Origin of the sequence: Neoaquamicrobium sediminum (assembly GCF_013240295.1) — a bacterium.
In the GTDB taxonomy this organism is placed as follows: domain Bacteria; phylum Pseudomonadota; class Alphaproteobacteria; order Rhizobiales; family Rhizobiaceae; genus Aerobium; species Aerobium sediminum.
Window position 1 is genome coordinate 1 of the sequence record NZ_JABETK010000001.1, and the last position, 112040, is coordinate 112040.

General features: G+C 64.4%; 107 protein-coding genes and 17 pseudogenes. 37 read left to right on the forward strand and 87 right to left on the reverse strand.

Going from position 1 to position 112040, the window contains the following annotated elements; genetic code table 11:
* Window positions 1-169: pseudogene (locus HK436_RS32755) on the forward strand (NADPH-dependent F420 reductase); the annotation flags it as partial.
* A gap of 142 nt (window positions 170-311) precedes the next feature.
* Here the strand turns inward: HK436_RS32755 and HK436_RS00010 are convergent.
* Both HK436_RS00010 and mutY read right to left on the reverse strand, forming a co-directional pair.
* Window positions 312-919, reverse strand: a pseudogene (locus HK436_RS00010) (HAD family hydrolase).
* Window positions 916-2037: an A/G-specific adenine glycosylase gene (mutY, locus tag HK436_RS00015; protein ID WP_173186381.1), complete on the reverse strand. Its 1122-nt coding sequence runs from the start codon at window positions 2035-2037 to the stop codon at window positions 916-918. Before mutY ends, HK436_RS00010 begins: the two are co-directional and overlap by 4 nt.
* Window positions 2038-2092: 55 nt before the next feature.
* On the opposite strand from mutY, the gene HK436_RS00020 reads away from it, so the two are divergent.
* The 5 genes and pseudogenes from HK436_RS00020 (at window position 2093) to HK436_RS00040 (ending at window position 7773) form a co-directional block, all read left to right on the forward strand.
* Window positions 2093-2587: a DUF721 domain-containing protein gene (locus tag HK436_RS00020; RefSeq protein ID WP_173186383.1), complete on the forward strand. Its 495-nt coding sequence runs from the start codon at window positions 2093-2095 to the stop codon at window positions 2585-2587.
* A gap of 142 nt (window positions 2588-2729) precedes the next feature.
* Window positions 2730-3428 (forward strand): DsbA family protein, encoded by a 699-nt coding sequence (locus HK436_RS00025; protein WP_173186385.1) that lies wholly within the window; start codon window positions 2730-2732, stop codon window positions 3426-3428.
* Between the two features lie 51 nt (window positions 3429-3479).
* Window positions 3480-6936 (forward strand): annotated as a pseudogene (gene smc / locus HK436_RS00030) (chromosome segregation protein SMC).
* Between the two features lie 37 nt (window positions 6937-6973).
* Window positions 6974-7300 carry a putative quinol monooxygenase gene (locus tag HK436_RS00035; RefSeq protein WP_173186387.1) on the forward strand — a complete coding sequence of 109 codons (327 nt, stop codon included), beginning with the start codon at window positions 6974-6976 and terminating at the stop codon, window positions 7298-7300.
* Between the two features lie 80 nt (window positions 7301-7380).
* Window positions 7381-7773, forward strand: coding sequence for a hypothetical protein (locus tag HK436_RS00040; protein ID WP_173186389.1), 393 nt, complete (start codon window positions 7381-7383; stop codon window positions 7771-7773).
* On the opposite strand, the gene HK436_RS00045 is transcribed toward HK436_RS00040, so the two are convergent.
* Both HK436_RS00045 and HK436_RS00050 read right to left on the reverse strand, forming a co-directional pair.
* Entirely contained in the window at window positions 7767-8111 is a 345-nt protein-coding gene (locus HK436_RS00045; protein ID WP_173189805.1) for a GFA family protein, read from the reverse strand. The genes HK436_RS00040 and HK436_RS00045 overlap by 7 nt on opposite strands.
* A 2-nt stretch (window positions 8112-8113) precedes the next feature.
* Window positions 8114-8464 (reverse strand): VOC family protein, encoded by a 351-nt coding sequence (locus HK436_RS00050; protein ID WP_173186391.1) that lies wholly within the window; start codon window positions 8462-8464, stop codon window positions 8114-8116.
* Between the two features lie 196 nt (window positions 8465-8660).
* On the opposite strand from HK436_RS00050, the pseudogene ppdK reads away from it, so the two are divergent.
* Window positions 8661-11325, forward strand: a pseudogene (gene ppdK / locus HK436_RS00055) (pyruvate, phosphate dikinase).
* On the opposite strand, the gene rnhA reads toward ppdK, so the two are convergent.
* From rnhA to coxB, 11 genes and pseudogenes are all read right to left on the reverse strand, one after another.
* Window positions 11322-11786, reverse strand: coding sequence for a ribonuclease HI (rnhA, locus tag HK436_RS00060; RefSeq protein ID WP_173186393.1), 465 nt, complete (start codon window positions 11784-11786; stop codon window positions 11322-11324). The pseudogene ppdK and the gene rnhA overlap by 4 nt on opposite strands.
* The gene (locus HK436_RS00065; protein WP_173186394.1) at window positions 11783-12751 is read right to left on the reverse strand and encodes a homoserine kinase; all 969 of its coding nucleotides are present in this window, start codon (window positions 12749-12751) and stop codon (window positions 11783-11785) included. Before HK436_RS00065 ends, rnhA begins: the two co-directional genes overlap by 4 nt.
* A gap of 4 nt (window positions 12752-12755) precedes the next feature.
* Window positions 12756-13753, reverse strand: a pseudogene (gene ispH, locus HK436_RS00070) (4-hydroxy-3-methylbut-2-enyl diphosphate reductase).
* 48 nt (window positions 13754-13801) lie between these two features.
* Window positions 13802-14572, reverse strand: a complete 771-nt coding sequence (locus tag HK436_RS00075; RefSeq protein WP_173186396.1) for an SURF1 family protein — start codon at window positions 14570-14572, stop codon at window positions 13802-13804.
* Window positions 14569-14964, reverse strand: coding sequence for a DUF983 domain-containing protein (locus HK436_RS00080; protein WP_173186398.1), 396 nt, complete (start codon window positions 14962-14964; stop codon window positions 14569-14571). Before HK436_RS00080 ends, HK436_RS00075 begins: the two co-directional genes overlap by 4 nt.
* Before the next feature lie 108 nt (window positions 14965-15072).
* The gene (locus tag HK436_RS00085) at window positions 15073-15951 is read right to left on the reverse strand and encodes a cytochrome c oxidase subunit 3 (RefSeq protein ID WP_173186400.1); all 879 of its coding nucleotides are present in this window, start codon (window positions 15949-15951) and stop codon (window positions 15073-15075) included.
* Window position 15952: 1 nt separating this feature from the next.
* Window positions 15953-16585 carry a cytochrome c oxidase assembly protein gene (locus tag HK436_RS00090; RefSeq protein ID WP_173186402.1) on the reverse strand — a complete coding sequence of 211 codons (633 nt, stop codon included), beginning with the start codon at window positions 16583-16585 and terminating at the stop codon, window positions 15953-15955.
* Window positions 16586-16593: 8 nt separating this feature from the next.
* Window positions 16594-16749 (reverse strand): cytochrome c oxidase system small membrane protein, encoded by a 156-nt coding sequence (locus HK436_RS00095; protein ID WP_173186404.1) that lies wholly within the window; start codon window positions 16747-16749, stop codon window positions 16594-16596.
* Between the two features lie 5 nt (window positions 16750-16754).
* Window positions 16755-17696, reverse strand: coding sequence for a heme o synthase (locus HK436_RS00100; protein WP_173189807.1), 942 nt, complete (start codon window positions 17694-17696; stop codon window positions 16755-16757).
* Between the two features lie 78 nt (window positions 17697-17774).
* Window positions 17775-19426 (reverse strand): annotated as a pseudogene (gene ctaD / locus HK436_RS00105) (cytochrome c oxidase subunit I).
* Between the two features lie 35 nt (window positions 19427-19461).
* On the reverse strand, window positions 19462-20331 hold the full coding sequence (coxB, locus tag HK436_RS00110) for a cytochrome c oxidase subunit II (RefSeq protein ID WP_173186406.1): 870 nt from the start codon (window positions 20329-20331) through the stop codon (window positions 19462-19464).
* A gap of 477 nt (window positions 20332-20808) precedes the next feature.
* Here coxB and HK436_RS00115 point away from each other — a divergent pair, with 477 nt between their 5' ends.
* Both HK436_RS00115 and tldD read left to right on the forward strand, forming a co-directional pair.
* Entirely contained in the window at window positions 20809-21306 is a 498-nt protein-coding gene (locus HK436_RS00115; RefSeq protein WP_244648679.1) for an invasion associated locus B family protein, read from the forward strand.
* Window positions 21307-21393: 87 nt separating this feature from the next.
* Window positions 21394-22809, forward strand: a complete 1416-nt coding sequence (gene tldD, locus HK436_RS00120) for a metalloprotease TldD (protein ID WP_173186410.1) — start codon at window positions 21394-21396, stop codon at window positions 22807-22809.
* Between the two features lie 183 nt (window positions 22810-22992).
* Here the strand turns inward: tldD and HK436_RS00125 are convergent, their stop codons facing one another.
* Complete coding sequence (locus tag HK436_RS00125) at window positions 22993-23505, reverse strand: RES family NAD+ phosphorylase (RefSeq protein ID WP_173186412.1); 513 nt, start codon at window positions 23503-23505, stop codon at window positions 22993-22995.
* The gene (locus HK436_RS00130; protein WP_376769114.1) at window positions 23498-23869 is read right to left on the reverse strand and encodes an antitoxin Xre/MbcA/ParS toxin-binding domain-containing protein; all 372 of its coding nucleotides are present in this window, start codon (window positions 23867-23869) and stop codon (window positions 23498-23500) included. Before HK436_RS00130 ends, HK436_RS00125 begins: the two co-directional genes overlap by 8 nt.
* 118 nt (window positions 23870-23987) lie before the next feature.
* Between HK436_RS00130 and HK436_RS00135 the strand changes: the two genes are divergently transcribed.
* Window positions 23988-24647, forward strand: a complete 660-nt coding sequence (locus HK436_RS00135) for an NAD-dependent deacylase (protein ID WP_312860545.1) — start codon at window positions 23988-23990, stop codon at window positions 24645-24647.
* Here HK436_RS00135 and HK436_RS00140 read toward each other — a convergent pair whose 3' ends face one another.
* The 6 genes from HK436_RS00140 to HK436_RS00165 form a co-directional block, all read right to left on the reverse strand.
* Complete coding sequence (locus tag HK436_RS00140) at window positions 24648-25892, reverse strand: class I SAM-dependent RNA methyltransferase (protein ID WP_173186414.1); 1245 nt, start codon at window positions 25890-25892, stop codon at window positions 24648-24650.
* Window positions 25889-26653, reverse strand: coding sequence for a TlyA family RNA methyltransferase (locus HK436_RS00145; protein WP_173186416.1), 765 nt, complete (start codon window positions 26651-26653; stop codon window positions 25889-25891). The genes HK436_RS00140 and HK436_RS00145 overlap by 4 nt, the downstream gene beginning before the upstream one ends.
* A gap of 51 nt (window positions 26654-26704) precedes the next feature.
* Window positions 26705-26989, reverse strand: a complete 285-nt coding sequence (locus HK436_RS00150; protein WP_173186418.1) for a hypothetical protein — start codon at window positions 26987-26989, stop codon at window positions 26705-26707.
* Between the two features lie 132 nt (window positions 26990-27121).
* Window positions 27122-29035: a 1-deoxy-D-xylulose-5-phosphate synthase gene (dxs, locus tag HK436_RS00155; protein WP_173186420.1), complete on the reverse strand. Its 1914-nt coding sequence runs from the start codon at window positions 29033-29035 to the stop codon at window positions 27122-27124.
* Window positions 29036-29117: 82 nt separating this feature from the next.
* A complete protein-coding gene (locus HK436_RS00160; RefSeq protein WP_173186422.1) occupies window positions 29118-30038 on the reverse strand; it encodes a pirin family protein in 921 nt (306 codons plus the stop codon).
* 62 nt (window positions 30039-30100) lie between these two features.
* The gene (locus tag HK436_RS00165; RefSeq protein WP_173186424.1) at window positions 30101-30472 is read right to left on the reverse strand and encodes an MAPEG family protein; all 372 of its coding nucleotides are present in this window, start codon (window positions 30470-30472) and stop codon (window positions 30101-30103) included.
* 81 nt (window positions 30473-30553) lie between these two features.
* Between HK436_RS00165 and HK436_RS00170 the strand changes: the two genes are divergently transcribed.
* Entirely contained in the window at window positions 30554-30883 is a 330-nt protein-coding gene (locus tag HK436_RS00170; RefSeq protein WP_206680461.1) for a winged helix-turn-helix transcriptional regulator, read from the forward strand.
* A gap of 64 nt (window positions 30884-30947) precedes the next feature.
* Here the strand turns inward: HK436_RS00170 and HK436_RS00175 are convergent, their stop codons facing one another.
* The 4 genes from HK436_RS00175 to HK436_RS00190 form a co-directional block, all read right to left on the reverse strand.
* A complete protein-coding gene (locus HK436_RS00175) occupies window positions 30948-31202 on the reverse strand; it encodes an exodeoxyribonuclease VII small subunit (RefSeq protein WP_173186426.1) in 255 nt (84 codons plus the stop codon).
* Window positions 31203-31206: 4 nt separating this feature from the next.
* Entirely contained in the window at window positions 31207-32133 is a 927-nt protein-coding gene (locus HK436_RS00180) for a histone deacetylase family protein (protein ID WP_173186428.1), read from the reverse strand.
* Window positions 32134-32204: 71 nt separating this feature from the next.
* Complete coding sequence (locus tag HK436_RS00185; RefSeq protein WP_173186430.1) at window positions 32205-33179, reverse strand: hypothetical protein; 975 nt, start codon at window positions 33177-33179, stop codon at window positions 32205-32207.
* A gap of 58 nt (window positions 33180-33237) precedes the next feature.
* The gene (locus tag HK436_RS00190) at window positions 33238-33843 is read right to left on the reverse strand and encodes a TetR/AcrR family transcriptional regulator (protein ID WP_173186432.1); all 606 of its coding nucleotides are present in this window, start codon (window positions 33841-33843) and stop codon (window positions 33238-33240) included.
* A 139-nt stretch (window positions 33844-33982) separates the two neighbouring features.
* Between HK436_RS00190 and HK436_RS00195 the strand changes: the two genes are divergently transcribed.
* Window positions 33983-35200 carry an MFS transporter gene (locus tag HK436_RS00195; protein WP_173186434.1) on the forward strand — a complete coding sequence of 406 codons (1218 nt, stop codon included), beginning with the start codon at window positions 33983-33985 and terminating at the stop codon, window positions 35198-35200.
* Between the two features lie 70 nt (window positions 35201-35270).
* Here the strand turns inward: HK436_RS00195 and ribB are convergent, their stop codons facing one another.
* The 3 genes from ribB to HK436_RS00210 all read right to left on the reverse strand — a co-directional run bounded on the left by ribB (window position 35271) and on the right by HK436_RS00210 (window position 38048).
* The gene (gene ribB, locus HK436_RS00200) at window positions 35271-36371 is read right to left on the reverse strand and encodes a 3,4-dihydroxy-2-butanone-4-phosphate synthase (RefSeq protein WP_173186436.1); all 1101 of its coding nucleotides are present in this window, start codon (window positions 36369-36371) and stop codon (window positions 35271-35273) included.
* Window positions 36372-36396: 25 nt separating this feature from the next.
* Entirely contained in the window at window positions 36397-37503 is a 1107-nt protein-coding gene (aroC, locus tag HK436_RS00205) for a chorismate synthase (protein WP_173186437.1), read from the reverse strand.
* An 86-nt stretch (window positions 37504-37589) separates the two neighbouring features.
* Window positions 37590-38048: an SRPBCC domain-containing protein gene (locus HK436_RS00210; RefSeq protein WP_173186439.1), complete on the reverse strand. Its 459-nt coding sequence runs from the start codon at window positions 38046-38048 to the stop codon at window positions 37590-37592.
* A gap of 145 nt (window positions 38049-38193) precedes the next feature.
* On the opposite strand from HK436_RS00210, the gene HK436_RS00215 reads away from it, so the two are divergent.
* The 3 genes from HK436_RS00215 to HK436_RS00225 all read left to right on the forward strand — a co-directional run bounded on the left by HK436_RS00215 (window position 38194) and on the right by HK436_RS00225 (window position 40292).
* The gene (locus tag HK436_RS00215; protein ID WP_312860440.1) at window positions 38194-39162 is read left to right on the forward strand and encodes a GlxA family transcriptional regulator; all 969 of its coding nucleotides are present in this window, start codon (window positions 38194-38196) and stop codon (window positions 39160-39162) included.
* Between the two features lie 104 nt (window positions 39163-39266).
* The gene (locus tag HK436_RS00220) at window positions 39267-39872 is read left to right on the forward strand and encodes a glutathione S-transferase N-terminal domain-containing protein (protein ID WP_244648420.1); all 606 of its coding nucleotides are present in this window, start codon (window positions 39267-39269) and stop codon (window positions 39870-39872) included.
* A gap of 150 nt (window positions 39873-40022) precedes the next feature.
* Window positions 40023-40292, forward strand: a complete 270-nt coding sequence (locus HK436_RS00225) for a DUF1344 domain-containing protein (protein WP_244648422.1) — start codon at window positions 40023-40025, stop codon at window positions 40290-40292.
* Between the two features lie 3 nt (window positions 40293-40295).
* On the opposite strand, the gene HK436_RS00230 is transcribed toward HK436_RS00225, so the two are convergent.
* The 4 genes from HK436_RS00230 to HK436_RS00245 form a co-directional block, all read right to left on the reverse strand.
* Complete coding sequence (locus HK436_RS00230; RefSeq protein WP_376769115.1) at window positions 40296-40886, reverse strand: histidine phosphatase family protein; 591 nt, start codon at window positions 40884-40886, stop codon at window positions 40296-40298.
* The gene (gene fabI, locus HK436_RS00235) at window positions 40883-41701 is read right to left on the reverse strand and encodes an enoyl-ACP reductase FabI (RefSeq protein WP_173186441.1); all 819 of its coding nucleotides are present in this window, start codon (window positions 41699-41701) and stop codon (window positions 40883-40885) included. The genes HK436_RS00230 and fabI overlap by 4 nt, the downstream gene beginning before the upstream one ends.
* An 84-nt stretch (window positions 41702-41785) precedes the next feature.
* Window positions 41786-42727: a DnaJ C-terminal domain-containing protein gene (locus HK436_RS00240; RefSeq protein WP_173186443.1), complete on the reverse strand. Its 942-nt coding sequence runs from the start codon at window positions 42725-42727 to the stop codon at window positions 41786-41788.
* 95 nt (window positions 42728-42822) lie between these two features.
* Window positions 42823-43296: an RT0821/Lpp0805 family surface protein gene (locus HK436_RS00245; RefSeq protein WP_173186445.1), complete on the reverse strand. Its 474-nt coding sequence runs from the start codon at window positions 43294-43296 to the stop codon at window positions 42823-42825.
* A gap of 41 nt (window positions 43297-43337) precedes the next feature.
* Between HK436_RS00245 and pdxH the strand changes: the two genes are divergently transcribed.
* Window positions 43338-43952 carry a pyridoxamine 5'-phosphate oxidase gene (gene pdxH, locus HK436_RS00250; RefSeq protein ID WP_173186447.1) on the forward strand — a complete coding sequence of 205 codons (615 nt, stop codon included), beginning with the start codon at window positions 43338-43340 and terminating at the stop codon, window positions 43950-43952.
* A gap of 42 nt (window positions 43953-43994) precedes the next feature.
* Here the strand turns inward: pdxH and HK436_RS00255 are convergent.
* The 3 genes and pseudogenes from HK436_RS00255 to purD all read right to left on the reverse strand — a co-directional run bounded on the left by HK436_RS00255 (window position 43995) and on the right by purD (window position 48002).
* Window positions 43995-44745, reverse strand: a pseudogene (locus HK436_RS00255) (crotonase/enoyl-CoA hydratase family protein).
* Window positions 44746-44755: 10 nt separating this feature from the next.
* Entirely contained in the window at window positions 44756-46531 is a 1776-nt protein-coding gene (locus tag HK436_RS00260; RefSeq protein WP_173186449.1) for an acyl-CoA dehydrogenase family protein, read from the reverse strand.
* A gap of 184 nt (window positions 46532-46715) precedes the next feature.
* On the reverse strand, window positions 46716-48002 hold the full coding sequence (purD, locus tag HK436_RS00265) for a phosphoribosylamine--glycine ligase (protein WP_173186451.1): 1287 nt from the start codon (window positions 48000-48002) through the stop codon (window positions 46716-46718).
* A gap of 151 nt (window positions 48003-48153) precedes the next feature.
* Here purD and ubiA point away from each other — a divergent pair, with 151 nt between their 5' ends.
* On the forward strand, window positions 48154-49137 hold the full coding sequence (gene ubiA, locus HK436_RS00270; protein WP_173186453.1) for a 4-hydroxybenzoate octaprenyltransferase: 984 nt from the start codon (window positions 48154-48156) through the stop codon (window positions 49135-49137).
* On the opposite strand, the gene HK436_RS00275 is transcribed toward ubiA, so the two are convergent.
* From HK436_RS00275 to HK436_RS00290, 4 genes are all read right to left on the reverse strand, one after another.
* A complete protein-coding gene (locus tag HK436_RS00275; protein ID WP_173186455.1) occupies window positions 49121-50269 on the reverse strand; it encodes an NAD(P)-binding domain-containing protein in 1149 nt (382 codons plus the stop codon). The two genes, ubiA and HK436_RS00275, sit on opposite strands and share 17 nt — an antisense overlap.
* Before the next feature lie 96 nt (window positions 50270-50365).
* Window positions 50366-50929 carry a DUF6101 family protein gene (locus tag HK436_RS00280; protein ID WP_173186457.1) on the reverse strand — a complete coding sequence of 188 codons (564 nt, stop codon included), beginning with the start codon at window positions 50927-50929 and terminating at the stop codon, window positions 50366-50368.
* 202 nt (window positions 50930-51131) lie between these two features.
* Entirely contained in the window at window positions 51132-52562 is a 1431-nt protein-coding gene (locus tag HK436_RS00285; protein ID WP_173186459.1) for an FAD-binding oxidoreductase, read from the reverse strand.
* Between the two features lie 17 nt (window positions 52563-52579).
* Window positions 52580-53536 carry an L-threonylcarbamoyladenylate synthase gene (locus tag HK436_RS00290; RefSeq protein ID WP_173186461.1) on the reverse strand — a complete coding sequence of 319 codons (957 nt, stop codon included), beginning with the start codon at window positions 53534-53536 and terminating at the stop codon, window positions 52580-52582.
* Window positions 53537-53656: 120 nt separating this feature from the next.
* On the opposite strand from HK436_RS00290, the gene HK436_RS00295 reads away from it, so the two are divergent.
* The gene (locus tag HK436_RS00295; RefSeq protein WP_173186464.1) at window positions 53657-54094 is read left to right on the forward strand and encodes a hypothetical protein; all 438 of its coding nucleotides are present in this window, start codon (window positions 53657-53659) and stop codon (window positions 54092-54094) included.
* Window positions 54095-54154: 60 nt separating this feature from the next.
* The gene (locus tag HK436_RS00300) at window positions 54155-54583 is read left to right on the forward strand and encodes a hypothetical protein (protein WP_312860441.1); all 429 of its coding nucleotides are present in this window, start codon (window positions 54155-54157) and stop codon (window positions 54581-54583) included.
* On the opposite strand, the pseudogene glyS reads toward HK436_RS00300, so the two are convergent.
* The 4 genes and pseudogenes from glyS to HK436_RS00320 all read right to left on the reverse strand — a co-directional run bounded on the left by glyS (window position 54580) and on the right by HK436_RS00320 (window position 61213).
* A pseudogene (gene glyS, locus HK436_RS00305) lies at window positions 54580-56889 on the reverse strand (glycine--tRNA ligase subunit beta). The gene HK436_RS00300 and the pseudogene glyS sit on opposite strands and share 4 nt — an antisense overlap.
* A 119-nt stretch (window positions 56890-57008) precedes the next feature.
* A complete protein-coding gene (locus tag HK436_RS00310; protein ID WP_173189823.1) occupies window positions 57009-57944 on the reverse strand; it encodes a glycine--tRNA ligase subunit alpha in 936 nt (311 codons plus the stop codon).
* 111 nt (window positions 57945-58055) lie between these two features.
* Window positions 58056-60053 carry a tetratricopeptide repeat protein gene (locus HK436_RS00315; protein WP_173186466.1) on the reverse strand — a complete coding sequence of 666 codons (1998 nt, stop codon included), beginning with the start codon at window positions 60051-60053 and terminating at the stop codon, window positions 58056-58058.
* A gap of 144 nt (window positions 60054-60197) precedes the next feature.
* Window positions 60198-61213 (reverse strand): annotated as a pseudogene (locus tag HK436_RS00320) (polyprenyl synthetase family protein).
* 139 nt (window positions 61214-61352) lie between these two features.
* On the opposite strand from HK436_RS00320, the gene HK436_RS00325 reads away from it, so the two are divergent.
* The 7 genes and pseudogenes from HK436_RS00325 (at window position 61353) to HK436_RS00355 (ending at window position 65486) form a co-directional block, all read left to right on the forward strand.
* Window positions 61353-61577, forward strand: coding sequence for a putative signal transducing protein (locus HK436_RS00325; protein WP_173189825.1), 225 nt, complete (start codon window positions 61353-61355; stop codon window positions 61575-61577).
* A pseudogene (locus HK436_RS00330) lies at window positions 61574-62367 on the forward strand (tRNA1(Val) (adenine(37)-N6)-methyltransferase). Before HK436_RS00325 ends, HK436_RS00330 begins: the two are co-directional and overlap by 4 nt.
* Before the next feature lie 79 nt (window positions 62368-62446).
* A pseudogene (locus HK436_RS00335) lies at window positions 62447-63302 on the forward strand (S49 family peptidase).
* Window positions 63303-63382: 80 nt separating this feature from the next.
* Window positions 63383-63568, forward strand: coding sequence for a hypothetical protein (locus tag HK436_RS00340; RefSeq protein WP_173186470.1), 186 nt, complete (start codon window positions 63383-63385; stop codon window positions 63566-63568).
* 10 nt (window positions 63569-63578) lie between these two features.
* Window positions 63579-64451 (forward strand): 4-(cytidine 5'-diphospho)-2-C-methyl-D-erythritol kinase, encoded by an 873-nt coding sequence (locus HK436_RS00345; RefSeq protein ID WP_173186472.1) that lies wholly within the window; start codon window positions 63579-63581, stop codon window positions 64449-64451.
* Window positions 64441-64992: a molybdenum cofactor biosynthesis protein B gene (gene moaB, locus HK436_RS00350; protein WP_173186474.1), complete on the forward strand. Its 552-nt coding sequence runs from the start codon at window positions 64441-64443 to the stop codon at window positions 64990-64992. The genes HK436_RS00345 and moaB overlap by 11 nt, the downstream gene beginning before the upstream one ends.
* Before the next feature lie 71 nt (window positions 64993-65063).
* Window positions 65064-65486 carry a DUF7282 domain-containing protein gene (locus HK436_RS00355; RefSeq protein WP_173186476.1) on the forward strand — a complete coding sequence of 141 codons (423 nt, stop codon included), beginning with the start codon at window positions 65064-65066 and terminating at the stop codon, window positions 65484-65486.
* Window positions 65487-65493: 7 nt separating this feature from the next.
* Here HK436_RS00355 and HK436_RS00360 read toward each other — a convergent pair whose 3' ends face one another.
* Complete coding sequence (locus tag HK436_RS00360; protein WP_173186478.1) at window positions 65494-66021, reverse strand: glycosyltransferase family 2 protein; 528 nt, start codon at window positions 66019-66021, stop codon at window positions 65494-65496.
* Window positions 66022-66156: 135 nt separating this feature from the next.
* Here HK436_RS00360 and HK436_RS00365 point away from each other — a divergent pair, with 135 nt between their 5' ends.
* Together HK436_RS00365 and rnhB are read left to right on the forward strand one after the other, a co-directional pair.
* The gene (locus tag HK436_RS00365; RefSeq protein WP_173186480.1) at window positions 66157-67311 is read left to right on the forward strand and encodes a PA0069 family radical SAM protein; all 1155 of its coding nucleotides are present in this window, start codon (window positions 66157-66159) and stop codon (window positions 67309-67311) included.
* Between the two features lie 274 nt (window positions 67312-67585).
* Window positions 67586-68236: a ribonuclease HII gene (gene rnhB / locus HK436_RS00370; protein WP_173186482.1), complete on the forward strand. Its 651-nt coding sequence runs from the start codon at window positions 67586-67588 to the stop codon at window positions 68234-68236.
* Window positions 68237-68504: 268 nt separating this feature from the next.
* Here the strand turns inward: rnhB and HK436_RS00375 are convergent, their stop codons facing one another.
* The 8 genes from HK436_RS00375 to HK436_RS00410 all read right to left on the reverse strand — a co-directional run bounded on the left by HK436_RS00375 (window position 68505) and on the right by HK436_RS00410 (window position 74761).
* Window positions 68505-68984, reverse strand: coding sequence for a F0F1 ATP synthase subunit B (locus HK436_RS00375; RefSeq protein ID WP_173186484.1), 480 nt, complete (start codon window positions 68982-68984; stop codon window positions 68505-68507).
* A 4-nt stretch (window positions 68985-68988) separates the two neighbouring features.
* A complete protein-coding gene (locus tag HK436_RS00380; protein ID WP_173186486.1) occupies window positions 68989-69570 on the reverse strand; it encodes a F0F1 ATP synthase subunit B in 582 nt (193 codons plus the stop codon).
* 63 nt (window positions 69571-69633) lie between these two features.
* The gene (locus HK436_RS00385; protein WP_173186488.1) at window positions 69634-69861 is read right to left on the reverse strand and encodes a F0F1 ATP synthase subunit C; all 228 of its coding nucleotides are present in this window, start codon (window positions 69859-69861) and stop codon (window positions 69634-69636) included.
* A gap of 74 nt (window positions 69862-69935) precedes the next feature.
* Window positions 69936-70685 carry a F0F1 ATP synthase subunit A gene (locus HK436_RS00390; protein ID WP_173186490.1) on the reverse strand — a complete coding sequence of 250 codons (750 nt, stop codon included), beginning with the start codon at window positions 70683-70685 and terminating at the stop codon, window positions 69936-69938.
* 48 nt (window positions 70686-70733) lie between these two features.
* Entirely contained in the window at window positions 70734-71138 is a 405-nt protein-coding gene (locus tag HK436_RS00395; RefSeq protein WP_173186492.1) for an AtpZ/AtpI family protein, read from the reverse strand.
* Window positions 71139-71346: 208 nt separating this feature from the next.
* The gene (locus HK436_RS00400; RefSeq protein ID WP_376769144.1) at window positions 71347-72522 is read right to left on the reverse strand and encodes a cell wall hydrolase; all 1176 of its coding nucleotides are present in this window, start codon (window positions 72520-72522) and stop codon (window positions 71347-71349) included.
* A 127-nt stretch (window positions 72523-72649) separates the two neighbouring features.
* On the reverse strand, window positions 72650-74086 hold the full coding sequence (der, locus tag HK436_RS00405) for a ribosome biogenesis GTPase Der (protein ID WP_173186496.1): 1437 nt from the start codon (window positions 74084-74086) through the stop codon (window positions 72650-72652).
* Window positions 74087-74095: 9 nt separating this feature from the next.
* Window positions 74096-74761: a tetratricopeptide repeat protein gene (locus tag HK436_RS00410; protein ID WP_173186498.1), complete on the reverse strand. Its 666-nt coding sequence runs from the start codon at window positions 74759-74761 to the stop codon at window positions 74096-74098.
* Between the two features lie 215 nt (window positions 74762-74976).
* Between HK436_RS00410 and HK436_RS00415 the strand changes: the two genes are divergently transcribed.
* Entirely contained in the window at window positions 74977-75960 is a 984-nt protein-coding gene (locus tag HK436_RS00415) for a polysaccharide deacetylase family protein (protein WP_244648424.1), read from the forward strand.
* Between the two features lie 3 nt (window positions 75961-75963).
* Here HK436_RS00415 and HK436_RS00420 read toward each other — a convergent pair whose 3' ends face one another.
* The 3 genes from HK436_RS00420 to HK436_RS00430 all read right to left on the reverse strand — a co-directional run bounded on the left by HK436_RS00420 (window position 75964) and on the right by HK436_RS00430 (window position 78291).
* Window positions 75964-77076: a YbfB/YjiJ family MFS transporter gene (locus tag HK436_RS00420; protein WP_173186500.1), complete on the reverse strand. Its 1113-nt coding sequence runs from the start codon at window positions 77074-77076 to the stop codon at window positions 75964-75966.
* Window positions 77077-77207: 131 nt separating this feature from the next.
* A complete protein-coding gene (locus HK436_RS32760; RefSeq protein WP_173186501.1) occupies window positions 77208-77999 on the reverse strand; it encodes a 2'-5' RNA ligase family protein in 792 nt (263 codons plus the stop codon).
* Window positions 77941-78291 (reverse strand): arsenate reductase, encoded by a 351-nt coding sequence (locus tag HK436_RS00430; protein ID WP_173186502.1) that lies wholly within the window; start codon window positions 78289-78291, stop codon window positions 77941-77943. The genes HK436_RS32760 and HK436_RS00430 overlap by 59 nt, the downstream gene beginning before the upstream one ends.
* A gap of 280 nt (window positions 78292-78571) precedes the next feature.
* Here HK436_RS00430 and HK436_RS30885 point away from each other — a divergent pair, with 280 nt between their 5' ends.
* Window positions 78572-79039 carry a response regulator gene (locus HK436_RS30885; RefSeq protein WP_312860442.1) on the forward strand — a complete coding sequence of 156 codons (468 nt, stop codon included), beginning with the start codon at window positions 78572-78574 and terminating at the stop codon, window positions 79037-79039.
* An 11-nt stretch (window positions 79040-79050) separates the two neighbouring features.
* Window positions 79051-79101, forward strand: a pseudogene (locus HK436_RS30890) (hypothetical protein); the annotation flags it as partial.
* A 5-nt stretch (window positions 79102-79106) separates the two neighbouring features.
* On the opposite strand, the gene HK436_RS00440 reads toward HK436_RS30890, so the two are convergent.
* The 14 genes and pseudogenes from HK436_RS00440 to ugpC all read right to left on the reverse strand — a co-directional run bounded on the left by HK436_RS00440 (window position 79107) and on the right by ugpC (window position 92417).
* A complete protein-coding gene (locus HK436_RS00440) occupies window positions 79107-80000 on the reverse strand; it encodes a hybrid sensor histidine kinase/response regulator (RefSeq protein ID WP_173186503.1) in 894 nt (297 codons plus the stop codon).
* A complete protein-coding gene (locus tag HK436_RS00445) occupies window positions 79997-80914 on the reverse strand; it encodes a sensor histidine kinase (RefSeq protein WP_173186504.1) in 918 nt (305 codons plus the stop codon). The genes HK436_RS00440 and HK436_RS00445 overlap by 4 nt, the downstream gene beginning before the upstream one ends.
* Window positions 80915-81010: 96 nt before the next feature.
* On the reverse strand, window positions 81011-81742 hold the full coding sequence (locus tag HK436_RS00450) for an SDR family oxidoreductase (RefSeq protein WP_173186505.1): 732 nt from the start codon (window positions 81740-81742) through the stop codon (window positions 81011-81013).
* Between the two features lie 33 nt (window positions 81743-81775).
* Window positions 81776-82840: an ABC transporter ATP-binding protein gene (locus tag HK436_RS00455; RefSeq protein WP_173186506.1), complete on the reverse strand. Its 1065-nt coding sequence runs from the start codon at window positions 82838-82840 to the stop codon at window positions 81776-81778.
* A 1-nt stretch (window position 82841) separates the two neighbouring features.
* Window positions 82842-84470: an FGGY-family carbohydrate kinase gene (locus HK436_RS00460; protein WP_173186507.1), complete on the reverse strand. Its 1629-nt coding sequence runs from the start codon at window positions 84468-84470 to the stop codon at window positions 82842-82844.
* A gap of 60 nt (window positions 84471-84530) precedes the next feature.
* Window positions 84531-85478 carry an FAD-dependent oxidoreductase gene (locus HK436_RS00465; protein ID WP_312860443.1) on the reverse strand — a complete coding sequence of 316 codons (948 nt, stop codon included), beginning with the start codon at window positions 85476-85478 and terminating at the stop codon, window positions 84531-84533.
* Between the two features lie 79 nt (window positions 85479-85557).
* Window positions 85558-85974: pseudogene (locus tag HK436_RS30895) on the reverse strand (FAD-dependent oxidoreductase); the annotation flags it as partial.
* 78 nt (window positions 85975-86052) lie between these two features.
* Window positions 86053-87348: an ABC transporter substrate-binding protein gene (locus tag HK436_RS00470; RefSeq protein ID WP_173186509.1), complete on the reverse strand. Its 1296-nt coding sequence runs from the start codon at window positions 87346-87348 to the stop codon at window positions 86053-86055.
* 26 nt (window positions 87349-87374) lie between these two features.
* Window positions 87375-88208: a carbohydrate ABC transporter permease gene (locus tag HK436_RS00475; RefSeq protein WP_173186511.1), complete on the reverse strand. Its 834-nt coding sequence runs from the start codon at window positions 88206-88208 to the stop codon at window positions 87375-87377.
* On the reverse strand, window positions 88195-89073 hold the full coding sequence (locus HK436_RS00480) for a carbohydrate ABC transporter permease (RefSeq protein ID WP_173186513.1): 879 nt from the start codon (window positions 89071-89073) through the stop codon (window positions 88195-88197). Before HK436_RS00480 ends, HK436_RS00475 begins: the two co-directional genes overlap by 14 nt.
* Before the next feature lie 36 nt (window positions 89074-89109).
* Complete coding sequence (locus HK436_RS00485) at window positions 89110-90003, reverse strand: LacI family DNA-binding transcriptional regulator (RefSeq protein ID WP_173186515.1); 894 nt, start codon at window positions 90001-90003, stop codon at window positions 89110-89112.
* A 65-nt stretch (window positions 90004-90068) separates the two neighbouring features.
* Window positions 90069-90206, reverse strand: a pseudogene (locus HK436_RS33325) (LacI family DNA-binding transcriptional regulator); the annotation flags it as partial.
* Window positions 90207-90311: 105 nt separating this feature from the next.
* A pseudogene (locus HK436_RS00495) lies at window positions 90312-91300 on the reverse strand (sugar-binding transcriptional regulator).
* Window positions 91301-91386: 86 nt separating this feature from the next.
* Window positions 91387-92417, reverse strand: a pseudogene (ugpC, locus tag HK436_RS00500) (sn-glycerol-3-phosphate ABC transporter ATP-binding protein UgpC).
* Between the two features lie 155 nt (window positions 92418-92572).
* Here ugpC and HK436_RS00505 point away from each other — a divergent pair.
* The 6 genes from HK436_RS00505 to HK436_RS00530 all read left to right on the forward strand — a co-directional run bounded on the left by HK436_RS00505 (window position 92573) and on the right by HK436_RS00530 (window position 98301).
* Entirely contained in the window at window positions 92573-93925 is a 1353-nt protein-coding gene (locus HK436_RS00505) for an extracellular solute-binding protein (protein ID WP_173186517.1), read from the forward strand.
* Window positions 93926-93970: 45 nt separating this feature from the next.
* Entirely contained in the window at window positions 93971-94903 is a 933-nt protein-coding gene (locus tag HK436_RS00510; RefSeq protein ID WP_376769145.1) for an ABC transporter permease subunit, read from the forward strand.
* A 2-nt stretch (window positions 94904-94905) separates the two neighbouring features.
* On the forward strand, window positions 94906-95826 hold the full coding sequence (locus HK436_RS00515; RefSeq protein WP_173186519.1) for an ABC transporter permease subunit: 921 nt from the start codon (window positions 94906-94908) through the stop codon (window positions 95824-95826).
* A gap of 28 nt (window positions 95827-95854) precedes the next feature.
* Entirely contained in the window at window positions 95855-96583 is a 729-nt protein-coding gene (locus tag HK436_RS00520) for a glycerophosphodiester phosphodiesterase family protein (protein WP_173186520.1), read from the forward strand.
* A gap of 13 nt (window positions 96584-96596) precedes the next feature.
* Window positions 96597-97328, forward strand: a complete 732-nt coding sequence (locus HK436_RS00525; protein ID WP_173186522.1) for an HAD family hydrolase — start codon at window positions 96597-96599, stop codon at window positions 97326-97328.
* A gap of 154 nt (window positions 97329-97482) precedes the next feature.
* The gene (locus HK436_RS00530; RefSeq protein WP_173186524.1) at window positions 97483-98301 is read left to right on the forward strand and encodes an IclR family transcriptional regulator; all 819 of its coding nucleotides are present in this window, start codon (window positions 97483-97485) and stop codon (window positions 98299-98301) included.
* Here the strand turns inward: HK436_RS00530 and HK436_RS00535 are convergent.
* The 16 genes and pseudogenes from HK436_RS00535 to HK436_RS00605 all read right to left on the reverse strand — a co-directional run bounded on the left by HK436_RS00535 (window position 98292) and on the right by HK436_RS00605 (window position 111917).
* Window positions 98292-98891 (reverse strand): pentapeptide repeat-containing protein, encoded by a 600-nt coding sequence (locus tag HK436_RS00535; protein WP_173186526.1) that lies wholly within the window; start codon window positions 98889-98891, stop codon window positions 98292-98294. The two genes, HK436_RS00530 and HK436_RS00535, sit on opposite strands and share 10 nt — an antisense overlap.
* Window position 98892: 1 nt before the next feature.
* Complete coding sequence (locus tag HK436_RS00540; protein WP_173186528.1) at window positions 98893-99360, reverse strand: flavodoxin domain-containing protein; 468 nt, start codon at window positions 99358-99360, stop codon at window positions 98893-98895.
* A complete protein-coding gene (locus HK436_RS00545) occupies window positions 99357-100607 on the reverse strand; it encodes an FAD-dependent oxidoreductase (RefSeq protein ID WP_173186530.1) in 1251 nt (416 codons plus the stop codon). The genes HK436_RS00540 and HK436_RS00545 overlap by 4 nt, the downstream gene beginning before the upstream one ends.
* A complete protein-coding gene (locus tag HK436_RS00550; protein WP_173186532.1) occupies window positions 100604-102097 on the reverse strand; it encodes an aldehyde dehydrogenase in 1494 nt (497 codons plus the stop codon). Before HK436_RS00550 ends, HK436_RS00545 begins: the two co-directional genes overlap by 4 nt.
* Before the next feature lie 13 nt (window positions 102098-102110).
* Window positions 102111-102947 (reverse strand): aspartate dehydrogenase, encoded by an 837-nt coding sequence (locus tag HK436_RS00555; protein WP_312860444.1) that lies wholly within the window; start codon window positions 102945-102947, stop codon window positions 102111-102113.
* Window positions 102940-104613 carry a thiamine pyrophosphate-binding protein gene (locus tag HK436_RS00560; protein ID WP_173186534.1) on the reverse strand — a complete coding sequence of 558 codons (1674 nt, stop codon included), beginning with the start codon at window positions 104611-104613 and terminating at the stop codon, window positions 102940-102942. Before HK436_RS00560 ends, HK436_RS00555 begins: the two co-directional genes overlap by 8 nt.
* A 10-nt stretch (window positions 104614-104623) precedes the next feature.
* Window positions 104624-105412 (reverse strand): SDR family oxidoreductase, encoded by a 789-nt coding sequence (locus tag HK436_RS00565; RefSeq protein WP_173186536.1) that lies wholly within the window; start codon window positions 105410-105412, stop codon window positions 104624-104626.
* The gene (locus HK436_RS00570; RefSeq protein ID WP_173186538.1) at window positions 105412-106338 is read right to left on the reverse strand and encodes a VOC family protein; all 927 of its coding nucleotides are present in this window, start codon (window positions 106336-106338) and stop codon (window positions 105412-105414) included. The genes HK436_RS00565 and HK436_RS00570 overlap by 1 nt, the downstream gene beginning before the upstream one ends.
* 19 nt (window positions 106339-106357) lie before the next feature.
* The gene (locus tag HK436_RS00575) at window positions 106358-107167 is read right to left on the reverse strand and encodes an alpha/beta fold hydrolase (RefSeq protein ID WP_173186540.1); all 810 of its coding nucleotides are present in this window, start codon (window positions 107165-107167) and stop codon (window positions 106358-106360) included.
* A gap of 10 nt (window positions 107168-107177) precedes the next feature.
* Window positions 107178-107468 (reverse strand): SDR family oxidoreductase, encoded by a 291-nt coding sequence (locus HK436_RS30900; protein ID WP_244648428.1) that lies wholly within the window; start codon window positions 107466-107468, stop codon window positions 107178-107180.
* A gap of 94 nt (window positions 107469-107562) precedes the next feature.
* Window positions 107563-107919: pseudogene (locus HK436_RS30905) on the reverse strand (SDR family NAD(P)-dependent oxidoreductase); the annotation flags it as partial.
* Window positions 107919-108956, reverse strand: coding sequence for a Rieske 2Fe-2S domain-containing protein (locus tag HK436_RS00585; protein WP_173186542.1), 1038 nt, complete (start codon window positions 108954-108956; stop codon window positions 107919-107921). The pseudogene HK436_RS30905 and the gene HK436_RS00585, both read right to left, overlap by 1 nt.
* 60 nt (window positions 108957-109016) lie before the next feature.
* Window positions 109017-109784 carry an ABC transporter permease gene (locus HK436_RS00590; RefSeq protein WP_173186544.1) on the reverse strand — a complete coding sequence of 256 codons (768 nt, stop codon included), beginning with the start codon at window positions 109782-109784 and terminating at the stop codon, window positions 109017-109019.
* Between the two features lie 68 nt (window positions 109785-109852).
* Window positions 109853-110827 (reverse strand): ABC transporter substrate-binding protein, encoded by a 975-nt coding sequence (locus HK436_RS00595; protein WP_173186546.1) that lies wholly within the window; start codon window positions 110825-110827, stop codon window positions 109853-109855.
* Between the two features lie 27 nt (window positions 110828-110854).
* Window positions 110855-111640 (reverse strand): ABC transporter ATP-binding protein, encoded by a 786-nt coding sequence (locus HK436_RS00600; RefSeq protein ID WP_244648430.1) that lies wholly within the window; start codon window positions 111638-111640, stop codon window positions 110855-110857.
* On the reverse strand, window positions 111615-111917 hold the full coding sequence (locus HK436_RS00605; RefSeq protein WP_173186548.1) for a recombinase-like helix-turn-helix domain-containing protein: 303 nt from the start codon (window positions 111915-111917) through the stop codon (window positions 111615-111617). The genes HK436_RS00600 and HK436_RS00605 overlap by 26 nt, the downstream gene beginning before the upstream one ends.
* Window positions 111918-112040: the final 123 nt, after the last annotated feature.

Sequence of the window (112040 nt, forward strand, 5' to 3'; positions counted from 1 at the left end):
TGCCGTTGCCACGGTGGAACAGCTTGTCCAGGCATCAGGCTTTGCCGCGGAGAAGACCGGCGGGCTGGATGCGGCACGGTTGATCGAACCTGTCGCCATGCTCAACATTCGTCTTGGTTATGGTCTGGGCAAGGGCACTGCCATCGCTCCGGCCTGGCTGAGCCTCTAATCCAAACGGTCTCGCCCGCCGACAGGCGCGCGAGACCGTAGGCACTTCCAAGTACACTGGCCAGTCTGCTTTTCCGCCCCCAGCTATAGCTCGCAAAGACCGACAGGGGATCGCAAGCTGTCACGAACAACAAGCGCTCCCCTCACATCACCTCAAGCCCTTTCAAATCCTCCGCCAGCCTATCGGCACCGGTGAATAGCAACGCGTTCCAGCCGGCCGCCTTCGCGCCTTCGACGTTTTTCGCGCTGTCGTCGATGAAGAGCGTGGCGGCGGGGATGAGGCCGAAGGTTTCGGCATGCAGGCGATAGATGCGTTCGTCGGGCTTGATGAGCCCACCTCGCCGGAGACCGTGACGCCGCGCGGCTTTTCCAGAAACGGAAAGAGCCCTCTCGCCTCGGTGAAGGTGTCAGCGGCGAAATTGGTGAGCATGGTCACGTCGCGGCCCTGCGCGATCAGGCCTTCCATGATGGCGACGCTGCCGTCATAGGCATGCGGCACCATCTCGTGCCAGTGGCGTCGGAAGTTGCGGATGTTTTCCTCGTGCGTTGGGTGCTCGGCGATCAGCAGCGCCTCGGCCTCCCGCCAGGTGCGGCCGCGATCCTGCTCGATGTTCCAGTCCGACGTGCACACATTGTCGAAGAACCAGCGGCGTTCGGCCTCGTCGGGAATCAGCCGGCTGAACGGCAGGTCCGGGTCGTAGTGGATCAGCACCTTGCCGATGTCGAAGACGATGTGGTCGATCTGGGTCATGCTTTGTCCTGTTGCTCTCGATAGGTTGCAGCACCGTCCATAGCCGCGGCAATTGCCTTCTTCATGACGGTGGGCAGCGCCTCGCCGGAAAGGTCCTGCGGCGGCGACCACCACCAGCCGGACGGCGGCACATGCTCCACGCGCTCGGCGCGGAAGACGTCCAGCGTCAGCTCGAAATGGGTGAAGACGTGGCGGATGGAACCTGCCGCGCGCCAGCCGGCAGCGAAGGGTGCCGCGCCGACGCCCGTCTCGCCGTCGGCGCGGGCGGTCCAGCCTGTGGTGGGCGGCTCGGCCATGCCTGCCAGAAGGCCGGAACCCGGCCGCTTGCGCAGAAGTACGGCGCCATCGCTGCGGATCGCGACAAAGGCCGCGCCGCGCCGCTGTGGCCGCTCGGGCTTGGGCAGCTTCACCGGGTAGCGCTCGGGGTCGCCCTCGCCCAGCGCGGCGCAGCCTTCATTCAGCGGGCAGAGCATGCATTTCGGCCGGCGGGGCGAGCAGATGGTCGCGCCCAGGTCCATCATGGCCTGCGCGAAATCGCCGGGGCGGTCCGCCGGGAGCATAGCCTGGACATGCCGCCTGATTTCCTCCTTGGCCGCCGGCAGCGGCGTGGCGATGGCGAAAAGTCGCGACACCACGCGCTCGACATTGCCGTCGACGACCACCGCAGGCCTGCCGAAGGCGATCGCGGCAATTGCGGCGGCCGTGTAGGCGCCGATGCCCGGCAGAGCGCGAAGCCCGTCCTCCGTGTCAGGGAAAAGGCCGCCATGGTCGGCCGCGACCCGGTCGGCGCAGGCCTTGAGGTTGCGGGCACGCGAGTAGTAGCCGAGGCCGGCCCAGGCCTTCATGACGTCGTCGGTTTCGGCAGCGGCCAGGTCTGCGACGGTGGGCCAGCGGGCCAGGAAGCGCAAATAATAAGACTTCACCGCCTCCACCGTGGTCTGCTGCAGCATGACTTCCGACAGCCAGACGCCGTAGGGGTCCGGCCGGCGGCCGGCGGCGATCTCGCGCGGCGTCGTGCGCCAGGGCAGTTCGCGATGGTGGGCGTCGTACCAGGCGAGAAGAGCCGCCGCCCTCGCCTCCTGATTTTCGCCGCGAATGCTGCTAGTGTCGGTCGTCATCAACCCAGTGAACCGTAATCGCGCCCCCGCGCGAGGGAAAAAGCGCCGACCGCTCATGACAGGGAAACGCAGAGACGGCAATGCCGTGCCGGTGAGCGATCTCGCCGCCCATGTGATCGATCCGGTGCTGCGCAAACGCGCCGGCATCACCATCGGACTGGTGCAGTCGTGGGATGAAATCGCCGGCGAGCGGCTTGCGCAGAGCACACGGCCGGAAAAGATCGCATGGCCGCGCCGGCTGAGCGATGACGACCCGTTCGAGCCGGCGACGCTGGTGATCGCCTGCGAGGGGGCGGCTGCGCTGCGGCTCCAGCACGAAACGGGCGAGATCATCGCCAGGGTCAACGCCTTCCTCGGCTTCGCCGCGATTGGCCGCATACGCATCGTGCAGAAACCGGTCGCCCCGGCGCCGAAGCCCCGGCCGCGGATGAGGCCGCTCAGCGGACAGGAGACGGCACGGCTCGACACGCTGGTGGAAGGCATCGAGGATGACGGCCTGCGCGAGGCGCTGGCACGGCTCGGCCGCTCGGTGTTCGGCGAAAAGCGCTGAAGTCACACCCTGTTTCGCGCTTTCGTGAACGATCTATCGCTTCAAGGCGATTGGATTGGGGACAGATTTGCCTTATTTCGCTTCGACACTCGCCTTTGGATGCTCCAAAGCTGCACCATTCAACCGCAAACAGGTGATTCGCATGACCCGCGCCATTCCACGCCGAACCGTTCTCGCATCGCTGGTGGCAGTGCCCGCAGCCGCGGCATTCCTGTCGTCCTGCAGCGATTCCGGCAGCGCGCAGGCGCAGACCTCGTCGACCGCGGCAGCGGCAGCCGACGCGCCGCAGCCCGCCGGCACCGTCGACATGGGCAAGCTGCTTGAAGAAGGCTCGTTGCCAGAAAAGGTGCTGGGCGAAGCCGATGCGCCGGTGACGATCGTCGAGTATGCGTCGATGACCTGCGGCCACTGCGCCAACTTCCACAACAACACGCTGCCGGCGATCAAGGAAAACTACATCGACACCGGCAAGGCGCGCATGATCATGCGCGAGTTCCCCTTCGACCCACGGGCGGAAGCAGGTTTTATGCTCGCGCGCTGCGCTGACACCAAGTATTTCGCCATGGTGGACGTGCTGTTCAAGCAGCAGCAGGCCTGGGCCGGCGTGGAAAATGCGCGCGAAGCACTGCTGCAAATCTCCAAACTGGCCGGTTTTTCACAGGAGTCGTTCGAGGCCTGCTTGACTGACCAGAAACTTCTGGACGATGTGAGAGCTGTGCGGGCCCGCGGCGCAAGCGAGTTCGGCGTGGATGCGACGCCGACCTTCTTCATCAACGGAAACAAGTATTCGGGGGCACTGACGGTTGCCGAGATGTCGGCCATCATCGACAGCATGCTGTAACCGCACGGTTTCCGCGCGGCATCGCCTCCGTGCGCCTGCGGAGGCGTACGCATGAAGTTCTCGCGCCTTCGCCTTCTCGGCTTCAAGTCCTTCGTCGAACCCGGCGAATTCGTCATCGAGCGCGGCCTGACGGGCATCGTCGGGCCGAACGGCTGCGGCAAGTCCAACCTTGTCGAAGCGCTGCGCTGGGTGATGGGCGAAAGCTCCTATAAGAACATGCGCGCGTCCGGCATGGACGACGTGATCTTTTCCGGCTCCGGTACGCGCCCTGCCCGCAACACGGCCGAAGTGACGCTGTTTCTCGACAACAGCGACCGCACCGCGCCGCCTGCCTTCAATGACGCGGACGAATTGCAGGTCTCGCGCCGCATCGAGCGCGAGGCGGGCTCGATCTATCGCATCAACGGCAAGGAAGCGCGCGCCAAGGACGTGCAGCTTCTTTTCGCGGACCAGTCGACCGGCGCGCGCTCGCCTTCGATGGTAGGACAGGGGCGTATCGGTGAACTGATCCAGGCCAAGCCGCAGGCGCGCCGGGCCTTGCTGGAAGAGGCGGCGGGCATTTCGGGCCTGCATACGCGCCGCCACGAGGCCGAGCTGCGTCTGCGCGCCGCCGAGCAGAACCTCGAGCGGCTGGACGACGTCGTCGGCGAACTGGAAAGCCAGATCGAGAGCCTGAAGCGACAGGCCCGACAGGCCTCGCGCTTCAAGAACCTTTCGGCGGAAATCCGCAAGGCGGAAGCCACTCTGCTGCACCTGCGCTGGACGCAGGCCAAGGCCCAGGAAGCGGAAGCGAAGTCGGCCCTGGCGCAGGCGACCACGCTGGTGGGCGACCGCGCGGCGGGCCAGATGCAGGCCGCCAAGGACCAGGCGGTCGGCGCCCACAAGCTGCCGGAGCTTCGCGAGGCGGAAGCGGCGGCCGCCGCAGCCCTGCAAAGGCTGACGATCGCAAAGACGCAGCTCGAGGAAGAAGCCAACCGCATGCGCACGCGCAATGCGGAGCTCGAGAAACGGCTTGCCCAGCTCGACGCCGACATCGCCCGCGAGGAACAGCTCGTGCGCGACAACGCTGACGTACTGGAACGGCTCGACGTCGAGGAACGCGCGCTGAACACGGAGAATGCAGGTGCGGCCGAGCGCGAGGCGCAGACGCGCGCCGCCTTCGAGGAAGCGCAGGCACATCTGACGGCAAGCGAGGCGGCGCTTGCCAAGGTGACCTCCGAACGCGCCGAGGCGTCCGCCGCGCGCGGGCAGATCGAGCGCACGCTGCGTGAGACCGGCGAACGCCGCGACCGCCTTCAGCGACAACTCGCCGAGATCGACCGCGAGGCGGCTGAGATCGCACAGCGCATCGCAGCACTTGCCGACCCGGCCGAGAAGCGCGTTCTGGTGGATGAAGCCGAGGCGGCGGCGACCGCGTCCGAGACGGCCGGTGTCGAGGCGGAAAAGACCGTCGCGGACGCCCGCGCGGCCGAAGCTGCTGCCCGCCCCCGTTGGCCGAGGCCCGCAGCGAATTGCAGCGCGTCGAAACTGAAGCACGCACGCTCGCCAAGATGCTCAATGCCGCGAGTGGCGACCTCTTTCCCGCGGTGCTCGAACAGATCAGGGTGGAGCGCGGCTTCGAGACGGCGCTGGGCGCGGCTCTGGGCGAAGACCTCGACGTCCCAGTGGATCGCGCGGCACCTGCCCATTGGGGCGAGGCCGAACGGCAGGCGGACGATCCTGCCCTGCCTGCAGACGCGAGGCCGCTGGCTCACGTAGTGACGGCACCCCACCAGCTTGCCCGACGACTGGCGCAGATCGGCATTGTCGACGATGCCGACGGGGCCAGGCTGCAACGCGAACTGAAGGTTGGCCAGCGGCTGGTCAGCGCCAGCGGTGCGCTGTGGCGCTGGGACGGGCTGACGGCGAGTGCCGATGCACCTACTGCAGCCGCACTGCGGCTGGCGCAGAAGAACCGCCTCGCGGAACTCGAAGCGGAAGCGACCGAAGCCACGCGCGCGCTGCGCATCGCGGAAGCCGCACTTGCTGCCAGCGAAGCGCGGGTGAAGCAGGCCGTGGATGCCGAAAAGGCCGCCCGCGACGGCTGGCGCGAGGCACAGCGCGCGTTGGGCGAGGCACGCGATGCACTGGCGCGCGCGGAAAAAGCTGCCGGCGAACTGGCGAGCCGCCGCGCTGTGCTGGACGAGTCGCGCGGCCGGGTCGCCGAAAGCGTTGCCGAGGCAGAGGAAGTGTTCCAGCAGGCGCAGAAAGCGCTCGAAGCCGCCCCCGACCTTTCGGAGCTTCAGGCGCGGCTGGACGGGCTGGCGCGTGACGTGGCGCAGGATCGGGCGAAGCTCGCCGACGCGCGCGCTGCACATGAGGGGCTGCGCCGCGAAGCCGAGACCCGCACGCGCCGGCTGACCGCGATCGGCACCGAACGAACCTCGTGGACGCAGCGCGCGGCCAATGCCGATACGCACATCGCTTCGCTGCGTGAGCGCCGCACGGAGACCGCCAACGAGCATGCAGCACTGGCGGAGGCGCCGGATGAGCTCGATGCGCGCCGCCGGGCGCTGATGTCGCAGCTCAGCGAGCCGAAACGCTGCGCAAGGCCGCAGCCGACCGGCTGCAGGAGGCCGAGAACCTACAGGCCGATCTGGACAAGGCGGCTACCGCCGCGATCCAGGCGCTGGCCGAGGGCCGCGAGAACCGGGTACGCGCGGAAGAGCGGCTGACGGCCGCCGACGAGCGGCGCAAGGAGGTCGAGGCGCGCATCCTGGAGGCGCTGAACGTGCCGCCGCATCTGGTGATCCGTCATACCGGGCTCGAAGCCGACGATCCGATGCCAGACATGGCCGTCGTCGAACGCAACCTGGACCGCCTCAAGATCGAGCGAGAACGACTGGGCGCGGTGAACCTGCGCGCCGAGGAAGAGCAGCGTGACATGGTCGAGCGGCTGGAGACGATCGTCTCCGAACGCGAGGACGTGATCGAGGCGATCCGCCGGTTGCGGCAGGCCATCCAGAGCCTGAACAAGGAAGGCCGCGAGCGCCTGCTGGCCGCTTTCGAGGTGGTCAATACCCAGTTCCAGCGGCTGTTCACACATCTCTTCGGCGGCGGCACTGCCGAACTGCAGTTGATCGAATCCGACGACCCACTGGAGGCGGGTCTGGAAATCCTGGCGCGACCGCCCGGCAAGAAGCCGCAGACGATGACGCTGCTTTCGGGCGGGGAGCAGGCCCTGACGGCTATGGCGCTGATCTTTGCCGTGTTTCTCACCAACCCCGCGCCGATCTGCGTGCTCGACGAGGTCGACGCGCCGCTCGATGACCACAATGTCGAGCGCTTCTGCAACCTGATGGACGAAATGGCGGCGACCACCGAGACGCGTTTCGTCATCATCACCCACAACCCCATCACCATGGCGCGTATGAACCGCCTGTTCGGCGTCACAATGGCCGAGCAGGGCGTGAGCCAGCTCGTATCGGTCGACCTGCAAACTGCCGAGCAGATGCGCGAGGCGAGCTGATCGGCGCGGGCGCGGCATCACAGAACCGGAGGGGTTCGTGAGCGACGATCCATTGGTGAGACTGGCAGAAATCGAGCTCGATCCGGATTGTCTGGACGAATACGATGCACTGCTGAAGGAGGAGATCGAGGCCTCGATCTCAAAAGAACCAGGTGTGCTGATGCTTTATGCCCTGCGCGTGCGCGGAGAGCCGACGCAGCGCCGCCTTGTCGAGATCTATGCCGACGAGGACGCCTATCGGGCTCATTTGCAATCCGAACACTTCCTCAAGTACAAGACCGGCACGGAAAAAATGGTCCGTTCGCTCAGGCTGATCGAGACCGATCCGCTGCTGTTGCGTTCCCGGCTCGGCGACCTCACATAGAGCAGCTTGCAAGGGCCTAACCGCGAGATCTCGAGCGTCGGCGCGGTTGGTTGACGCCAGTACACGAAAGAGAGTTAGAGATGCCCGATCAGAACTCCGATACGGCCCAGGTTGTCGCGCTCTCAAGCGCGCTGAAGGACCTGCATCGCGCGCTCATCCGCGCCGAAATCGGCGACGATCCTGCACTGCAGAACCCGTACACGATGCTTTTTGCCCTGATCGGCGACCCGCGCTTTGCGTGGATGGGCACGCTCTCGGAGCTGATCGCCCGCATCGATCACATGGTTGCCGATAAGGAGGTGGACGAAATCGCCGCCCTGCCAGGCTTCCGCGAAGAAGCGGCGGGGCTGATCGGCGAGGCGGGCGGCGAAGCCGCTGCCGCCTTTCGGCTGCGTCACCTGATGGCGCTCCAGAAAGAGCCGGAGGTCGGGCTCGCCACCGGCCGCCTGCGCAAGTTGCTCGCCAATCAGTAGCTGCGACCGTCGACCGGAACCCGCTTCACGGACGTCAGATCCACGCCCTCGAGGCAACGGATGTTGACTGCCGCCGTCGCCTTGCCGTCGGGCGCGGTCCCGAACCCGAATGGAGCGCAGCCGCAGTTCGGGCAGAAATGATGGTCGATCACGTGACGGTTGAAGCGATAGGTCGACAGGTCGTCCTGCGGTGTCTGCAGATGTAGTTGCTCGCGCGGCACGAACCACAGGAGATAACCCTTGCGGCTGCAATGCGAGCAGTTGCATTCCATCGCCTCGGAGAACGCCCCCTCGACCTCGAACTTCACCGTGCCGCAATGGCAGCTTCCGACCTGCATCTTCACGCGCCCTTCTCGCTCCACACTGCCAGCTCGTTGCCGGCAGGGTCTGTGAAGTGAAACCGCCTGCCGCCCGGAAAAGTGAAGATCGGTCGAACTATCCTGCCGCCTGCTTCCTCTACAGCCTCCACCGACCGTTCCAGATCATCCGAATAGAGTACCGGAAGCGGCTTCGTTTCGGCCGCGGTCTGTGCGTCGAAACCGCCATCCAGCCCCTCTTCGAAGGCTGAATAGGATGGGCCATAATCCGTGAACGACCAGCCGAAGGCGGCGCTGTAGAAGGACTTGACGCTGTCGATCGTGCCTCCGGCAGCCTGCATTTCCAGATAATCGAGCTTGCCGTCCTTGCGCATCTCTGCATCCTCCAGTGTTCTCTTTTTGTTCTAATCCGTACGGCCGATACCCGCAAGTCGAAAATTTTCGCCGTGCCTAATCGATTGATTTGGGAACCGGCCCTGCTGGCTGCTTGCCTTTGCGGGTTCGGGGTCTTATCGCTCAGCGCGCGGGCGGAAACACGCCGGCGAACACGCACGGAGACGGGGAAGCAGGATGACGAAGTGGGTCTACAGCTTCGGCGACGGCAAGGCGGAAGGCAGCGCCGGAGACCGGAACCTGTTGGGTGGCAAGGGCGCGAGATCTCGCCGAGATGTGCAGCCTGGGTCTGCCCGTGCCGCCGGGTTTCACCATCACGACCGAGCTGTGCACCTCGTATTATGCGAACGGCCGCACCTACCCCGACGATCTCAAGGCGCAGGTCGCCGAGGCGCTGGAAGGCATCGGCGCGATCGTCGGCAGGCGCTTCGGAGACCCGGACAAGCTCTTGCTGGTCTCCGTGCGTTCCGGCGCGCGCGCATCGATGCCCGGCATGATGGACACGGTGCTGAACCTCGGCCTCAATGACGAGACCGTCACCGCACTTGCGCGGGATTCCGGCGACGAGCGCTTCGCCTATGACAGCTATCGCCGGTTCATCCAGATGTATTCGGACGTCGTGCTGGGCGTCGACCACGAGCATTTCGAGGAAATCCTGGAAGACGAGAAGGCCCGTCGCGGCCATGAGCTCGATACCGACCTCTCCGCCAGGGAATGGCAGGAGGTGATCGGGCTATACAAAGCGAAGGTTGAGGAAGAGCTTGGCTCTCCCTTCCCCCAAGACCCGCAGGAGCAGCTCTGGGGTGCGATCGGCGCGGTGTTCTCGAGCTGGATGAACCACCGCGCGATCACCTATCGCCGGCTGCACGACATTCCCGAAAGCTGGGGCACGGCGGTCAACGTGCAGGCGATGGTGTTCGGCAACATGGGCGACACCTCGGCAACGGGCGTCGCATTCACCCGCAATCCGTCGACCGGTGAGGCCAGACTCTATGGCGAATTCCTCGTCAACGCGCAGGGCGAGGACGTGGTGGCGGGCATCCGCACGCCGCAGAACCTGACCGAGGAAGCCCGCATCGAGGCGGGCGCCGACAAGCCCTCGATGGAGAAGGTGATGCCTGAGGCGTTCGCCGCCTTCGTCGACATCTCGCAGCGGCTGGAACGCCACTACCGCGACATGCAGGATCTCGAATTCACCATCGAGCGCGGCAAGCTGTGGATGCTGCAGACCCGCTCGGGCAAGCGCACGGCAAAGGCCGCGCTGAAGATCGCCGTCGACATGGCTGCCGAAGGGCTGATCACCAAGCAGGAAGCCGTGGCGCGGATCGACCCGGCTTCGCTGGACCAGCTTCTGCACCCGACCATCGACCCGTCCGCCAAGCGTGACGTGATCGGCATCGGCCTGCCAGCATCGCCCGGTGCGGCTACGGGCGAGATCGTCTTTTCTTCCGACGAGGCGGAGGAAATGCGAGCACAGAACCGCAAGGCGATCCTGGTGCGCGTGGAGACGAGCCCGGAAGACATTCACGGCATGCACGCCGCCGAAGGCATTCTCACCACGCGCGGCGGCATGACCAGCCACGCGGCCGTAGTGGCGCGCGGCATGGGCAAGCCTTGCGTCTCGGGCGCGGGCACGCTGCGCGTCGACTACAAGACCGGCACGCTGACGGCGATGGGCCAGACGCTGAAGAAGGGCGACGTCATCACCATCGACGGTGCCAGCGGGCAGGTGCTGAAGGGTGCGGTGCCCATGCTGCAGCCCGAGCTTTCCGGCGACTTCGCGTCGATCATGGAGTGGGCGGACCAGATCCGGCGAATGAAGGTGCGCACCAATGCCGAGACACCGGCGGATGCGCGCATGGCGCGCTCCTTCGGTGCGGAAGGCATCGGGCTCTGCCGCACCGAGCACATGTTCTTCGACGACGAGCGCATCGTGGCGATGCGCGAGATGATCCTGTCGGATATCGAGAAGGACCGCCGCGCAGCCCTTGCCAAGCTTCTGCCCATGCAGCGTTCGGACTTCGCCGAGCTGTTCGAGATCATGGCCGGGCTGCCTGTGACGATCCGCCTGCTCGACCCGCCGCTGCACGAATTCCTGCCCAAGAGCGAGGAGGAGATCGCGGACGTCGCCAAGGCGATGAACGTGTCGGCCGAGAAGCTGCGCCAGCGCACCGAGGCGCTGCACGAGTTCAACCCGATGCTCGGCCATCGCGGTTGCCGGCTGGCCGTCTCATACCCCGAGATCGCCGAGATGCAGGCGCGCGCCATCTTCGAAGCCGCGGTTGAAGCCGGCAAGAAGACCGGAAGCCCGGTGGTACCAGAGATCATGGTACCTCTGGTCGGCATCATGAAGGAGCTCGACTACGTCAAGGCCCGCATCGACGAGGTCGCCAAGGCGGTGATGGAGGAGAGCGGAACGACCATCGACTATCTGGTCGGCACGATGATCGAGCTGCCGCGCGCGGCGATCCGCGCCCATGTGATTGCGGAAGCCGCGGAGTTCTTCTCCTTCGGCACCAACGACCTGACCCAGACGACTTTCGGCATCTCGCGCGACGACGCCTCGTCCTTCCTCGAAACCTATCGCCAGAAAGGCATCATCGAGCAGGACCCGTTCATCTCGCTCGACCTCGAAGGGGTCGGCGAACTGGTGCGCATGGCGGCCGAGAAAGGCAAGGCGACCCGACCCGACATCAAGCTCGGCATATGCGGCGAACATGGCGGCGACCCGACCTCGATCCATTTCTGCGAGGAGGTTGGGCTCGACTACGTGTCGTGCTCGCCCTTCCGCGTGCCGATCGCCAGGCTGGCGGCGGCGCAGGCAGCGAGCCGCAAGGGCTAGCCGGCCGCCGCTGGTCGGCGTTTCGTCTTGAAGGGGGCCATGCCGAGGCGGGCGAGTTCGTCGGCACGCTCGTTCTCGGGGTGGCCTGCATGGCCCTTGACCCAGTGCCAGGTGACCTTGTGGCGCCGGCGCGCCTCGTCCAGCGCCTGCCAAAGCTCGGCATTCTTGACCGGCTTTTTCGCCGCCGCCGTCTTCCAGCCGTTGCGCTTCCAGCCCTCGATCCAGCCTGAAATGCCGTCCTTGACGTAGTTGGAGTCGGTGTAGAGATCGACCGTGCACGGCTCCTTCAACGCGCCGAGCGCGGAGATCGCCGCCATCAACTCCATACGGTTGTTGGTGGTTTCGGCCTCGCCGCCTGAGAGTTCCTTGACGATACCATTGAAGCGCAGGATCGCGCCCCAGCCGCCGGGACCGGGGTTGCCCGAACATGCACCGTCGGTGAACACCTCGACATTCTTCATGGCATCACCGCGCCATATTCGGAGGCGGAACCGATCTGCCGATGGAAGCGCATCTTGCGCACATATTCGAGCGGGTCCCTTTTGTTGACCAGCGCGCCGCCAGGACCATTGAGCCAGTCGTAGAGCCGCGTCAGCATGAAGCGTAGCGCCGAGCCATGGCAGAGCAACGGCAGCGCCTCGATCTCGGTCGGGGTCAGCGGGCGCACGCTCTGGTAGCCGGCGAGGAACGCCGTGCCCTTGGTCAGGTTGAAAGCGTGGTCGCGCTCGAAACACCAGGCATTGAGGCAGGTCGCGACATCGTAGGCGAGGAAGTCGTTGCAGGCGAAATAGAAGTCGATGACGCCGGAGAGGTCGTTGCCGAGAAAGAAGACGTTGTCGGGGAAGAGATCGGCATGAATGACGCCGGCCGGCAGATCGGCGGGCCACGCCGCCTCCAGACTGGCAAAATCCGCGCTCACCTCGGCGCTCAAACCGGGCTCGACTTCGTCCGCACGGTCGACGCAGCCCTCCCAAAGCCTGTGCCAGCCGGGCAGCGAAAGCGCATTGGGACGCGAGAGCTGAAAATCTGCCCCGGCCAGGTGCATTGCGGCAAGCACCTTGCCCACCTCTCGGCAGTGCGCGGCGCTCGGTCGACGCGGCCACATGCCTTCGAGGAACGTGATGATGGCCGCCGGCCTGCCGGCAAGCTCGCCGATGATCTCGCCGTCGCGGCGATGAACCGGCAACGGACAGGAGATGCCCTGCCGGGCAAGATGCTCCATCAGGCCGAGGAAGAACGGGAGATCGCGCTTTTCCACCCGCTTTTCATACAGCGTGAGGATGAACGAACCGCCGCTTGTGTGCAGGATGAAGTTGGAGTTCTCAGTGCCTTCGGCGATGCCCTTGTAGGATAGCAGGTCGCCGATGGCGTAGCCGCGCAGAAACGCGCCGAGTTCCATCTCGGTGATGTCGGTGTAGACGGCCATGTGTTCAGGCGTTCCCGTTGACGAATGCCATGTCGGCCGTGGTGAGTTCGATGTCGCGCAGGACACGGTTGACGGGGAAGTTCTCCGTCTCCTCGGCAGTGACGGCGAGATCGACGGTGACGTCGAAGCGTTCGCGGAAAGCATCGATGATCTCGTCGACGATGATCTCCGGCGCAGAAGCACCAGCCGACAGGCCGAGCGTGCCGATGTCGTCTATCTCGTCCCAGGGAATCTCGGATGCGCGCTGCACCAGCAGGCCGCGCTTCGCGCCCGCGCGCTCGGCGACCTCGACCAGCCGCATGGAGTTGGATGAGTTCGGCGCGCCGACGATCAGGAACAGGTCCGCGCCGGGCGCTGCTTCCTTCACCGCGTCCTGACGGTTGGTGGTGGCGTAGCAGATCGATTCGCGGCAGGTGCCTGCATATCCGGGAAACGCGCCTGAAGGGCGCTGATGATTCCTGCCGTGTCCTCCACCGAAAGTGTCGTCTGCGTTACGAAGCCGAGCGCGGCCGGGTCGGCCGGCTGGATGCCCGCAGCGTCTTCCTCGGTCTCCACGAGGGTCACCGCACCGTCGGGCAACTGACCCATGGTGCCGATCACCTCCGGGTGGCCGGCATGGCCGATCAGCAGCACATGACGCCCCTGACGCTGATGGCGCATCGCCTGCTTGTGCACCTTGGAAACCAGCGGGCAGGTGGCGTCGAGATAGAACAGGTTGCGCGCCTCGGCATCCGCGGGCACCGACTTGGGAACGCCGTGGGCGGAAAAGACCACCGGCTGGGCATGGTGTTCGGGCGGAATCTCGTCCAGTTCCTCGACGAAGACGGCGCCCCGCGCCTGCAGCCCCTCTACCACGTAACGATTGTGCACGATCTCGTGGCGCACATAGACCGGCGCGCCGTATTTTTTCAGCGCCAGCACCACGATCTGGATTGCGCGGTCCACGCCCGCACAGAAACCGCGCGGCCCGCAAAGCCTGATCGTCAATGGTCGCTTCATCATTCTACCCGTGATCCGTCGTGTGCAGATGGCGGTTGAGGCCCTGCCCTGTCAACCCGCATCGGCGATGCGCGTTCGGCGCTGTCGCAACAACCACGCCCCGAGCACCGCCACCAGCGCGCCGGCGAGACCGTACCACGTGACGGCATACTGGAGATGATTGTTGGGGAGATCGATCAGCGTCACTCCGCCGACCGGCAGCCCGCCGGGATTGGGCGCATCGTTCGCATCGATGAAGAACGGCAGGTAGTCTCCCGGGTCGCCCACGCCCGATGTCGCCGCCATGACGTCGAGGTCCTTCCAGTAGAAGATGTTCTTGGCCGGATCGTTGTCAGGCACGATGAGGGACGGCTTGGCATCGAGCCGGTTGCGCGCAAGGCCGGTGATGGTCCGGGGACCGTCGACCTGCCCTTCAGGGCGTGTTTCGGGCTCCTTCAACTCGAATGGTACGAAGCCTCGATTGACGAGGACAAACTGCCCGTTTTCGAGCGCCATTGGGGTATAGACGAAATAGCCGGACTGCCCCTGGTGCGTGGCGAAGAAGTGACGCTCGCCCTCGTGGCGGAACTCGCCACTGACGGTCACCGGCCAGTAGTCGACGTCGCCGGTCGTCGTCAGCCGCGTTTGCACATCGGCAAGGGAGCGCGGCTCGGACGTGATGCGCGCGTCGATGGTCGCGATCAGTTGTTCTTTCCAGTGCAGCCGCTGCACCTGCCAGGTGCCGAGCGCCAGCAGCGCGGCCAGCGCTGCAAAAGAAACGATGGCCAACAGCACGCTGATGCCCGGCCTGCGGACTTCCGCCCTGCTGTCGCTGACACTCATCGGTCGTCCAATCGCCCTTCCGCCGCTTTGTTGCGGTATTGCAGCACGATCAGCAGCCCCTTGATGAGCCGCAAGGCCACCAGGCTCAGCACGAGCGTCAGCGGTATCCAGAGCATAAAATGCAGCCACAGCGGCGGGTTGAGCGACACTTCCATCCACAACGCAAGGCCGACGACCACGAAGCCGATGATGAGGATGACAAAAACCGCCGGTCCATCCCCGGCATCCGCAAACGAATAGTCGAGCCCGCAGTTGCCGCAGCGATCGCCGACGGAGAGGAACCCGCGGAACAGGCGGCCCTCGCCGCAGCGTGGGCAGCGGCCGGAAAGGCCGGCCTTCACCGGGTCCACCGGCGCCCAGATGGCGCTGTCGGGCTTGCGATCGTCAGTCATATTGCAGCCTCGTGCATGGTGGCACGCTATCGCATGCGAAACGGGCCAAAGAAAGAAGGCGGCCATGTTGCCACGGCCGCCTCCCGAAAACCGTTCGATTCAGGCTGCTCAGTGCGCCGCAATTGGCGCGCCGGCCGATGCCCATACGTAGACGCAGGCGAAGAGGAACAGCCACACCACGTCAACGAAATGCCAGTACCAGGCTGCCGCCTCGAAGCCGAAATGCTGCTTGGGCGTGAAGTGGCCTGCCATCGCGCGCAACAGGCACACCAGCAGGAAGATGGTACCGATCAACACGTGGAAGCCATGGAAGCCGGTCGCCATGTAGAAGGTGGCGCCATAGATCGAGCCGGAGAAGCTGAACGGCGCGACCGAATACTCGTAGGCTTGGACGAAGCTGAACAGCACGCCGAGCGCAACGGTAATTGCGAGACCCCATACAAGGCCCTTGCGATCGTCGTGCAGCAATGCGTGATGCGCCCACGTCACGGTCGTGCCGGAGAGCAGCAGGATGATGGTGTTGTAGAGCGGCAGATGGAAAGGATTGAGAACCTCAACGCCTGCCGGAGGCCACTGGCCACCGAGGAACTCGGCGCGGGCGACCTGCGCCGCTTCGTTGGGGAAAAGGCTTGCGTCGAAGAACGCCCAGAACCAGGCGACGAAGAACATCACCTCCGAGGCGATGAACATGATCATGCCGTAGCGCAGGTGCAGCGAAACGACACGCGTATGGTGGCCCTCATGAGCCTCCTTGATGGTGTCGCTCCACCAGCCGAACATCACATAGAGCACCAGCGCCAGGCCAATGAAGAAAAGCCACGGCGTCGCCAGCGGGATACCGACGAGCGAGAACTCGTTACCCTTCAGATACTGCATCCAGCCGATGCCGCCGACCGCCATGACAAGCGCGCCGACGGAGCCGAGGAAGGGCCATGGGCTTGGGTCGATGATATGATAGTCGTGGTTCTTTGCGTGTGCGTCTGCCATGTCATCCCCCGATTTCGGTGTCGGCGTCCGTATTGCTGTTCAGTTGCCCGCCTGTGGCCGCCGATTCCTGCGGCTTGCCCTCGGCGAGCGGGAAAAAGGTGTAGGACAGCGTGATCGTACCGACGTTCTTCAACTCTGGCACATTCACGATCTCCGGATCGACGTAGAAGACGACCGGCATATCCATCTCCTCGCCGGGCTGCAACTCCGTATCGGTGAAGCAGAAGCATTCCACCTTCATGAAGTAGGCGCCCGCGAGTTGCGGCGTGACGTTGAACGACGCGCGACCCGAAGTGGGGCGCGAGAACGTGTTCTTCGCCTTGTAAGAAATCTGCGTGGTCTCGCCGATTTTTATGGTCACGTCGCGCTGGACCGGCTTGAAGTCCCACGGCAGGCCGCCGGCCGTGTTGGCGTCGAAGCGAACCTTGATCTCCCGATCGAGCACGGTCTGCGAATATTGCGTGACCCGCTGCGTGGTGCCGCCATAGCCTGTCACCTGGCAGAAGAGCTGATACAAGGGCACCGCCGCGTAGGCTGCGCCAACCATGCTGGCAAAGAAGGCCAGGCATACAACTGCAATCACGCGGTTGGAGCGCTGGGCCTTTTCGCTGACAGTGTTATCGCGTTCGCTCATCGATACTCTCACATCGGCCGGTCGAGGATCGACGGGCCCATCTTCACGATGGTCACGACGTAGATGATGACCACGAAAGCGACCAGCGCCAGCGCGATGGCGACCGAGCGACCACGACGCGCTTTCTTCTGCGAATCCGTAAGGCTGACCTTGTCGTCTTCCATCACACTCACCAGACCGGCGCCCCGAGGCGCGCCGCAATCGAATCAAGCAGCAGAGCCGCAAAGATCGCGAAGAGATAGAGCAGCGAATATCCGAAAAGTGCCTTGGCCGGCCGCATGACGCGATCGGCGTCGGGCATGCGCAGCACCTTCCAGGAATACCAGACGAAGCCGGCACCGAGCGCTGCGGCGAACACGCCGTAAGTGGCACTTGCCTGGCCGAGCACCGACGGCAGAACGCCGACGACAGCCACGAGCAAAGCATAGGCAAAGATCTGCCGCTTGGTCGATGCTTCGCCAGCGACGTTCGGCATCATCGGGATGCCGGCGCGACCGTAGTCACCGGACTTGAACAGCGCCAGCGCCCAGAAGTGCGGCGGCGTCCACAGGAAGATGATGAGGAACTGGATTACGCTTTCGAGGCCGATCTGGCCCGTAACGGCCGCCCAGCCGATCATGGGCGGGAATGCGCCGGCCGCACCGCCGATGACGATGTTCTGCGGCGTCCAGCGCTTGAGCCACATCGTGTAGACGACAGCGTAGAAGAAGATGGTGAAGGCCAGCAGGCTCGCGGCCAGCCAGTTGGCGACGAGACCGAGCGTCATCACCGAGAAAGCGGAAAGGAACAGGCCGAAGACCAGCGCCTCGCCCGGCAGCACGCGGCCTGATGGGACCGGCCTGTCTGCAGTGCGCGACATGACGGCGTCGATGTCGGCGTCGTACCACATGTTGAGTGCGCCGGACGCGCCGGCGCCGACCGCGATCGCGAGGATCGAGACCACTGCGATGATCGGGTTGACCGGCACCTGCGCCGTCACCAGCCCGACGAAGGCGGTGAAGACGACCAGCGACATCACCCGCGGCTTGAGCAGCGCGAGATAATCGCCAGCCTGCGCTTCCGAAATACGGAAGGCGGCGTCTTCATATCCATTCTTCTCGACGAGGGCCATGCGTACGCGGTCCGTTCTTTCCGTCTGGCCGAAACCGCCGGCCAGGCCGGCGGTTTCCATTCTGTTGCGGCTGCTGCCTTACTTGATCTTCGGCAGCTGTTCCCACTGGTGGTAGGGCGGCGGCGACGAAAGCTGCCACTCAAGCGTGGTTGCACCCTCGCCCCACGGATTGGCGCCGGCCTCGCGCTTCTTCGAAAAGGCCTCGAAGACGCCATAGAGGAAGATCAGCACACCGATTGCGGAGATGTAGGAGCCATAGGACGACACGGCGTTCCAGCCCGCATAAGCATCCGGATAGTCGATGTAGCGCGCGGCATGCCGGCCAGACCCAGGAAGTGCTGCGGGAAGAACACCAGGTTCACGCCGATGAACGTGACCCAGAAGTGGGTACGCGCGATGAGCGGCGAGTACATGTAGCCGAACATCTTCGGGAACCAGTAGTACCAGCCCGCGAAGATCGCGAACACGGCACCCAGCGACAGCACGTAGTGGAAGTGCGCGACCACATAGTAGGTGTCGTGAAGCGCGCGGTCGAGGCCGGCATTGGCGAGCTGAACGCCCGTGACGCCGCCGACGGTGAACAGGAAGATGAAGCCGATCGCCCACAGCATTGGAGTGCGCATGGAGATCGAGCCGCCCCACATGGTGGCGATCCACGAGAAGATCTTCACGCCAGTCGGAACCGCGATGACCATCGTCGCGAAGACGAAATAGCGCTGCGTGTCGAGCGACAGGCCGGTCGTATACATGTGGTGCGCCCACACGATGAAGCCCACCGCGCCGATTGCCACCATGGCATAGGCCATGCCGAGGTAACCGAAGATCGGCTTGCGCGAGAAGGTTGACACGATGTGGCTGACGATGCCGAAGCCCGGCAGGATCAGGATGTACACCTCGGGGTGACCGAAGAACCAGAACAGATGCTGGAACAGGATCGGATCGCCGCCGGCGGCCGGGTCGAAGAAGGCCGTGCCGAAGTTGCGATCAGTCAGCAGCATGGTGATCGCGCCAGCCAGAACCGGCAGCGACAGCAGCAGCAGGAACGCTGTGATGAGCACCGACCATGCAAACAGCGGCATCTTGTGCAGCGTCATGCCCGGAGCGCGCATGTTGAAGATCGTGGTGATGAAGTTGATCGCACCGAGGATCGACGAGGCACCCGCGATGTGCAGCGAGAGGATCGCAAAGTCCATCGCCGGGCCGGGCTGGCCGGATGTCGACAGCGGCGGATAGATCGTCCAACCGCCACCAACGCCATAGGCACCGGGGGCGCTCGGCATGAAGATCGAGATCAGCAGCAGGATGAAGGCAGGCGGCAGCAGCCAGAACGAGATGTTGTTCATGCGCGGGAACGCCATGTCCGGTGCGCCGATCATGATCGGCACCATCCAGTTGGCGAAACCGCCGATCATCGCCGGCATGACCATGAAGAAGATCATGATGAGCGCGTGGCCGGTGGTGAACACATTGAACATGTGCTTGCCGCCGTCGATGGCGGCATCGCCCTCATAGCCGTAGACCATGGACGCCAGGCCATGGAAGATCTGGATACCCGGTTCGGCGAGCTCCCAGCGCATCATCACCGACAGGAAGCCGCCGATGATGCCAGCCATGATCGCGAAGATCAGGTAGAGGGTGCCGATGTCCTTGTGGTTGGTCGAATAGACCCAGCGAACCCAGCCGGTCGGCTTGTGATCGTCATGGGCGTCGTGAGCTGCAGCGCCTGCCATTTTCCCGCTCCGTATCCTGTTCTCTCACGCAGACTTCAGTTGCCGGCGTCCGCTACATTCATTTGCTGGCCGCGAATCGAGGCCATCAGCGACTTGTTGGCCTCTTCGAGGCTCGCCTGAGCCTCCGAGCGCCATGCGTCGTACTGCTCCTGGCTGACGACGCGGATGCCGATCGGCATGTAGGCGTGATCCTTGCCGCAGAGCTCAGAGCACTGGCCGTAGAAGATGCCTTCACGCGTGGCGTTGAACCAGGTCTCGTTGATACGCCCCGGCACGGCGTCGACCTTGATGCCGAAGGACGGCATCGCGAACGCGTGGATCACGTCGGCCGCGGTGACGAGAACGCGCACGGTTGTGTTGACCGGCACGACGACCTCGTTGTCGACAGCCAGAAGACGCGGAAACTCCGCCATGTCTTCCTTGCCCGCCGAGGCGCGATCGCCCTCCTGCAGCATGAAGGAGGCGAACGTCAGCGGCTCCTCGTCCTGGTACTCATATTCCCAGTTCCACTGGTAGCCGGTGGCCTTGATGGTCATGGTCGGCTCTTCCGGCGGATTGTACTGCGCCGTCAGGAGCTGGAACGAGGGAACCGCCAGGAACAGCAGAACGATAACCGGACCTACGGTCCAGATCACCTCGATCATGGTGTTATGGCTGGTGCGCGACGGCGTCGGATTGGCGCTCGCGCGGAACTTGATGATGCACCAGGCCAGAAGCGCCAGCACAAGAAAGGTGATCGGCACGATGAACCAGAGCGTGTAGCGCTCGAACCAGACGATCGCCTCCATCATGTCGGAAGCCGGCTCCTGGAAGCTCAGCTGCCAGGGAGCCGCCTGCCCCGCGAATGCGCTCGAAGCGGCAAGTACCAGCGAAACGGCGCCCAGGCCCGCAAGGAACTTCTTCATAACCCTCTTCATCTCCCCGGTCGAAACGTCTCGACGAAACTACAATGCCGGCTGGCGGACATGCGCCGGGCCGTTATCGCGCGTTCAAACCATACTCTCATATCAACCGCAAGAAAGGCATGGCGGGATATCTGCGGCATTTTTGCGCGCGCGGCCCACATCCTGCCCCATATGCCTTGATTTCGCTCAACTTGCGACGAAAGCATCGGGCGCGCTCACGATGCGCATCGACGGGGTACAATCGCGAGGCATCGCAAGGACTTGCGTATAGTCTTGTTTGCGCGAGCCGACTCTCGGGCTAGATTGTCGTGATTCGCGAAGGCATGATCGCAAACTCCGGTCGCAGATGCCGGCTTCGGACACGATCATGCCCCATCGATGTGATTTGGGCTGACCTGGCGCGACGCAGGCGAAGATGCCGCGCCGCCAGAGTGCTTAAGGATGCAAGGGGTAGGATCGATGCCGTTTCGTTGGACAATGCCGTTTGCGGCCGCCCTCGGTGCGATCGCCTTTTGCCTTCCGGCGGCGGCGCAGCAGCAGGCGCCCTCGGGCGCGGTGAAGTCGACCCATGGGGCGTGGTCGGTGATCTGCGATACGCCCGGCGGCGCAGCGACCGAGCAATGCGCCCTGATGCAGAACGTGATCGCTGAAGACAGGCCGGAGGTTGGCCTTTCCGTCGTGGTGTTGCGCACGGCGGACGACCGGGCAGAAATCCTGCGGGTGCTGGCACCGCTCGGCGTGCTTCTTCCCAACGGGCTCGGGCTCAATGTCGACGGCAACGACGTCGGGCGCGCCTATTTCGTTCGCTGCTTCCAGGACGGCTGCTACGCCGAGGTGATTCTCGAACAGCCCCTGCTCGATATGCTGCGCAACGGCCAGGCGGCGACCTTCATCGTATTCCAGACACCCGAGGAAGGCATCGGTATTCCCGTCGAACTCGACGGTTTCGCCGAAGGCTTCGACGCGCTTCCCTGATTTTTCGGGGCATTTGACGCGGCGGGTGCAACTTTTCGCCCGCGCGACTATATAGCGGCCAGTGCCATTCAGGAACGGAGCCGCACAGTGCCAGCCAGCCTTCTCGAACAGTTCGACGTCTCCGAAGACACCATCCGCCGCATTGTCGCCGAAACCATCGATGGCGCCGATGACGGCGAACTCTTCATGGAATATCGCGAAGGCGAGGCTCTCGTTTTCGACAATGGCCGCCTGAAAACCGCGAACTTCAACGCCGATCGCGGTTTCGGGCTGCGGGCGGTCGCCGGCGAAGCGGCCGGTTACGCGCATGCAAGCGACTTCTCGCATGCGGCACTTCTGCGCGCCTCCGATGCGGTTTCCGCAGTCAAAGTCGGTTACAGCGGCACGCTGGCGGACGCGCCGGCCGGCACGAACCGCAAGCTTTACGGCGAAGAAAACCCGACCTCGGAGCCGGTCTTCGGCGAAAAGGCAAAGCTGCTGCAGGAGATCGACGCGTGGGTTCGCGATCGCGATCCGCGCGTGCGCCAGGTCACCGCGTCGCTGGCGGCCTCGTGGCAGCAGGTGGAAATCCTGCGCGCCGACGGCCGCATCGCCCATGACGTCCGGCCTCTGGTCCGCGTCAATGTCGCGGTCGTCGTCGGCGAGGGCGACCGCCAGGAGAGTGGCTCCTACGGCATGGGTGGACGCAAGGGTTTCGGCGATTTCATCGCAGAGGAATCGTGGAAGCATGCGGCCGAGGAGGCACTGCGCCAGGCGCTTGTAAACCTTGAGGCGGTGCCCGCCCCCGCCGGCACGTTCGACATCGTGCTTTCGGCCGGCTGGCCCGGTGTGATGCTGCACGAGGCAGTCGGACACGGGCTCGAAGGCGATTTCAACCGCAAGAAGACTTCCGCCTTTGCGGGGCTGATGGGCCAGCAGGTCGCGGCAAAAGGCGTCACCGTGGTGGACGACGGCACCATTGCAGACCGCCGCGGTTCGCTGACGATCGACGACGAGGGCACGGCCACCAACCGCACGGTCCTGATCGAGGACGGCAAGCTGGTCGGCTACATGCAGGACCGGCAGAATGCGCGGCTGATGGGAATGCGCCCCACCGGCAACGGACGGCGCGAATCCTACGCCCATGCGCCAATGCCGCGAATGACGAATACCTATATGACCGCCGGCGAGCATACGCCCGAAGAAATCATCTCTTCGGTGAAGAACGGCATCTATGCCGTATCGTTCGGCGGCGGGCAGGTCGACATCACCTCGGGCAAGTTCGTTTTCGGCTGCACCGAGGCCTACATGATCGAGGATGGCAAGGTGACCCAGCCGATAAAGGGCGCCATGCTGATCGGCAACGGTCCGGACGCGATGCACCGCGTGAGCATGATCGGCAACGACATGAAGCTCGACAACGGCATCGGCATGTGCGGCAAGGCCGGCCAGGGCGTGCCGGTTGGCGTCGGACAACCGCATCTGCGTATGAACCAGATGACAGTGGGCGGCACGCGGACGTAGTTCCTTCCGTGCGTCCTTCGAGGCTCACTGCGCTCGCACCTCGGGATGAGGACCGTTGTACCAATCCTGCAAGCTCGTGCGCTCGAGGGGCGTTTCGGTAATAGGCGGGTTCGATCAACCCACTTCCCTCATCCTGAGGTGCGAGCGCAGCGAGCCTCCAAGGACGCACCTGAAATCAAGCTGTCAGAGCCATGACGCCGGAGTTTTCGGCAGGCGGCCTTCGGGATCGACCACCGTCAGCTTCGGCTCGTCAGGCCCGTTCCAGCGCCACAGGGCCACACAGGTGCCGCCCGGCGACATGAAGGATGGATAAACGACGCCGTGGAACCCTTCGTGGAGCAGCCGCTCGCGCAGCATGTGGGTCTGCGGCTGCTCGCCGGCATCAAGCTCAGCGCGCCATTCGCAACGATGAATTTCTGAAGTCTCGCCGAAACCACCAAGCACCTGCTCATCGGTCAGATCGGCCAGGCTTGCGCCCACCAGCTCGAGCCGGGCGATGAGGGCCGGATGCTGAACGAAGCCCTGATTGTACTCCGCCCAAGCCGTCGAGAGCTCGCGCGCGGCATAGATCGTCGGCTCCCCCTCGGGATTCCAGCGGCCGCCGAAGCGCGCCGCCCCCTCGCCCGACAGCGGCAGATGCGCCCAGCGCGGAACGAAAGCGCGCCACAGGGTCAGCGGTGGCTTTCCGTCAGGCATAGACGCCGGAACGCACAGCCTCCAGATAGGCCAGAACCTTGTCGGCCTTGCCGTCGCGGACGAGATCGTAGGCGGTCTTGCCGGCCCAGCCCGGAATCGGCTGATGCTTGAACCAGATCGCCGCGCGTTCCTCGCCGCCGGCCATCTCGCCGGCCATCGCCAGCACCCGCACCACCGGGCTCAAGGCGGCGTCGACCTTGCGTGCGCCACCCCTGGCTGCCAGCGTGTTGCGGGCAACACCGATCAGGCCGGCCAGCTCGGTCATCGTAACGCCAAGCAGATCTGCGACGCGCCGCGCCGACAGGAACGGCGTGCCGCCCTCGCCGAACTTCTGTGCGGAGCTTTCCAACGCCATCATGGACATGACAACATCCTTGCGTATTTTGACATTTGTATGCTCAATATGCGCTCAATATTCGCCCATTTCAAGCTGAGCCGCCTATGAAGCCCCCTCTTCCATCGTCATCCTCACCGGCGCGGGGATTTCCGTCGAATCCGGCATACCCAGCTTTCGCGACAAGAACGGCCTCTGGTCGAAGATCGACTATCGCGATTACGCGACACCCGAGGGCTATGCGCGCAATCCCGGCAAAGTGCTCGAATTCTACAACATGCGCCGACGCAACCTGGCCAACGTCTACCCCAACGAGGCGCATCACGCGCTGGCGCGGCTGGAAGGTGGGTTCAAAGGTGAATTCCTGCTGGTGACGCAGAATGTCGACGACCTGCACGAATCGGCTGGATCGAGGAAGTTGATCCATATGCATGGCGAGCACGGGTCGGCGCTGTGCGAGGCATGCGGCATGCGCATGCGCTGGCGCGGCGACATGACCGTGAATTCGCAATGCACCTTGTGCGGGACCATCGGGCGCCTGCGGCCCGACGTCGTGTGGTTCGGCGAGATGCCGTACCAGATGGACCGCATCTATCGAGCGCTGCGTGAGGCGGAACTTTTCATTGCCATCGGTACGTCCGGGAATGTCTATCCGGCCGCGGCTTTCGTCGAGGAGGCGCGGGCGGCAGGTGCGCGCACGGTGGAACTTAACCTCGAACAGTCGGAAAACACCGAATTGTTTGACGAAACGATCCGGGGGCCGGCAACGGAAACCGTGCCGGCGTTCGTCGACCGGCTGCTGGCGTGACTATCGCCTCTTCCGCGGCTTCTCCAGCAGCGCCACCGCTTCGAGATGCGGTGACCACAGGAACTGGTCCACGGGCACCACACGCGTGAGACGATAGCCGCCATCGACGAGGATGCGCAGATCGCGCGCGAGAGTGACCGGATTGCACGAAACGGCCGCGACGAAGCGGACCTGGCTGCGGGCTATCTGCTTGGCCTGATCTTCCGCGCCGGCACGCGGCGGATCGAAGACCAGCCCGTCGAATGTCGCGTCGAGTTCCTTGAAGGTGAGCGGGCGCACGAACAGGTCGCGCTTTTCCACCGTAACCTTCTTGACCCGCTCGCCGAAACGGTAGGCGCGATCGAGGCTTGCAATCGCCGCCGCGTCGCCCTCCACCGCATGGACCTCGCTGTTGCGCGCCAGCCGGAGGGCAAAGGTGCCGACGCCGGCGAAAAGGTCGGCCACGCGCTTTGCCTTCGCCAGATGCGCGCCAACCAGTCCGGCCATGGTCGTCTCCGCCTCGGCGACCGCCTGCAGAAAGGCGCCCGGTGGCGGCAGCACCGCGACTTCACTGGCCATGATGAGCGGCTTCTTTGGCTCGACGATGATCTCGCCGTCTATGGAAAGGCGGGCGAGACCGCTGCGCACGACGAATTCGACCACTGCCTGGCGCGCCTTGCCTTCCAGCGACCCGCTGCCTTCGGCAGCCACATCGAGACCGGAGGCGGTGTGCGTGACGTTGAGCCGGAAAGGCTTGAAGCTGCGTGCGATCAGCGCCGTCAGATCGCGGAGCATCGGCAGGCTCTTGACGATCGACGGCAGAAGGATCGGGCATTCCTCGACATCCACGATGCGGTGCGAGAGCGCGGCGTTGAAGCCGAGCAGCACGCCCTTGTCCGTCGTGCGGGCGGTAAACGCCGCGCGGCGGCGCGTGTACGGCTGGCAGGGAACCAGATCATCGACGGGCACCTCCAGCCCTTTCGACCGCAGCGCCTCGACAAGCTTCTCGCGTTTCCACTCGCGATAGGCCGTCTCTTCCAGATGCTGGAGGGCGCAGCCGCCGCAATCGCCGAAATGACGGCACGGCGGCTCGACGCGCAGCGGTGACGGCTCGATGACCGAGACAAGGTCGGCCTTCTTTCCGTCCAGCGAGGCGTTGACCTTTTCGCCGGGCAGCGCGAACGGCACGAAGACCTGCCCCTGCCCCGTCTCGGCGATGCCGTCGCCCTGGGCGCCGAGACGCGAAATGGTAAGAATGCCGCTCATCTGTCCTTCACGCCTGCCAGCAGGAATTCCCGGTTGCCATCGCCACCTTCGATCGGCGACGGCACGAAGCCCAGCGCACGCCATCCGGAACACGCGCCCAGCCATGCTTCGAGGTCTTGCGCAATCTGCTCGCCCATCGCGGGGTCGCGGAGGAGGCCGCCCTTGCCGATGGCTTCCCGGCCTGCCTCGAACTGCGGCTTGACCAGCAGCACGCAGCGCGCGCCGGGCGCGGCAAGATCGAGCGCCGGCGGCAAAGCGAGCTTCAGCGAGATAAAGCTGACATCGGAGACCACGAGGCCTGGCCCGATGGCGCCGAGATGACTGGCATCGAGATCGCGCGCGTTAAGCTTTTCCAGCGAGGTGACGCGCGGATCGGCTGCCAGCGCCGGGTCGAGCTGACCATGTCCGACATCGACCGCAACCACATGCGCGGCGCCACGCTCCAGCAGCACCTGCGTGAAACCGCCCGTGGATGCGCCGATGTCGAGCGCATGCAGCCCCGCCGGATCGATGCCGAATGCGTGGAGCCCCGCCACCAGCTTAAGCGCCGCGCGCGAGACATAGGTGCGCGCCGGATCGTCGACGGCAATCTCGGCCGTCTCGGCGGTCGGTTGCCCCGGCTTCGCCGCCGCGACCCCATTTACGACCACCGCGCCGCGCGTGATCGCATCGCGCGCCCGCGAACGGCTGGCAAAAAGCCCGCGCCGGACGAGCAGTTCGTCCAGGCGCAGCCGGCCGGCGGGTTGGTGTTGCGTGTTCATGCGCCTTCCTTGGGCCAAGCGCGCGGCCAAGGCAAGACGGATCGGGGATTGTCAGAGTTCAGGAGAGGCCCGCGGTCTTCGCTCGACCGCGATCGCAAGTCCGTCCTGCCAGACGCCGGGCAGTCTGGCGCCCGGTCTTGCCGGCGTGCCCTCCTCGGGTCGCCTCTCCAATCGGGGCTCCTCGCCGAGACCGAAAGCGCCGCGCAACGGGGCGTTCAGTCGGGAAGCGACGATGCTGGCGGCCGCCTCATCGAGGCGGCGGTCATAGCGTTCGTCGGCGGCCACGTCACCGCCAAGCACCATCACCACCAGCAAGGCAAACGCCAGCCTGCGCATCCCGAAACCCCATTTGCTTTCGGGCGCGGTTCTATCGCAGCGGACCTAAGGAAGCGCCAAGCGGAAGGGTTAGCGAAACGTATGCGCGACGTGCGCACCAAAGCCTGGAAGGCGGGCACTCATTGGCCTCAATCAGGCGCTTGCGGCGCCCACCGAGCGACCGAGCGCGCCAAATACCGCACGCACGATGCCCGCCGTGTCGAGCCCGGCATCCGCATACATCTTCTCAGGTTTGGCGTGATCGACGAAGGCGTCCGGCAGGATCAGCGGCCTGACCTTGAGGCCGCTTTCCAGCAGGCCCTCATGGGCGAGCTGGTGCAGGACATGTGTCGAGAAGCCGCCGATCGCGCCTTCCTCGACCGTGATGAGCACCTCGTGCTCGCGCGCGAGCCGGCGTACCAGATCGGCGTCGAGCGGCTTGGCGAAGCGGGCGTCGGCGACCGTCGTGGAGAGGCCCGCAGCGTCCAGTTCTTCGGCCGCCAGCAGGCAGTCAGCCAAGCGGGTGCCGAACGACAGCAGCGCCACCTTTGTGCCCTGCTTGACGATGCGGCCGCGGCCGATTTCCAGCGGCTGGCCACGCTCGGGCATCTCGACGCCAACGCCATTGCCGCGCGGATAGCGGAAGGCGATAGGACCCCCATCGAAATCGGCGGCAGTGCGCACCATGTGCCGCAGTTCCGCCTCGTCGGCGGCCGCCATGACGACGAAGTCCGGCAGCGAAGCCAGATAGGTCACGTCGAACGCGCCGCAATGGGTCGGGCCGTCAGCGCCGACGAAGCCGGCACGGTCGATCGGAAAGCGCACCGGCAGCTTCTGGATCGCGACGTCGTGCACAACCTGATCGTAGGCGCGCTGCAGGAAGGTCGAATAGATCGCCGCAAACGGCTTCAGGCCTTCCGTCGCCAGGCCGGCCGCGAAGGTGACGGCATGCTGCTCGGCGATGCCGACGTCGAAGGTGCGCGAAGGGAACGCCTCGCCGAAGAGATCGAGACCCGTGCCGCTCGGCATCGCAGCGGTGACGGCGACGATACGGTCGTCTTCCTGAGCTTCGCGCACGAGGCTTTCGGCGAACACCTTGGTATAGCTCGGCGCATTGGCCGGCGCCTTGGCCTGCGCGCCGCTGATGACATCGAACTTGTTGACGCCGTGATACTTGTCGGCAGCCTGTTCGGCCGGCGCATAGCCCTTGCCCTTCTGGGTGACGACATGGATGAGCACGGGACCGGTACCGTTGTCGCGCACGTTGCGCAGCACGGGCACGAGGTGCTCGAGGTCATGCCCGTCGATGGGGCCGATGTGAAAGAAACCCATTTCCTCGAATAGCGTGCCGCCGGTGACGTAGCCGCGCGCATGTTCGACGGCGCGCGTAACAGCACGGTCGACGCGCTTGCCGAGATAGGACGTCAGTTTCTTGCCGAAATCCCGGATGCCGGCATAGGTCGAGCCCGAAGCGAGCCGGGCCAGATAGTGGCTCATCGCGCCGGACGGCGGCGCGATCGACATGTCGTTGTCGTTGAGGATGACGATCAGCCGCGCGTCGAGCGCGCCGGCGTTGTTCATCGCCTCATAGGCCATGCCGGCCGACATGGCGCCGTCGCCGATCACGGCAATCACGTTGTTGGCGCCACCCTTGAGATCGCGCGCAACCGCCATGCCGAGGCCGGCGGAAATCGAGGTCGAGGAATGCGCCGCTCCGAACGGGTCGTATTCGCTCTCCGTTCGCTTGGTGAAGCCGGAAAGGCCTCCTTCCTGCCGCAGCGTGCGGATGCGGTCGCGCCGGCCGGTCAGGATCTTGTGCGGATAGGCCTGGTGGCCGACATCCCAGATGATGCGGTCGGCGGGCGTGTCGAAGACGTAGTGAAGCGCCACCGTCAGCTCGACCACGCCGAGGCCGGCTCCCAGATGGCCGCCGGTCTGCGAAACCGCGTCGATCAGTTCCGCCCGCAGCTCGGAAGCCAGTTGCGGCAGTTCGCCTTCGGGCAGGTCGCGCAGGTCGGCTGGAATGCGGACCTTGTCGAGGAGCGGGGTATCGGGGGCTGGCGTCACAGGCTCGCCGTTTCATCCATTGTCGTATCGAGCCCGAAATAGGCCGTTGAGCCGCGAAAGTAAATGCGGCCTTTGGGCCGGTTCAACCTTCGGGCAGCGGAATAAACTCTTCCTCGTCGCCCGGAACGATGTCGAAACGGCCGGTCCGCCACTCTTCCTTTGCCTGCTCTATGCGCTCCTTCGAGGAGGACACGAAGTTCCACCAGATATAGCGTTTCGAGCCCAGCGACGCGCCGCCGAACAGCATCAGATGCGCACCGCGCTCGGACGAGACGACGATCTCGTCACCCGGACGGAAGGCAAGCAACCGGTCGGACGGGAAGCGGTCGGTGAGAACGTCGACTTCGCCGTCCAGTACATAGATGGCGCGCTCCTCGGCATCGGCTGGAATCTGCAGGCGCGCTCCGGGAGCAAGCCTGATATCCGCATAGAGCGTGTCGGATGCCGTCTTGACCGGCGAACGCAGACCGTGAAAGGCGCCGATCACCACACGGCCCGATACGCCGTCGGCATCGAGGACTGGCATCTCGTCACGCGCGGTGTTCTCGAACAGCGGATCGACTTCCTCCTTGCTGTCCGGCAAGGCGAGCCAGGTCTGCAGACCGGACATCGCCATGGGGTTGCCGCGCAACTCCTCGGGCGAGCGTTCGGAATGAACGATACCCCGCCCTGCGGTCATCAGGTTGATGTCGCCGGGCTCGATGACCATCTCGGTCCCGAGCGAATCGCGATGCCTGATCTTGCCGTCAAATAGGTATGTGACGGTCGAAAGTCCGATATGGGGATGCGGGCGCACGTCGAGCATCTCGTCGCCGCGCAGGATCGCCGGTCCCATGCGGTCGAAGAAGATGAAAGGGCCGACTAGCTTTCGCCTGGCTGTCGGCAGTGCTCGGCGCACCTCGAACCCGCCGATATCCTTGGCATTGGGTATGATGAGGGTTTCGATGGCGTCGCACGCAAGCGCGTCGCCGGGCTGGGGATCATTGCCGGGGAAGAAGCTCATGAGACATCTTCGCCCCCGCAACGCGCTTGCCAAGAGGGATTTGGCCTGAGAGCCGGCGGCCCCTATGCGAAGGCGAGAATGCATGCGCCTGCAAGGAGGGCGCTGTAGGTAAAGATCATGCCCGGCGCGCGCATGGCGGTGCTGCCGGTCATGATGCCGGCATAGTGCAGCGCCCTGCCCGCGACCAGCAGGCCAGCGACAAGCCAAATCCAGTGGGTCGCTGCGCCGCGATATTCAGCAAGGCCCAGAAGAATAAGCACCATTGGGACGTATTCGGTGAAATTGCCCTGAGCCCGGATGCGCCGCATCAAGGTCTCGTCGCTACCGAAGCCGATCCTGGTGTCCACCTTCATCCGGCGCAGGCTGACCGAAATGCTGATGACGATCAGCGCGACCGCCGCAAGCGACGCGGCCATGGACGTGATGGGCAGCATGGAAACTCCTCCAGTCTCAACTCTTCATGCAGCTTACGCCTTTGTGCTTGCATTTTGCAAGTTAGAATCCATAATGGTGACATGGTGGAGTTTCGTTCCCAATGCCCGATCGCCTCGACGCTCGACATCGTCGGCGACAAGTGGTCGTTGCTGATCCTCAGGTCGATGGTGGTCGGAGCGACGAGCTATTCGGATTTTCTCGCCTCGGCCGAGAAGATATCGACCAACATTCTGGCGGAGCGGCTGCGCCGGCTGGAAGATGCAGGACTGATCGCGCGCGCTACCGCGCGACAAGGCTCGATCCGGGGCGCCTACGCGCTGACGCCGCGCGGCGCGGCACTTATTCCCGCCCTGCAAGGAGCTCGCCCGATGGGGCGAGGCCAACATTCCGGACAGATGGGAGGCGCCTGAACGGTTCTATGCGGCAAGGCCGGAGGATTTTGGCGAGGCCGCTCCGGCGGACGGCTAGAATCGCCTATTCGGGATCGAGCGGCTCGGTGCCGACAGGCGCACCGTCGCGCGACAGGCGGATCTTCTCCACCTTGTCCTCGGCCGCCTTCAGCAGCTTCTCGCAATGCGCCTTGAGCGCTTCGCCGCGCTCGTAAATGCGGATCGACTGCTCGAGCGGCACGTCTCCGCGTTCCAGATCGTCGACAATACGCTCCAGCGCCTCAAGCGCCTGCTCGAAGCTCAGCGCCTTGATGTCCTCGTTGGCCGCATCCTGGTTCATCACATCATCCCTTCATCAGGCGGCGTACGTGGGCAGCGACCGAGAAGGCCAGCCCGTGAAGGTCGTAACCGCCTTCCAACAGGCTGACGAGCCGATTGTCGGACCACCGACCTGCCTTGTCCATCAACTCGCCGGTCGCCCAGTCGAAATCGTCCTCATCAAGATTGATCTCGGCCAGCGGGTCGCGGTGATGGGCGTCGAAGCCGGCCGAAATGATGATGAGGTCGGGCTGGAAACGGTCGATTTCCGGCAGGACACGCGACAGAAACGCGTCGCGGAAGGTGTCGCTGCCGGTTCCGGCCGTCAGCGGTGCGTTGACGATGTTGCCCACGCCCGTCTCGTCCTTCGCGCCGGTGCCCGGGTAAAGCGGCATCTGGTGCGTGGAGCAGTAGAGCACGGACGGGTCGTCCCAGAAGATGTCCTGCGTGCCGTTGCCGTGGTGCACGTCCCAATCGACGATGGCCACGCGCTCTGCCCTGTGCGCACGCTGCGCGTGGCGGGCCGCAATCGCCGCATTATTGAAGAGGCAGAAGCCCATCGCCGTCACCTTCTCGGCGTGGTGGCCGGGCGGGCGGGCGGCGACGAACACGTTGTCGGCTGTACCGGAGAAAACGTCGTCCACGGCGGCATTGGCCGCGCCGATAGCCGTCAGTGCCGCCTGCCAGCTCTTCGGGCTCGCCGAAGTGTCTGTATCGATGCGGGCGATGCCTTCCTCGGGAATGCGTGAGCGAACCTTCTCCACGAACTCTTCAGGATGCGCATAGAGGATCGTCGCCGGATCGCCCTCCGGCGACTGCTGCCTGTCCAGATCGGCAAAGGCCTCATCCGCCAGCACCCGCTCTATGGCGCGCAGCCTGTCCGGCCGCTCCGGGTGACCCGCCGGCGTCAGGTGCTCAAGATAGATCGGGTGGGTGTAGAGCCTCGTGGTCATGCCCCGATATAGGCGCAGTCGCGCAAAATGACCATGTCGCGAGCCGAAACAGAGCCTGTGTTCAACAGGCTTTATGCCGGTGCGCCTGCCTCGCTGCTCCGCCCCATGCCCATGGAAGCGGCAGCCTTGTCCTTGAGATCGCGGAAGTGACGCGAGGCGCCGGCAAGCTTGCGATCCCATTCGGGATTGGGAGCCTGTCCCTCGATCGTGCGGAAATAGACCTGCATCAGAGCGGCAATCACAAAGGGCTCGATCAGCGCTGCCTTGACCGCCCAGGCGAAGACAAGCGCCAGCACGAAAGACCAGCCGGCAAGCTGGCCCGGCATCACATAGAGGATCGCTGCCGCTGGCGCGAGCATGACGAGGAAGACCGCAGCCGCCAGCACCCACATGAAGACCGCCAGCCAGACGGCGTTCTTGATCATCATCGTGCCATTCTGTGCGTAGAGCACGACGCCCTGCCGGGCGCTTTCGAACGGCGCGCTGCTGTTTGTGCGGATGTTGTAGCCGAGGATGATCTCGTCGACATAGGTGAGCGAGATGCGCACGACCGTGTTGACGAAGTTGGCGATGCCCTGGAGGCCAGGTATCGGCAGGAGCGCGGCCGTGCCGCTGATCAGCCCGGTGATCACCCGAACAACGCCCTTGATGAGCTGGTCGACAACGAAGAGCACGTTGGCCTCCGCAAAGCGCGCCTTGACCGTATCGGTCGCGTACGAGATCTGCCCCTGCCCGCCCGGAACCTCGCGCCCGTCGATCAGGTGCACCATCACGGCGATGTGGCCGGCCTTCACGACGTAGAGGATGTATTCACGGATCCAGTAGACGACGACCGACACCAGCCCGAAGCCCGCGATGCCGCCCCAGAGCGCGAAACTGCCCGGGCTGTCGGATATGTGGCCGACACCGTAGCCGACGCCCGCGCCCGCCCCCGTTGCCACGATATAGGCGACAGTGATGCCGAAATAGACGACGAGCCTAAGCGCTATGAACGGCCAGGTTCTCGCCATGATGCCGAGCGTCCTGCCAATATCGAAATCCCACATCCCAAAGCCCCTGAAACGAATCACAGGCGCAAAGTATAGCGGCGACGCTTCCGTTGCGTCACTGAATGCGGTGGACTAGTCGCAACCCCTCCAGCATCGCCCTGAAGGCGACGACCGCCCGGGCCGAGGTTGCTTCGGGATCGTCCGAGTTGGCGATCCACAACGCCGCCTGCACCGACGCGCCGTTGATCATGCGCGCGGCGGCATCGGCTTCAATGTCCGGCCGCACGAACCCCGCCGCCTTCAGCGTGGTCAGGCTCTTGATCAGCGAGGCGATGCAGCCGTCCTGGTTGGCCCATTGAAACGGATCGCCCAGAACTGCCGGCCCATCGCGATGCACGATGCGCTGGATTTCGGGCTCCAGCGCCATCTCGATATAGGCCGTGCATTCGTCCACGAAGCCCTGCCACGGGTTGTCGGCCCTGCTGGAAATCTCGTTCAGCCGCGCCGACATCTCGCTGTCGAGCTGGGCGACAACGGCTTCCAGCAACCCCTTCTTCCCGCCGAAATGATGATAGAGCGCACCGCGGGTAAGGCCCGCCTCCGCCGTGAAATCGTCCATCGACGCTTCCGCATAGCCCACCGTGCCGAAAGCCTTTCGGGCAGCCGCAATCAGCTTGCCCCTGGTTTCGGCAATCATCTCACTGCGCGGTCTGTGCGCCATGGTCTGGTTTCCTATCAGCTTCTGTACCAATCGACATACGTCTCGTATGCCAATTGACATACGAGACGTATGAACTTACGTGCACATTCATACGATGCGTATGTAAGTCAACTCATGCCGAAAATCGAGGAGTTTCCCGATGGCAAATCCATATGGCGTAATTTTCAGTGCGCGGGGAGCCAAGGGCTTTTCCTCCGCGGCCTTCTTCGCCCGCCTACCGATCGCGATGGCGCCGATCGGCATCGTGGCGATGCTGTCCCAAACCCATGGCGAATATTGGCTGGCCGGTGCCGTCTCGGCCACCTTCGCGCTCACCAACGCGTTCATCGCGCCGCAGATATCGCGTTTCATCGACCGGTTCGGGCAGACGGCTGTTGCCACGCCGGCCACGATCGTCTCCGCGCTAGCGTTCCTGGCTCTGCTTGCCGCGACCAACCAGGGTTGGGCCAACTGGACGCTCTTCGTGTCTGCTTTTCTTGCAGGTTTCATGCCGAGCATGCCGGCCATGGTGCGGGCGCGGTGGACGGAGCTCTTCCGTGACAGGCCGGAGCTCAACACCGCGTTCGCCTTCGAATCGGCAGCCGACGAGCTCGTCTATATCGCCGGCGCTTCGCTTTCCGTCGGCCTCAGCGTCGCGCTGTTTCCCGAAGCAGGCATGCTGACCAGCACCGTCCTGCTGATCGTCGGCACCGCCGTCTTCCTGTTGCAGCGTTCCACAGAGCCGGCCCTTCAGCCCGCCGAAGACGCATCGACACATTCCGCGATCCGGCAACGCCCGGTACAGATCGTGACGCTGGCGCTCATCTTCGTAGGCGCCATCTTCGCCACCGCCGAAGTCAGCTCGGTGGCGATCACGGAAGAACTCGGCCAGCCGAACGCCGCCACGCTCGTCATCGGCGTCTATGCGCTGGGCTCGTTCGTGGTCGGCCTTATCATGGGCGCGCTCAGCCTGAAGACGCCGCTGCACCGCCAGCTTCTAATTGCGCTGTCGATCGTCGGCGCCACCACGGTTCCGCTTCTCTTCGCAGATACCGTCACCCTGCTGGCACTTGCGGTCTTCCTCAGCGGCGTGGCGATCTCGCCGACCTTCATCACGGCCTTCGGCCTGATCGAACGGCGCGTGCCGGCCAACATGCTCACCGAGGGCGTCACCTGGGTCATGACCGGCATCGGCATCGGCATGGCGTTCGGCGCGTTCGCGACGGGTTGGGTTGTGGACAATTTCGGCGCCCGGAACGGCTTCTGGGTATCGGTCATCGCCGGTGCGGCGGCATTCACGACCGTCCTTCTCGGCCAGCGCAGCCTTGCCGGCGAAAGGCGGGCATCTGCTGCCTCGCTGGCTCAGCCGGCAGAGTAGCCTTGACCGGAAACGAGGAGCCCGCGGTTGCGGGGCTCTTTTCCGTTCAGGCACCTGCATGCGAAAGCGGCTACAGGATTTCGGTCGAGCTGATCTCGATGCCGAAGCCTTCCAGCCCGACATAGTGCTTTTCGCGCGAGGTGATGAGCTGGATGGAGGCGATGCCGAGGTCGCGCAGTATCTGCGCGCCGAGGCCGATCTCCCGCCACTCGCTCTCGCGCCGCAGCGCCTCCTCATGCGCCTCGCTGCCTTCGTGAGCTGGGCGATTGCGCGTCTTCTGGCCAACGCCGACGGAGCCCTCGCGCAAATAGACAATGACGCCGCGGCGGCTTTCGCCCATGCGGCGCATGAGCTCGTCCAGGCGGCTGTCGGGACCGAACACGTCGGTCACCACGTCTTCGGGATGTAGACGCACCGGCACGTCGGTGCCGTCGCGTATATCGCCGAAAACCAGCGCGAAGTGTTGCATGGCGTCCCACGGAAGCCGGTATGTATAGGCCTTGGCTGGGCCGGCGACCGTATCCACGTCGAAACAGGCGACGCGCTCGATCAGCGTTTCCTGCCGTTGCCTGTAGGCGATGAGATCGGCGACGGAGACCTGTCTGAGACCGTGTGTTTCGGCAAAGGCGGAAACCTGCGGGCCGCGCATCACGGTGCCGTCGTCGTTGACCAGTTCGCATATGACGCCGACTGGCGGCAGACCGGCCAGCTTGCACAGGTCCACCGCGGCCTCGGTATGGCCCGAGCGCATGAGCACGCCGCCCTCGCGAGCGACCAGCGGAAAGATGTGGCCCGGGCGCACGAAATCGGCAGCACCGACATTGCCGTTGGCAAGATTGCGCACAGTCAGCGTGCGGTCCTCGGCAGAAATGCCGGTCGTGGTGCCGTGCTTGAAGTCGACGCTGATCGTGAAGGCCGTCGAGTGCGGCGCGTCGTTGTCGGCCACCATCGGCTGAAGATTGAGCCGCTTGGCCTCCTCGCGCGGCATCGGCGTGCAGACGATGCCCGAGGTGTGGCGCACGATGAAGGCCATCTTCTCCGGCGTGCAGTGCACGGCGGCCACGATCAGATCGCCTTCGTTCTCGCGCCCGTCATCGTCCATGACGACGACGATCTCGCCGCGCTCGAAGGCGCGCAGCGCCTCAACGATCTTCTTCTGGTCGTATGCCATGCAGGCTGCCCCTCGCTATGTCCGGTCAGGCAATGCGGCCGGTCTGGCCGCGATGTCGCAGATAATGGTCCGCGATTGCGCAGGCAACCATGGCCTCGCCGATCGGTACAGCGCGGATTCCGACGCAAGGGTCGTGACGCCCCTTGGTACGCACATCGACATCCTTGCCGTCGACGTCGACGGAACGGCGGGGCGTCAGGATCGACGATGTCGGTTTCACCGCAAAACGCGCGACGACCGGCTGGCCCGTGGAGATGCCGCCAAGGATGCCGCCAGCGTGGTTGTCCAGGAACAGCGGCTTGCCATCGTTGCCGATGCGCATCTCGTCTGCGTTTTGCTCACCCGTCATGCGCGCGGTGGCGAAACCGTCGCCGATCTCCACGCCCTTGACCGCGTTGATCGACATCAATCCGGAGGCGATGTCCTGATCGAGCTTGGCGTACACCGGCGCGCCGAGACCGGCGGGCACACCCTCGGCGACGATCTCGATCAATGCGCCTACGGAGGAGCCGGCCTTGCGCACCTCATCCAGATAGTCGGTGAAGACGGTCACGGAAGCCGGATCGGGCGTGAAGAACGGATTGTCGGCGCTCTCGATGAAATCCCAGTTCCAGTTCGCGCGGTCGATCTCCTTCGTTCCCATCGCCACCAGGGCGCCGCGCACGACCATGCCCGGCACGACCTTGCGCGCAAGCGCGCCGGCCGCCACCCGCGCCGCCGTCTCCCGCGCCGAGGAGCGGCCGCCGCCGCGATAGTCGCGGATGCCGTATTTGATGTCGTAGGTGTAGTCGGCGTGGCCCGGCCGATACTGGCGGGCGATCTCGCCATAATCCTTGGATCGCTGGTCGACGTTTTCGATCATCATCGAGACAGGCGTGCCGGTGGTAATCAGTATCTCGGCATCCGAGTCGTCGGGGACCACGCCGGAGAGCACCTTGACCTGGTCCGGCTCGCGGCGCTGGGTGACGAAGCGCGACTGGCCAGGGCGTCGCCGGTCGAGTTCCGCCTGGATCTCGGCCAGCGTGAAACGGATACCGGGCGGGCAGCCATCAACGACGCAGCCGAGCGCCGGCCCGTGGCTTTCGCCCCAGGTCGTGACGCGAAACAGATGACCGAATGTATTGTGCGACATGCGACAGCCCGCGGAGAGTTTTCGCGTCGCTTCTATTGGCGTTTGCCATGGGCGTCAAACGACGCCCATGGCTCTGGTATCCGCGCCTACTTCGCCTTGCCGTCCAGCCAACCCTCGATGGATGTCAGCATATGCTGCCAGCCTTCGCGATGACCCTCGACGCTGTCGTTACCGTCGAAATAGAGCCCCTGCTCTACCAGCCGCATGCGCGTGCCCTCGCCATGCTTGTCGAAGGCGACGGTTACCGTGCCCGCGAAAGTCAGCGCGCCGTTTGCGCGCAATGAGCTGCCGTAGACGATCCGGCGTTCGGGATCGATCTCCAGGTAGCGGTTCTCGTTCAGATATTCGTCGCCGCCCTCCGGGCCGAATCGGCAGATATCGGTGTCGCCGGCAGCGAAGCTGAAGCGGTCGAAATCCATATGCCAGCCCGGGCCGGGATGGCCCCACTGCCGTTGCGCTTCCTCCTGCGACCAGGCCGCGAATACCGCAGCGACCGGGTGATGGTACTCCTTCGTCAGATCGACGGTGCCTTCTTCAAGTTTCATGATTTTTCCTTTCCTGCCGGGTGTTTGACGAGGCCAGCATCGGCAAAGCAGCGCGAGGCCGCCAGAGCGCGTATCGACAAAAACAGGGCATTCGTGCCATTCTCGTCTCATGCCATTTCAACCTCGCCCGACAGAGCCTCTGCGCGTGTCCATCCTTTCCCTGCCGGAAAGCGGGACGATGGCCGCCTTCGGCCTGCATGAGGTGCTGAACGATGCTGGCAGGGGCCATGGCGCGCGTCCACTGGAGGCCCGGCTGACCGCCCGGCGCGCGCAAGCGTTCAATTCCAGTACGGGGCTGCGCGTCACGCCGCAGCAGGATCTCGGCGCCGAACGCGCGGACGTGGTCATCGTCTGCGACATCCATCTCGACCAGACCGACACGCCGGAAGGCCGCTGGGCCGAAGAGATCACCTGGGTGCGGAGCCACCTCGACAGCGGCGCTCTCGTCTGCTCGACCTGCAGCGGCGCCGTGCTTCTCGCCGAAGCGGGGCTGCTGAACGGAGCCGAAGTGGCATCTCACTGGACGATGGCCGACCTCTTCCGCGACCGCTATCCGAGCGTGACGTTCAGGCCGGAACGCATCCTGTGCGACAGCGGGCACGGCGGCCAGATCGTCACGACAGGAGGTGCCTCGTCGTGGCAGGACCTCGCGCTATACCTGATCGGACGCTTCTGCGGGGCAGAGGAAGCTGCACGCGTGGCGCGGCTGTTTCTGCTGGGCGACCGCGGCTACGGCCAGCTTCCGTTCGCATCCATGGCCCGCCCGCGCCAACACAGTGACGCGATCGTGAGCAGGGTGCAGGCCTGGCTGGTGGATAATTACGCCACACAGAATCCCGTCACCGCGATGGTTGAACGCTCCGGCCTGCCCGAGCGCACGCTCAAGCGCAGGTTCAAGGCAGCCACCGGCTACACGCCGGTCGAATATGTGCAGGCGCTGCGCATTGAGGAAGCGAAGCAGATGCTTGAAACGGAGGACAGCGCCATCGAGGAGATCGGCGCCAAGGTCGGCTACAGCGATCCGACCTTCTTCCGCAAGCTGTTCAGGCGCCGGGTCGGCGTGACGCCGGCGCAATACCGGCAGCGCAACCGGTTTCGCGGGCTCGCCCAATGATGGCTCGTTTGCCCCGTTCACTGCCGTTTCGCCACTGACGCTAAAGCCACAGCCAGGCCACGATCACCGCATCGGGCACGGCGCCCGCTCACCTGATGGAGGCAATGATGGATTTCTTCTACACCCCGGGCACATGCAGCCAGGCTGCCCACATCCTGCTTCGCGAGGCAGGGCTGGCGTTTTGCGCGCACAAGGTCGACATCTTTTCCGGCAAGGTGGATGACGGCAGCAACTACAGGGCGATCAACCCGAACGGTTATGTGCCGGCAATCGCGCTCGACGACGGAACGCTGCTGACGGAAAACGTCGCCCTGCTCGACTGGATCGATGCGCAACGCACGGATGCTAGTTCGCCAGCGCCGATGGAGCGCTACCGGCACCTCCAGATGCTCGCCTTCCTGTCCACCGAGGTGCACAAGCCTTTCGTGCGCCTGTTCTTTACCGAGAGCGAAGACGAAATGACCTATTTGCGCCAAGTCCTGGAGCAGCGCTTCGCCTGGGTCGGCTCCGTCATGCGGGGGCCCCACATGCTAGGTGAGCACTTCTCGGCGTCGGACGCCTTTGCCTATGTCATGCTGCGCTGGGCGGCGATGGTCAAACTGGAAGTCCCGGAACGGCTGCAAGCGCTTGCGGGACTGATAGAGGCCCGCGATTCGGTCCGGACGGTCCTTGCAGCCGAAGAGCAGGAACTGCTCGGCATGGCGGCCTGAACAGGCACGACCTGCGAGCCGGATTATGCGGTGGAACAGTTGCCACCGGGCACGGTTAAAGTTTTGACACAGTCAGCCTGTTTCTGCTTTGGTCGCGCCACAAGCTCGTAGGTCGCCTCGCCGGTGCGAGGCCAGTTGCAAGGAACCACAATGCGTAAGGTGACAAGGGCTGCTTCCGCTTTTCTGATCGCAACCGGCATCGCGCTGTCGCCGATGACCGCATTTGCCGCCGACGACGATGAAGGCACGATCGCCACCGTCGACCGCGAGGGCCTGACGATCACACTGGACAACGGGAACACCTATAAGCTGTCAGGGGAATTCGACGTTGAATCGCTTCAGGAAGGCGTCGATGTCGTTCTGGCCTACGACACGATCGGCGGCGTGAAGACCGTCACCGACCTGATTATCTACGAATAGGCTTCAAAGCCACTCCAGCCTGCCGTCGCGCAGGCGCAGCACGCGATCCTGCGGCACGATAAGGGCAGCGCATTCGGCAGGCGACAGTGTGTCGGTCAGCCGGAAGATCGAACGGATGATGCCGCCATGCGTGACGCAGATCGTGTCACGCTCCATCTCTTCCAGCACAGGCCGGATGCGCTCGGTCAGGATCGCGTAGCTCTCCGCCCCCTCGCCCGGCGGCACGAAGTTCCACTTGTCTTCTTCGCGGCGCGCAAAGCAGCCGGAATCACTGGCTTCAAGCTCGGCGAAGGTATGTTCCTGCCAGTCGCCGAAATGCACCTCCACCAGCCGCGGGTCGAGCCGGTAGCCGTCTGGCGCCATACCTATGGCAACGCGAATGCGCTCCATCGTCTCGCGCGTACGACGCAACGGGCTTGATACGAAGTCGAAAGCCGCCGGGTCGCCAACCAGCCCGCGCAGAAGCTCACCATTGCGCGTCGCCTGAGCGCGGCCGGTGTCGTTCAGGTCGGTGTCGGCCTGTCCCTGGAGCCTGCCTTCCGCGTTCCAGTCGGTTTGTCCGTGGCGAACGAAATAGACGGTGCGGGGCATCATTCCTTGACGACGGAAATATCAGGCGCGTCGACTGCCTTCATGCCGACGACGTGGTAGCCCGAATCGACGTGGTGCACCTCACCCGTGACGCCTTTGGAAAGATCGGAAAGAAGGTACAGGCCTGAACCGCCGACCTCCTCGATCGAGACGGTCTTCTTCAGCGGAGCATTGTATTCGTTCCACTTCAAAATATAGCGGAAATCGCCGATGCCGGAGGCGGCAAGCGTCTTGATCGGGCCGGCGGAAATGGCGTTGACGCGGATGCCCGAGCCGCCGAGATCGACGGCCAGATAACGCACGCTCGCCTCGAGCGCGGCCTTGGCGACGCCCATGACGTTGTAGTGCGGCATGACCTTTTCGGCGCCGTAATAGGTCAGAGTGAGGATCGAACCGCCCTCGGTCATCAATTTCTCGGCGCGCTGTGCGACAGCCGTCAGCGAATAGACGGAGATGTCCATGGTGCGCTGGAAGTTCTCGCGCGTGGTCTCGACATAGCGACCGTCGAGTTCGTCCTTGTCGGAAAAGGCAATGGCGTGAACGAGAAAGTCGAGCTTACCCCATTTCTCGCGCAGACCGTCGAAAACAGCATCCACGCTCGACATGTCAGTGACGTCGCAATCGCCGGCCACCACGGCGCCGAGATCGGCGGCCAAGGGCTCCACACGCTTGCGGAACGCCTCACCCTGATAGGTCAGCGCCAGTTCCGCGCCCTGATCGGCGCACGCCTTTGCTATGCCCCAGGCAATCGACCTGTTGTTGGCGACACCCATGATGAGGCCGCGCTTGCCCGCCAAGAGGCCGTTTCCTGCCGACATGTGACATCTCTCCGCATCTTCTGCCGTTGGCTGCCTATCGCACAGCCGCATGGATGCTTCAAGCTGAACGGTGACGGCTCCCGCCTATGCAGTGCCGGCTTTCGTCGCGCGCATCAGCGCTTCAAGGTCCGCATCGCCACCTTCGGGCAGCATGATGCGCACATGCGCGTAGAGATCGCCGTGGCCGCCGCCCTTCAGCGGCAGGCCCTTGCCCTTGAGGCGCAGCTTGCGGTCGGAACTCGACCACGCGGGGATGGAGACGGCAAGCCGCCCGTACGGCGTCTCGACGGCGACCTTCGCACCAAGCACGGCGTCGGCCAGCGGCACCGGAACGTCGACATGCAGGTCACGCCCCTCGACGCGATAGAGCGGATGCCTTGCCAGCCGCACCTTGACCAGGGCATCGCCCGGCGCACCTCCAAGCGGCGACTGAGACCCCTGCCCCTTGAGCCGTATGGTCTGGCCGTCCTCAACGAAGACCGGCAGCTTGATGCCCAGCTTACGGCCATCGGGAAACGCCGCCGTCACCTTGGCGGCCGTGGCCACCTCCTCGACGGTGACGTCGAGCGTGGCATTGAGATCTGCGCCTGCCGGAGCCTGCCGTGCGCCCGCACCGGGGCCTCCCGCTCCCGCGCCACGCCTGAACGACTGGCCGAAAATCTCGCTGAAAATGTCGCCCGCATCGCTGTCGAAACCGCCGCTGCGGAATTCGTACCGGGCGCCGCCGGGACCCCGCCCGCCTGCGCGGCGGAACGCCTCGAAGGGATCACCGCCGCCCGCGCCCTCGAAATTGGCGAAGCGGGGTTTGCCGCTGGCGTCTATCTCGCCGCGGTCGAACTGGGCGCGCTTGGTCTCGTCGCCGACCACCTCATAGGCCTGATTCGCTTCGGCGAATCGCTCCTTGGCCTTCGGGTCGTCCGGATTCTGGTCAGGATGATATTTCTTCGCGAGCTTGCGGAACGCCGACTTGATGTCTTTCGCAGAGGCGTTCTTCGCAACGCCCAAGACGTCATAGGGATCGCGCATAGTGTCCTGTCTGCCGAAAAAGCGTTGTGAGGTCTTCCGTCGCTAATATGCGTATGGCTAGGAAGAAATTCCAGTGCGATGCAGCATTTCCAGCGCTAATCGACAGGGACGAAGGATTTCATCACCCAAAGCTTCGCCGATCCAAGGCAGGTTTCGCCGCGATAGAGGCGGACACCGTCGAAGCTCTCGCGGGAGGCGGTGAAGGCGCGGCAGAGATAACCGCTGTCGCGGCTTTCGGTGATGGCGCTGATCGCTCCGCGAGAACCGGTCTCGGCATTGGCCCATCCGATACCCTCCGCGCTCAACTCCTCGACGAGGGCGGACGAGACGGCGTTGCGAATGGTCATTTCATCCGAGGTCGCGGCCGCATCGCTGGCCGGTGCCGCTGAATCACGGGAGATGGATCCGGTGACGATCGAACGGTCCGGCACGGCATCGTCGATGGAAAAGCTTCTGGCGCCACACCCCGAAAGCGCGACAACGGCAAGCAGCACAAGCGCCCCGCGTGCGCTGAGCCAACGGAAAACCTGCCTGTCCCATCCAGCGAAAGGTTGCGCCGGGCGCGCCAATGGGCATTCTCCCGTCTATCCCAATACGTCAGGACAGGATTATGACCGAGACAGGGTTAACGGACGGTGATTTCACCCAGAGCGCCGAGCCCTACGCGCTTTTTGCCCGCTGGCTCAACGACGCCACCGCGGCCGAGCCGAACGATCCCAACGCGCTGGCGCTGGCGACGGTCGATCCCGATGGGCTGCCGAATGTGCGCATGGTGCTGCTGAAGGGTTTCGATGAAGGCGGTTTCGTCTTCTACACAAACTATGAAAGCACCAAAGGCCGGGAAGTCCTCGCCTCGATGAAGGCGGCCATGTGCTTCCACTGGAAAAGCCTGCGCAGGCAGGTGCGGGTGCGCGGGCCGGTGGAGAAGGTCACCGCCGCCGAAGCCGACGCTTATTTTGCAACGCGTGCGCGCGGCAGTCGGATCGGTGCATGGGCTTCGGCACAGTCACGGCCGTTGGAAAGTCGCTTTGCGCTGGAAAAGGCGGTTGCCGAATATACGGCGCGCTACGCGATCGGCGAGATCCCGCGGCCTGCCCACTGGTCAGGCTTCAGGATCAAACCGGTGTCGATAGAGTTCTGGCACGACCGCCCGTTCCGCCTGCACGACCGCGTCCTGTTCGAAGCCGAAGGCGACGGCTGGAAGAAGACGCGGCTTTATCCGTGAGATGGCTTCGCCACCCTGTCCTCGCGAGAGAATGGATCGGCGTCAGTTCTTCTTCCGGTTCATGAAAGCGACGAAGGCGTTTCGCGCCTCGTCGGACTTCAGCCGGGCTCTGAAATGCGCGCCCTCCTCCTTGATGCGGGCAACCAGCGCCTCGCGGTCGCCGAGCATGAGGTCACGTGCGATCTTCAGCGCTTCCGGCGGCTTTTCCGCGATACGCTCGGCGGCTTCGAGGGCCGCGGCCTCAAGCTTTTGTTCGGAAACGACCTCGTAGATGAGGCCGGCAGCCTTTGCTCGGTCAGCCGAAAAGCCCTCGCCGAGACCCAGCAACGCAAAGGCCTGCTGACGTCCGAGCACGGCGGGTGCGAGCAGGCTGGAGCCGGCTTCGGGTACCAGACCAAGATCGACGAACGGCGTCCGGAACTCAGTGCGCGGCGTGGCGATGGTGAGATCGCAGTGAAGATTGATGGTGGTGCCGATGCCGACGGCAATCCCGTCGACGCCGGACACGATCGGCTTTTGTGATTTCGCGAGCGCGAGCAGGAAGTCGGACCTCCATACCACCGTCGCCGCCTGTCGCGACGGCCATGAAATCCGCCAGGTCGTTGCCGGACGAGAAAGCGCCGGGAACGCCGAGGATCAAATGGACCCGCACCTGCGGGTCGTTATCGGCAGTCGTGAGTGCAGCAGCCATCGCTGCATACATTTCGCGGGTGATGGCGTTTTTCTTGTCCGGGCGATTCATGCGGATGATCTGCACCGCGCCCTTGCGCTCGATTTCGATATGCTGGCTCATCGCAATCTCCTCAGGACGCCAGCGCGGCGTCGGCGGACACCAGGCTTTCAGCGCCGGCGATCACACGCCGCTTGAGAGCCGAGGCTTCGTCGACCAGGTTTTCGGCAAAGAAACGGGCCAGCGCCACGCGAGCCTTGTCTTCGCCAGCAAGCGCGCCGCGCACGAGATACGCGCCGCCCGCGGCAAGCGCGAACAGCCGCAGATATGGCGTCGCGCCGGCCAGCGCTTCCTCCTGTTGGCCTGCAGCCAAAGCGCGCTGGAGGAAATCGGTAGCCTCGGCGAGGTCGTTGAGCGCGGCGTCGCACCGTTCCGCAGTGGCACCGAAACCATCGGCGTTGGACTTGCGCAGCGCCTCGATGTCGGCGCGCAACTCACCAATATAGCCTTTCACATGCTCGCCACCGGACAACGGCAGCTTGCGGGTGACGAGGTCGATGGCCTGGATGCCGTTGGTGCCTTCGTAGATCGGCGCGATGCGTGCGTCGCGCAGCAAGGCAGCCGCACCGGTCTCCTCAATATAGCCCATGCCGCCATGCACCTGCACACCAATCGAGGCGACGTCGACGCCGACGTCGGTGGCGAAGGCCTTGGCGACCGGGGTCAACAGGTTCGCGCGTTCCTGCCAGTGGCGGGCATCGTCGCCCTCGCCGGTGCGGGCCATGTCGAGCGCATGCGCGCATGAGTACGCGATCGAGCGCGCGACCTGGGTCAGCGCCTTCATGGTCAGCAGATTGCGCTTGACGTCGGCGTGGTGGACGATCGGCGCCATCCCCTCGCCGTCGAAGCCGGCCGCCTTGCCCTGACGGCGATCTTGCGCATAGGCAAGCGCCTGCTGGCGTGCGGCTTCCGCAATGGCCACACCCTGCATGGCGACCGCAAGGCGGGCGTTGTTCATCATCGTGAACATGCAGGCGAGGCCCTTGTTCTCCTCGCCGATCAGCCAGCCGATCGCGCCGGGCTCGCGATCCTTCGCGAAGCCATCGCCATAGATCATCGTACAGGTCGGCGAGGCGTGAATGCCGAGCTTATGCTCTATCGAGGCGCAGAACGCGTCGTTGCGCGCGCCGAGCGAGCCATCCTCGTTGACGAAGAACTTAGGCACCAGAAACAGCGAGATGCCACGCGTTCCGGCGGGCGCATCGGGAAGGCGCGCGAGTACGAGATGCACGATATTGTCGGTGAAATCGTGCTCGCCATAGGTAATGAATATCTTCTGGCCGAAGATGCGGTAGGTGCCGTCGCCAACGGGCTCGGCACGCGAGCGCAGAGCGGCGAGGTCGGAGCCCGCCTGCGGCTCCGTCAGGTTCATCGTGCCCATCCACTCGCCAGAGACGAGCTTTTCGAGGTAGGTCGCCTTGAGCTCTTCCGAGCCGTGCTTTTCCAGCGCCTCGACCGCGCCCATGGTGAGCGTGGGGCCGATGGCGAAAGCCATCGATCCCGAATTCCACATCTCAAGTGCTGCAACCGACAGCATCTGCGGCAGACCCTGCCCGCCAAAATCCTCCGGGCCGGTGAGCGCGTTCCAGCCACCTTCCGTCCAGCGGCGGTAAAGGTCTTTCCAGCCGGGCGGCGTGGTGACAGCACCGTCCTTGAGCACCGCGCCGTGCTCGTCGCCGATCTTGCGCAAGGGCGTGACCTCGTCGGTCGCGAAACGACCGGCTTCTCCCAGGATGGCGTCGACGAGGTCTTCCGACAGATCGCCCAACCGGCCCGCGTCCAACGCGGCGCCAAGGCCCGCAACATGCTTGAGGGTGTGAGCGATTTCGTCTACGGGCGCGCGATACATCCGCGTTTCTCCTCCTGCTGCATCTCGGAACCCTGCCTGCATGGCAGCCGCTCCGTCCATCCTTTTTCAACGCCGAGTGCTATTTCCTTTTACGTAAACGTCAAACGTTGGCACTCCACGAGATAGCATCTGAAAGGATCGACCCCGGAACGACGTGACTTCAACTGCAGGTCTGATGACGGCGTCAGCCCTTTGCGGCTTCGCGCTCGACCGCGCGCCAGCCAATATCCCGGCGGCAGAAGCCTTCGGGCCAGTCAATGAGGTCCACCGTTTCATAGGCTCTCCGCTGAGCCTGGGAAACGGTCTCGCCCAAGGCGGTAACGTTCAGCACCCGGCCGCCTGCGGCCAGAAGGCGGTCGCCGTCAAGCCGGGTCCCTGCATGGAAGACCTTGGCTACGCCGTCATCGCCCACCGCATCGGCAACGCCAACGATCTGGCTGCCCTTTTCCGGTGCTGCCGGATAGCCCTTCGCGGCAAGCACGACCGTCAGCGCCGCATCATCGCGCCAGCGCACCGAAAGGTGGCCGAGCTGGCCATCGACGGCGGCGTTCATGAGCACCAGAAGATCGTCCTTGAGGCGCATCATCAGCACCTGGCATTCGGGATCACCGAACCGGACATTGTATTCGATGAGCTTGGGGCCGTCCGGCCCGATCATCAGACCGACAAACAGCACCCCCACGAAAGGCGTCCCCATTTCGGCCATGCCAATCATGGTCGGCCGCACGATTTCGGCCATGACGCGCTCGACCATGTCGTCGGAAAGGATTGGCGCGGGCGAATAGGCTCCCATGCCGCCGGTGTTGGGGCCGGTGTCGCCCTCGCCTACCCGTTTGTGATCCTGCGCGGTTCCAAAGGGCAGCGCATTCTGGCCATCGCAGAGGCAGAAGAAGCTCGCCTCCTCGCCCTCCAGGAATTCTTCGACCACCACCTCCGCGCCGGCCTCGCCGAACGCGCCCTCGAAACACTGGTCGATGGCATCGAGCGCTTCTTCCAGCGTCATCGCGACGGTGACGCCCTTTCCGGCCGCGAGGCCATCGGCCTTGACCACGATGGGTGCGCCCACCGATCGGGCATAGGCCTTGGCCTTGGGCGCATTGTTGAAGCGGCCGTAAGCGGCCGTTGGGATGTTGTAACGGGCGCAGAAATCCTTGGTGAAACCCTTGGATCCCTCGAGGCGCGCGGCATCGGCGGAGGGTCCGAAGACGCGGATGCCGGCGCTGGCGAGATCATCGGCGAGGCCAGCGACCAAGGGCGCTTCTGGGCCCACGACGACGAGGTCGATCCGGTTATCGCGGGCGAAAGCCAGGATTGCCGCATGATCGGCAATGTCCAGGGGCACGCATTCGGCTTCTTCCGATATACCGGGGTTGCCGGGCGCCGCGTAAAGCTTCGTCAGGAGGGGCGAGGCCGCGATCTTCCACGCCAACGCATGTTCGCGCCCGCCCGATCCGATCAGAAGTACGTTCATGGCGGCGATCCCTGTTGTCCCTTCGGATGCGCTTCCCGGTAGGGCGACAGCGGACGCGGGTCAAGACAAGACAGGCGTTCGTCACGCCAGGCGCGCCTTGCGACATCGCCGCGCCTTGACGGCGGCGGCGGCCCCTGCCACTGCACGGGGCATGGAAGAGATCCAGTCGAAGCAGAGTCAGGGCCGCGTCGCCGACGCGCCGTCCGGCCATTGGGTCTACCGCGCGCTGCCGCGCGGACTGTGGCCCTATGCGCAGCTCGCGCGCTGGGACAGGCCGATCGGCTGGTGGCTGCTGATGTGGCCCTGCTGGTGGTCGGCGGCGATGGCTGCCGCCGCTCACGCGCAGCCGGGCGACAGCATCGCCAGCGTGCTTCCCTCACCGTGGCACCTTTTCCTGTTCCTGGCCGGCGCGGTCGCAATGCGCGGCGCGGGTTGCACCTATAACGACATCGTCGACACCGATATTGACGAGCAGGTCGCGCGCACCCGCTCGAGGCCGCTGCCATCCGGCAAGGTCTCACGCGCGCAGGCATGGGCCTTCCTGATTGCGCAAAGCCTCGTCGGGCTCGTGGTGCTCCTGCAGTTCAACGGCTTCGCGATCCTCGTCGGCATCGCATCGCTTGCGACGGTGGCGATCTATCCGTTCATGAAGCGCTTTACCAACTGGCCGCAGCTCTTCCTTGGCCTGGCCTTCTCGTGGGGCGCGCTGATGGGATGGGCCGCGCATTTCGGCTCGCTGGAGCTGGCACCGCTGCTGCTCTATTTCGGCTCCATCCTGTGGGTGATCGGCTACGACACGCTCTACGCCCACCAGGACAAGGAAGACGACGCGCTGGTTGGCGTCCGCTCGACCGCACGGCTGTTCGGCGACAAGACCAAGCAATGGCTGGTCGCACTTTATGGCGGCGCACTGCTGTTCTTCGTGGTCGCCTTCGCCAATGCCGCCGTGCCGATGCCGGCGCTGGCCGGGCTGGTCGCGGCGGCGGCCCACATGGCGCGGCAGATCCGCGTGCTCGACATCGACAATCCGGACCAGTGCCTTGCGCTTTTCAAGTCCAACAGCGTTGTCGGCTGGCTGATCTTCCTCGGCCTGATGGGCGGCGGCGTCTGGGCGACGGTCAGCCCGAGCTTCTGACCTCGGCGGGCGACATTTTAAGATACTGCGTCAACTCGCGGGCAGCAGCCCCGCCTGCCCGGTTCGCCCCGATGGTCGAAGCGGACGGACCGTAGCCGACCAGATGTATGCGCGGATCGCGCGCGACCTGCGTGGCAAGCCTGCCGGTCATGGTGATGCCGCCGCCTTCCTCACGCAATTGCAGCGGTGCAAGATGGTCGAGCGACGAACGGAAACCGGTGCACCACAGGATGACGTCGGCGCGCTGTTCCGTTCCATCCGCCCAGCGGATGCCGGTTTCGGTGATCTCGGAAAACATCGGCAACCTGATGAGCACCCCTCGGTCGCGCATCGCGCGGACGGCGGGTGTGAGCGGCAGACTGCCGGTGTTGGAGGCCACGGACCCCGGCGGCAAGCCCTGGCGAACCTTGTTCTCGACCATTGCAACGATCTGCCGACCGAACTCCTCGGTGAACGGCCCTTCGCGAAACTGCGGCTCGCGCCGGGTGACCCAGGTGGTGGTGGTTGCCTGCGAAATCTCGTCGAGCAACTGGATGGCTGAAATGCCGCCGCCGACCACGACGACATGCTGCCCGCGGAATTCGTCGGCGGTGCGATAGTCCCTCGTATGCAATTGCCGCCCCCTGAACCTTTCGGCACCCGGATATTCGGGAATATAGGGAGTTTCCCACGTGCCGGTCGCGTTGACGATGCCGCGCGCGGAGAAGGCGCCGGCACCGGTCTCGACCCGCAGCCGCTCGCCCCGGTCGCAGACGACGCTGACCTTCACCGGCCTGTGGACGCGGAGATCGTAGCGTTCTTCGTAGGCCGCGTAATAGCGCGGCACTGCCACGGAGGCCTGCACGGTGTCGCTCTCGGTGCCGACGATCTCGTCGAAACGCATGCCCGGCAGGTCGTGCACGCGGTTGACGGTAGCAAGCGTGAGCGACGGCCAGCGGAATTGCCATGCGCCGCCGGGCGACGGTGCCTGGTCCAACACCACTAAATCGCGATCTGGCTCGAAGCCAAGCCGGCGAAGATGATAGGCAGAAGAGAGCCCTGCCTGCCCTGCCCCGATGACGACGAGGTCGACCTTGACCGCGAACCGCGCGGCGGAGGATTGGGATTCAGGCGCGGACTGTTCGATTGTCATGAAGATTGCGGGGGTGAAATGAGACGAAACGGCGGACCCTTAATGTAGGGTGTCGCGCCGCTCGTCTCAATTTACCGAACAACAGGCCGGTGCGGCCTATTTGCGGGCGATGATCTCCTCGCCATTGACCACCAGCCGCAGGCCTAGAGTGCCGGTGCGGCGGCGCGCCAGGAAACGCGGACGGCGATGCGTCGAAACGCGGCCCTTCCGACGCTCGATCGGCTGGCCCTTCTTCACAAGGCCGACCGATTCCTCGAGCGTGCGGGCGACACCGTCGGCTTCCACCAGCAGCATCGGCAGACCGTAGGCTTCGGACCAGGCGCGCCAGTCGGCGGCGACATCGTCGAGGTTGTGGGCGACCAGCAGCGGCACGGACAGCATCGGGTCGCTGTGCATGAGTTCGAGCGTCACCGTAACATTGCCGTCGCCATCCTCAATGGCGCGCGCGGCGACACCGCGAAATGCCTTGGCCGGCAAGACGATGGACATCGGCAGGCGGCTGTTTTCCAGCACACGGCGCAGGCTCACGCCGCGGCGGTCGATGGTGAAGGTAACGTCGCCGAGATCGTCGCGCGCCGCATAGCTCACGGCCTGCGGCAGACGGAACGGGTCGAGCCGCAGGTCGCTGCCAGCCCAGACGGGTTTCAACCGGGTGTTCATGGTTGCACTGCCTTCCTGTCTCTCCTGAGAGCCGGTTTTCCGGTCTCCCGCGGGCGGGTTATCCCGCCTCGTTATGTGTGTGAGACTAGGCGCCGGCCCGTTCCGACCGGCTTAAGAAGCAGGGTTAAGGTTTCGTCGCCTTGGAGGATGGTTATCGCTTTGCAACCACGCGCAACGGCCCGTAAACCGGGGTGAACAAAGGCTAAATCACCTTGCCCGGGTTCATGATGCCAGCCGGGTCGAAGGCGGCCTTGACGCGCCGCATCAGGTCGATGGCGACCGGCGGGGCAGTGGCGATCAGCTCGTCGCGCTTCATGCGGCCGATGCCGTGCTCGGCCGAGATCGAACCGTCGAACGCGCGCACGACGTCATGGACCGCATCATTGATCGGGCGGTAGAGCGCCAGGAACGCATCCTTGTCGCCGCCCACGGGCTGGGAAATGTTGTAGTGCAGGTTGCCGTCGCCCATGTGGCCGAAGCAGACCATGCGCGCGCCGGGCTCCACGGCCAGCACCGCCTGCCATGCGGCATCGATGAAATCGGGGATGGAAGCAACCGGCACGGAAATGTCGTGCTTGATGGAGCCGCCTTCCGGTCGCTGCGCGTCGGACATCGATTCCCGGATCCTCCAGAAAGATTCCGCCTGCGCAAGGCTTGCCGCGATCACCGCGTCGGAAACGGTTCCGGCGTCGAAGCCTTCCGACAAGATTTCCTCGATCAGGGCGCGCGCATCTTCCGCCGAGCGGCCGGATGAGATTTCGAGCATGACATGCCACGGATGGGGCGAAGACAGCGGGGCAACCGAACCCGGAATGTGCTTGAGCACGAAGGCGAGCGGCGCATCGACGATCAGCTCGAACGCGGTGAGGCTGGCGCCGGCGCGCTCCGAGGCAAGCGTGAAAAGGGCGAGCGCATCCTTCGGGCTTTGCAGGCCGACCCACGCCACCTCCCTGCCCTTGGGCTTGGGAAACAGCTTCATCACCGCCGCCGTGATGACACCCAGCGTGCCCTCGGCGCCGACGAACAGGTTCTTGAGGTCGTAGCCGGTATTGTCCTTCTTGAGCTTGCGCAGGTCGTCGAACACTTCGCCGGTGGGCAGCACCACCTCGACGCCGAGGCAGAGCTCACGCGTGTTGCCGTAGGCGAGCACGCCGGTGCCGCCGGCATTGGACGAGAGGTTGCCGCCGATCTGCGCGGTGCCCTGCGAGCCCAGCGAGAGCGGAAAGAGCCTGTCGAGTTCGTCTGCCTTGTCGCGCAGTGTCTGCAGCACCACACCGGCCTCTACCGTGATGGTGTTCGATGCAAGGTCGACTTCGCGGATGCGGTTCAGTCGCGACAGCGACAGGACGATCTCGCCGCCGCCGATGTCGGGCGATTGCCCGCCGACCAGCCCGGTATTGCCGCCTTGCGGAACGATGGGCGTGCCGGTTTCGGTGGCCAGCCGCATGATCGCGCTCACCTCCTCGACGCTGCCCGGACGCAGCACCAGCGCGGTGGCGCCCGGCCAGAGGCCGCGCCGCTCGGTCACGTAGGGCGCGATGTCGGCGGGATCGCGAAGCGCGTGGTTTTCGCCGACGATCGCCGCGAAGCGGTCGAGAACCGCAGGATTTGGGAAATGCTGCTCGGTCGGCATCAGGCTCAACTCATCATTCAGGAACGCGGCGCGGCTGCGCGGCGCAGCCGATCGTTGATCGCCTCGCACAGCCCGTCCTCGGGGATCGGCTCAACCGCGATGGTGGCGGCACCGGAGCGGTCGAGCGCCTGCAGATGCGCGTAGAGATTGGCGGCCGCCTCGCGCATGTGCCCCTTTTCCGAAAGGTTCAGCATCGCCACGGCCTTCTCAGCGCCGGGTATGCGGTTCGGGCCATAGGCGAGTAGCGCCTCGCCCTCGCGCAGCTCGCTCGCGTCGAGCCGTACCGCCGCGTTCGGCGCATAGTGCGAGGCAAGCATGCCGGGCGCCTCGATGCCCTTGCCGCCGCCGCGCACCACGTCGACGCCGATGGCGTTGCGGATCTCGCCCGCCGTGACGCCACCCGGCCGCAACATATAGACCGCCTGAGGCGTGACCTTGAGGATCGTCGATTCGACGCCGACATGCGTGGGGCCGCCGTCGGCGATCAGCTTGATCCTGTCGCCCAGATCGTCTTCCACCGCCTGCGCCGTGGTGGCGCTGATGCGTCCCGACGAATTGGCCGAGGGAGCGGCAAGCGGATGCCGCAGCTCGTCGATCACCTCGCGGGCGAATTCGCGCGGCATGCGCAGGGCTACCGTATCGAGCCCGGCCGTGACCAGCGGATGCACGCCGTGCCCCTCGCGCAAGGGCAGAACCAGCGTCAGCGGGCCCGGCCAGAAGCCAGCCGCAAGCCGCAGGGAAATGTCATCGAATACAGCAATCTTCTGCGCCATCGCCATGTCGCAGACATGCACGATCAGGGGATTGAAGCGCGGCCTGCCCTTGACCTCGAAGATACGGGCGACCGCCTCGCCATTGGTCGCGTCGGCGGCGAGGCCGTAGACGGTCTCGGTGGGAAGCGCGACCACGTCGCCGGCCTCCAGAAGGTCGAGCGCAGGATCGAAGGCTTCCTCGAGCGGCAATATCCGGGCCAAGAGCGCTCCCCCGCAGCGTTGGTTTGATGGAGCCGATTGCCTACCCCGCCCGGGACCACGCGACAAGTGCCGTTGCGTCACCGATTTGTTAATCCCCGGCCGCTAGGGTGCCCGCCGTACGTGTTGCGCCTGTTCGGCGCCGGCGGCAAGCAAGGCGGGTTGGGTATGTTTGCGTTTCGAGTTCCTGTCGGGTCATTCCTGCGTGTTTCATTGATTCTCGCGGCTACAGCCGGCACCAGTGCTGCAGATTCACTCATCGCATTGCCGGAGGTGGAGCCGGCCGCGCTTCCCTCGTTCATCGCGCACGTAGAACCGGAAGCGACGCCGATCGAGGCCCTGGAGGCGAAGACGCCTTCACTGCAGGACAACGGCGAGGCCCCTCTTGCAATCAGCACCTCGGTCATCGCCTTCGGCGCAGACGCCATTCCCGTCTCGTCAGACGAGGTCGCCTCCATCACGGCCGATGATGAAGCGCCTGCTCCTGAGGATGTGGCCGACGCTATGCCTCTGGCTATTCGCGGCACCGACGGCGATGGACTTGTCTCTCTCGTCGACTAGTATCGCGGTCGTTTGACGAGGGCCATCTCGCTGGCCACCATTTCAGCCGGCAGAGGCAACGTGATCGAACTAACCGTCAATTTCGTCTTCAAGTTCCTGCACATATTGGGCCTGATGCTGGGCGCGGCCGCCGGCTTCGGCGCCATGGTCGTCGCGCGGCAGGCCCGGCGGGCCAGTGCGCCCTCGCTCGATCTTGCCGCCCTTCGGTCCGTCTTCTCAACGCTGGCGCTGACGGGGATCATGCTTCTTTGGCTGAGCGGGCTGGGGCTGTGGATGTTCCGCTACGACTTCGTCGATCTCGGCGCTGCGTATTCGTTGAAGCTGTTGACGGCGCTGGTGCTGCTCGGCGTGATCCTTGCGATCAACCGCGTCAACGCACGCGCGGCGAAGACGGGCACGCCGCCGCCCGCCTGGCTGCCGAAGCTCGGCATGACGACGCCGGTGCTGACGCTGATCGCGATGGCACTCGGCGTGTGGGTGTTTATCTAGCCCGCGATCTTCGAGAAATCGGCGACCTGGCCGGTCGCCTCGCGGATGCGGGCGAGCAGCGCCAGCCGATTGGCCCGTACCGCCTCGTCCTCATCGTTCACGAGAACCGCTTCAAAGAATGAATCAACTGGCTCACGCAGCACGCTAAGTGCGAGCATGGCGGCGGAAAAGTCTTGTTTCTGAATCGCTTCGACGGCGTTCTTCTCAGCTTGATTCACCGCATCGAACAGCTTTTTCTCGGCCGGCTCGCGCAGAAGCGCCGGATCGACGGCCTCAGCCACGGCGGTACCCTTCTTCTCCTCGGCAGCCAGAATGTTCGCCGCGCGCTTGGTGCCGGCGAGCAGGTTTTTGCCATCGTCAGAATCCAGGAAGATGCCGAGCGCCGCGACACGACTGGTGACGAGAAGAAGATCGTCCGCTTCGGGGAGAGATCACCGCGTCGATGAGATCGTGCCGCGCGCCTTTGTCGCGGAGATAGACCTTCAGACGATCGTGGAAGAAGGAGAGGAGATCGTCAGCCCGCGCGCGCTCCCAGTCTTGGGGCGGAACCGTGAGCGCACTGTGGTCAAGGGTGACGCTGGCCCTTGATGACACCTCTGCCAATTCCCCAAGCGTTTGCACAAATTCCGTCTGCAGGAGCTTATAGAAAGAGCGATCCGCTGGTTGTAAGCTGTCTTCAGCATCTGAGACATGACCCGCCGCCCAGCGACAACGAACCCTGGCCACCATCCAACCCTAACGCCATTCTCGACCAAAATCCGGATTACCCCCAGCGCCGCTCGCCTGAGCGCGTACGGATCCTTGCTCCCAGTCGGCTTTTCGTCGATGGCCCAGAAGCCAGTCAGCGTGTCGAGCTTGTCGGCCAGCGCCACCGCTACCGAGACCGGATCGGTCGGGACGACGTCGGACGGCCCCTGCGGGCGGTAGTGTTCCTCAAGCGCTGCGGCGACGGAAGCATCCTCGCCCTGCAACAGCGCATATTTGCGGCCCATCGCGCCCTGCAGTTCGGGAAACTCGCCGACGACCTCGGTCTGGAGATCGGCCTTGGCGAGCACCGCCGCGCGGTCGGCCAGATCGGGATCGGCACCGACCAGCGGTGCCAGTTCGCGCGCGAGCCTGCGGATGCGCTCCACGCGCTCTCCCTGCGTGCCGAGCTTGGCGTGGAAGGTGACGCCGAGATGGTCGAGCCGCGCCATGCGCTGGTCGAGCGGCTTCCTGAGATCGAGCCCGAATTTTGCGGCCGAAGCCTCCAGCGTGGCCAGGTCCGGCAGGTCGGCCTGATCGGTCTTCCAGAAGTGGACCGCGTCTGACAGGCGCGCGCGCACGACCTTGCCGTTGCCGTGGGCGATCTCCACGCCGCCATCCTTCGCCTCGATGTTGGACACCAGCACGAAGCGGTTGGACAGCCCATCGCCGTCGCCCTGCGGGCGCGTGACGAAGCACTTCTGGTTGGCGCGGATGGTGAGCCGGATGACCTCCGGCGGAATGTCGAGGAAGGCCTGCTCGAACTCGCCCATCAGCACTACCGGCCATTCGACGAGACCTGAGACCTCTTCCAGCAGGCCCTCGTCGTCGACCAGTTCGAGCCCGGCTGCGAATGCGAGGTTCTTCGCGTCATCGAGGATGATACTCTTGCGCCGCTCGGCGTCGAGCACGACCTTCGCGGCCTCCAGCTTGGAGACATAATCGTCGAAGCGGCGCACGATGATCTCACCCGGCGCATGGAAGCGATGGCCGTAGGTGACGTTGCCGGCGCGGATGCCGTCGACCTCAAAATCGACCACAACCGGCTCCTCCGTCTCCGGCCCGAAGGTGCAGAGGATCGACTGCAGCGGACGCACCCAGCGCAGCGAGCCGGGCTTCGCCGAGGCAGCACCCCAGCGCATCGATTTCAGCCACGGGAAGCTCCGAACGATGCCGGGCATCAGGTCCGCGATGATTTCCTCGGCCGGACGGCCCGGCCGCTCGATCACCGCGACGTAGAAATCGCCCTTCTTCGGATCGGACTGGATCTGCGCTTCCTCGATGGAGGAAAGGCCGGCGGAGCGCAGGAACCCCTGAACCGCCTGCTCGGGCGCCTTGGTCGACGGCCCCTTGCGCTCTTCGCGCACATCCTTCGATCGCGCTGTCAGGCCACGAATGTCGAGCGTCAGCCGGCGCGGCGTCCAGTACTCCGTCGCCGCCTCGTATGTCAGACCGACATCGACCAGACCGTCGGTGACCATCTTCTTCAGGTCGCCGGCAGCCTTGCGCTGCATGCGGGCGGGGATTTCCTCGGAGCGGAGTTCAAGAAGAAGATCAGGCATCGGTGCTCTCCATGCCGCATGCCTTCTTCTGTTTGCACGTCCTCGCGCCTGCGGCGCTGCGGGCGCGCGGGCGGGCCGGGATTTCCTCGGAGCGGAGTTCAAGAAGAAGATCAGGCATGTCAGGCAGCTTTCGTCTCGAATGCGTAACCGCCCGCATCCGTCGCCAGGAACGCCTCGCCACACGCCTTGGCCAGATTGCGCACGCGCAGAATATAGCTCTGGCGCTCGGTGACCGAGATCACGCCGCGTGCGTCGAGCAGGTTGAACGCGTGGCTCGCCTTGATGCACTGGTCGTAGGCCGGCAGCACCATCTTGTGCATCGGGTTGTTGTCGCCTTCCTTCGGCGCACCGGCGGCCAGCAGCGCCTTGCACTCGCGTTCCGCATCCTCGAAATGGCGGAACAGGATCGCCGTGTCGGCGTGCTCGAAATTGTGCCGTGAGTATTCCTGCTCGGCCTGCAGGAACACGTCGCCATAGGTCACCTTCTCAGCGCCCTCGCGGCCGTTGAAGTTCAGGTCGTAGACATTGTCGACGCCCTGCACATACATGGCCAGCCGCTCGAGACCGTAGGTCAGTTCGCCGGCGACCGGCGCGCATTCGATGCCGCAGACCTGCTGGAAATAGGTGAACTGCGAGACCTCCATGCCGTCGCACCAGCATTCCCAGCCCAGACCCCAGGCGCCCAGAGTCGGGCTTTCCCAGTCGTCTTCCACGAAGCGGATGTCGTGCAGCAGCGGGTCGATGCCGATCGCGGCGAGCGAGCCAAGATAAAGCTCCTGCAGGTTCGATGGGTTGGGCTTCAGGATCACCTGATACTGGTAGTAGTGCTGCAGCCGGTTGGGGTTCTCGCCGTAGCGGCCATCCTTAGGCCGGCGCGAGGGCTGCACATAGGCCGCGTTCCACGGGCGCGGGCCCAGAGCGCGCAGGGTGGTTGCCGGGTGGAACGTACCTGCGCCGACTTCCATGTCGTAGGGCTGGAGGATGACGCAGCCGTAATCCGCCCAGTATCGGTGCAGCGTCAGGATCAGCCCCTGGAACGAGCGGCTGGGGTGCATGGCGGACTGTTCGGCGTTCACGTGCGTGCCTTTCACGGCCTATGTCGGGACGTGGCACTCCTAGTGCGACCGTTCGCAAGCGTCAAGGAAGCGAAGCTGTAGCGGAGGCTGCTAGTTTGCCGGCTGCGGCAGGTTAAGCCGGTAGCCGGGCACGATGCGGCCGGGATCTCCACGGAGGTCCGGATTGAGGTCCAGCAACTCGATGTAGCGGTTGCCGTCGCCCAGCAATTCGGCCGCGATCGACCACAGCGACTGTCCGGGCGACACGACATGGACAGTGCTGCCCACCGCCACGGTTTCAACGGGCGGCTCGTCGGCCTTGCTGTCGGCACCATCCGGCAGCGGCACCACGTTGGCGGGCAGCGTTTCCTCCGAAGCGTCATTCGCATCCGCGCGCTGTTCGAACGGCTGCATGCCTTCCGCCAGCTTGCGCTCGGCGTCGGCTTTTACCTCGTCGTCCGGCTCCAGAGCGAGCGTGTGCCGCCACTGGAACGTGGCCTCAAGCTTGCGGCCGACACGCCAGTAGGCATCGCCGAGATGGTCGTTGAGGATCGGGTCGGCGGGCATCAGGCCCACGGCGCGCTCGAGCTCGCGTGCAGCATCCTCGAAACGACCGAGCCGGTAGAAGGCCCAGCCAAGCGAATCCACGATGTAGCCGTCGCTCGGTCGCAACTCGACAGCGCGCTGGATCATCTCCAGCCCTTCTTCGAGATTGATGTTCATGTCGACCCAGGAATAGCCCAGATAGTTCAGCGCCTGCGGCTGGTCTGGATAGAGCTCCAGCGCTTTGTGGAAATTGGGCTCGGCCTTGTCCCACTCCTTCAACCGCTCATAGGCGATGCCGCGCTGATAGAAGATGTTCCATTCGGCCCGCGTCGGCTCACCCATGCGCGCGACCGCCTGGTCGTAAAGGTTGGCGGCATCCCGGTATTTCTCCTGCCGCGCATAGACCCCGCCCAGCGCGAGATAGGCCCGCATGTCGTTCTCGTCTTCGGCAAGCGCGGCTTTCAGATGCCCTTCGGCCTCGTCGAAACGCTCGAGATCGGCGAGGTTGAGACCGAGCTGCAATTCGGCGATGCGCCGCATCGGCGACGATGCCGGCACTTTCTCATAATTGGCGATGGCCGCTTCGGCGTTGCTCTGCTGCTCGGCGATGCCGGCAAGCTGGACGAGGATCGCGTCGCTGTCCGGCCGCAGCGCCACCGCGTATTGCAGGTAGAGCCGCACGAAGGATTCGCCGCCGCTGCGGTTAAGGGCCGTTGCGAGATTGAGGAGCGCTTCGGCGGCACCCGCCTGCGCGTCTGGCACCAGCGGTGCAGCCTGTTCGCCGCTCTCGATGTCCTCGCGCAGTGCCTGGATCGTGACCCGGCCCGGCGCAAACTCCTCAGCCTTGGCAAGCACCTCCAGCGCCTTGTCGTGTTCACCCTCGCGTGCCAGGAAGCCCGCATAGGCCTCCAGGCTGCGCAGGAACACTTCCGGAGCCGCGCCGCCACCCGACACATTGGTCTGCGTCGCCTCGAAGGCCGTGCGCGCAGTCTCCATGTCGCCCGCGCGCTCGGCGATCAGGGCACGATGATAACCGATGAAGAGGTCGTACCATTCGGGACCCGAAAGCTGATCGACAAACGCCAGCGCGCCCGCACTGTCGCCAGCGCCAAGCTTCGCCCAGGCAGTCATAAGGCCGGTGATCAGCCTGTCGAGGTCCGATTCGAGCGTCAGCTTGAGCCACGTTTCAGCTTCTGCGTAGCGCTCGCCGCGGATCGAGTCGACGGCGAGTGCAAGGCGCGAGAAGCGCTCGACCTCGGGCACTTCCTTGAGCTTTTCGGCATAAGGAAGCGCCTCGTCGAAGCTGCCCTCCGAGATCAGGCCAAGCATCAGGCTCTGCTGCAGCGTCTGGTTGTCCGCATCGAACGAGATGGCACGGCGGTAATAGGCGATCGCGGATGCGAGATCGTTGTCCGTCTCGGCGACCCGGGCCGCAAGATAGGCACCTGACAGCGTCTTGATCGATACCGTTTCGTCCGCTTCCGGCGCTGCCCACGCATTGCCTGTCGCGATGCCGGCTGCCAACCCCGCAGCCACGATCCAGCGTCCAGTCTTAAGCCGCATTGGTTCCCTTCCTGTCGGTCCGCCGCGCCCGACACGGCGAGCATGTCAGACGTTGAAGGCACAAAGCATGGCCTTTTTGCGGTCGCGGTTCAATCCGCCTTACTTCACGATCAGGACAGCCGTAGCGCGGCAGGGCCTGACCCTTCAGCTTACGCGGCTGATGCAGAAGTCGATCACGTCGAGCATCGCCTGCTTTTGCGGCGTCTGCCTGAGCGGCGCCAGAGCGTCGCGAGCGATCTCGCCGAAGTGCCTTGCCCGACCGATCGTGTCGCCGATAGCGCCGTGCCTGGTCATCAAGCCACGGGCGCGGTCGAGCGATTCGTCGTCGGTGCGGTCGTTCTCGATCGCCGCCTTCCAGAATTCGCGCTCCTCGGCGGAACCACGGCGGTAGCTGAGGATCACGGGAAGCGTGACCTTGCCCTCGCGGAAGTCGTCGCCGACATTCTTGCCGAGGTTCTTCGAATCGCCGCCATAGTCGAGCGCGTCGTCAATGAGCTGGAAAGCAAGGCCGAGATTGATGCCGTAGGAACGCAGCGCCGCGCGGTCGGTCTTCGACGCTCCCGCAACGATCGGCCCGACCTCGGCGGCTGCCGAGAACAGGGCTGCCGTCTTCGCCTTGATGACGGCGAGATAGTCGTCCTCGGTGGTCTCCAGGTTCTTCGCCACGCCGAGCTGCATCACCTCGCCTTCGGCGATGATCGATGCCGCGGTGGAGAGAATGTCGAGAGCATCAATCGAGCCAACCTCGACCATCATACGGAAGGCCTGGCCGAGCAAAAGTCCCCGACGAGCACGCTTGCCTGATTGCCCCAGATCATGCGCGCCGTGCGCTTGCCGCGCCGCATGTCGCTTTCGTCGACGACATCGTCATGCAGCAGGGTCGCGGTGTGCATGAACTCCACGCTGGTCGCCAGCTTGATGTGGCCATCACCCTGGTAGCCGAACATCTGCGCGGCCGCGAGGGTGAGCATAGGCCGAAGCCGCTTGCCGCCTGATGAGATCAGGTGATTGGCGACTTCCGGAATCATCTCGACGTCAGAGCCGGCTTTCGACAGGATGAGCTCGTTCACGCGGCCCATATCCGCGCGCGTCAGCGCGATCAGCGCCTCGATGGAGGCGTTTTCGCGTTTACCGCCCTCCAGATTGACTACGACACCCACCACATGAAACTCCCTTGAGCGCGGCCCGCCGCCCGTAACTTTCTTGCGCGACTCTAGGCAGGCGCATGAGGCGCGGCAAGTGGCGAATTGGCGCGGTTTGTCGTTTACTTTAGCGCTGCAACCTGAAAGCCTCGCCGCCATGATCGAACTGATGCGCACCAACGACCCCGTATTGATCTCGTTCGTCGAGGCGCTGTTGCGCGACGCGGGGCTCTCCTACTTCGTGGCCGACCAGAACATGAGCGTCATAGAGGGCTCGCTGGGGATCCTCCCGCGCCGCGTCATGGTTTCGGATGACGACCTGGATGCCGCGCGCCACCTGCTGGAAGAGGCCGGAATCGCGGGCGAACTGGGCAAGCAATGACTGCTTTCGCGGCGATCGCAGACAAGGCCGAAGAGTCCACGCTGGATGCCTTCCACCGGGGGCGTTTCATCTGATACAGCCGCGGCGCGGCCATCGTGCCGGCATGGACGCCATGATGCTGGCCGCAAGCGTGCCGGGCTCATTTGCAGGCCGGCTCGCCGATCTCGGCTCTGGGGCCGGCGCGGCCGGACTTGCAGTTGCCACGCGTTGTCCGGACGCCACGGTGGCCCTTGTGGAACGCGATCAGGAAATGGCCGACTACGCGCGGCGCTCGATTGCGCACGAGGCCAATGCTGGCTTACGCGACCGCGCCTCCGTGATCGAAGCCGATGTAACGTTGACGGGCAAGGCACGGATGACAGCCGGCCTCGCCGACAGGGCTTTCGATTTCGCGTTGATGAACCCGCCCTTCAACGCCGCGGCAGACCGCCCCTCGCCCGACGCTCTGCGCCGCTCGGCCCATGTGATGGAGGACGGGCTGTTCGAGCGCTGGCTGCGCACGGCGGCGGCAATCGTGCGCCCGCGTGGGGGACTCTCGATCATCGCTCGCCCTGGTTCGCTACCGGAAATCCTGGCCGCGATGCAGGGACGGTTCGGCGCGGCGCAGATCTTGCCCATTCACCCCCGCACGCACGAGCCTGCGATACGGATCCTGATTCGCGCCTTGCGAGGCTCGCGCGCGGGGCTGACGCTGATGCCGGCCCTGGCGATACACGAACCGACGGGTCGCCGCTTCTCGCAGCAAGCGGATGCGATCAACAACGGCCGGGCTACACTTTTCGGCGATTGAGCCACAAAGGCGTGGCGCCCCATATTGCTTGCGCGCCGCGAATGCCTACATCCACAATGAACAGTGGAGACCTGCCCCTTTGAGTCGACTTTTCAGCCGCCTTCTTCCCCGCTCCATGCGCTCCGGCGCCATCACCATTCCCGTCATTCGGCTGCACGGCGCTATCATGGCGGGCGGGAACCAGTTCCGGCCCTCCCTGTCGCTGGCCTCGACAGCGGGGCTGATCGAGAAGGCTTTCGCGTTCAAGGAGGCGCCCGCAGTCGCAATCTCCATCAACTCTCCCGGCGGTTCGCCGGTGCAGTCGCGTCTGATCTTCCGGCGCATTCGCGACCTTGCCGAGGAAAAGAATAAGCGCGTGATCGTCTTCGTCGAGGATGTGGCCGCCTCGGGTGGCTACATGATCGCTGTCGCCGGCGACGAGATCGTCGCGGACCCCTCCTCCATCGTCGGTTCCATCGGCGTTGTTTCGGCCGGTTTCGGCTTCCAGGAGATGATCAAGAAGATCGGAGTGGAACGCCGCGTCCACACCGCCGGGCGCAACAAGTCGATCCTCGACCCGTTCAGCCCGGAGAGGAAGGAGGATGTGGAACGCCTGAAGGCGCTTCAGCTCGAAATCCATGACACCTTCATCGACCTGGTCAAAGGGCGGCGCGGCGCCAGGCTCACGGACGATCCCGACCTCTTCACCGGCATGTTCTGGACCGAAAAGGGGGCTGGAGCTGGGCCTCGTCGACGCGTTGGGCGACATGCGCTCGTTTCTCAAGCAGCGATACGGTGAGAAGACGCGGCTGCAGCTCGTATCGATGCCGCGCGGCCTGTTCGGGCGCAAGCTCGGCGTGTTCAGCTCCCAGGCGAACGGGATCGCGGCCTCGGCAGCAGATGGGCTTTTCGATGCGGCGGAAGAACGCGCCCTTTGGAGCCGCTTCGGCCTTTGACGATGCGAGAAAAGGCATTAGAATTAGGTCCGTACTGGCACCGTGACCCTTAGCATACCAATCCGGGAGGAGACCGGACAATGCCCCAGCTTATTTTCTTCGCAGCGCTCGGCATCGTCGCTTATGTCGGCTACCGCTCCTTCATCCGCGAGGCAGAGCGCCTGACAGCGAAAGCGCGGCGCGCCGAGGCGGAGCAGCGCACGGGCTCGCAGGGCACGCTGGTGAAAGACCCCAAGACCGGCGAATACCACCTCCTGAAGGACTGAACGCCGGTCCATGCCTGCAAAAATCGTCGAGCACGCGCCGGCCAAGGTGAACCTTGCGCTGCATGTCACCGGCCGCCGGGATGACGGCTACCACCTGCTCGACACGCTCGTGGTGTTCACCGAGGTAGGCGACACAGTGTCGGTCGCGGCGGCGGAACAAGACAGTTTTACCATCCAGGGTCCTTTCGCCGGTTTGCTCGACGACGAGGCCGACAACCTCGTGTTGAGGGCGCGGGACCTGCTGCGAAGCACGCACGGCGACCTGCCGCCGGTCGCGATCACGCTGGAAAAGAACCTGCCTGTCGCTTCCGGCATCGGCGGCGGCTCAAGCGATGCAGCGGCGACACTGCGGGCACTGATGCGATTATGGGGCATCGAGCTTTCCGCGGATGCGCTGGCGGCAGCGGCTCTGCGGCTGGGTGCAGATTTGCCGATGTGTCTCTATGCACGGACGCTCGTAGCACGCGGGATCGGAGAGGAAATAGAGCCGGTCGAGGGCATTCCGCCGCTTCATATGATGCTGGCCAACCCCGGCGTAGCCGTACCGACCCCGGCGATATTCCGCGCGCTGGCCAGCCGCGAGAACCCGCCTTTACCACGGCTGGCCGGCGCGAAGGCGTTGTTCGACTGGCTGGCTGCGACGCGCAACGATCTGCAAGCGCCTGCCATAGCACTCGCGCCCGAGATCGGCGACGTGCTATCGGCGCTTTCCGCGAGCGGCGCAGCGCTGGCGCGCATGTCAGGCTCCGGGGCAACCTGTTTCGGCCTGTTCAACTCGCCCGCCGATGCAGAGGCCGCCGCATCCGCCATCGCCGCACGGTACCCCGCATGGTACGTCACGGCGACGCGAACGATCGAAAGGGCTCGAGCAGATGCCACTTGACGAGAACAGACCCTTCCTGCCTGTCGGTATTGCCGTGCTGACCGTCTCCGACACGCGGACGCCGGAGGACGACAAGTCCGGGCAGACGCTTGCCGAGCGGATCGGGGCGGCCGGTCACCGGCTCGCCGCACGCGACATCGTGAAGGACGACGTCGAGTCGATCCGCTCCGTCGTACGTGGCTGGGCGAAGGACGATGCCGTCGACGTGATCATCACCACAGGCGGCACCGGCTTCACCGGCCGCGACGTGACGCCGGAAGCGCTGGAGCCCATTTTCGAGAAGCGCATGGACGGCTTCTCGGAAGTCTTCCACCGGATTTCCTACGACAAGATCGGCACGTCCACGATCCAGTCGCGGGCGACTGGCGGAGTGGTCGACGCCACGTTCGTCTTCGTGCTGCCCGGCTCGCCGGGAGCTTGCCGTGACGCGTGGGATCATATCCTGAAGGTGCAGCTCGACTACCGTCATATGCCTTGCAACTTCGTTGAGATCATGCCCCGGCTGGACGAGCATCTGAAGCGCGGCGGAACACAACTCTGAAACTTTTATCGCGTGCCTCTCGTAACTCATCGGGACCGCTTCGACGGTTAACGTGAAAAAGGGAGTTTCAGATGTTCAGGATACCAACCATTGCCGCCGCTGTTGCCATTGCCGTATCGAGCACGAGCGTCGCGCTTGCGGACCATCTCAACATCGACGTTGACGGCGCGAAGATCGAAAACGGCGCGATCGTCTTCCCTTCGGTACTCATCGACAAGGACGGATACGTCGTTATCCATGCAGTTCAGAACGGTGAAGCCGTCATTCCGGCTTCCATCGGCCATACGGCCGTGATGGCCGGCACGACCGAGAACGTATCGGTAGAGGTCGAGGGTGGCGCGATGGATGGCACCGACTACGTTGCCATGATCCACTACGAGACGAATGGCAACGGTACGTATGATTTCGGCGAGGGATCGACCGACGTCGACACGCCGGGAATGCGTCCGGACAATACTGCCTACGCGCTGCCTTTCAGCGTCGGCGCCATGTAATCGGCAATCAGGTCGCTGCCCGGTCGCAAGCAGGCGCGGCCGGGCTCGCAACCACGATTTCGGCAGGCAACCGCCGCGCGGCGACCGCGCGCGCGATCGCCGACCCATCCGTTCGCGCGAGCGACAGTGCCTGGCGCCTGGTTATCATCAGACCGTCCGCCAGCGGTCGACGCCCCGAAAATATGCGCGCGAGGAACGGCTGCCTCGACTGGCGCGCGCGCGTGAAGCGGGCCGCGCCGGCGGCCACTTCCGCGTGGCTGAGAACGGCGTCCATCCATCCTTCAAGCAGCCGCGCGCCCGGCTCGAGAATCAGTATCCATTCGCTGCGCGCCTGCCTGATGCCGGACAGCGCATCGGCACCGGCCAGATAGCTGCAACCGGCATGTTCAGCGACGGTGTGGGTGCGGTCCGACGAGCCGCCGTCACAGACGATCACCTCGCGCACCACGCCTTCGACGGCCCCGCCAACGAGCGAGGCGAGCGTGCGCGCCAACGCATCTTCATGGTTACGCGTCTCGATCAAGACGGACAGCATTCGACCGGAATAGCTGAAAGCGCCGGCTAAAGCCAGTGCTGCACTGCAGCAGAAAAAGTTCTTGCTTTGTTCTGCGCCCGGAAATAGGAATAGTTTCATCACGGACAGGCGAGTCGTTCGCCAACGGAGCCAGACATGGAACCGATCAGACAAGCGGATATGGCAGCCTTTGCTGGCGGCGGCGCGGCCGCGGCGAACGCGCTGGTCGACGATAGCGGGCTCCGCGTCGGCTTCGACAGGCGGCGCGGCCGCGCGGCCGGCGTCAATCCTTCCGGCCGCTACGAGCCGCTGACGCGGCATGTCTTCGACGACGGGTGGAACAGCCTCGAGGAATTGCCTCCGTTCAAGACCGAAGTTCAGGTCGAGAAGCCACGCAACATCATCACCCGCAACACGTCGCCGGACATCTCATTCGACCGTTCGATCAATCCCTATCGCGGCTGCGAGCATGGCTGTGTCTATTGCTTCGCGCGGCCGACCCACGCTTTCATGGGATTGTCGCCGGGGCTGGACTTCGAGGCGAAGCTGTTTGCCAAGCCGGACGCTGCCCGGTTGCTGGAGCGGGAACTGGCGAAACCCGGCTATGAGCCCCGAACGATTGCGATCGGCACCAACACCGATCCCTACCAGCCGATCGAAAAACAGTGGCGCATCATGCGCGAAATTCTCGAAGTGCTGGAGGCGCATAACCACCCTGTCGGCATCGTCACCAAGTCGGCATTGGTGACACGCGACGCCGACATTCTCGGACGCATGGCCGAGAAGGGGCTGGCCAAGGTGGCGCTTTCGATCACCACGCTCGACCGCAAGCTGGCACGGATGATGGAGCCGCGCGCGGCCACGCCACCGAAGCGGCTGGAGGCTCTGCGCACGCTGGCGGATGCGGGGGTGCCGGTCTCGGTGATGATCGGCCCTGTGATCCCGGCGCTGAACGATCAGGAGATCGAGCGCATTCTTGACTCCGCCGAGGCAGCCGGTGCCCGCGAGGCCGGCTACATCATCCTGCGGCTGCCTCTAGAGGTCGCGCCGATCTTCAAGGACTGGCTGCTGCGGCATTATCCCGACCGCTATCGCCACGTGATCTCGCTGATACGCTCGATGCGCGGCGGCAAGGATTACGACGCCGAGTGGGGCAAGCGCATGAAGGGGGCCGGCCCCTATGCATGGCAGATCGGACGGCGCTTCGAAATCGCGGCGAAGCGGCTGGAACTCAATGTTGAGAAGAGGCGGCTGCGAACCGATCTGTTCAAGCCGCCGGCCCAGGCGGGCGAGCAGTTGATGCTGCTCTAGTAATCATAGGCAGCGCGGGCGACGTCCTGCGTCGCCCGCGCCAGCGAATTCCGTCCGGCCTGCCCCGTCCCCTGGCACCCGACGGAGCCTTCCCGCCCCGCCCCATCCGGCGGGAAGGACTGGAGAACCGGAGCCCCGCGAGCATCGCCGCAACATGCCTCGCCCGCGCTCCGGTTCTCCGCTTTTCTTTTGCCCGACGACAAGTGGATACGCTCGCTGTGGGATGGTTCGCTGCTTGCACCGGGGCCTCAGCCGGTGCAAGCATCGACAGGCTATGCCACGACCACAGCCCGATTCTCCGCTTCTTTTCGACCTGCCCGTGCGACCCGATTTCTCGCTGGAGAGGGAGGCCCTGCGCGATAGCCGCTGGCCCGTGGCCGGCACCGACGAGGCAGGCCGGGGGCCTCTCGCAGGCCCGGTGGTTGCGGCCGCCGTCGTCCTCGATCCTGAGAACATTCCGGATGGGCTGGACGATTCGAAGCGGATGGATGCAGCAGCACGCGAAGGCGTGTTCACCGAAATTCTCACGCGCGCAAGGGCGGTTTCGTTTTCGGCCGTATGCGCGGGTTCCATCGACAGCGGCGATATCCGCAAGGCAAGCCTGGAAGCCATGCGCCGGTCAGTGGCCACGCTTACTGTGAAGCCGTTGCTGGTGCTTGCGGACGGCCGGGACGTTCCACCCGGGCTCCCCTGTCTCGGCCGCGCGGTCGTCAAGGGTGACCAGCGATCGCAATCGATCGCCGCAGCCTCCATCGTCGCCAAGGTCATGCGCGACCGGATGATGGCGCGCGCAGGAGCCTGTGACGTGCGCTACGGTTTCGAGCTCCATATGGGCTACGCGACGGTCCGCCATCGCACCGCGATCCTGGAACACGGGCCGGTAACACGCCTCCACAGGCTCTCCTTCGCGCCGTTCCGCACATAAAGAGCAGTCGCCCAGAAAACCTGTTTGCCGTCATGCGTCCTTCGAAGCTCGCTTTGCTCGCAGCTCAGCATGAGGACGGTTGTGCACCGCTCGGCGATGTTTGCGGCTTGAGGGGCGCTTCTTTGACGTTCATCGAGCCGCCCGTGGGAGAGTTCGATCAACCTACCTCCCTCATCCTGAGCTGCGAGCAAAGCGAGCTTCTAAGGACGCACCATAACAAAAGGCCGCCCGGAGGCGGCCTTTAAAATGTTCGAACCGGTAGAAAAGATCAGTTCAGCTTCGCCTTGACGTCGTCGAGCGTCGACTTGAAAAGCGCGGCGTCAGCACGTGCATCGACCTTGTCCGCGAGCAGCTTGCCGGCAGCCTCGATGGCGATATCCACCGCGCTGCTGCGCACCTCGTTGACTGCGTCACGCTCGGCCTGAGCGATCTTCTGCTCCGCGAGCGCCGTACGCCGCACGACATAGTCTTCGGTTTTCTGCTTGGCTTCAGAAACCAGAAGCTCGGCCTCGCGCTTGGCGGCGGCGACGATATCGCCCGCTTCCTGCTCGGCTTCCTTGCGCTTGCGCTGGTATTCGGCCAGCAGTTGCTGGGCCTCCTCGCGCAGGCGACGCGCTTCCTCAAGGTCGTTGCGAATACGCTCGGCGCGCGCGTCGAGCGACTTCGAGATCATCCCCGGTATGCGCAGATAAGCCATAAGCGCGAGGAAGATAAGCAGAGCGGCTGTGGCCCAGAATGTAGCATCCATGGTCCTACCTCCTCGAAGCCTTGACCGCGGATGAAACCGCAGCCTTGTCGATCGTGGTGCCGACAAGCTCCTTGACGATCAGGCCGGTGGTTTCCTCGGCGATCTGGCCGACGTCCCGCATGGCGGCGTCCTTGATCAGCGCGATGCGTGCCTCGGCTTCCGAAAGCTTGGAATCCAGCGCTGCTTCAACCTGCCTGCGTTCCGCCTCGGCTTCCGCCTTGGCACCCTCGCGGGCTTCCTGGCCAATCGCATTCGCCTTGGACTTGGCGTCGGCAAGCTCCTGCTCGTAGGCAGCAAGGGCAGCGTCCGCCTCTTCCTTCAACTTGGCGGCCTGGTCGAGATCCTGCGCGATGCGATCGCTGCGCACCTCGAGGATGCCGCCGATGCGCGGCAGAACCACCTTCTGCAGGAACAGGTAGAACAGGCCGAAGGTAATCGCCAGCCAGAGAAGCTGCGACGGATATGTGGAAGAATCGAATGGCGGGAACGAACCGCCGCCAGCGCCGTGGTCGACGCCAACTTCGGATTGCGTCTCGCCGTGCGCTTCCGTTTCCGATTCCTGCGCGAATGCAGGCGCCACGAACATGGGCTACCCCTGTCTAGAGAGTGGCCGGCCGCACAAGGCGGCCGACAATATACGGCTTCAGTCTTAGACTGCGAACAGCAGCAGCAGCGCGACCAGCAGCGAGAAGATGCCGAGCGCTTCCGTCACCGCGAAGCCGAAGATCAGGCGGCCGAACTGGCCGTCAGCAGCCGAAGGATTGCGCAGGGCGCCGGCGAGGTAGTTGCCGAAGATGTGGCCGAGACCAATGCCCGCGCCGCCCATGCCAAGGCAGGCAATACCGGCGCCGATGAACTTTGCTGCTTCCGCTTCCATGGTAGAACTCCTTCAATGGAACTTTGAGATTGATGCGGTTTCGAAGTTGGCGGGAGAGCCCGCCGGTGAACGGGTCAGTGCGACGGGTGTAGCGCGTCGTTGAGATACATGCAGGTCAGCACTGCGAAAACGTAGGCCTGCAGGAACGACACCAGAAACTCGAGGCCGGTCAGCGCAATGGTCATGAGCAGCGGCAGAATTGCGCCGCCTATGCCAAGCGCGCCCAGCGAACCCAGCGAGACGACGAAGCCGGCGAAAACCTTGAGCGTGATGTGACCAGCCAGCATGTTGGCGAAAAGACGCACCGAAAGGCTGATCGGACGCGACAGGAACGAGATCACCTCGATCAGCACCACCAGCGGAACAAGAATGGCCGGAACACCTTCGGGCACAAAGAGCCCGAGGAACTTGAGGCCGTGCTTCCAGAAGCCGTAGATGACCACGGTGCCCATCACCAGCATCGACAGGGCGAAGGTGACGATGATGTGGCTGGTGACGGTAAAGAAGTAGGGGAACATGCCCAGCAGGTTTGCCACCAGCACGAACATGAACAGCGAAAACACCAGCGGGAAGAACTTCATGCCGTGGGTACCGGCAGCGTCGCGCAGCATGTTGGCGACAAATTCGTAGGACATCTCCGAAACCGACTGCAGACGGCTGGGAACCAGACCGCGGCTGGAGGTCGTCAGATAAAGAAACGCGCCTGCGGTCGCCACGGTGGCGACCATGAACAGCGACGAGTTGGTGAACGAGAAATCGAGCCCACCGATTTCGATCGGAATCAGTTTCGAGATCTGAAACTGGTGAATTGGATCGTTGGCCAACCTGGACCCCCTCGATGCGTCACGCGCGCCACGCGGCGCAATTCAATCTCAATCGGGCCGTCCGGCGCCATTCCGCGCCTTTCCCGGCCCTCCCTCGGCGACCATGCCCACTGAACGCAGGACATTAAGCACGCCAGCGGCAAACCCCAGAAGCAGGAAGATGATGAGACCCCATGGCGACGTACCCGCCACGCGATCGATCAGCCATCCCAGGCCCGCCCCCACCGCTATCCCAGCGATGAACTCGCTCGACAGCTTCAGCGCCTGTCCGAAACCGGCCATGCCGCCGGTCGCGGGTTTACTCTCGGTTTCGTCCCGCGCCGGTTTTCTGGCTGCGAGAGCCGCATCCAGTTCACGGCTGCGGCGGACGAGGTCCTGCTCGCGGTTGGGCGATCCTGCCGCTGCGCCGGGCTTTTCGTCTCCGGTTTGGTCTGGCCTGTTTGAGCCGGCCATCGCGAACCTCCTGCCCGAACAGCCGGTATCGGCTCTCCGCTTTCAAAGTCGCGCGCAACATAGTTAGGGGTATGTCCCCAGTCAAGCCGGGGCGGGACGGCTGGACGGAACTTATTTGCCAAATAATTTCAATTACTTGACCATATGCGACAATGCGTCGTCAGGCAAAGCCGGGCGGATTGGCGCGAATCCCCGCGCCAAGGCGCCCTCAGCTCCAGCCGCCGCCATAGGTGCGATAGAAGATATGGAGGCCGATCTTCTTCATCTTTTCCATGGTTCGCGCCCAGCCGGGGTGGACATAGGTGGCGTGATAGTGCGTGGCCGAGCCCACCTCGGGAATGAAGATCTTGCCGGCGGTGACGGCCATGGCGACATCCTGCGCCACCTTGTAGTGAGATGCGCTGCGCACGCGCGGGCGCGAGCCGTCGCAGGCAAACGAGAACTGGCAGCGATTGCGCCAGCTACGGTTCTGGTAGACCACACCGCAGATCGTCGACGGGTAGGTCGGGTTGCGGACACGGTTGAGGATAACCTGCGCGACGGCCGCCTGGCCTTTGACGTCTTCTCCGCGCGCCTCGAAATAGATGCCCTCGGCGAGGCACTTCTGCTCCGCAGAAGAGAATACGGTAGCCGGCAGCGGCTTGCTCATCCATTCGTGGTCGCCTGCCACAACGGGCGGAATGAACCGGCCGGCGGTCTCGTCCTGCTCGTTCTTGAGCAGGCTGGCAAACGGTGAGGCGGTCGCGTAGTCCGGCTCCGGCGGCGCATAGGCTGTCGCCAGAATGTCGGCCTTCTCATTGGTGACCAGCGAGGCAAGGAAAGCCGGAACGCCGGGGTCGATCTTGTCTTCCTTGATATGGAAGGCCCCGGCGATCTGGATTTCCTTGCCCTTGATGTCCGGCACCGCGAACGCCATTGCAACCTCCGGCTCGGCCTTGAGGTCGATCAGCGAGCTGGTGCGCTCGAACACCGAGCCGGCGTTGAACAGCTTCGGCGGCGCCACGGGCGCAACGTTGACGATGCGGCCGCGCTTGTCGGACCGGTTGATGCGCGCCTCGTCAGGCGTTTCGCTCGTTGCGCCCTTGCCGCGGAAAGCAACCGCGCCAAGACCGGCCGCATTCAGGCCTCCGCCGGAAATCGAGCCCGTTGTCGTGGAATCGAGAAAAGGCATTTCCGCCTGATGAACGGAGCCGGCGACCGCGCGCTCGACGAAGGAGCCCCAACGCTCTCCGCCCCGCTCGACGCCGGAAACATAGCTGGCAATATCCTGGTAGGCGGCCTGGGTCGGCGAACAGACCCAAATGCCGAGACCGACCATGAAAGGAGCAGCGAGGGATCGCATGCTGCCAACGACATCCCGCCGGCGCAAAACCTTTCGACGCAGCACGAATTTTCTCCAGAAACGCAACCCAACTGAACAGGCCACGATAGTCAGGCATTAACCTTGATGGAGCGTTAACGGTGCGGGAAAGACGACATTGTGGCGGCCGCGCCATGCGCGGCAAAGCGCCTCAGCGGCGCTTCTTGGCCTTGTTCGCGAATGGATTGTCCGGCGCGCGCAATGCCATGCGGATCGGCACGCCCGGCATCTCGAACGTCTCGCGCAGGCCATTGACCAGATAGCGGATGTAGGATTGCGGCATGGCATCCGGCCGCGAACAGGAGAGGACGAAGCCCGGCGGGCGCGTCTTGGCCTGAGTGATGTATTTGATCTTGAGCCGCCGGCCGGCGACAGCCGGGGGCGGGTGATGCGCGAGCACCCCTTCCAGCCAGCGATTGAGCTTGCCGGTGGAGACGCGGCGGTTCCAGACGCGGTGCGTCTTTTCGATCGCCTCCATCAGCTTGTCGAGGCCCCTGCCCGTCTCTGCGGACACAGGCACGGCCTGGAGACCGCGCACCTGCGGCAGCAGCCGCTCGGTCTTTTCGCGCAGCTCGGCCAGAAGTTCCTGCCGGTTCTCGATCAGGTCCCATTTGTTGAAAGCCAGAACCGGCGCTCGTCCTTCGCGGATGATCAGATCGGCGATCTGCAGATCCTGCTTCTCGAAGGGGATGGTTGCGTCGAAGACGATCACCACGACCTCGGCGAAGCGGATGGCGCGCAAACCGTCTGCGACGGACAGCTTCTCAAGCTTTTCCTGGACGCGGGCCTTTCGGCGCATGCCGGCTGTGTCGAAGAGCTTGATGCGACGGCCACGCCAATCCCAGTCGACCGAAATCGAATCGCGCGTGATGCCCGCCTCAGGGCCGGTCAGCAGCCGCTCCTCACCCAGCAGGGTATTGATAAGCGTCGACTTGCCCGCATTCGGACGGCCGACGACCGCGATGCGCAACGGCTTGGTCGCATCATACTCCGGCACGGACTCGTCATCGGGATCCTCGATATCCTCGCCGATCAACACACCGGTGGAAGCAACCGCAGCCGGCTCGTCCTCATCGTCGCCCAGCGTACGCTCCTCGCCGAGCGCCTCGATGATCGCCTCACGCAGATCGGGCATGCCCTCGCCGTGCTCAGCCGAAATCGGAATCGGTTCACCGAGACCGAGTTCCCACCCCTCGAGCATGCCGCCCTGGGCACCACGTGTCTCCGCCTTGTTGGCAACCAGCACCACGGGCTTGCCCGTACGTCTCACTACTTCGGCAAAGGTGCGGTCATCCGGCATCAGGCCCGTGCGGGCGTCGATGAGAAACAGGACGAGATCGGCTTCGTCTATCGCGGTTTCAGTCTGGGCGCGCATGCGGCCTTCGAGCGATGACGCGGCGGCATCCTCCAGACCGGCGGTGTCGATGACATCGAAGCGAAGATCGAAGAGTTTTGCAGGGTTCACGCGCCGGTCGCGCGTCACGCCCGGCGTGTCGTCAACGAGCGCGAGCTTGCGCCCGGCAAGCCGGTTGAACAACGTCGACTTGCCGACGTTGGGACGGCCGATGATCGAGACCTTGAAGCGCATCCGGATTCGTCACGACGACGAGCCCGAACCGCGGATCAGTTCGGACATGAGTTCGGCTCGCTGGCGCATGTTCTGAGGTGCGCCCTCGTCATCGATGATCTGGTTGAACAGGGTTGCGGCATCCTCGGTGCGCCCCTGTTTCCAGGCGGACAGCGCCAGCGCCTCGCGCGCCGAATGGCGCAACGTATTGGTTTCGACCGCCAGCGCCTCGACACGGGCCGACACATCCTCGTAGGAACCATGGTCGACCAGAAGCAGCCCGGCGCGCAGCTTGGCCATGTCACGGATCGAGCCCGGCACCGAGCTGTCTGAAGCAACATTGTCGAAGGCGGCAACCGCGCCTTCGTAGTCGCCCGCCTGGGCCAGCACGGTCGCGCCGCGCATACGCGCGAGAACCGGATAGGCGCCGTGACCATCGGCCTCGAGCTGCTCCAGTGCGGCAGTCGCCTCGTCGGTCCGACCTTCGCGGGCCAGGGACAAGGCTTGCGAATAAGCATCGCCCGAGCTGTTGGCCTGCGTCTGCGTCCAGTAGTCCCAGGCAACCCATGCGGCGGTAACCAGCACCACACCCACCGCGATGGCGATGGTGATGGGGCCGAAACGGTCCCACAGCGCCTTCGCCTGATCCTGGCGGAGCTCCTGGTTTACTTCGCGAATGAAACTGTCGTCCGACATCGGTCACCGGCGTCTAGGGGAAAATCAGGCCCGGATTTTCCATATCAGGCCTATATCGGCATGGGTTTTAGCGAAATTTCTTGGCCATGGAAGGGGCTTTGGCAAAAACCGTGATCGCTTAGGGGTGGCAAGACAGCTCAGCGAGGTCCCACGCGCGCCATATTCGCCTGCGAGGAACGGGAACCCTCAATATGTGTACTGCGTTGCGTCTGCCGATGTCTTCTGTCCGTTATCCCGCCCTAGCCGTCATCGCCTGCCTGAGCACCGCTACGGCTTTTGCCGATGAAACGCGTGATCGCCCTCTCCAATATGTGATGATCTCCTTCGACGGCGCGGGGCCGATCGAGCAATGGGAGCGCAGCCGCGCGCTTGCCGAGCGCACCGGTGCGCGATTCACATATTTCCTGTCCTGCGTCTATGCCGTGGCGCGCGAGGATCGGGCGATATACGAGCCGCCGCGCCATGCGGCGGGCGGTTCCAATGTCGGTTTCGCCGAGTCGCGCGATGAGGCGGCTCAACGCCTCAAACAGATATGGACCGCACGGGCGGAGGGTCACGAGATCGCGAGCCACGCATGCGGCCATTTCGACGGCGGCGACTGGAGCGCGGCCGACTGGAAGAGCGAGTTCGGACAGTTTTCGGCACTGCTGACCGATGCCTGGCAGCGAAACGGCATCGGCGAGCGGGAACCCGACGACTGGAAAGACTTCGTCGGAAACGAGATCGTCGGTTTCCGCGCGCCTTATCTCTCCACCGGGCCGGGTCTCTTCGATGCGCTGGCGCAAACCGGTTTCGCCTATGATGCAAGCACAGTATCGAGCGGACCGGCGATGGCAACGGAAGGCCCGGTCAGGCGCTTCGCGCTGCCAATGATCCCCGAAGGTCCCAAGGGCCGCGCGGTGATCGCCATGGACTACAACCTCTTCGTGCGTCACTCCAAAGCCGTAGAGACGGAAGATATAGATGGCGCTTTCGAGGAACGCACGCTCTCGGCACTTCGTGCCGCGCTCGATGCCGAACTCGAAGGCAATCGCGTTCCGCTGCAGATCGGCCTGCATTTCACGCTTATGAACGGTGGGGCGTACTGGCGTGCGCTGGAGCGTTTCACTGAAGATGCATGCGCGCGGGCCGAAGTGAAGTGCGTCACGTATCGCGGCTATCTTGACGCGACAGGACCAGCCACGCCCGCCGACGGGTAGCGATCAGGTTTGTGGCCTGACGCCGTAGCCAATGATTGCCGAGAGCAGAAGCGTCGCGGCGGCAAGCAAGGACGGCGCGGTAAAGCTGCCGGTGCGGTCCGCCACGAGCCCTGCAACGATTGGCCCGAGAATCTGACCGAGCCCGAAGGCCGCCGTCATCAGCGCCAGCACCCGCCGTGGCGCTTCACCGGCCAGTTGGCGCCCGAGTTGCAGCCCAAAGGCGGTGACGGCGATGAACGTGCCGCCCAACAGAACACCCGCAATCAACGGGCCCGCATACCCGCCGACGCTGACGCTGGCCGCGACGCCAACGGCTTGGACCACGCAGCCAGCGGCAAAAATGGTGGCGAGACCGCGCCGCCTGACAGCCTTGCCCCAGAGCCACACGGAGAAGAACCCCGCCAGGCCGGTGGCAAACCAGACCACCGACTCGAACAACCGTCCCGCATCGCCCTGCCTGACGATGGCAACCAGAAAGGTGGCGGTGACGATGTAGCCAAAACCAAACAGGCCGTAGGCGAGAATGATGCGCACCATTGCCGGGCTCATCGGCATGGCCGGCTCGGCAACGGGTCGCTGGGCCGCCGCAGGCCCCTTGTCGACCAACCAGAACACCACCGCGAACCCTGCTGCAGACAACACGCCCGACCAGAGCCAGCTCGCCTGCCATTCGGCACCGGCCAGAAGCAGGGCACCGGTCATCACCGACGAGACGGCAATTCCGGCCCCCACACCGCCGAAATGCCACGCCTGAAGGTCGTTGCGTCCACCCGCCGCCAGCCGCGAGAAGATGATGGTCGACAGGAAGATCATCACGAAGGCGCTTGCGACGCCTGCGAGGAAGCGGATCGCCAGGAACAATGCGACGCTTTCGGTCAGGCCCATCGCCGCAGCGAGAACCGTGCTGGCGGCAAGGCCGGCCATTGCAATCGCCCGCTCCCTGCCCTGGCCCCAATTGCCCGCGGCAAGAATGGCGCCGGCGAGGTAGCCTGCATAGTTGGCCGATGCGATCAGCCCGGCGTCGGATGCAGAGAGGCCGAGACCGTCCATCATGCCGGGCAGGATCGGAGTATAGACGAAGCGGCCGATACCCATGGCGACCGCCATGGCGATCATGCCCGAGATCGCATACGTGACCGGAGAACGCGCGTGAGAATCCATTGGAGCGGAGCTTACGACCAGCGTGCCGGCGCACAACCGTTTAGCCGCGCTGGTCCACTCGAAAGCCGGTTATGGTGCACTGCACATCAAGCTGCGAGCGGCCAGCGCGCCTTGATGAGATGACGTGTCGGATCGCGCAGGCTGTGAATGAGACGCAGTTCCGTAACCCGCCAGACGACGGTTCCAACGACCTGCCGGGGAACGGTTCGGCTCCCATAAGCGAGTGCTATGTGGGGCGTGAAGCTATGGGCCTGACGCGGAACATTCAATGCGTCACAGATCCGGCCCTGAAAATCGTGCAGGGCCGCAACGCCGCGTCCTCCCGTCAATACTATCGCGCCGGAAGGCGCAAAACTCATGAGGCTGTCGAAGCTGGCGGGAAACGCTGGGTTGTCCAGCTTTCTGAGTGCCGCGTCCAACCGCACAATCTGTCGCGGCAAAATCTCGTCGAAGGGACCGAAACCCACCAGCGAGACGTGCCTGCGTTCCCAAGGGATGACGCGGGCCTCCGGATCGGCACCACTCAAAACAATTGGCATCACACGCCGGTCGATTTCCCTGGACGCATGGGCATCGGGACATACCGCCAGAAACAGCGGTGCGACCGGAGCCGGCGGCAGGCCCGGTAGATCGAGCTGCTCGGCACCGTGACGCCGAACCGGTGCGGCCGGCGCTCGCATCCGTCTGGCGGCCGGCGCCGCTTCGGCAGGCAAGTCGAGGTCGAATGCCAGTTGCATCCTACAAATTAGAACAAAACATGAACCTTCTGCAAGAGGCGACTTGGTGGTTACACCCGGACCATAGGTGACTGTTTTGTCTTCAGCCCTTGAACAGTGCGGCGTAGCGCTCAGGCTTGAAGCCGACCTCGATCCGGCCACCGGCCTCCAGAACGGGGCGTTTGATCATGGTGGGTTCCGCGAGCATCAGGTCGATGGCCGACCGCTCATCGACACCCGACTTCGCGGCTTCCGGCAGGGCGCGGAACGTGGTGCTCGACTTGTTCAGCACCTTCTCCCAGCCGACGGCGGCGCACCAGCGTTCCACGGAAGCCCGGTCGATACCTTCGACGCGGTGGTCATGAAACCGGTAGTCGACGCCTTCGCTCTCGAGCCAGCGAAACGCCTTCTTCATCGTGTCGCATGTCTTGATGCCGTAGATCGTGGCGGACATCGTACGCTCCTCTTGCAAGTCCGGAATCATATTTGCCGTGGTCTTTAGGCGGTTTCCGTCTCGATATACAGGTGCGAGGACGCCCCAGCCACCGGGCGCTAGTGCACCTGAGCTAATGGCGCTGCCACAAAGGCTCGACTAGGCTTCCCATAAACGAAAAAACTCGCGAAGCGATGCAGCAGCAAGTGACGACGAATGCGCAGAACCGTTCGGGTCGCTCTTGCGCAATAAAGGCCGTAGACTAATGCGCCAAGACGACTACGCCGGCGAGGACAGGGCCGTGAAAATCATCATTGCCGACGACCATCCCGTCTTCCGCGACGGCATGCGCCGGCTCGTACAGCGCAACATCTCCGACGCCGAAATCTCCGAGGCTGCAGATTTCGGCACGGTGATTGAACTGGCGGCTACCGGAGCGCCGGACCTGTTTCTTCTCGACCTCAATTTTCCGGATTTCGTGCTGCCGGATTCGATTGCGCGATTACGCAAGATGTGGCCGCTGGCCTCCATCGTGATCGTATCCATGCTGGACGACGACGCCACGATTGAGCGTGTCATGTCGATGGGCGCCGACGGTTTCGTCAGCAAGGCGATCCATCCCCAGATCATCGCCGGCGGCGTGCTGGATGTGCTGAACGGCAAGATCGTGGTGATCGGACCACAGGACGGCGGCGACGCCGATCTCCTCGACTATAGCGATGTCGAGCTCGACAGCCTGCCCCCCGGCAGAGGGAGGTTCTGCGCCTGATCGTGCAGGGAATGACAAACAAGGAGATCGGGCGCGCGCTGGGCATCTCGCCGCACACGGTCAGGATTCACGCGTCGGCGTTGTTCCGGGCACTCAATGTCACGTCGCGTTCGGCTGCGGCAGCATTGGGGCGCGACCTCGGCTGTTGATCCAATTTGTCACCGGTGTGTTCAAGGGCCAGGGACATGAGTGCGGCACGCAACTGCGCCGGCCGCGCCGGCTTGGCAAGCAGACGGACAGGCTCCAGACCGTCCAGTCGATGCTGGTCGAAACCGGCGACACCGGTGACGACAAGCGCCGGCACGGCAAAACCCTCCTGAGCGCGTACTGCGGCGATGCACTCAGCTCCCGTGTGCATATCTCCTAGATCGTAGTCGGTCACCAGCATGTCTGCGCGCGTCGCGGCCTGTGGCACGCCAGCGCTGGACGAAACGACGCAACCCCAGCTTTCGAGCAATTCAACCATCGCCTGCCGTATATCGGCATCGTCGTCGGTTACGTGCACGTGCAAGCCTGTAAGCCTGTGAGCGATCGCGGGCCTGGCTGTGGTTCCACGTTTGCGCGCCTCTGTCGGGCGCAAACCTGAAATCCGAACCATAGTTCCCTTGCCGGGTTCCGACTCCAGCCGATGACGCAAACCCAGCAAGGCGGCAAACCGCGCCACCAAGGGCAATCCGAGGCCAAGCCCTTGGGCCGCCCCGCCAGACTTCCCTGCAACGCGGTAGAATTCCTGGAAGACAAGCTGCTGTTCCGACTGGGGAATGCCCGGTCCCTGGTCGGCAACGACGATCGCGAGCTCCTCTCCGCATCGCCTGACCCCAAGCAGAACAGCGTGGCCCGGCGCGTACTTGGCAGCGTTGGTGAGCAGGTTCTGAATGACGTTCGCCAGAATTCGAGGGTCGGTTTCGACCCAATGCTTCGTCGGCACGAGCCGGAGGCTGCCGCCCTGCTTCTCGATCAACGGAGCATTCTGAATCGCAAGCTGGTTGAGCAGCCCGCCCAGATTGAAGACCTCGGACGCGGCACCACGCGGCCGAGATCGACCGCCGAAACGTCCAGCAGCGACTGGAAAAGTCCCGACAGGGAATCCACCGAGGCGTCGATCCGGTCGACGAGTTCGCGGGCCTCGTCGTTGAGTGACGACTGGCGCAGAATGGTCGTCAACATGCCGATGGCATGCACCGGCTGGCGTAGATCGTGGCTCGCATTGGCGAGAAAGCGCGTCTTGGCCTGGTTGGCCTCCTCCGCGCGCTGATGCTCGCGCGACAGTTCGGCAAGCTGAGCATCGAGGTTTCGCGCAAGCCCACGGTTCGACAGGAGAAAGCGGTTCATCCGTACGGCCAGAATGCTGAGCGCTCCGCCATACAGGACGATCATGCCAGCATTGATGGCGCCGGCGGCACCAGGATCGAGCAGGATGTGAGCGACCGCCAGTCCCAACAGGCCGATCCAGATGCTGATGAAACAGGACCGCAGCACCGAATGCTGCGAGGAGACGGCGCCCAGTGCCGTTCCGCCGAGCGCAAAACTGTAGAGAAGCAGGTTCTCGAACGAAGAGCGGGCAGCAAGTACGGCCCCAAGGAACCAGAACAGCGCCACTAGCGTGGTCAGGAACGTATGAGCCCAGCCTGCGCGGATCAGCCAGCGATCATCTGCACTTTTCCGGCGGATGGCATATTGGCACATCCCGCAAATGACGAGCGAAAGGACCACCATCCCGGCGAGCCATAGCTGCGCAAGCGTGCCGGTGTCACCCTGAGCCAGAAATGCCAGGGTCACCACCGCTATATGGATAAACCACGCCCTGCTGCCGATCTCGCACAGATAGACGACCTGCCAAGGCTCTACACGCCAGCGCTCCGCCTGCAACAGCATCCCCTTCGATCTGCCCGGCGACAATAAAAGGCCTGGGGCGGAAGAAAGCAAATCGGAGGCTGTTTTCGGGCGCAACCATCGCCAAATGGTCGATGCCTAGAGGTCGTTTGCCTGCGGCAGTATCACGAGGTCCCGCACCGTTACGTTGCGCGGGCGCGTCAGCATGAACAGGACTGCCTCGGCGACCTCGACCGGTTCCATCAGGCCACCGGCCGCCAACTCGGATTCGAGCTTGTCCTTCGGCCAGTCGCTGATAAGCGCGGTTACGACGGGCCCCGGCAGCACTGCGCCGACGCGGATCGAGTGCTTTGCAACCTGCCGACGCACGGTGTGCACGAATGCCTGCACGGCATGTTTGGAGGCTGTGTAAATCGGCTCCCACACGACAGGAACGACGCCGGCGATCGAGCTGGTGACGACGATGTCGCCGGTCTGCCGCTCGATCATGTGCGGCAGGACAGCGTGGACGCTTCGGAACACAGCGTTGACGTTCAGGGTCAGCATACGGTCCCACGCATCCGGATCACCATCGACCAGTTCGCCGCCGATATAGGCGCCCGCATTGGCGTGGAAGATGTCGAGCTGGCCTGCCTTATCGAGTATCGCAGGCATCATCGAAGCAATGCTTTCTCGCGAAACCAGATCGACCACGAGCGGCATGGCCTCAGGTCCGAGCTCGGCGCAGATCGACTGCAGCGCCTCCTCGTTGCGGTCGACCAGCACCACGCGCGCGCCCGCCTCCAGCATGATCTTCGCGCATTCCAGCCCGATGCCGGAGGCGGCACCGGTAATCGCCGCCACCTTGCCAGTCAGTTCCAGACGCCTCATCTACCCTCTCCTCGTATCATTTAGCCGCCACTGTCAGGCTGCGAACAGGTGCGCCGCGCCGGGATCGAAACGGAACTCGACCGGGCTGCCCGGTTCGAACATCTCGTCCTGCGGGATCGCTGCAAGTGCCCGCTCGCTCGACGCGGTTTCGAAGCTGACGACGGTCTCTGCACCAAGCCGCTCGACCAGGGAAACGCTGCCACGCACTGCGCCTGCCGCGCCATCCAGCCCCTCGCGCTTCAGATATTGGGGCCGCACGCCCAGAAGCGCCCGGTCTCCAGCGGCAAAGCCGCGCGCATCGATCGTGACCGGCGCTATCGAGGGCGATTCGACGGTGACCGACCCGCCAGCCACACCGGTGACCCGCACGTCCAGGAAATTCATCCGGGGCGAGCCGATGAAGCCGGCAACGAACTTGTTCGCGGGTTTCTTGTAGAGCTCGATCGGCGCGCCGATCTGCTGGACGACACCGCCCTCCAGCACCACGATCTTGTCGGCGAGCGTCATCGCCTCGACCTGGTCGTGGGTGACGTAGATCATCGTGGCGCCGAGTTCCTTGTGGAGCCGGGCGATTTCCATGCGCATGTCCATGCGTAGCGCCGCATCCAGGTTGGACAGCGGCTCGTCGAACAGAAAGACCGAGGGCTTGCGCACGATGGCGCGACCGATGGCCACGCGCTGCCGCTGGCCGCCCGAAAGCTGGCTCGGCCTGCGCGCCAGCAGCGGCTCCAGCTTGAGGATGCGTGCTGCCTCGCGTACCCGCGCATCGATCTCGGACTTCGGCGTCTTGTTGAGCGTGAGCCCGAAACTCATGTTCTGATAGACGGTCAGATGCGGATAGAGCGCGTAGGATTGGAACACCATCGCGATGCCGCGCTCGCGCGGCTCCGTGTCGTTGCAGCGCTTTCCACCGATCGACAGCGTGCCGCCGGTTATGTCCTCGAGGCCGGCGATCATCCGCAGCAGGGTCGACTTGCCGCATCCCGACGGTCCGACGAAGACGACGAACTCGCCGTCCTTGATCTCGAGGTCGACGCCCTTGATCACGTCGACCGAACCGAAGCGCTTTTCCAGCTTTTCAAGCTGCAAGCCGGCCATCTCATTTCTCCCCATCTATAATGTCGCGCGTCGTCCTCGCCGCGGACTGGAGCGCCTCGAAGGCTGCAAAGCGGCGACTGTGAAAGCCGGCGAGATCCGGCTCCGGTGCGAATGTGTCACCGGATGACGACATTGCTCGCATGGCGGCTTGCAAGTCCGAGAACGCGCCGGCTGCCGTTGCGCCGAGCATCGCCGATCCGAGAAGCACCGGCTCCGGCTGCCGCGAGGTCGTGACCGGCAGGCCGGCACAATCGGCGAGCAGTTGCCGGACCAGCGGATGCAGCCCGGCACCGCCGCTCAGCGCCACCGTCTCGACTGTTATGCCGTTCGCGCGGCTGGCCTCGATGATCTGGCGCAGTCCGTAGCCGACGCCCAGAACGCCGGCGACATAGAGTGCGACGAGGCTGTCGAGGTCGCGCTCCATGCCAAGCCCCGCAATCACCGCGCGCGCATCGGGATCGGCATGCGGCGAGCGGTTGCCGAGGAAATCGGGGACGACCAGAAGATTTCCCGCAAGTTTTGCCGCGCTTGCGTTCGAGCCGGCCCGATCCATGGCAATATCCGCAAGCAGGGTCGGCAGCGACATCTGCCGCGTCTTCGCCGTTTCGCGAGCCTCTGTCGCGGCCGGATGAAGGGCGAGAATCTGGTCGATCGCGGCACCGGCGCTCGACTGTCCGCCCTCGCTAAGCCAGAGGCCCGGCACCATGGCCGAGTAATACGGCCCCCAGACACCGGGAACGAAAACCGGCTCGACACTGCTTGCCATCGTGCATGCGGACGTGCCGAACACATAGGCCATGCGCGTCGTCGCCGACCCGTCGCCGCCGCTGGCGCCGACAGAACCGACCCCGCCTGCATGGGCGTCGATCAACCCGGCGGCGACAGGCGTTCCGGGCATCAGCCCGAGATCGCGAGCAGCAGCGGTTGTCAGCCCGTCGGCGAGGCGTTGGCCTGCAGGCACGATCGTCGTACCGATGCGGGCAAACTCGTCATCGGCAAGATCGTCCAGACCGATCGCGCGGAAATAACTTTCGTCCCAGCGCTGTTCGTGGGCGAGATAGGTCCATTTGCAGGTAACGGTGCAGACCGACCTGTCGAGGCTGCCGGTGGCGCGCCAGGTCAGATAGTCGGCGAGGTCGAAAAACTGCCATGCGGCACGATAGGTCTCTGGCAGGTTCTCCTTCAGCCAGAGAAGCTTGGGCGTTTCCATCTCCGGCGAGATGGTGCCGCCGACATAGTTGAGAACCGGATGGCCGCCGGCATTGATCCGCCGCGCCTGATCCGTCGCACGGTGGTCCATCCAGACGATGATGTTGCGGTTCGCGTCGCCATGCCGACCGACAGGTAGCGGCGCGCCATCTTTGCCAAGCGCCACCAGCGAACAGGTTGCATCGAAGCCGATGCCGGCAATATCTCCCGGCGCAAGGCGGGCAGACGACATTGCCTGGCGAACGCTCGTACAGACAGCCTGCCAGATGTTCTCACTGGATTGCTCGGCGATGTCGCCAGCTTCCAGATAGAGCGCGATATCGCACTTGGCCGAAGCGAGCATCGCTCCCGCCGCGTCGAAGATACCGGCGCGGGCGCTGCCGGTGCCGACATCTATGCCGATGAAATGAGCCTGGCTCATGCAAAAGCCTCGTTGCCGGAGGGAGCGAGGCTCCTCTTCTCGATTTGCGGATTGCTTCGGTCACGCGGCCGGCGCGTGCTCGGCAGCCGGTGCCCTCGTGCCGTCCGGGTTGCGAAGGTAGACGCCGCGCTCGAGCTGCTGACGGCGCAGCTCCTGAACGTCGATCTCCGCCGGCGTGCGGTTGCCACGCACTGAAATCTTGGCCGCGCGGCCGGCCGCCTCACCCATCGCCATGCAGGTCGCCATGACCCGTATGGCACCCATCGCCTCGTGGGTGGCGGAGATGCTTCTTCCGGCCACCAGAAGGTTCGAGATTTTTTGCGGCACCAGCGAGCGGTAGGGAATGTCGTAGCAGTCGCCACACCATATCAGCGTGCAACCGTCGTCGGCCGGTCGGTGAATGTCGATCGGATAGCTGGCGACCGCGATCGCGTCGTCGAAATGGCTGCAGGCCAGCACGTCTTCCTGCGTCATCACATACTGGCCGACGATGCGTCGTGTCTCGCGGATGCCGAGGAAAGGGGCTGTCTTGGTGAAGTAGGCCTGCTCGAAACCGGGCACGTAGTTGACGAGATAGGTGATGATGTCGTCGATCTGCGCCCTGCCCTCGATCTCGCCGCGGGTGAGGCTTCGGGCATCCGTACCGTCGGTGTCCTTCACGCGCGTCATGTTGATCCAGACCTCGCCCTTCTTGAGGCCGGTGATGATGATGGTGCGCTCGTTGGGTATCTGCAGGCCGCGTTCCTGCTTGGCCTTGGCCATCAGTTCGCGCATGCCGACGACGATGAACTGATGGTTCTGGCCGAAATACTCGGCTGGGATGAAATCGGTCAGATAGGTGCGCGCCTGCGGCGGCGCATTGGCAATGCTGAGGCGCAGCTTGTCGGTGTCGACGCCGCCAAGGCAGAACATCAGCGTCGGCGGCTGCATGCCGCCATCGGCGTTGCCCTTCTCCGTCGGCACGCCGGCGCGATAGGCGACATCCGCATCCCCGGTGCAATCGATCACGACCTTTGCAAGCGTTGCTGTGCGGCCCGCTCTTGCTCTCGGTGATGACGCCGCGGATCGTGTCGCCGTCCATGACCACGCCTGCGAAGAAGGTGTAGAACAACACGACGACGCCGGCCTCAGTGAGCATTTCGAGGGCAACCGTCTTCACGGCTTCCGGTTCGACCAGCGTTATGCCCATATGCAGCGGACAGGGCCTGTGTTCACTCGCCCCATCACGCTCCTTGCGCAGCCGCTCGATGAATTTCTGCGGCAGGCCGTCGATAATCTGGTTGCCCTTCTGGCCAAGGAAACCGAGCACGGGCAAGCCGATTGTCATGTTGCCGCCGACGAAGCTGCGGCTTTCGATCAATCCGACCCGCAGCCCATCCTCGGAAGCCGCCAGAGCGGCGGTGAGGCCGGAGGGGCCACCGCCGACGACAAGCACATCGTATTCGGCTGATACGGGGATCGAACGGGCGGGCTCTTCTATCGAGCGGACGGGGGAAGCAGGCATGGGTGATCCTCAGGAGTGATCAGGGGTGAAAGGGTTGGTGGCCGCCGGGCCGAAGCCCGGCAGCATCTATCGTTCCGGTCAGGCCGGCATGAGTGGCGTCACGCGCTCGACGATCGCGTCCACCGCCTCGGCGACCGGCTTGCGGCCGAGAACGGCAAGCTGCACCTCCTCAAGCATGATGCCCTGCGCCCGAGCCGCTTCCGGGAATGGCGGGAACGCTCCGCGCGCATTGGCCAGCACCGCGGCCTCGACCTCGGCGAGCGGGTTCTTGGCGACAAGATCCGGTTCCGCATAGGTCGAGACCCGAACCGGACCGTTGCCGTTGAGCGCCATGCCGAGCGTCGCGCGCTTGCTGGACACTTCCTTGATGAAGTTCCAGGCAAGGTCCTTGTCGGCAGCGTTCTTGGGAATGACCATGGCCCACGCCTCGACGATGGACGACATCGGCATCTTGCCCTTCAGCTCGGCGGAAATCGGGAACTCGACGGCCTTGATCTTGCCGGGATACTTGCTCTGCTCGGGATTGTTGAGCTGCGCATTGCGGGCGAATGGCAACACGGTGAAGGCTGCGCGGCCCTGCTGGAGCCAGGTCACCTGATCGTCGTTGCGGGTGGTGGCGTAGCTGCGCGGCAAGGCTCCGGCCTCGAACATTTCCCGGAGAACCGTGAGGCCCTTCACCATGGCGTCCTTGTCCGGCATGAGCTGGAAGTCGCCGGTGATGAAGTCGCCGCCGAAAGCGCGGGCGAACATCACCGGGAAGACCGCGAGGTCGCTCGCAAGCACCATACCGACCACCGGCGTGCCCGCCGACGATGTAAAGGTGAGCTTGCGAGCCTGCTCGACCAGTTCCTCCAGCGTCGTGGGCGGCGCGTCGATGCCGGCTTCCTGCAAAAGCTCTTCATTGTAGAACAGGCCCTGCGTGGCATGGCGGACGGGAATGCCGATCAGCTTGCCGTCGACCGTCATGCCGTCGACGAGACCGGGAGCAATGTCCTGGAAGTCTTCGATGGGATCGCTGGCGAGATAGTCGTCCAGCGGCTCAAACAGTGCCGCGATCTCGGACGTGGGCCGGTTGTCGATCATGTAGCCGACGCTGTAGTCGGTCGAGCCGAGGCTTGCCTCACGGAAGAGGCGATCCTGAAGCGGGTTGGAATCGAAGGTCGTCCAGAAAACGTCGGCATCGTTCGATGCCTTCCAGTCGGCGAGCAGGTCGCCACCGTCGGCGCCGAGCACCGTCTGGTGAACCTTGTGGCTGAGTACGTTCAGTGTCTTGGACGCGGCCCACGAAGGCTGCGTGGCAAGTGCTGCGATGCCGCCCAGGGCGGTACCCAGAAATCCCCTGCGGGACAGGGCGATGATGTTGCGATCGTTCATTTCAAACCTCCCTTTTTTACGCTGACTTACCCCTTGGTCGCGCCGGCGGTGAGACCGGCGACGAGATAGCGATTCATGAAGACGACGAAGAGCAGGACCGGTGCCAACTGCACGGTCGAGGCGGCGAACAGGATGCCCCAGTCGACGCCGTCGATCGAACCGATCATCTCCGAGATAACGAGCGGCGCGGTCTTGGCGCGGGTCGACGTGAAGATGAAGGCGAACAGATATTCGTTCCACGCAAACACGACGACGAAGACGGCAACGGCAAGGATGCCGGGCGCGGCCAGCGGCACGATCACCCGGCGCAGCACGGTCAGGCGCCCGGCGCCGTCTATTTCGGCAGCCTCGTCAAGTTCGCGCGGGATCTGGTCGATGAAGGTCCGCATCAGGACCGTGCCGAGCGAGACGAAGAAGGTGGCGTAAAGCACCATCATTATCGCATGCGTGTCGTTGAGCCCCAGCACATTGACGATCGGGAACAGCGGCAGCGTGACCACGATGGGCGGGATCAGCCGCACCACGATGAGGAACAGGACGCTGGCGTCCAGCATGCGGCTGCTGTTGCGGGAATAGACGTAGCCCGCAAAGGTGCTGCCCGCGATGGCGATCACCGTCGCGCCTGCGGTGATGATCGTGCTGTTGAGGAGGCCGTCGAAGAAGGCTCCCCACTGCTGCCACAGCGAGACGTAGTGCTCGAACGTTGGTTCGAAGACATAGCGCGGCGGCACGGCGAAGATGTCCTGCCCGGGCTTGAGCGACGACATCACGATGAATACGATCGGGAACAGCGACCAGAACAACATCGCGACGACGGCGACCGTCTTGCCGATGGCGGCGAGGAGGTTACGCGTTCGCATTTGCGGACACCTGTCTGCGGAGGATGAACACGTAGCCTGCGCCGAGCAGTAGCGAGGCAAGCACCATGATCCACGCCGTGGCGGCGGCGGTACCGAATGCGTTGTAGCTGAAAGCCTCCTGGTAGAGATAAACCGCGACCACCTCGGTGGACCGCGCCGGCCCGCCCTGGGTCAGCAGCCACACTTCGGAAAAGAGGCGGAACGCGAAGATGTAGCGGAACAGCAGCGCCACGACGATCGCCGGGCCAAGCAGCGGCAGCGTGACCCGCTTGAACGCCTGCCATGCTGTAGCGCCATCGATCCGGGCCGCCTCATAGAGGTCGCTGGGGATCGCCAGCCGCGCTGCATAGAGGATGATGAAGGTGAAAGGCAGATGGAGCCAGATCGTCAGGAGCGCAATCAGGATCATGGCGTGCGACGGCTCGAAGGACCAGTCGAGGATCGGCAGCCCCATGGACTGCAGCATCAGCGTCACAGGCCCGACATCGGGATCGAACAGAAAGCGCCACATGACAACGGCGATCACCTCGCTGACGGCATAGGGCGCCAGCACGGCAACCAGAAGGAAACGGCGGAACGGCAGGCCTCCAGCGAACAGCAGCGCCATGCCAAGCCCCAGCGCCAGTTCGATGTGGACCGCAACCACCACAAGCACAACGGTGTTCCAGAGCGCGCTGCGGAATGCGGGATCGGTGATGACGTCGATATAGTTCTGCAGGCCGACGAAGGTCGGCGCCTGCCCGAAGCTCGACTCGTTCAGACTCAGCCAGACGACATAGAGCGACGGCAGCACGATCACGCTCAAGATGAGAACATGAACCGGCGCCAGGAGCGGCGCGATGCCGATGATACTTCTTGAACGCAAAAGGTCCTCCCGACCGCAACGCGGACTCGTACTTTCCTAGGCCGGCTCCTGGCCTGCTGAATGATGTTGCCCGGCGCCCCGCTCCTCCGCGGGTTCGCCCGATGAATTACGGCGCGGCTGCCCGATCACGGGCCGGACCGAGTCCCGCACCTGCAGCGCTGTCGACAGCGAGACGTGGCGCGGCGCCGCATCTTCCCCGGACATGCGCAGCGTCAGGCGCTCCCACAGCAGCCTGCCCATCTCCTCGATGGGCTGGCGAATTGCCGTCAGCGCCGTCTTGCGTGCGCTCATCCAGGGATAGTCGTCGAAGCCGATCACCGACACGGCCTCCGGGATGTCGATACGGTGCCGCGCCAGCGCCGAGAGAGCACTGAGCGTGGTGACATTGGTAAGCCCGATGACCGCGAAGGGTGCGGAATTGCCGGCAAGAAACGAGGAGAATCTATCGGCGCCGCGCTCGCCGTTTGAGCCGAGCTCCACGACCACGGGCTCAGTGCCAACCGCTGCGATAAGCGTCTCAGCGACGCCGCGCACACGCTCGCGGATCGGCGATATGCCCAGGTCCGACGCGGCGACGACGACCTTGCGATGGCCGAGTTCCACCAGATGCCTGGCGGCGATCGCGCCGGCCTCGAAATTGTCGATCGCCACCGTATCCACGAAAGAGCCTTCAGGCCCGACACGGTCGGCGAACACCATCGGCAGCCGAGCGGCTTCGGACTTAAGAAGATCCGGCACGGTATCCGAACACGGCACCGCGATAAGGCCCGAAGGGCGCCAGCCAAGTAAAGCCCGGATACGTGACTGCTCGAGGTCCGCGTCATCGCGGGAGCTGGCCACGATGACATCGTAGCCATCCTCCATGGCCAACACCTCGATCCGCGAGACGAGGGAGGTGAAGAACGTGTCATCGAGATCGGGAACCAGCACGCGCCTATGACGCGAGCCTGACCGGAGCGGAGCTGCGAGGCGGCCCGGTCCATCTGGTAGGACAGATCGCTCGCCGCCTTTTCCACGCGGCGGCGCAGATCGTCGGTCACCGGCTTGGTGCCGCTGAAGACATTCGACACCGTGGCAATGGAAACCCCTGCCCGGGCGGCGACGTCCTTGATCGTGACTCTCCTGCGTTCCATAGAGCGCGAGCAACCTGTTAAACGTTTTACTGTTAAACGTTTAACAGGCGATAGTGCGCAGGGCAAGTCCCTACCCGCTGGAAATTTCCGTTTGGAAGGACGGCGTCAGTCGCCCTCTTGCGTCCGCCACTTAGCGGCCAGGTCGGCGGCCGCGCGCGCCGTATCCTCGTCACAGACAAGAACATTGCAAAGGCCCGAACGCAGCGCCGCCGCGATGGCGCCGACCTTGTTCAGACCGCCGGAGCTGAGGACGACGTTGGGCACGTCGCGCAAGGCTTCGAGCGGCAGGGCGATGGCACGACGGTTGATCTCGTGGTCGACCGGCTTGCCGGCACTGTTGATGAATTGGCCAAGCAGGTCGCCCTGCGCGCCTGCCGCCTGCAGGCCGTCGATGTCGACATCGCTCGGCATACCGTAGCGCATCAGAAGGGAGCGCTCGGAAAGGTCGCCTGCACTCAGGATGATCATGTCGTTGGCCGCGATGCGCTCGAAGGCACTGCGGAACACGTCCTGCGTCATGATCGCGTCGCGCGATTCGGGACTGCCGGCATAGATCGGGGCGGCGAGGTAGGCGCAGGTCGCGCTGAGTTGTCTCGCGAAATCGCTGGCGATATCGAAGGTGTTGATCTCGATGCCGCGCGTCAGTCCCCCATGACCGAGTTCACGCACAGTTCGGGCCTGCGCATCGCCGGCATATGCCGAACCAGCTCACGCAAGGTGGCGCCCCACCCCACGCCGATGCCGCTCATCTTGCCGGCGGCGAGAAGCTGGGTGACATAGTCGGCAGCGGCCTGGCCAAGCAGTACTGGCACGAGTTCCGGATCGTTCGGCGTTGGAACGATAATCGCGCGGTGGAGACCGAAGCTCTCGGCAAGGTGCTGCTCCAGTTCCACGCAGGAGGTCAGCCTGGAGTTGAGCTTGATGGTGACCAAGCCCGTGCGCCGGGCATCGCTGATGATGCGGTTGACCCTCAACCGGTTGGTCGAAAGCGCTTCGGCGATTTCGCCCTGGGTCCGCCCTTCCATGAAATACATCCAGACGACCCGGACATTCATCTGCTCTTCTGGGGTCGGCGCGGGCTGGTCTGCAAGCATTCATGCACTTTCTTGATTGACTTTCGGTATAGGACTTCACGGGGGACGCTTGTCAATCGCAGCCTCCCGCGAAAGCCCTCTTCCGGTTAGTCGGTTCGCCGCCCGGTGGACTTGTCGAAACAATGCAGGTCGGCGCGGTCGATATGCCAGTTCACGCGGTCGCCTTCCGCGACACCGGCCTTGCCCGGCACCGATGCGATCAACGCCTGCCCGCCATTCAGCAACAAGTGCACGTGGCTCTCGCCACCGATGGGTTCGATCAGTTCCACCACGCCAGAGAGACCGATGCCTTCCGTCATCGGCGCCATGCGAACCGCATCCGGACGCACGCCGACGACGCCGGTCTGCGGCGGCAGTTCGCCCCAATCCACATTATCGGCCTGCCCGACGTCGATCAGGCTCATCGGCGGCGAGCCGATGAAGCCGGCGACAAAGAGCGTCTGCGGTCGCTCGTAAACCTCTATCGGCGTGCCGATCTGCTCGATGCGGCCACCATTCATGACGACGAGGCGGTCGGCCAGCGTCATCGCCTCGAGCTGGTCGTGCGTGACGTAGATGCTCGTGGTGCCGAGCCGCTTTGCAGCTTGCGGATCTCGACACGCATCTGCACCCGGAGCTTGGCATCAAGGTTGGAGAGCGGCTCGTCGAACAGGAAGGCAGCCGGGTTGCGGACGATCGCCCGCCCCATCGCGACGCGCTGGCGTTGGCCGCCTGAAAGCTGCCGGGGCCGGCGTTCCAGATACGGCTCGATCTCGAGGATCGCTGCGGCTTCGGCAACGCGGCGCGCGATGTCCTGGCGCGGAAAGCCCCGGTTCCTCAGGCCATATTCCAGATTCTGCCGCACCGACATGTGCGGGTAGAGCGCGTAGTTCTGGAAGACCATGGCGATGTCACGGTCGGCCGGCTCCACCGAACCGACGTCCTTGCCCGCGATCCGCAGGTGCCCCGACGTGACCGATTCGAGGCCCGCGATCATGCGCAGCAAGGTTGATTTTCCACAGCCTGACGGTCCGACGAGCACAATCATCTCGCCATCGGAGACGGAAAGGTCGATGCCCTTCACCGCGGGGACAGTCCCGTAATTCTTCTTCAGATCCACCAGTTCGATAGCGGCCATGAGTTCCTCCTAGCAATGCGTCATACATTTGTAACATGATATTGACATTTGTAATCCGTGGGCGCTAGCTTCTTTTTGTCGCCGCCGTGGAAGCGGCCCACCCGTGTGCTGGAAAGACACGGGCAAGGAATACGGCGATGCGAGAGGAGACACAGATGACAATCGATTTTGGTATCAAGAATGCGCCGCGCAAATTCGCGAAGACGCTGGCAGCCGGTATTGCGCTCGGCATGCTGGCATTGCCCGGCGCAGCAGCCGCGCAGGAGCGCGTCAAGGTGGAATGGTGGCACGCGCTCGGCGGCCGGCTCGGAGAGGTAGTCGAGAAGCTCGTCACGGATTTCAACGGTTCGCAGGACCAGTACGAAGTGGTCGCGGTCCACAAGGGCAACTACGAAGAAAACATGGCCGCGATGGTCGCGGCCTATCGCGTCGGCCAACAGCCGACGATCATCCAGGCAGCCGAACGCGGCTTCATGACGATGCTGAATTCGGGCGCCGTCGTTCCGGTGCCGACGCTGATGGAAGAGCAGGGCCACGACGTCGACTGGAACGACTTCATCGCGCCGGTCTCGGGCTTCTTCCTCGTCGATGGGGTTCCGGCCGCCCTGCCCTTCAACAGCTCGACCCCGATCTTCTGGTACAATCGGGACATGTTCAAGGAAGCCGGCTTCGACGCGCCCGGCGAGACCTGGCAGGAAGTCGAAAAGCAGCTCTACGCCATCAAGGAGCAGGGCGTCAGCGAATGCTCGATGGCGCTGGCCAACGACTTTTTCTGGAGCCTGATCGAGAACTACGCCGCGCTGCACGACCAGCCCTACGGCACGCTCGCCAACGGCTTCGACGGACTTGGCACGGAGTTCGTGTTCAACAAGAGCCCGCTGGTCGTGGGCCAACTCGAGCGGCTGTCGAAGTGGATGGACGACGAGGTCCTCCAGATCGCGGGCCAGGGCCTCTCGCCGGAGCAGCTCTTCACCTCAGGCACCTGCGCGACCTACGTCGCCTCGACCGCCGCGCATGCGGGCATCGGTTCGGGCGCGCAATTCGACTGGAGCGCGACCTTCCTGCCGCATGAGGAGGGTGTTGAACCGAAGAACAGCACGATCGGAGGCGGTGCGCTGTGGGTGCTGCAGGGCAAGAGCGACGAGGAATATGCAGGTGCAGCAGCCTTCATCGACTTCGTCGCCTCGCCCGAAACGCAGGTTTGGTGGAGCAAGCAGACCGGCTATGTTCCCGTGACCACGACGGCCTATAACGCCCTGAAGTCGGAGGGTTACTTCAAGGAAAACCCGACCCGCGAGATCGCCATCCTGCAACTCAGCCGCGGCGAGCCGACCGAGAATTCGCGCGGCTTCCGTTTCGGCAACCACAACCAGTCCATGCAGCTTCTCGTCGAAGAGATCCAGGGCGTGTGGACCGGCCAGAAGACGGCCCAGGAAGCGCTCGACAACGCCGCGCGCCGCGGCAATGAAATCCTGCGCCAGTATGAGAGGCTCCATGCCTCGCAGTAACGCGACAGCGGGCATTGGGGGCGCGGACACGCGCCCCCACTCGCGATCGGCATCGCGCTCAGCCGCCTGCTGCCGAAGACCTCGGAAGCCGGGCTCAAGACCGCGCATTTCAGCAAGCCAGGCCTTGCGGCGGCGCTGCTCGCCCCTCAACTGCTGATCCTGCTCTTTTTCTTCTTCATTCCATCCTACAAAGCGCTTTCGCTCGCCTTCGTGCAGGTCGACCCGTTCGGTGCTCGGGAAATCTTCGTCGGGTTCGCCAATTTCGCGCAACTTCTGGGAAGCCCGGACTACAGGCAAAGCGTGTTCTTCACGCTCTGGTTCACTGTGATCCAGGCCGTTGTGACCATCGCTCTGGCACTGCTCTTTGCATTCGCCACCGATTTCGTGATCCGCGGCCGCGGCCTCTACAAGAGCGTCATCCTGATGCCTTATGCGATCGCCCCGGTGATCTCCGGCGTGCTGTGGGCGTTCCTGTTCAACCCGGCGGTCGGTCCTCTGGCGCAGTTCATCCAGTCGCTCGGTATTCCGTGGGATCCGAACCGCCGCCCGTTCGACGCGCAGCTTCTGGTGATCGTGGCGTCGGTGTGGAAACACATCTGCTACGACTACATCTTCCTCGTCGCCGCTTTGCTCGCCGTGCCGCAGTCGCTGCTGGAAGCTGCAAAGCTCGACGGCGCACGACCGGTCAGGCGCTTCTTCACGATTTCACTGCCGCTGGTGACGCCGACCATCTTCTTCCTGATGGTCATGAACGTGGTCTACGGACTGTTCGAGACCTTCGGCATCATAGACGCGGTGACGCGAGGCGGTCCGGCGGGTGCAACCAACACGCTCGTCTACAAGGTCTACCAGGACGGTTTCGTCCAGCTCAACCTCGGTTCCTCGGCCGCCCAGTCGGTGATCCTGATGATCATCGCGATCCTCTTCACCGTCCTCCAGTTCCGCGCGCTCGAGCGCCGGGTAAACTATCAGGTGTAACCATGATCGAGCGCAATCTCGGGCTGACGATCTTCTGCCACGCCGTGCTGCTGCTCGGCGCGGCAGCCGTGTGTCTGCCGCTTTACTTCGCCTTCGTCGCCGGCTCGCTGACATTGCAGGAAGTGCAGCAGACACCGTTTCCCTGGGTGCCGGGCACGCACTTCCTCGACAACATCGCCACGGCCTGGAACCAGGGCAATTTCTCGCGGCTCTACATTAACTCCCTGATCGTGACCGTCGGCATCGTTGTCGGCAAACTCACGATCTCGCTGATCGCGGCATTCGCGATCACCTATTTCCGGTTTCCCTTCAGGATGACTGCGTTCTGGCTCATCTTCGTCTCGCTGATGTTGCCGGTCGAGGTGCGCATCATACCGACCTACGAGGCGGTAGCCGACGCAGCAGGGCCGCTACGCTGGTTCGCCGACATCACCGGTATCTCATGGCTTGTCGGCAGCGTCACCGGCTACCAGCTCGAGGCGGCGCTGCAATGGAACATGGTCAACACCTATAGCGGCCTGATCCTGCCTTTGATCGCATCCGCATCGGCGACCTTTCTGTTTCGCCAGTTCTTCCTGACGGTGCCGGAGGAGCTGTGCGAGGCAGCGAGGCTGGATGGCGCTGGGCCAGTGAAGTTCTTCCTCGATATCCTGCTGCCTCTGTCGCGCGCCAACATTGCCGCGCTGTCGATCATCCTCTTCATCTACGGCTGGAACCAGTATCTCTGGCCGCTCCTCTTCACCACCGATGCCGAGATGCAGACGGCGATCCTGGGCCTGAAGCATCTGGTTCCAGTCTCGGATGCTGAACCGGCCTGGAACATAGCCATGAGCGCGGCCTTCTTCGTCATGCTGCCGCCGGCCGTCATCATCCTGCTGATGCAGCGCTGGTTCACGAAGGGCCTGGTCGATTCAGGCAAGTGACATCCCCCAACAAAGGAAATTGACGCATATGGTCTCCATCATCGGTCACCGCGGTGGCCGCAATCTCTGGCCTGAAAACAGCATCGAAGGCTTCCGCAAACTGCTGGAACTGCCCGTCGAAGGTGTCGAGTTCGACGTCCATCTGACGAAGGCGGGCGAGATGCTCGTGATCCACGATCCGACACTCGACCGGACGACGGAACGAAGCGGACCGGTCGTCGAGCTCGGCCTTGGCGAAAATCACAAGGTCAGGCTGAAGGACAGTGGTGGCACGATACCGACGCTGGACGAAGTCCTCGATGTGTTCGCCGGCAGCGCAATCGAACTGCATGTGGAGTTGAAGGCCGACCACGAGCGAAACCCCTATCCCGGCCTTGAGGCCAAGGCGGCGGCGTTGCTCGATGATCGCGGCATGGCAGCTCGCTCGATCATGACGAGCTTCCTGCCCGAAGTGCTGGCGACGATCCGCGAGGTTGCACCGCACATTCGAACGCTGTCCTCGTTCGACGCGAAGTCGGTCGAGCGCTACGGCCTGACCGAAGGGCTTCGCCGGATGCTCGACCTGTCGGACATCATCGCCATCGAGCGGCACGTCCTCGACCAGAACTGGGACACGATCGTCGATCTGGTGCCGGGCGACAGGCTCGGCGCCTGGGTGCCGAACGACGAAGCCGACATCGCATACTGGCTCGGAAAGCCGATCCGCCAGATCACCACCGACCGCCCCGATCTGGCCGTCGCCCTGCGCGGAGCATAAAGACTTGCACAACATGCCATTTCAGACTGCCGCCATTGTGGCGGAACGCGACCCGCTGCAGAACATCGCCCTCGTCATCTTCGACTGCGACGGCGTGCTGATCGACAGCGAGCCCATCGCAAGCAGCACGCTTGCGGAAAGCCTGCGCGGCGCAGGCGTCGAGATCTCGGCTTCGGAATCGCACGTCAAATTCACCGGCAATTCGGTCTCGACTATCCGGCGCATGATCGAGGACGATTACGGCATCACCGACATCGAGCCGCTGATGTCGTCGTGGCACGAGACGCTGTTCCGGACCTTTGGAGAACGTCTGACGGCTATGCCTGGCATCCTGGAGGTGGTGAGCGATCTTCAACGCCCGAAATGCGTCGCATCCAACAGCAGCATGCGCCGGCTGGAACAGAGCCTCGGCCATCTGGAACTCTGGGATCATTTCAAGCCAGCCATCTTCAGCGCCGAGGCGGTGGCAAGACCGAAGCCCGCGCCCGACCTGATGCTGCACTGTGCGCAGGAGTTCGACGTCGATCCGTCGCTTTGCGTGATGATTGACGACAGCCCCCATGGCGTCGAGGCGGCCGTCGCCGCCGGCATGATCGCGATCGGCTTCGTCGATCCCGCCGACCCGCGGCCGGAGCGTGCAAAGGTCCTTCGCGCAGCGGGCGCGGACGCGGTCGCCGAAGGCGCCGGCGAATTGCTGGCTGCGTTGAAAGCGGCGAACGCGCTATTGGCCACCCGCGGATCGTGAGCGGACGACAAGCACGACGTTGGTAGGGCTGGGCGGACGCGCCCAGCAGCGTTAAGTTGGCGGGGTGGGGACGAGAGAGCCCCCGCCTATCAATCCCCCGACTGTTCACATATGACTAAACTGCGCATATATGTGCAGCAGTCTAGGGATCGACATGGCAGAGACAGAACAGCAGGAAGCGGGGCGGTCGCTCTACGTCGTTCCGCCGGTTACCAGGGCAATTGCGCTCCTGCGTTACATCGCAGCAGGCAATCGCTGCCGCAACACCAGCAGCGCCGCAAAAGCGCTGAACATCAACCGCACCACGCTCATTCGCCTGCTTTCGACGCTGGAGGTAGAGGGCATTTTGGAGCCGCTGCCCGACGAGGGCGGCTATCGACTCGGTACGGGGCTGATCGCACTCGCGTCCGAGGCGCTCAACGAGCGCAGCATCCTGCAGGTCGCGCGGCCTTTCCTGAAACAGCTCGTCGATTCGCTCAACCTGTCGGCCCATCTCGGCGTGCTCGAAGGCCGGGAGATCGTCTATCTCGCCCGCGAGACACCGAACTCCCACCTTGCCAGCACGGTGCGCGAGGGAACCCGCCTGCCCGCGCACGCGACCACCATCGGGCGCATCCTGCTCTCCGAGCTGTCACCCGCAGCGCTGAAATCGCTCTATGCCGGGCAGGCGATGGAATCGTTTACGGCGAAGACACGCACGTCGCTCGCCGACCTCGAGGAACAGCTTCGCACGGACCGCTCGCGCGGCATGGCTTGGAGCGTCGCCAACTTCGAACCCGAAATCGGATCGGCCGCCGTCGCAGTCCACGATCATCAGGCCCGCGCCGTCGGCGCGATCAACGTCACCGGCCATGCCAGCGTCTTCGCGGACGACGGTGCGAACGTCGAACGGATCGAGCAGGAATTGAAGGCCGCCGCGCGCAGCATGTCGGAAGCGCTGGGCTATCGCGGCTGGTCGGCCGATCAGATGTAGGTATAGCCGTAGGACAGCGCGAAGGCGCTGTCCGGCAGCGGCGCATTGCCGGCAACCGCGCGACGCAGCCACAAACGGCCATGCACCTGCGTGTCGGAGAAGTCGGTGGCTGCCGGCAGTCGGGCGTCCTGGCACCAGAGCCCGCCGAGCCACTCGGCACCGCTGAAGGATGCCCGTCCACTAATCTCGACGCCCTGAAGCGAGAAATTGCCGTAGCAGGAAATGCGCTCGAAGCTGGCGTCGCCCGCAATGCGCGCTTCATCGAGCCGCACGATCCCGCGGAGTTCCGCCTCGTCGAAAAGCACCGTTTCGCCGAACTGCGCGCGTTCGAAACGCGCATCGTTGGCGAACACCGCACGCTCGAAAGTCGCCTTGCCGCCGAAGCGCGCTCCGCTGAACCAGCTAACGCCCAGAAAGCGCGCGCCGGTTGCGTTGATACCTTCCGGGAAAGTAGCCCCGCTGAGATCGAAGCCTGTCAAATCAAGGCCGGCAAGGTCAAGCGCGCCTTCGCAGACGACGCCTGTCAAATCGACGCAGTCCCCGTGGCGCCACGGCACCGCGATCAGGTCGCGTATCTCCGCCGGTTTCATCTCAGACGGCCTCGCCGATCTTCTGCTCCGCCAGCGCGACGATACCTGCAGCCCATGGAAACGCCAGATCCTCGGCCATGTCGCTGCCGGAGGCGTCATGCGTGACGCGCTCGCCGACCTGCACCGCACCGTAGCTCACAAGCAGTTCCGCCAGCCCCTTGCTGCCGAAATTGAACGTCTCTTCATATTCGCTGTCGCCGAGGCCGAAGATGGCGAAATGAATATCGGACAGGCTGGGGGCTGCGGCCTTCAAGGCTTCGGCGAAGGGCTGGGCGGATGCCGGCAGCTCTCCGTCGCCATAGGTCGAACAGACGATCATGTGGAGACGCCGTGCATCGAATTCGGCCGGGCCGAAATCCGACAGGTTGCGACACTCCACCTCGTGCTCGCCTTCCAGTTCGGCCATGATGTCCTCGGCCAGCATCTCGGCATTGCCTGTCTCGGTGCCGTAAAGCAGCATGATCTTCATAGGTCGGGCTCCTTCGTTTGGCGGGCAAGCGCCAGCATGGCTTCGCGCGAGGGAATCTTGACGCGGCAGCGGTCCTGCGGCGGCGATGCCGTCTCCGCCGCATCGATGCGCTTCCAGTCGTCGTAGCAGACGGCCGCCGTCCATTGCGGAAAGGCGTGACGGCCGGGCTTTTCAAGCCCGGTATCCGAAGCTTCAAGGTCGGCCAGTATGCGCGCTGCAAGAAGCTGCGCATCTGCGCGATTATCTGGGATGGTGCCGCGCGGGCCGCGCCGGAACCAGCCGGTTGCGTAAAGCCCGTCGGCAAGCACGCCCAGCTCAAGTTCGGCCGCACAGCCGACCAGCTCGTCGCGCGGCAGGCCTGCTGCCGCCTCGAACCCGATGGCCGTGATGAAAGCGCTGCATGGCAGAGACATCGTACCACCATTGGCGTCTTGGAACACCGCTTCGCCGACACGTCCGTCCTTGCCTTCCAGCCTGACAGGCGTCAGGCCGAAGCGAAAGGTGACGCGACGGCTTCCGGTTTTGTGGCCGTGTATCGCGTCCAGCGCTGCGATCTTCTTCGCGCCTTCGTCGTCGTCGCTCACACCGGCGCCGACCACCTCGATCGTGACGCCCTCGAGCTTGGCCAGCTCCTTGATCATCACGGCATCGAACTTCGCGTCAGCGGCCGGCGATCGTCCGATGATGTCGATGGTTTCGACCCCCGAGCCCGCCAGCCAATCGGTCGGCACGGGGCCGAGGTCGGAACCGGCAAGCTCGCCCGGCGTCTTGGCTAGCAGGCGCAGGAGGTCGATGGCGACGTTGCCGTTGCCCATGATGACGACATGCCGTCCGAGTTGCGGCAGCGGCTCAGCGTCGGGATGCTCGTAGAGCGCGCGCGTCAGGTAGCCGGCGCGATGCACGCCCTCCAGATGCTCGCCCGGAATGCCGAGCGCCCGGTCTCCGGACAATCCGGCTGCAAGCACCACGGCGTCGTAGGCCTGGCGCAGTTCGTCGAGGGTGACGTCCTCGCCGACAACCACATTGCCGACGAAGCACGCGCCCTGCCGCTCGAACAGGCGCTCGAACTGCCGGATGACGGCCTTCGTGCCCTGATGATCCGCGGCGACGCCGTAGCGCACCAGCCCGTAGGGCACGGGCAGCCGGTCCAGTATATCGACGCGCAATTGCGGGTCAGCCTTCAGCAGCGCCTGCGCCAGATAGCAGCCGGACGGTCCGGAGCCGACGATGGCGACCGCGCGGCTCATGATGCGCGCACCGTCGCCGCAGCCCAGGGATGCGGCGCGCCGGACAGGTCGGTGTAGAATGATTTCTGAGCCATATAGGCCCTGATGCCGTCGCGACCCTTCTCGCGGCCCATGCCGCTTTCCTTTTCGCCGCCGAAGGGAGTCGAGATAGAGAACTGCTTGTAGGTATTGACCCAGACAGTGCCCGACCGGATGGCCTTGCCGACCCGCCAGCTCTTCGGGAAGTCCCGTGTCCAGATACCGCAGGCGAGCCCGTAGTCGTTGTCGTTCGACTGCGGGATCACGTCCGCCTCGTCATCGAAAGGCAGCACCACGAGGACAGGCCCGAACACTTCTTCGCGACAGATGCGTGCCCCGTTATCGACACCGGCAAGGATCGTGGGAAGATAATAGGCGCCCTTCTCGTAGGCCGTGCCCTCGGGCGCGCCACCGCCCGCGAGAAGCTCCGCACCTTCTTCCCGCGCGCGCCGCACATGGTCGGCGACGCTGTCGCGATGGTCGAAGTGGACCAGCGGCGCGACCTGTGTATCGGCCTCGAAAGGATGCCCGACCTTGAGCCGCTTCGTCGCTTCCACCAGCCGCTCGACGAACTGCGTGTAGATCGGCCGTTCGACGAACAGGCGGGCGCCGGCGATGCAGCTCTGCCCCGTCGACGAAAAGATGCCGAACAGCACGCCGGCCAGCGCCTGCTCGATATCGGCATCGGCAAAGACGATCGTGGGCGACTTGCCGCCGAGTTCCAGCGACACCGGCATCAGCTTCTGCGCGGCCTTCAGCGCAAGCGCCCTGCCGGTCTCTGTGCCGCCGGTGAAGCTGATCTTGGCGATGTCCGGGTGCTCGACCAGAAGATTGCCAATCTCGCGGCCGGACCCAGGCAGGACGGAGAACAATCCCTTCGGCAGGCCGGATGCCTCGACGATGCGAGCCAGTTCCAGGGAGACGAGCGGCGACCACGAGGCGGGTTTCAGCAGCACGGCATTGCCTGCGGCAAGCGCTGGCGCGGCCTTCTGCGCATCGGATGCGATGGGCGAGTTCCACGGCGTGATTGCGCCCACCAGACCCAATGGCTCGTGCACGGACATGGTCAGGGCGTCGCCGCGCTGCGCCGTCAGCGCTTCGTCCGAGGTTTCGAGCACCGCGCCGAAATAGCGGAAGGTGCCTGCGGCGGAAGCGGCGAGCGCGCTCGTTTCGCGCAAGGTCTTGCCGGTATCGCGGCTCTGGATATGGGCGATGCGCTGCGCATTGGCCTCGATGCCGTCGGCAATCGCATAGAGAAAGCGCGCGCGCTCATGCGGCTTGAGATTGCGCCATGCCGGATCGGCCTGTGCCCGCTTCGCGCGTTCGATCGAGCGCTCACCGTCTGCAACCGATGCACCGCGCAAAACCCTGTTGACGCTGCCGTCAGCAGGGAAGATCGAGACGATCTCGGCGCCTGTGCCCTCTTCCCATTCGCCGCCGACGAAAAGCTTGTTCTGCGGAAGTTCTATCATCTCTGGCTCCACCTCAGATCGACACGGGGCCGATGCGGTTGCGGATTTCCCGCAGCACGCTGTAGACCGTGGACACGGACGTCTTGGCGTTGGCTGCGGACGGAAGGTTCTCGATACGCATCGTGTACTTCGCCAGCGGCGAGACGACTGAGTATTCATGCACGTTGCCGGGCGCGGCGGGGTCAGCAATCAGTTCGACATGCGTTGCTTCGAAGCCGGCGCCGGCGAGCGCCAGCGTTGCGGCGACATTGGCGTTCTTCGGGTAGGCGCGCGCCGCCTCGCGCGCAGTGCCGGTAAAGAACGTTTTGGGTTCCCGCAACGCGCCGAGATTGATCAGGGCTTCGGCCGGCGTTCCGCTCCAGGCGAGTGGCGGCTTCGAGCCGCGATAACGCACCTCGAGACCACCGGCCTTTCCTATTGCCGCGAGAAGGTCGATGCCGCCGACCGCGCCCGCCGGCAGGATCAGTCGTGCCTTGCCTTCGGCCGCAGCCGTGCGCAGTTCCAGTTCTAGAGGGGCGTCTGCGAGCGCGCCGATCGAAACGATCACCACGTCCGTTCCCGCTCGAAGGACAGGCGGCACATGCGCCACGACTGCGGCGTGCCCCGCGCATTCGACCACCATGTCCGGCCGGTCTGCGAGCAACGCCTGAACATCGGTGACGACTGCGGTTTCGCGCGCAGCGCCCGCAAACTCGCCCGCCAGCCGCGCTGATGCTTCGTCGGCGGAATCGGGCAGGCACAGCACCGTCAGCCGCTCAAGCGGCGCGTCGGGCATGCCGGCCAACTGGCCGAGCAGCGTGACGGCGATGTTGCCGAAGCCGATCAGTCCCAGCCGCATCGGCTCACCCACCGTTTCCGGCTGCGCCGGCGGGAGGCCCGGCGAACGCTTCGTTGAACGGCCCGATCGTACACATGTCGATCTCGATCAGGCGCGGGCCTTCAGCGGCCAGCGCCTCGTCGAGGAGCGCGGGGAAATCCGCAACGTCGCGCACCAGCGTGTGTGGCATGCCGATCGAGCCGCAGAAGGCAGCAAAGTCGGGGGTCGCGAGCGCCGAATAGTGCCGGCGGTTGCCATATTGCGCATCCTGGATGTTCTGGATCACGCCGTAGGCCTTGTCGTTCATCAGCAGGTACACCAGCGGCGCGTTCTCTTCGACGGCGGTGATCATCTCGGCAAGGCCCAGCATCGTGCCGCCGTCGCCCAGCAGCGTGACCGCCTTCGCCCCTTTCGATCCAAGTGCGGCGCCGACGCCCATGGCCACGCCCTGCCCGATGCCGCCGCCCAGCGCATGAACGCCGAGATTGGGTCCCGCGATGCGGACATAGCGATTGCCGAAGGTCGAGTTCGAGATGGTGACATCGCGCACCCACGGATGGCCGCCGGCGAAGATGCGGTCAGCCAAGGTATCGGCGACGACACGATATGGCCCAAGGACATCGCGCATCCTGCCTTCGGCCTGAGCCCGCGTGCGGGCGATGTCGAAGGACAGATTCGTGTCCGTATCCAGCGTATCGGGCAGCCTTTCGAGCAGGCGCGATAGCGTGTCGGCGGCATCGCCGTGCGCGAACACCTCGACGGGATAGTTGCGCCCGCCCTGAGCCGCATCGGCATCGATCTGCACCAGCGGTCGCGGCAGCGGCAACTTGTTGTTGCGGGTCTCGTTGCCACGCAGGCGCGAGCCGACGACGATCATCAGGTCGCAGCTCTTGTAGAGCTCGACCGCCTCCGGCGTCATGTTGAAGGCGCCGAGCGTCGCGGGCTCAGCCTCCGAAACGGTAGCGCGGCCGTTGGTCGACGTGACCACGCCGAAGCCGCGCCGCATCAACTCGGTCGCCTCGCGCGACGCGCCGACCGCGCCGCCGCCGAGCCACAGCAAGGGACGCCTGGACGCCTTCACCATCTCCGCGATCTCGTCGATGACGGTATCGGGTGCTACCGGGCGCGTGGGCTGCGGGCGGTGGATGCGTTCGGTGGAACGGGCAGGCTTGCGCTGCACGTCGACCGGGATCTCCAGGCTCACCGGCCCCGTCGGGGCGGAAAGAGCAGCCGAGACGGCGGCGGTCAGCACGCCGATGGCGCCGTTGGCATCCCACATGCGGAACACCGCCTTGGAGACGCCACGCAGCATTTCGGGCTGGCGCGGCACATCGTGGATTGCCGCGCGGTCGCGGTCGGCGAATTCGAGATCGACCTGCGTGGTGATGTGCAGCACCGGTGAACCAGCGGTCAGTGCCTCGGCCTGTGCGCCGGCGGCATTGCCGGCAGCCGTGCCGGTGGACGTCAGGCAGACGCCCAGCTCACCGGAAACGCGCGCATAGGCATCTGCCATGTTCATCGCGCCCGCCTCGCCGCGCGACGGCACGAAACGGATGCGGTCCTGGCGGGCGATGGCGTCGAGGATCGGCATGTTGTGGATCGAGATCACGCCGAAAACCGTGGTGACGCCGATCTCGGCGAGATAGCGGGCGATGAAGTCGCCGACCGTCTCCGAAGCTGCAATGGTTTCGAGTTTCATCTCGTATCCTTCAAATATGACGCGCCAGGCCGCCCGAAACCTCGAGGTGAGCGCCTGTGATGTAGCTTGCTCCCGGCGACCCCAGGAATGCGATGGCCGAAGCGGCTTCCGACGGGTCGCCGAGGCGACCGAGCGGAATGCCCTTGTTTTTGGCCAGCGCGCCGTACCATTCGGCCTTGCTCTGGCTCTGGTCCTCACGCTCGGCGAAGCGGCGCAGCCACTGGCCGGAACCGACCATGCCGATCAGGATCGAGTTGACGCGAATGTCGGGCGCCAGTTCGATCGACAGCGACTTGACCAGATTCTGCACCCCGGCGCGGGCCGAGGAAGTGCAGACCATGTGCGGCTCGGGTTGGTAGGCAAGCAGCGAATTGACGACGACGATCGACCCCTTCGCCTCGCGCAGCATCGGCAGAAAGGCCCGCACGGGATGGATCTGGCTGAACAGCTTCAGCTCGTATTCGGCGCGCCAGTCGTCGTCGGACGTGTTGGCGAAGGTCGACTGCCGCCCCTGCCCGGCATTGTTGACCAGCAGATCGCAGCGGCCGAAGCGCTCCTTCACCTGCGCGGCAAAACCGTTGACGGCGTCGGGATCGAGCACCGAGAACGCGCTGGAAAGCACATTCTCCTTGCCGAAATCACGGATCAGAACCGACGCGACGTCGTTGAGGCGGCTTTCGGTGCGGGCGCACAGCGCAACTTTTGCCCCCGACTCCAGCAGCGTCTGCACGGTCGCGAGGCCGATGCCCGACGAACCACCGGTGACGACGGCCACCTTGCCGGCATAACCATAGTCCATCACGCGACCTCCTTGCCCGATGCTAGCTCGGGAAAGCCCGGATCAGGCCGCCCCTGCATGACAGCACGCTGCGCCGGCGTAGGCGGTCCCGCCGTCATCCAGCGGTCCATCGCTTCCGGATTGTCGCGCGGCCACACCTTCGCCTCGTGAGTCGTCTCGTCGATCTGCTGCAGTTCGGAGGTGAACTCGATGACGAAACCGGACGGCGAGACGAAGTAGGCGAAGGGATTGTTGCCCGGTCCGTGACGGCCAGGCCCCCAGGTCGGTACGTGGCCCTTCTGCTTCATGCGCCCGATGCCGCGCATGAACTCGTCGATCGACGGCATCTCGAAGGCGACGTGATTGACGCTGGCATAGTTGCCGCGCACCAGCGCGATCGAGTGATGGTCCGAGTTGCAGCGCAGGAACACCATCTGGTCGGCGGAATAGTCCGACACGCGGAAGTCGAGAACGCGGGAATAAAACTCCTGCACGCCCTCCATGTCCGGCGTGTTGAGCACCACATGGCTGACCTTGCGGGGCTTTGCCCATTCCGGTTCCTCGTCCAACGACATCGCCTCCGTGCGGAAGCGCAGACGCCGATTGTCGGGGTCGAGCATCTCGAAGCCGTAGCCGCCGGCGTAATCGTCGAACGGCGCAGGTTCGCCGAGCACGATGCCGCCGCGCTCGATGATCTGCGCGTGGAGCGCGTGCATGGAGGCGCGATCCGGCATTGCGAAATGCACATATTCGATGCCGAAGACAGGGCCGTCCTTGAGGCCGTACAGGAAAGGCTCGCTGCCGGTGCCGCGCAACAGCGCGATGCCGTCTTCCTTGTGGGCGAGGCTCAGGCCCCACATGTCCTCGTAGAAGGACAGCGTCTGCGTGATGCCCGGTCCACGCATCATGATGCCTCGAAGACTGCCGACGCGAACGGTCTCTGCCATGTCTCTTCTCCTCCCGGCTCTAGCCGACGGTTTCTGCAAGGGCTGCGAGCGCGCCGGCAAAGGCGGCTGGAGCCTGCTGATAAAGGGCGTGCCCCGCAGCCGGCACGATTGTGAGCGCGCCGCGCCACGGATCGCGAAGTGCCGCGTGCGCGCGGCGCGCCGAGTCCGGCGGAGTGACGAGGTCTTCCGCGCCAACGATCACATCCGTCGGCACCTGCAGCCGCTCGGCATCGTCGATGAGGCGACCCGATGCCAGCATGCGAGCGGCCTGCGGGTAGCCGGGCCTCGTAACGCGCGCCATGCCGTCGCGTACGCGGCGGACGATCTCCTGATTGCTCTCCGGCTGGTAGACGAGCCGCGGCGCGCGCAAGGCTGCGAACTGGTCCGGCCCGAGCGTTTCGAGGTCGTCGATACGCGCCTGTGCCGCCGCGCTCAAAGCAGCGCCGCGCGGCACACCGTGGCCGAGCGCCGGCGAACTCAGCAGCAACCGGGCGACGCGTTCGCGGTGCGTGGCGGCAAAGGAAGCCGCCATCAGGCAGCCGAGTGAGTGGCCCGCCAGCAGCACGCGTTTCAGGTCCAGCCGGTCGAGAAACGCGCGCAGCGCCTCGGCATAATCGAGCGCCAGCGGCCACTGCGCATCTAGGGCGGCTGAACCGCCGTAGCCCGGTGCGTTCCACGCGATCACGCGCCAGTCGCCCGGGATATGGTCGAGCAACGTCGAAAAGGACGCGGCGTTGGAGCCGACGCCATGCAGCATCACGAGGACCGGACCGTTGGCACCCGGCCGTTCCAGATATTCGATGTTGCCGTTGATATGCTGTTCGAACATCACTGCCGCCTCAATTGAACACGAAGCCGTTGTTGACCGGCAGCACCTGCCCCGTCAGCGAAAGTGCGCCAGCGGAAAGCAGGAAGGAGACAACGTCGGTGATCTCGCCGGGCGCCTGAGGCCCTGGAACCGCCCTGCCCTCGGCGTAAAGCCGGTGGCGCGCCTCGGGCACGTAGTCGGTGGACTCCGTCGTCAGGATGCCAGGCGCCACCGCGGTGACCCCGATCCGGTCGGGGCCCAACTCGCGAGCGAACGAGCGCGTCATGGCCATGACAGCGCCCTTGCTGGCGACATAGGACATCAGGCGCGGCGCGCCCCACAGTGCGGTGTCGGACGCGACATTGATTGACGATGCGACCGGAACCGGAAGCCTTGAGCGCGGGCGTGGCGGCGCGGGTCATGAGCCAGGTGCCACGCACATTGACAGTCATCACCCGGTCCCAGCTATCGATCGCGATTTCGTCGTAAGGGATGCCGCCGATGCCGGTCGCGATGGCGCCATTGTTGACGAGCCCGTGCAGCACACCATTCCCCTCTCGCGCGAGATACGCGCCGACCGCTTCGATCGAAGCCGGATCGCCGAGATCCACGGGCAGGAAGCGCGCGCCGAGGTCCTGAGCAACCGCACGGCCTTCGTCCTCCGCGATGTCGGCGAGCAGGAGGTCAGCCCCCTTTGCCGCCAGGCTGCGGGCGATCTCCACCCCCAGCCCGCGCGCAGCGCCCGTGACGAGTATGGTGCGTCCGTCGAGCATCAGCCTGCCGTCTGCTCCAGCTCGGCCTCGACCTGGCTCTTGGCGGCGCGCGTCAGAAGCTGGCGCACGCGCGAGACACCGAGATCGTGCTGGTAAAGCATCTCGCGCCTGCGGGCGTCGTCGGGCATGCCCTCGAGCATGACGCGATCCTGTTCCAGAACGTTCCAGTGGTTGCGCTCCAGCCGGGCGCGATAAAGGAAACGCCAGCTATCGCGCGCGAGCCCGGAGACCTGCCGCATACGCCAGAAGAAGACCTTGCAGGTCGTCGCGTCGACCGGCGTCACGAAGCCGATGATGCGGAAGACGCCGCCGGGTCCGGCAGCCGGCGGATACGGGATCTCCAGGAAGCAGAACATCGAGCCGGGATGCACCTCGAACTCTGTCCAGTCGAAGTTTTCGCCGACCTGGCCGACACGGCTGATGCGGAACCCGGCGTCGGTCTTGTCGAGCTTCATCAGGTCCTGCTTGGAGCCAAAGGCAAGCGTGAAACTTTCGGCATGCAGGTAGCAGCCGTGCATCGGGTCGGCGAGGTTGTCGAGCGCGTAGCGGTAGTTGGTTTCCCATAGCCCGGTGCAGAGGAAGCCGGTCCAGTCGTCGCTCGTCAGTTCCTTGGGCAGCACCAGCTCCGGCGCCTCGGGCTGTTCGATCGACGGCACATAGACAAAGACCGCGTCGTTGGCCTCGGTCACCTCGAACGACTTCAGCGCCTTGCGCCCTTCGAGCGCGCATTCCGGCATCGCTGGAACCCGAACCACCACGCCATCGCCGTTGACGACCACGCCGTGATACCGGCAGCCGATATTGCCCTCGTGGATTTCGCCATAAGAGAGCGGCGCGCCGCGATGCGGGCAAAAGTCCTCGACGCAGCGCAGTCGGCCCTCAGCGTCGCGCCACAGCACGATCTTGTCGCCGAGCAGCCTTGTGCCATAGGGCTTCGTGGCCTTCACCTCGACCGACTTCGCAACCGGATACCACTGGCCGAGCAGGCCGCTGTTCACCCGGTCCTCGATCAGGGATTTCTTGTCGGTGGCTGTCATGTGCGTCTCCATCCTCGATGGTCGGAGGCCTCCCGCCTCCGCAATGTTTCGAACGGCCTGCTAGTGCTGGGCCTTGGGCAGGTAGTGGAGCACCCGCTCCTCGATCATGACGAGGACCGTGTAGAGCAGGTAGCCAATGACGGTCAGGAGCACGATGGCGTTGAACACCATCGCCGCGTTCGCCTGTCCGCCGCCGTAGGAAATCAGGAAGCCGAGGCCGGTATTGCCGCCGACCAGCTCTCCGACCGTCACGCCGATGACGGCGAGGGTCGAGGCGATGCGCAGCCCGGCCATCAGGTTCGGCACGGTGGACGGCATCTCGACCTTCAGGAAGATGCCCCAGCGCGACAGGTTGTAGGCGCGCGCCAGATTGACCAGATCGCGGTCGACGGTGCGCATGGCCTGCAGCACGTTGACGAGAACCGGGAAGAACACGATCAGCACGGTAACCAGCAGCTTCGGCATGGCGTTGTAGCCGAACCACATGATGAAGAGCGGCGCGAAGGCGACCTTCGGGGCGATCTGCAGCGCCAGAATGTAGGGCGACAGCACCTTCTCCCAGAATTCGGACATGCCGAGCAGGTAGCCGATCACCGCGCCGAGCAGGCTGCCGATGGCAAAGCCGAGCACGGTGTAGAGCGCGGTGGAGAGCGTGTGGCCGACAAGGCCTTCCTGCATCCACATGCGCTTCAGTTCAGCAAGACAATCCGTAACCGTCGGAATGATGAACTTCGGCACGTCGAGCGCGGGCGGCAGGAACTGCCATGCGAGCAGCACGAGCACCAGAAGACCAAGGCTGACGACGAGCGTTCCCGAGCGAGCGTTCATGGCTGGCTTCCGTGGTTTGGTTGCCGAGACCGGAGCGCGTGCTCCGGTCTCTATCGAGCTTGCCTGTGTCATTGGACAAAGTCGTTCGTGTAGAGATCCTCGACGGGCACGGCGGTCTGGACGATGCCGTTATCGACGTAGAAGGCCTGCACCTTGGTGATGCGCTCCGGATCGAAAGCGCCGAGCGGCTGGTTCTCGGCTTCAGGGTACACGAGGGTCGCGTAGGAGCGCATGATGCCCTCGATCTCGGCTTCCTTGCCCGCGTGCTGCGGCATAGCGGCAACGTAATCCTTCGCCGCCTGCGCCGGATCGGCGGAGATGTCCCCGACAGCCTTCAGCACCGCGCCGACGAAGCCACGAACGATCTCAGGCCGCTCGGCAATCGTCTTGTCGGATGCGATGATGGCCTGCGCCATCGCCGGGAACACTTCGTCGACCGGCATCTGCTCCATCTCGACCCCGGCCGCCTCGATGGCCGCGATCCACTCCGGCACGCCGGAGAGCGCCTGCAGATTACCTGCGATGGTGAGCTGGATGATGCCGCCCGGCCCGACAGCCTGTATGTCGGCGTCGCCCTTCGACAACTCCATCGAAGCGAGCACGCCGAGGAGGTTGTAATAAGTCGTGTCCTGGAAGGCGAGGACGCCGATCGCCTTGCCCTTCAGGTCGGCCGGGCCGGTGATGCCGCTGTCCTTGCGCCATGCAAGCTGTGTCAGGCCGCGCCCGCCGAGCAGCGCCACACCGCGAATGTCGAGACCGTTGGCCCGCACGATGATCGGCGTGTCGCCGATGCCGCCGCCCAGATCGGCGTTGCCGACGGCGACCTGCGTGGCCACATCGGCACCGCCCTTGCCGACCTGGAACGTCACCTCGAGGCCGGCCTCGTCGAAATAGCCCTTGCTCTTGGCAAGCTGGAAGGGGGCGAAGGCCGGCAGGAAGTCCGGCGCGGGGAAGAGGTAGGTTACCTTTTCGGCAGCGAAGGCGGCCGTCGCGGAAGCCGCCAGCATTGCCGCGGCGATGGTCGAACGAAGCATGTGTCTCATGAAATTCCCCTTTGCGTTCTTGAGCCGTCAGACGGCTTTTTCTTCGAGCTTGAGATGCTTGAACAATTGCGCCGCATAATCGCTGACCTCCGGCATCACCCTGCGACGAAGCGGCTGGTCACGATGCGGAAGGTCGACCTTGATCTCGGCCACCACGGTGCCCGGCCGTTCGGAAAGAACGAGGATGCGGTCCGACATCAGCACCGCCTCGGCGAGGTCGTGGGTGATCAGCAGCGTGGTCTTGCCGGTTTCCGAAATCGTGCCGGCAAAGCTGTTCTGGAGCAGCAGCTTGGTCTGTGCGTCGAGAGCTGAAAACGGCTCGTCCAGCAGCACGATTTCCGGCTCGATGGCCAGCGTGCGGGCAAGGGCGGCGCGCTGCCGCATGCCACCGGAAAGCTGGTAGGGATAATGGTTCTCGAACCCAGCCAGATGGCAGCGCTTCAATTCGGCCATCGCGCGATCGCGGCGTTCCGACTTCGCCACGCCGCGCGCTTCGAGGCCGAACTCGACATTCGAGACGATGTTGCGCCAGGGCAGAAGCAGGTCCTTCTGCAGCATGAAGCCGACATGCCCGTTGGGGCCGCCGACGCGATCTTCGCTGACCAGCACCTCGCCCTGGGTCGGCTGGTAGAGGCCCGCCGTCATGCTGAGGATCGTGCTCTTGCCGCAGCCGGAAGGCCCGACAACGGATACGAACTCGCCTCCATTCACGCGGAAGCTGATGTCGTTGACGGCAACGAGATTCTGGCCGGAGCCGGTCGTGAATTCCTTCGTGACCGAGCGAAACTCAAGCGCCATAGCCGTCGGCCTCATAGGCGGCATCGAGCTCGCGGTTGGTGCCCTCCAGCTCCTCGGCCAGAAGCGCCTCGTTCCAGTCCGTGCGGCCCGACCGCGGCGCGACCACGCCCTTGTCGGCAAGCTGACGCGCGACACCGGCGAAGTCGTGCTCGCCGGTTGCGAAGATCGCCATCAGCGCGTCCGCCAGCTCGTTCTCTTTCTCGTCCAGTTCGCGACCCCGGCACTGATGTGCAAGATCCGCCCGGCCCGTATCGAAGGCACGCTGCGAGAGGCGATCTTTGAATGCGTCCATCTCTAGCTCCCCAGCTATGTTCAAATAAGAACACTTTGTTCAAAACAGATTGCCTCAAGCTGAAGATGGAGTCAACTGGCCTTGTGCAGGGCGGATCGGGCAAAACAGACGCTGGCTCGGAGA

Bases quoted from the DNA above. Each gene is read 5' to 3' on its own strand.
- mutY (WP_173186381.1), bottom strand. From the start codon at position 2,037: ATGACGACCGACACTAGCAGCATTCGCGGCGAAAATCAGGAGGCGAGG.
- HK436_RS00020 (WP_173186383.1), top strand. From the start codon at position 2,093: ATGACAGGGAAACGCAGAGACGGCAATGCCGTGCCGGTGAGCGATCTC.
- HK436_RS00025 (WP_173186385.1), top strand. From the start codon at position 2,730: ATGACCCGCGCCATTCCACGCCGAACCGTTCTCGCATCGCTGGTGGCA.
- HK436_RS00040 (WP_173186389.1), top strand. From the start codon at position 7,381: ATGCCCGATCAGAACTCCGATACGGCCCAGGTTGTCGCGCTCTCAAGC.
- HK436_RS00045 (WP_173189805.1), bottom strand. From the start codon at position 8,111: ATGCAGGTCGGAAGCTGCCATTGCGGCACGGTGAAGTTCGAGGTCGAG.
- HK436_RS00050 (WP_173186391.1), bottom strand. From the start codon at position 8,464: ATGCGCAAGGACGGCAAGCTCGATTATCTGGAAATGCAGGCTGCCGGA.
- rnhA (WP_173186393.1), bottom strand. From the start codon at position 11,786: ATGAAGAATGTCGAGGTGTTCACCGACGGTGCATGTTCGGGCAACCCC.
- HK436_RS00065 (WP_173186394.1), bottom strand. From the start codon at position 12,751: ATGGCCGTCTACACCGACATCACCGAGATGGAACTCGGCGCGTTTCTG.
- HK436_RS00075 (WP_173186396.1), bottom strand. From the start codon at position 14,572: ATGAGTGTCAGCGACAGCAGGGCGGAAGTCCGCAGGCCGGGCATCAGC.
- HK436_RS00080 (WP_173186398.1), bottom strand. From the start codon at position 14,964: ATGACTGACGATCGCAAGCCCGACAGCGCCATCTGGGCGCCGGTGGAC.
- HK436_RS00085 (WP_173186400.1), bottom strand. From the start codon at position 15,951: ATGGCAGACGCACACGCAAAGAACCACGACTATCATATCATCGACCCA.
- HK436_RS00090 (WP_173186402.1), bottom strand. From the start codon at position 16,585: ATGAGCGAACGCGATAACACTGTCAGCGAAAAGGCCCAGCGCTCCAAC.
- HK436_RS00095 (WP_173186404.1), bottom strand. From the start codon at position 16,749: ATGGAAGACGACAAGGTCAGCCTTACGGATTCGCAGAAGAAAGCGCGT.
- HK436_RS00100 (WP_173189807.1), bottom strand. From the start codon at position 17,696: ATGGCCCTCGTCGAGAAGAATGGATATGAAGACGCCGCCTTCCGTATT.
- coxB (WP_173186406.1), bottom strand. From the start codon at position 20,331: ATGAAGAAGTTCCTTGCGGGCCTGGGCGCCGTTTCGCTGGTACTTGCC.
- HK436_RS00115 (WP_244648679.1), top strand. From the start codon at position 20,809: ATGCCGTTTGCGGCCGCCCTCGGTGCGATCGCCTTTTGCCTTCCGGCG.
- HK436_RS00125 (WP_173186412.1), bottom strand. From the start codon at position 23,505: ATGCCTGACGGAAAGCCACCGCTGACCCTGTGGCGCGCTTTCGTTCCG.
- HK436_RS00130 (WP_376769114.1), bottom strand. From the start codon at position 23,869: ATGTCCATGATGGCGTTGGAAAGCTCCGCACAGAAGTTCGGCGAGGGC.
- HK436_RS00140 (WP_173186414.1), bottom strand. From the start codon at position 25,892: ATGAGCGGCATTCTTACCATTTCGCGTCTCGGCGCCCAGGGCGACGGC.
- HK436_RS00145 (WP_173186416.1), bottom strand. From the start codon at position 26,653: ATGAACACGCAACACCAACCCGCCGGCCGGCTGCGCCTGGACGAACTG.
- HK436_RS00150 (WP_173186418.1), bottom strand. From the start codon at position 26,989: ATGCGCAGGCTGGCGTTTGCCTTGCTGGTGGTGATGGTGCTTGGCGGT.
- HK436_RS00160 (WP_173186422.1), bottom strand. From the start codon at position 30,038: ATGAGCTTCTTCCCCGGCAATGATCCCCAGCCCGGCGACGCGCTTGCG.
- HK436_RS00165 (WP_173186424.1), bottom strand. From the start codon at position 30,472: ATGCTGCCCATCACGTCCATGGCCGCGTCGCTTGCGGCGGTCGCGCTG.
- HK436_RS00170 (WP_206680461.1), top strand. From the start codon at position 30,554: ATGGTGGAGTTTCGTTCCCAATGCCCGATCGCCTCGACGCTCGACATC.
- HK436_RS00175 (WP_173186426.1), bottom strand. From the start codon at position 31,202: ATGAACCAGGATGCGGCCAACGAGGACATCAAGGCGCTGAGCTTCGAG.
- HK436_RS00180 (WP_173186428.1), bottom strand. From the start codon at position 32,133: ATGACCACGAGGCTCTACACCCACCCGATCTATCTTGAGCACCTGACG.
- HK436_RS00185 (WP_173186430.1), bottom strand. From the start codon at position 33,179: ATGTGGGATTTCGATATTGGCAGGACGCTCGGCATCATGGCGAGAACC.
- HK436_RS00190 (WP_173186432.1), bottom strand. From the start codon at position 33,843: ATGGCGCACAGACCGCGCAGTGAGATGATTGCCGAAACCAGGGGCAAG.
- HK436_RS00195 (WP_173186434.1), top strand. From the start codon at position 33,983: ATGGCAAATCCATATGGCGTAATTTTCAGTGCGCGGGGAGCCAAGGGC.
- ribB (WP_173186436.1), bottom strand. From the start codon at position 36,371: ATGGCATACGACCAGAAGAAGATCGTTGAGGCGCTGCGCGCCTTCGAG.
- aroC (WP_173186437.1), bottom strand. From the start codon at position 37,503: ATGTCGCACAATACATTCGGTCATCTGTTTCGCGTCACGACCTGGGGC.
- HK436_RS00210 (WP_173186439.1), bottom strand. From the start codon at position 38,048: ATGAAACTTGAAGAAGGCACCGTCGATCTGACGAAGGAGTACCATCAC.
- HK436_RS00220 (WP_244648420.1), top strand. From the start codon at position 39,267: ATGATGGATTTCTTCTACACCCCGGGCACATGCAGCCAGGCTGCCCAC.
- HK436_RS00225 (WP_244648422.1), top strand. From the start codon at position 40,023: ATGCGTAAGGTGACAAGGGCTGCTTCCGCTTTTCTGATCGCAACCGGC.
- HK436_RS00230 (WP_376769115.1), bottom strand. From the start codon at position 40,886: ATGATGCCCCGCACCGTCTATTTCGTTCGCCACGGACAAACCGACTGG.
- fabI (WP_173186441.1), bottom strand. From the start codon at position 41,701: ATGTCGGCAGGAAACGGCCTCTTGGCGGGCAAGCGCGGCCTCATCATG.
- HK436_RS00240 (WP_173186443.1), bottom strand. From the start codon at position 42,727: ATGCGCGATCCCTATGACGTCTTGGGCGTTGCGAAGAACGCCTCTGCG.
- pdxH (WP_173186447.1), top strand. From the start codon at position 43,338: ATGACCGAGACAGGGTTAACGGACGGTGATTTCACCCAGAGCGCCGAG.
- HK436_RS00260 (WP_173186449.1), bottom strand. From the start codon at position 46,531: ATGTATCGCGCGCCCGTAGACGAAATCGCTCACACCCTCAAGCATGTT.
- purD (WP_173186451.1), bottom strand. From the start codon at position 48,002: ATGAACGTACTTCTGATCGGATCGGGCGGGCGCGAACATGCGTTGGCG.
- ubiA (WP_173186453.1), top strand. From the start codon at position 48,154: ATGGAAGAGATCCAGTCGAAGCAGAGTCAGGGCCGCGTCGCCGACGCG.
- HK436_RS00275 (WP_173186455.1), bottom strand. From the start codon at position 50,269: ATGACAATCGAACAGTCCGCGCCTGAATCCCAATCCTCCGCCGCGCGG.
- HK436_RS00280 (WP_173186457.1), bottom strand. From the start codon at position 50,929: ATGAACACCCGGTTGAAACCCGTCTGGGCTGGCAGCGACCTGCGGCTC.
- HK436_RS00285 (WP_173186459.1), bottom strand. From the start codon at position 52,562: ATGCCGACCGAGCAGCATTTCCCAAATCCTGCGGTTCTCGACCGCTTC.
- HK436_RS00310 (WP_173189823.1), bottom strand. From the start codon at position 57,944: ATGCACCCCAGCCGCTCGTTCCAGGGGCTGATCCTGACGCTGCACCGA.
- HK436_RS00315 (WP_173186466.1), bottom strand. From the start codon at position 60,053: ATGCGGCTTAAGACTGGACGCTGGATCGTGGCTGCGGGGTTGGCAGCC.
- HK436_RS00325 (WP_173189825.1), top strand. From the start codon at position 61,353: ATGATCGAACTGATGCGCACCAACGACCCCGTATTGATCTCGTTCGTC.
- HK436_RS00340 (WP_173186470.1), top strand. From the start codon at position 63,383: ATGCCCCAGCTTATTTTCTTCGCAGCGCTCGGCATCGTCGCTTATGTC.
- HK436_RS00345 (WP_173186472.1), top strand. From the start codon at position 63,579: ATGCCTGCAAAAATCGTCGAGCACGCGCCGGCCAAGGTGAACCTTGCG.
- moaB (WP_173186474.1), top strand. From the start codon at position 64,441: ATGCCACTTGACGAGAACAGACCCTTCCTGCCTGTCGGTATTGCCGTG.
- HK436_RS00355 (WP_173186476.1), top strand. From the start codon at position 65,064: ATGTTCAGGATACCAACCATTGCCGCCGCTGTTGCCATTGCCGTATCG.
- HK436_RS00360 (WP_173186478.1), bottom strand. From the start codon at position 66,021: ATGCTGTCCGTCTTGATCGAGACGCGTAACCATGAAGATGCGTTGGCG.
- HK436_RS00365 (WP_173186480.1), top strand. From the start codon at position 66,157: ATGGAACCGATCAGACAAGCGGATATGGCAGCCTTTGCTGGCGGCGGC.
- rnhB (WP_173186482.1), top strand. From the start codon at position 67,586: ATGCCACGACCACAGCCCGATTCTCCGCTTCTTTTCGACCTGCCCGTG.
- HK436_RS00375 (WP_173186484.1), bottom strand. From the start codon at position 68,984: ATGGATGCTACATTCTGGGCCACAGCCGCTCTGCTTATCTTCCTCGCG.
- HK436_RS00380 (WP_173186486.1), bottom strand. From the start codon at position 69,570: ATGTTCGTGGCGCCTGCATTCGCGCAGGAATCGGAAACGGAAGCGCAC.
- HK436_RS00385 (WP_173186488.1), bottom strand. From the start codon at position 69,861: ATGGAAGCGGAAGCAGCAAAGTTCATCGGCGCCGGTATTGCCTGCCTT.
- HK436_RS00395 (WP_173186492.1), bottom strand. From the start codon at position 71,138: ATGGCCGGCTCAAACAGGCCAGACCAAACCGGAGACGAAAAGCCCGGC.
- der (WP_173186496.1), bottom strand. From the start codon at position 74,086: ATGCGCTTCAAGGTCTCGATCATCGGCCGTCCCAACGTCGGCAAGTCG.
- HK436_RS00410 (WP_173186498.1), bottom strand. From the start codon at position 74,761: ATGTCGGACGACAGTTTCATTCGCGAAGTAAACCAGGAGCTCCGCCAG.
- HK436_RS00415 (WP_244648424.1), top strand. From the start codon at position 74,977: ATGTCTTCTGTCCGTTATCCCGCCCTAGCCGTCATCGCCTGCCTGAGC.
- HK436_RS00420 (WP_173186500.1), bottom strand. From the start codon at position 77,076: ATGATCGCCATGGCGGTCGCCATGGGTATCGGCCGCTTCGTCTATACT.
- HK436_RS00430 (WP_173186502.1), bottom strand. From the start codon at position 78,291: ATGTCCGCCACGATCTACGGCATCAAGACATGCGACACGATGAAGAAG.
- HK436_RS00445 (WP_173186504.1), bottom strand. From the start codon at position 80,914: ATGCTGTTGCAGGCGGAGCGCTGGCGTGTAGAGCCTTGGCAGGTCGTC.
- HK436_RS00450 (WP_173186505.1), bottom strand. From the start codon at position 81,742: ATGAGGCGTCTGGAACTGACTGGCAAGGTGGCGGCGATTACCGGTGCC.
- HK436_RS00455 (WP_173186506.1), bottom strand. From the start codon at position 82,840: ATGGCCGGCTTGCAGCTTGAAAAGCTGGAAAAGCGCTTCGGTTCGGTC.
- HK436_RS00460 (WP_173186507.1), bottom strand. From the start codon at position 84,470: ATGAGCCAGGCTCATTTCATCGGCATAGATGTCGGCACCGGCAGCGCC.
- HK436_RS00470 (WP_173186509.1), bottom strand. From the start codon at position 87,348: ATGAACGATCGCAACATCATCGCCCTGTCCCGCAGGGGATTTCTGGGT.
- HK436_RS00475 (WP_173186511.1), bottom strand. From the start codon at position 88,208: ATGCGAACGCGTAACCTCCTCGCCGCCATCGGCAAGACGGTCGCCGTC.
- HK436_RS00505 (WP_173186517.1), top strand. From the start codon at position 92,573: ATGACAATCGATTTTGGTATCAAGAATGCGCCGCGCAAATTCGCGAAG.
- HK436_RS00515 (WP_173186519.1), top strand. From the start codon at position 94,906: ATGATCGAGCGCAATCTCGGGCTGACGATCTTCTGCCACGCCGTGCTG.
- HK436_RS00520 (WP_173186520.1), top strand. From the start codon at position 95,855: ATGGTCTCCATCATCGGTCACCGCGGTGGCCGCAATCTCTGGCCTGAA.
- HK436_RS00525 (WP_173186522.1), top strand. From the start codon at position 96,597: ATGCCATTTCAGACTGCCGCCATTGTGGCGGAACGCGACCCGCTGCAG.
- HK436_RS00530 (WP_173186524.1), top strand. From the start codon at position 97,483: ATGGCAGAGACAGAACAGCAGGAAGCGGGGCGGTCGCTCTACGTCGTT.
- HK436_RS00535 (WP_173186526.1), bottom strand. From the start codon at position 98,891: ATGAAACCGGCGGAGATACGCGACCTGATCGCGGTGCCGTGGCGCCAC.
- HK436_RS00540 (WP_173186528.1), bottom strand. From the start codon at position 99,360: ATGAAGATCATGCTGCTTTACGGCACCGAGACAGGCAATGCCGAGATG.
- HK436_RS00545 (WP_173186530.1), bottom strand. From the start codon at position 100,607: ATGAGCCGCGCGGTCGCCATCGTCGGCTCCGGACCGTCCGGCTGCTAT.
- HK436_RS00550 (WP_173186532.1), bottom strand. From the start codon at position 102,097: ATGATAGAACTTCCGCAGAACAAGCTTTTCGTCGGCGGCGAATGGGAA.
- HK436_RS00560 (WP_173186534.1), bottom strand. From the start codon at position 104,613: ATGAAACTCGAAACCATTGCAGCTTCGGAGACGGTCGGCGACTTCATC.
- HK436_RS00565 (WP_173186536.1), bottom strand. From the start codon at position 105,412: ATGGACTATGGTTATGCCGGCAAGGTGGCCGTCGTCACCGGTGGTTCG.
- HK436_RS00570 (WP_173186538.1), bottom strand. From the start codon at position 106,338: ATGGCAGAGACCGTTCGCGTCGGCAGTCTTCGAGGCATCATGATGCGT.
- HK436_RS00575 (WP_173186540.1), bottom strand. From the start codon at position 107,167: ATGTTCGAACAGCATATCAACGGCAACATCGAATATCTGGAACGGCCG.
- HK436_RS30900 (WP_244648428.1), bottom strand. From the start codon at position 107,468: ATGTCCTATGTCGCCAGCAAGGGCGCTGTCATGGCCATGACGCGCTCG.
- HK436_RS00585 (WP_173186542.1), bottom strand. From the start codon at position 108,956: ATGACAGCCACCGACAAGAAATCCCTGATCGAGGACCGGGTGAACAGC.
- HK436_RS00590 (WP_173186544.1), bottom strand. From the start codon at position 109,784: ATGAACGCTCGCTCGGGAACGCTCGTCGTCAGCCTTGGTCTTCTGGTG.
- HK436_RS00595 (WP_173186546.1), bottom strand. From the start codon at position 110,827: ATGAGACACATGCTTCGTTCGACCATCGCCGCGGCAATGCTGGCGGCT.
- HK436_RS00600 (WP_244648430.1), bottom strand. From the start codon at position 111,640: ATGAGGCCGACGGCTATGGCGCTTGAGTTTCGCTCGGTCACGAAGGAA.
- HK436_RS00605 (WP_173186548.1), bottom strand. From the start codon at position 111,917: ATGGACGCATTCAAAGATCGCCTCTCGCAGCGTGCCTTCGATACGGGC.